We start from the raw sequence: 115,343 nt of genomic DNA, 5'->3' as shown, positions 1-115,343 counted from the left end.
CATGTAAAGAGCTTGCGGTACGTTCATCTGGCCGAACGACTGCAGTGTGTTTGGATGAAACTGGCGGTCGCGCTTCGACCCGCTTGGTCAGTATTGTGTATGTGCGCTGATGGATGGGATGAACACGAATGCGGGCTGGGGCATAATGATATCAGAACAATGGGCAAGGGTTTCGGCAGAGCTGCGGTCAGAGATTGGCGAGAACAACCACAAAAGCTGGATAGAGCCTTTGGAATGCATCAGCCTGCAAGCAGGTGTTGTGGAATTTCGGGCGCCGTCACGATTCGTGGGTGACTGGGTCAAGCGCAACTATCAGGACCAGATTTTCCAGCGCCTGCGGTCCGACAATCCGGCAGTATCGCGCATTGAATTCAACGTCGGCACACAGCCCCGCAGCAAACCCGCCGCCCCCGCCATTTCCCGCAGTGCCGAGGGCAGCACCGCGCCGCAGCGCGACACCAACCTTCAGGGCGCGCCACTGGACGGCAAGTTCAATTTTGACAATTTTGTCGTCGGCAAACCGAACGAGCTTGCCCATGCCGCCGCACGGCGCGTGGCAGATGGCGGCGATGTGACATTCAACCCGCTGTTTCTGTATGGTGGCGTGGGCTTGGGCAAAACCCACCTGATGCATGCGATCGCGTGGGAACTTCAGGAAAAACGCCCCGACCTGCAAGTGCTGTATTTGTCTGCCGAACAGTTCATGTACCGGTTTGTTCAGGCCCTGCGGGACCGCCAGATCATGGATTTCAAGAATCTGTTCCGGTCCGTTGATGTGCTGATGGTGGATGACGTGCAGTTCATTGCAGGCAAGGACAGCACGCAGGAAGAATTTTTCCATACGTTCAACGCGTTGGTGGACCAGAACAAACAGATCGTCATTTCCGCAGACCGCGCCCCCGGCGAGATCAAGGAACTTGAAGATCGCATTTCATCGCGCATGCAATGGGGGCTGGTCGTGGACCTGCATCCCACAGATTATGAATTGCGCCTTGGCATCCTGCAGCAGAAGGCCGCGCTGTTTGCGCAGACCTATGGGCCGGTGCGTATTGGTGACGGGGTTATCGAATTTCTGGCCCATCGCATCACCACCAATGTGCGCGTCCTTGAAGGCGCGCTTCAGCGGCTATTTGCATTTTCCAGCCTGATCGGGCAGGAAATCACCATGGATATGGTGCAAGATTGCCTGTCCGACGTGTTGCGCACATCCGACCGTCGTGTAACGGTTGAAGAAATCCAGCGCAAAGTGGCCGAGCATTTCAACATCCGCCTGTCAGACATGCTTGGCCCCAAACGCACCCGCACGATTGCCCGCCCCCGCCAGATTGCCATGTATCTGGCCAAGGAATTGACATCGCGCAGCCTGCCGGAAATCGGGCGCAGATTCGGCGGGCGGGATCACACCACAATTTTGCACGGTGTGCGCAAGGTCGAGGAAATGCGCAGTTCCGACAACCAGATGGCCGAAGATATAGACCTTCTGCGCCGCCTGCTGCAAAGCTGACTTGCAAAGACCATAAAAACCCTTGTCCCGCCTTGTTTTTTGGCTAGGCTACGCCTCCCCAAGGCGATAAGTCAGGGGCCAGTGATACGCGAAGGGACAGGGGTATGAAGATCAGCATCGAACGGGCCATTTTGCTCAAGGCCGTCTCTCAGGCGCAATCAGTCGTGGAGCGGCGCAACACCATTCCGATTCTGGCCAATGTCCTGATCGAGGCCGAGGACGCGCAGGTCAGCTTCCGCGCCACTGATCTTGATGTGGAAGTGATGGACCGCGCACCCGCCATGGTCGAACGCGCCGGTGCCACCACTGTTTCAGCCGTCATGTTGCACGAAATCATCCGCAAGCTGCCTGACGGCGCACTGGTCGAACTGGTGGACGACCCGCGCACGGGGCGGCTGCAAATTTCCGCGGGCCGGTCGAATTTCTCATTGGCGACATTGCCGAAAGAGGATTTTCCCGTCATGGCCTCCAGCGAATATTCGGCCAATTTCTCGGCGCTGGCGAAGGATTTGCGCCGCCTGTTTGACAAGTCGAAATTCGCCATCTCAACCGAGGAGACGCGCTATTACCTGAATGGCGTGTATATGCATGTCGCCGAAAGCGATGGCGGGCGCGTGCTGCGCTGTGTGGCCACGGACGGCCACCGCCTTGCGCGCATTGACGCGCCGCTGCCCGAAGGCGCGGACGCCATGCCCGGTGTCATTGTCCCGCGCAAAACTGTGGGCGAGTTGAAGAAACTTCTGGAAGATGACGACATGCAGATTGCCGTGTCGGTGTCGGAAACCAAGGTGCGCTTTGCAACGCCCGATATTTCACTGACCTCCAAGGTGATCGACGGCACCTTCCCCGATTACACACGCGTTATTCCCACCCAGAACACCAAACGGCTGGAAGTGGACGCCAATGAATTCGCGCGTGCCGTGGACCGCGTGGCGACCGTATCATCGGAACGGTCGCGCGCGGTGAAACTGTCCCTGGAGGAAGACAAGCTGACATTGTCAGTCAACGCCCCCGATTCGGGTGCCGCCGAGGAAGAGTTGATCGTCGCATACGGGGATGAGCGGCTGGAAATCGGGTTCAACGCGAAATACCTGCTGGAAATCGCCAGTCAGGTGGATCGTGAAAATGCCGTGTTCCTGTTCAACGCCTCCGGCGATCCGACCCTGATGCGCGAAGGCAATGACACCAGCGCGGTATATGTCGTGATGCCGATGCGGGTTTGACCCGCCACGCCCTTCCCCCGAAGCCCCGCCCTTGCGGGGCTTTTTCTTGCTGGCATTCTCCGGCATTTCTTTCTACCGCTGGGCCATGTCTGTTTACATCCAATCGCTGACACTGTCGCATTTCCGGTCGCACAGGCGCACGCAGATCGCCTTTGATGGCAGGCCGGTGGCGTTGTCCGGTCCCAATGGTGCAGGCAAGACAAATGTGCTGGAAGCTGTCTCGCTGCTGTCGCCCGGTCGCGGGTTGCGGCGGGCGGCATCGGACGAATTGTCGCGCAAGCCGGAATTGCTGGGCTGGAAGGTGATTGCAGACCTGTTCACACCCAACGGGGCACGCACTATCCAGACATGGGCCGAAACCGGCCAGTCGCGGCAGGTTCGCATTGATGACAAGACGGCCCCGCAACTGGCGCTGGCCGGTCTTGTGGGCATGGTCTGGCTGACACCGGCCATGGACAGGCTTTGGCTGGAAGGGGCCGAAGGGCGGCGGCGGTTTCTGGACCGGATGGTGCTTAGTTTTCGACCCGATCATGCCGCGCAGGTGCTGGCCTATGAAAAGTCCATGCGCGAACGCAACAAGCTGCTGCGCGACGGGGCGGGCGACGGGGCCTGGTATGGCGCGCTGGAGGCGCAGATGGCACAGGCCGGCGCGCTGATCAGCGCCAACCGGCGCGCGGTCATCGCTATCCTTGCCACCCATGCCGATCATGACAGCCCCTTCCCCGTGGCGGACCTGACGCTTGATTGCAGCGCCCCGCAGGATGAGGCGGAACTGGCCCGTGCCCTGTCTGACGGGCGCCGTCAGGACATGGCCGCAGGGCGTAGCCTGACTGGCCCACACCGCGCCGACCTGCGCGCTATCTGGGCCGCCAAGAGCATGGCGGCCGCACAATGTTCCACGGGAGAGCAGAAGGCCATGCTGATTTCCCTGATCCTGTCCAATGCCCGCGCGCTTGCGGCCACCGGCACAGCGCCGCTGTTATTGCTGGACGAAGTGGCCGCCCATCTTGACGCGGACCGCCGCGCCGCGCTTTATGATGCGATATGCAGCTTGCGGGTTCAGGCCTTCATGACCGGTACCGGACCAGAGTTGTTTTCCGATCTGGGCGCACGCGCACAGCATTTTTCCGTGGCGGACGCAGACGGGCGTTCGCATTTATCCGAAAGTACATCATGACCCTGCCTGTTCAGCGCGTTACCCTGATTACCCTTGGCGTAGACGACCTGCCGCGCGCCCGTGCGTTTTATCAGGCGCTGGGCTGGAAACCGGCCGAAGCACAGGACGGGGTTGCGTTTTACCAGATGAACGGGCTGGCATTGGGGTTGTTCGGGCGCAAGGGACTGGCCGCAGATCAGGGCCGCGCGGGTGCCACACTGGGCACAGGGGCCATGACACTGGCGCAGAATTTCAACAGCCCGTCAGATGTTGACGCGGCATTCGCCGAGGCACTGGCCGCAGGTGCGCGCGCGCTGAAACACCCCGAACCCGTGTTCTGGGGCGGCTATTCGGGCTATTATGCCGATCCTGACGGCCATGTCTGGGAAGTGGCGCATAACCCGTTCTGGCCCTTGTCCGAGGATGGCACATTGACCCTGCCAGACGCCCCATGACAATCACCCCGCTGGAATTGCTGTTCTACGCTGGCGCGATTGTCATCCTGTTCCTGACCCCCGGTCCTGTCTGGCTGGCCCTGACCGCGCGCGCCATGTCCGGCGGGGCCGCATCGGCCGCGCCGCTGGCGGTGGGGGTGGCGCTGGGGGATCTGCTGTGGCCGCTGGCTGCCATCTTCGGGCTGACATGGATTCTGACGCTTTACGGCGATCTGCTGGAATTGATGAAATGGGTGGCCGTGGCCATGTTTGTGGTGATGGGGGTCCAGCTTATCCGGCATGCGCATGGCCGTATTGCCGCCGACAGCCGCCTGACCCGTCCCGGCCATATGGCGGGGTTTCTGGCGGGCGTGACCGTCATTCTGGCCAACCCCAAGGCGATATTGTTCTATATGGGTGTGCTGCCGGGCTTTTTTGACCTGACGCGCATTACCGCGGCAGACGTCGCGGCCATTCTGGCCGTATCGGCGCTGATCCCGATGATGGGCAATCTGGGCATGGCGCTGGCCATTGGAAAACTGCGCAACCTGCTGAAATCAGGCAGAGCGCTGGCGCTGGCCAACACCATAGCGGGCGCATTGATGATTTGTGTGGCCATCGGGATTGCACTGACCTGACCGCCTACTGCCCGCGAATAAGTGCTTCCATGTTTATAGGGCGCGGCTCGCCCGCCAGAACGCTGCGATAGACCACCAGCGATTCCGCCACCCGCATGATATAGTTGCGCGTCTCTGCGAAAGGCACGCTTTCCACCCATGTCACAAAATCAACCGAAGGGGTGCGCGGGTCGCCCAAGCGCTCGATCCACTGGCGCGGGCGGCCCGGCCCTGCGTTATAGCCCGCCGCCACCAAGGCCAGCGACGGGCCGAATTCCGCGCGCAACTCGTCCAGATAGGCCGCACCAAGGCGGGCATTCAGTTCAGGGTCGCGCGTCAGGTCGGCGGGCTGGAACGGCACGCCCAGCTTGCGCGCCATCATCTGGCCGGTGCCGGGCAAAACCTGCATCAGACCGCGCGCATCGGCGGGGCTGACCACAGCGGCATCAAATTCGCTTTCGCGCCGCGCAATCGCCTTGATCAGGTCCATCGGCACATCAAACTGCGCCTGCGCAAGCTCGGTCACCGGAAAATAGGCACGCGGCAGAACAATTTCGGACTGAACTGCAACCTTGGCAATGTTCAGCGCAAAATTCGGCTCTCCCAGCGCCAGCATCAAATCTGCAAGCGCACCAAGCTGCGCCTCGCTGTCCAACTGTCGCGCCAGAAACAGCAAAAAACGTCGCGCTTCATGCCATTGGCCCGCATCCCGCAGCAAAAGCGCGGCTTCCAGCAAGTCGGACTGCGCCAGATCCGTCTGCTGCCAATGCGGGTAATCAGGGGTTGCGACAAGGGCAGGGTCCAGCGTCAGGCCCAGACGGTCCGCAGCAAGCTGCCCGTAATAGCTGCTTTGATGCTCTGCCGCGAATTCATAGGCTGCTTGTGCCGAAATCGGGTCATTCAGCGCCTCATGCGCGCGCCCTTCCCAATATCCGGCGCGCCCAAGGCTGATGGGGCTGTTCACTCGCACACGCAGGGCGCGAAAATGTCCCAGCGCTGTTTCCGGCCGGTCCAGATGCACCAGCGCAATAAACCCTGCCAGAAACTCCAGATCAACAAAATGCAGGCCGTCTTCCAACCCATGCGGCGTGGCCAGATCATAGGCGCGCTGGTAATCGCCATCGGACATGGTTGTGCGCACCAGAAACACCCGCCGCGCGCCCCATGCATCTGCCTGCCCCAGCCCCGCAGGGTGGCGCGATTGCGCCAGCAACAAATCCCCCGCCCCGTCCGTATTGCCCGCCCGCATACGGAATTCGAACCTGTCACGCATCAGGCCGGGATCATGCGACAGATCATCCGGCACTGCCGCGACCAGCGCGTCCACGCCCTGGGCACGCTCCTGAAGCGCGATACGCGCACGGGTCAGGCGCTGCTGTCCAGCATTCAGCCGGTCCATATGACGCTGCGCGCCCTGCCTGTCACCAGCCCAAAGCAGCATGTCCACGCGCGCGGCATCCAATGCCCGCAAGGCGTCCCCGAACGCGCTGTTCAACTGTGCCTCGGCCGTGGCGGAAAGCGGTGTTGTGGCCCAGATATCGCGCGCCATGTCGCGGGCCTCATCCGTGCGGTTCAGGTTGCGCAGCGCAAGGGTCAGGGCGATATGCCCGTCTTCGGTCAGGGGCGCGCGGTCCTGAAAGAACGACACAACCTCGGTCGGGCTGCGTTCGTGCAACAGCCCTTCGGCGTGACGCTGAACGACATTGATCAATGGCCAATGCCCGCGCTGGTCCAGAAAGGCCAGAAGCTGTGCGTAATCCCCCTGCCCGTCACGCAGCGCCTGCCACGTGATCAGGGCCTGCGCAACCTCGCCGCTGGTGGCTGCCATGGATTTCGCGGCCTCCCAGTTTCCGGATGCGGCCTGCGTTAAGGCAAGGGCAAGGATGCCCGCCTCTCTGGCGGGGGGGGGCGTGGTCTGCGCTGACGCGGTCGTGCAGGCCAACCCCATCAAACCGGCCAGAATCCAAGCCGAAACAACGGAATTCCGGCCATTTCCACCCGATTGCACCATATCACCAACCTCTTTTCACCTTGAAAATATCTGTCGTTAGTTCTAACCGCCTGTGACACAGTCACAACACACATTTGCGAAAGGCTCGGGTCTGTGGTTGACCCGACACCACCAAGAGAGGGAGGCGCGCATGCAGATCAGAGGCTCCATTCCGGCACTGGTCACACCGCTGAAGGACGGCGCGCTTGATCTTGACGCGCTGCATGCGCTGATTGACTGGCAAATTGCCGAAGGGTCGCACGGGCTGGTTCCCGTAGGGACCACCGGCGAAAGCCCCACCCTTAGCCATGACGAACACAAGCTTGTCATTGAAGAAGTGGTCAAGGCCACAGCCGGGCGCGTGCCCGTCATCGCGGGCGCAGGGTCCAACAACACGCTGGAGGCCATGGGCTTCATGCGGCACGCGCAATCTGTTGGCGCCGATGCCGCGCTGGTTGTGACCCCCTATTACAACAAGCCAACGCAAGAGGGGCTGATTGCGCATTTCAAGGCGTTGCATGATTGCTGCGACTTGCCGATCATCATCTACAACATTCCCGGCCGGTCGGTCGTGGACATGACCCCAGACACCATGGGCCGCCTTGCGGAATTGCCGCGCATCATCGGGGTCAAGGATGCAACCGGAAAACTGGAACGCGTCAGCCTGCAACGCATGACATGCGGGCGCGACTTCATCCAGCTTTCGGGCGAAGATGCCACTGCACCGGGCTTCAACGCGCAAGGTGGGGTTGGCTGCATTTCCGTGACAGCCAATGTTGCCCCGCGCCTGTGTGCGCAGTTTCAGGAAGCCAGCCTGTCGGGCGACCATGCACGCGCGCTGGAAATTCATGACCTGCTGATGCCGCTGCATGTCGCCATCTTTGCCGAACCGGGGCTGGTCGGGGCAAAATACGGGCTGTCGCGTCTGGGGCATTGCCGCGAGGATGTGCGCCTGCCGCTTCTGGGCCTGACGGATGCAACCAAGATCATGATGGACGCCGCCATGCGCCATGCGGGCCTTGTGAACTGACCGCAGCCTGACACGGCATTTCCTGTCATACGATGCCCTTGATGCTATGTCGTGCATCAAGGGCATTTTGCTTGGTGCCCTTCTGCTGGCTGGCAGATCAATGCTTGCGCCGAATACAGCGGGGCATGTATACATAGGGTCAGACAACAGCTGTATGGATATGTATACGCAATAGGGATACACGCAATGGACGCACCGACCGGCACAGCAACACATGCCCAGCGCGCCCTGATTACCCTGCGCCAGCGCATCCTTAGCGGGCAGCTTCCCGGTGGCACCCGCCTGTTCGAGGTGGCACTGGCCGAAGAACTGGCAATTTCCCGCACCCCTATTCGGGCGGCCCTGTCACAACTGGCCGAAGAAACCCTGCTGGAACGCGCCAAGGGCGGAGGGTTTGTTGTGCGCAGCTTCAAGCTTGCCGATGTGGTGGACACAATCGATTTGCGCGGAGTGCTGGAAGGGACTGCCGCACGCTATGCTGCGGAACGCGGGGCCTGCGCCACACTGCTGGAACGTGCGCACAAGGTCTTGCGCGGGATTGATGCCGTCGTATCCGATCAAAGCATTGATATGGATGCATATTCTGCACTAAACAGCGAATTTCACCTGCTTCTGGCCCGAATGAGCGGCAGTGACATTCTGCAACGCGAAATCGCGCGCGTGACGGCACTGCCCTTCGCGTCCCCTTCGGCGTTTCTGGATGATCACACGCGGATCGACACATTGCAAAAGACGCTTGGATCAGCCCAGGACCAGCACCGCGCCATCATCGACGCGATCGAGAACCGCGAAAGCGGGCGCGCCGAATCACTGGCGCGCGAACATGCCCGCGCGGCACGCCGGAACGTGGAATACCTGCTTTCGCATGAAGCCGCGCTGCGCGAAGGCGTGCCCAGCCTGGCGCTTTTGTCCAACTAGAACCACCTGCTGTATACATTACAACATAAAAACCACCGTAAACCGGCGGTTTCTACTTGCATATCCGGTCATTTCTTTTAGGTTTATGTATACATCATGTTCCTGGGAGGATTTCAGATGACACAAAGCCTTGCCACAAAAATGGCAGCCACCGGCAACCCGGTGCAAATGCTGCGCAACTCCAAAATCGGGATGTATGTCTACCCGGTTGTTGCGCCCGAATTTTCAAACTGGCGCGTAGAACAGGAAGCGTGGCGCAAGTCAGCCGTGCTGTTCGACCAAAGCCACCACATGGACGAACTGATCGTTGAGGGGCCACAGGCAACCGAATTCCTGTCCCATCACGGCATCAACAGCTTCGCCAATTTCGACCTGAACCGCGCGAAGCACTACGTCCCTGTTACGCCCAATGGCCATGTCATTGGCGATCACATCATCTTCCGCGAGCGTGAGGACAAGTACATCCTTGTCGGCCGCGCACCGACATCGAACTGGCTGATGTTCTGCGCCGCCTATGGCAATTGGAATGTGCGCCTGCGCTATGACCCGCGCAGCCCGTCCCGCCCCGAAGGCGAACGCGTTCTGCGCGAACATTACCGCTTCCAGATTCAGGGGCCGGATGCGCCGAAAATCTTTGAGAAGATGAATGGCGGGCCGGTTCAGGACATCAAGTTCTTTCATGTTGACTGGATCAATGTCGGATCGAAAAAGGTGCAGGCGCTGCGTCACGGCATGTCGGGCGCGCCGGGTCTGGAAATCTGGGGTCCATACAAGGACAAGGACTATATCCATTCCACCATCCTGCAAGCGGCCCGCGATGCAGGCGTCGATCTGGTGCAATGCGGCAGCCGCGCCTATTCCACGAACACGCTGGAATCAGGCTGGATTCCGTCGCCCCTGCCGGGCATCTACACAGGTGACGGCATGCTGGCCGATTACCGCGACTGGCTGGGCGCTGACAGCTATGAAGCCTCCGGCGCGATTGGCGGCAGCTTTGTTTCCGACAATATCGAAGACTACTATGTCAACCCGTTCGAGTTGGGCTATGACTTCTATATCGGTTGGAAGAAACCCGATTTCATCGGCAAATCCGCGCTCGAAGCGATGAAGGGGTCGGCATCGAACCGCAAGAAGGTTACCTTTGAATGGAACCGCGAGGACGTGCTGAAAGTCATTGCATCCGCGTTCGAGCAAGGCACGCCTTACAAGTGGATCGACTTCCCGCAGCCGAACTACGCCTCCTCCAGCGCTGATATGGTCATGCATGGCGACAAGATGGTCGGTATGTCCATGTTCAACGGCTACAGCTTCAATGAACGCTGTGTTCTTAGCCTTGGTGTTGTGGATCAATCCGTTCAGGTCGGCGATGTGCTGACCATGAAATGGGGCGAGCCGGAAACAACCGGCAAAACCTCGACCGAGGCACATAAGCAAACGGAAATCCGTGTGCGCGTCTCGCCCACGCCTTATGCAAGCGAAGCGCGCGAAAACTACGCCGACAGCTGGCGCTCTAAGGGCAGCTGATCTGCTAGACCGGCGCCCTAGGGCGCCGGTCACTTCCTACTCCGAATATGACAGGACACCCCATGACCCGCATTCTGCTGATACCGGGCCTTGTTTGTGATGCCCATGTATGGGACGCGGCGCTGACCGCGCTGGATGACCTGCCCGTGTCGGTGGCCGATGTGACCACGCAGACCAGCATTCCCGACATGGCGCGCGACCTGCTGGCCCGACATGACGGCCCCTTGGTGGTTGCCGGTCATTCGATGGGCGGGCGCGTGGCCATGGAAATGGCCCATATCGCCCCGGACCGCATTCGCGCCATGGCATTGCTGAACACCGGCATGCACCCCCGCAAGGACGGCGAGGACGCGAAGCGCCAGAGCATGATCAATCTGGCCTATGATCACGGCATGCACGGGCTGGCCGATGCATGGTTGCCGGGCATGATGGCCGAAGGGCTGACGCCCGACCCGTTGGTCATGGACGGGCTGACGCGCATGGTCTGCCGCATGACACCTGAAATTCACGAACGCCAGATGCGTGCCCTGCTGGGCCGCCCTGATGCCAGCGCGACCATCGCCGCCTATACAGGGCCGTTGCTGTTGATGGTCGGGCGACAGGACCAATGGTCCCCCATCGCGCAGCACGAAGCGATTGCGCAGCTTTGCCCGCAAGCGCGGCTGGAAATCATCGAGGATGCCGGCCATTTCGCCCCTGTCGAACAACCCGCCGCGGTGGCCGGATTGCTGGCCGGCTGGGTGCGCAGCCTGAACCTTGAACGTCAAAAGGCGACCCAATGACCGATACAGACCGTATTCCAGACACCCCGCTATTCGACCGCCCCCGCGCGAATGGGGGCTATGCGCTGAACAAGATGGCCATGGGCCTTAGCACACCTGACGGGCGTGCCGCGTTTGTTGCGGATGAAGATGCCTATCTCGACCGCTTCGCCCTGACGCCGGAACAACGCGCGGCCGTGAAAGCCCGCGACTGGGCGGAAATGGTGCGGCTGGGCGGCAACCTGTTCTATATCCTGAAAATATCCGCTGTGGACCCGACGCCAATACGCGCAATCGGGGCCGCACAGGCGGGTATGGATTTGCAGGAATTTCTGGATACACGACTGGGGAAAGTCACCAATGGCTAAACTGCTGGCAGGGCTGGGAACCAGCCATGTTCCGTCCATCGCGGCGGCACTGGACAAGGGATTGCGCGACAGCGACGAATGGAAGCCGTTTTTTGACGGCTATATTCCTGCACAGGAATGGGTTGCCGCGCATAAGCCCGACATCGCGGTGGTGATCTATAATGACCACGGCAATTCCTTCTTTCTGGACCGTGTGCCAACACTGGCGCTTGGCGTGGCCGACACATACCGCCCGGCGGATGAAGGCTGGGGCCCGCGCGCGGTGCCCGATTTTCAGGGTGCGGATGATTTTGCCTGGCATCTGGCCGATCAAATGGTCGAGGGGCATTTCGACCCCCTGATATGCCGTGAACTGGACGTGGATCACGGTCTGCAAGTCCCGATGGAGCTGACATTCGGCAGGCCGGATGCATGGCCGGTCAAGGTTGTGCCGATACTGGTCAACACCATCCAGTATCCGATTCCGACGCCGCAGCGCATGTGGGATCTGGGGCGTCTGCTGCGCCGCGCCATCGAAAACTACCCGACAGATGAAAAGGTGCTGGTTATGGGCACGGGCGGGCTGTCGCATCAGTTGCAGGGCGCGCGCGCGGGCTTCATCAACCCGACTGCGGACCGCGAATGGATCGCGCGCATCGGGTCCGATCCCGAACGCTACCGCACCATGTCCCGCGAGGATTATGTCGAGGAATTCGGGTCCGAAGGGGCAGAGCTTATCATGTGGCTGGTGATGCGCGGCTGCATGGATGACACCGTGACCACCCTGTTCGACCATTATTTCGCGCCCGCATCCATGACCGGCGCAGGCATGGTTTTGCTGGAGAATGCACGCTGATGTTTTTTCTGATGATCTGCACACATAACGACGGGGCGGAAGTCGGCGCATTGCGCGACGAATTGCGCCCGCAACATCGTGACTGGGTTGCCTCGGGCGGGAATGGTCTGGCGGTGGTTCTGACAGGCAGCGCCATGTGGAATGACGCGGGCCAGGGCATTGGAAATTTCGGCATACTACAGGCCGATACCGAAGAAGACGCCCGCGCCTTCGCCCACGGTGACCCGTTTGCCAAGGGCGGTGTGGTGCGGGACATCACCCTGACACGGCTGGCCGACACATTCCGCGCCGACCGCATCACTCCGCTGTCGGGCGGGTAACGCCCGCGCATTCAAACAGCCGGATGACGCCAGATTTCCAGCGGGCCGAAATGGGGGTGCGCATGTGTTCCGTCCGGCACGCACCCCAACCGCTGTGCCAGCGCGCGTGATCGCTGGTTATCAGGTGCAATCAGGCTGACGGCAGTTGTCCAGCCCAGATCATCATAGACATGCGCACGCGCGGCGCGCGCCCCTTCCTGTGCGAAGCCGTGCCCTTCGGCAGTGCCGTCCCATAATTGCCACGCAATTTCTGGTTCCGGCCAGCCTTCGGGGTAAAACGGCCCTGCCGCCCCGATCACTGCGCCACTGTCGCGCCGGACCATAACAAACACCCCGTAGCCGCGCATATGCCAATGCCCAAGCGTTACGCAAAAGCGGTTCCATGCCAGTATCCGGTCGGGCTGCCCGCCCGTGAAGCGTGCACGCTCGGACATGAAATAGGCCGCGAATGCGGGGAAATCCTGTGCGCAGGGTGCGCGCAGGATCAGGCGTTCGGTTTGCAGTGGCGCAACATCGCTCAGCATTGGCGCTAGCCTGCCATATGCACGGTTTTGACTTCCAGATAGTTTTCCAGCCCTTCAGGCCCGCCTTCGCGGCCCATGCCGGATTCGCGGTAACCGCCGAACGGATGCTTGGGGTCCACGATCAACCCGTTCACCGTCAGCCCGCCTGTGCGCATGCGCCGCGCAAACGCAAAGGCACGTTCCGGATCGGCCGAATAGACCGCCCCATTCAAACCATAGGGCGTGGCATTGGCCTTGCGCGCGGCGTCATCTTCATCGGTGTAGCCGATCACGGACACCACAGGCCCGAAAATCTCTTCCTGCGCGATTGCCATGTCGGGGGTCACATCGGTGAAAACAGTGGGTTCCACATAGAACCCCTTGTCAAACCCGCGCGGGCGCCCGCCCCCACAGGCCAGCCGTGCCCCGCCTGCGCGGCCTGCGGCAATATACCCCTCGACCCGTTCGCGTTGGCGGCCCATGGCCAGCGGCCCCATCTGGGTGGCGGGGTCGGCAGGATCGCCCAGTTTCAGCGCCTGAACCGCAGGCAGGAACATGTCCAAAAATTCGCGCTTGCGGGCTTCGGGCACCAAAAGGCGCGTCAACGAGAAGCACACCTGCCCCGTTATGGGCATGGAATAGACCATCAGGCTGGGCATAGCCTGCGCAAAATCGGCATCGGGCAATAGCACGGCGGCGGATTTGCCCCCAAGTTCCAGCGACACCCGCGCCAGACGGTCGGAACACACCCGCATGATGTGTTTGCCCACTGCCGTTGATCCGGTGAAGGCCACCTTTTCGACATCGCGGTGCCGGATCAGGTGGTCGCCCGCCTCTCGTCCCGCTGGCACAAGGTTGAACACCCCGCGCGGCAGGCCCGCCTGTTCGATACATTCAGCCAGAATATAGGGTTCCAGCGGGGTTTCAGGGGACGGTTTGGCCACCATGGTGCAGCCCGCCGCAAGCCCTGCCGCGATTTTATATGACAACAACACCATGGGCGCATTCCACGGCGAAATTGCCGCGCAAACGCCCACTGGTTCGCGCAAGACGCGCACCTCGCCCCCGTCATCGCGGCGGCGGATATCCGTGAAGGCATACCCCTCGATCAATTCGGCATAATGATTGAACAGCGTTGCGTTCTGCGGAACCAGTTTGCGCGTCAGGCTGATGGGGGCACCGACCTGCGTGGTCCATGCCCATGCAATTTCATCCAGCCGCGCCGTAATCAGGCTACCCACACGGCGCAAGTAACTTGCGCGTTCCTGTGCCGACATGCGCGGCCATGGCCCGTCATCGAAGGCACGGCGCGCGGCGGCAACCGCACGGTCCATATCGGCGGCGTTGGCTTCGGGGTAGCTGAACAGCAATTCCTCAGTGACAGGCGAGATGACATCCAGCCTGCGGTCACCTTGCGGGGCCGCCCATTCGCCATCAATGAAAAAGCTGTCGGGCGCTTTTACGATGCGCCCCTTGTCCAGTTTCACCATTGGCTCCCCCCTTTGGTGTGTGATGCTGTTTGCAGAATGCCTGACCGCCTAGCCAACGACGCGGCGCAACCGTCCGGCGTTTTGCTGCTGCGCCCATTCCGCGCAGGTCTTGATCCCGCCCAACGGGAAGAAATGCACCTGATCGGGCGCATTCGCAGGTTGCGTTGCCTGCGCATCGCGCAATTCCTGCAACATCTGGTCGGGTGTATAAGGCACCAACAGCTTGCTTAGGTCGCGGGCACGTTTCTTTAGCACATTCAGCGACGGGCCAACACCGCAGGCAATGGCGAATTTGATCAGCGTCTGCAACTTGGCAGGTCCGGCAAGCCCCACATGGACAGGCAGGGTGATGCCTTGTGCGCGCAGACGTGCAATCCAGTCAAAGACAGGCTGCCCTTCGAACACGAATTGCGTGATGATGGCCATATCGACGCCGGTATCGCGGGCATAGACTTCCTTCCAGCGCAGCGCGGCATCGGTTTGTTCATGCCCGCCATCCGCGTCAATGTCGCGGTTGCCTTCGGGGTGGCCCGCGACATGCAGGCGTGTATAGCCCGCTTCCTGAAATGCACCGGTTTGCAGCAAATCCATGGAGGATGCGAACGCACCCGCCGGTTTGGGAATGCCACCTGCCAGCACCAGCGCCTGATCAACCCCCGCTTCCGAACGGTACCGGTCGATCCAGTCCTTCAATGTGGCCAGATCGGGGATGGAACGCGCGGGAAAATGCGGCATGACCGTGAAGCCTTCGCTGTGCAGGCGGCGGGCTGTGTCAACCATTTCCTGAATCGGGGTGCCGTCGATATGCGCGATATAGACGCGCGTGCCAGCAGGCAAAAGCGCGCGGAAGTCGGGCACCTTGGCGGCGGTGCGCGGCATCACCTCGATCGACCAGCCGTCAAGCATGTCGCCAGATGCCCCTGTTGCATGATTGGTATTCACTATCATCCCCTCCGCTCTATACGCTCACCATGAATACATAGACGCGATCAAATAGCAATAAAAATCAAATTTTCGCCAGAAATATAAGTTTCATGTATACACATACATTCCTAGCTGATGACCAGCCCCAACGCGGCCAGTTGCGGCCCCTGCGCGGGTCGGGCTGCGAAAATCTGCTGCACATTGGCACGCGCCGCCCCTGTATGTTCGCGGGCAAGTGCCTCGGCGCGGGCACCCTGACGCGCTGCAATCGCCTCTATCATCGCGTGGTGCTGGACATGCGCGGGCGCAAGTGTAGACATCAGCGCTTCTATCTGTGTCTTGTAGGGCAGAAAGGCCGATGGCGCGGCAAAAGGCAGACGCACCACGCGCGCGATTTCTTCTTCCAGAACCTTGCTGCCCGCCAGTCTGGCAAGTGCCTGATGGAAGCTGTCGTTCAACTGCGAATAGCGTTCAAGGTCCGTCTGTTCGGGCACGTCCCCGAAACAGGAATCGAGTTGCGACAAAAGGCACCGGACATGTGCCATCTGTTCGGCACAAACGCCGCGCTCGGCCGCCAACCGCGCCGCAGTGCCTTCCAGCACGCCGCGCAATTCGATCATGTCCAGCACATCGGCCACGGCGAAGCTGCGCACGACAAACCCGCCGGACCGCGTGCGCACCAGCAACCCTTCTTCTGCCAGTCGCGACAGCGCTTCGCGGACGGGGGTGCGGGACACGGCAAGTTCTTCGGCCAGCGACACTTCATACAAACGCGTGCCGCCGGGATAGTCCCCGTTCAGGATGCGCTGGCGCAGGGCGATCTGCGCGCGCAAGGCATGGGTGCGCGCGCCCTCGCGGTTGGTGCCTGCTCCGTCCATTGCGTCCCCCCCCTGTTTTGCCTGCCGGTTCCTAGTCGTCCCTGTCGCGCCGCCTGCGTGTGTCATCATAGCGGATGTCATCATGCACACGTTCCAGCAGGCGGTTCAGGCCCGGTGCGTGGACAGTCTGTTCCAGAACCGACTCCAGCGCCTGCAACACGGCCCCGCGCGACCCTTCGACACTGCCCACTTGTGTGACATTGATATTGCCGATCTTCTCGGCGGGTTTGACCATTTCAGCCACGATTTTGGGCATCGCTTCCAGACGGGCCATTTCTGCCTCATGGGCCAGCAACTCTGGCGCGCGGGCATTCTCGGCCTTGATACGGGCTTCCAGTGCGGTGGTTTCGGCCTGACGCTGTTTCAGATGGGCCTGCGCATCCAGATCGGCAGTTTCCAACCTGTCAGCAGCGGTCTTGCGGCTGGTGGCGGCGGCAATTTCGCTGCGGCGCGCGGCGGCCTCTGCCTCGGCCTCGGCGGCGATAAGGGCCAGCGCGCGGCGGCGCTGCGCCTCGGCCTCGGCGCGGGCTGTCTCAACAGCTTCTTGCGCGCGCACGGCTTCGGCGCGGGCCAGATCCGCCTCGGCCATGGCGCGGCTTTCTTCCTGACTTTTGTTGGCCACCATCACCGCGCGATCCTGCTCGGCAATCTCCAGCGCGCGGGCGCGGGTGATTTCAGCCTCGCGGATGGCCTGTTCGCGGGCAATGTCAGCGGCGCGAATGCCCTGCTCCATGCCAATGCGTGCTTCGGCGGCGGCGCGTTCGGCATCGGCTTTCGCGCGGGCGACCTCGGCGATCTGCGCGGACATCAGCGCCTCGACCTGTTGGGCCTGCGCGATTTCAGCGCGGCGTTCTTCCAGATCAATATCCAGCTGGCGGCGCGCGGCTTCCATGGCGGCGCGGCGCACGCTGACCTGTGTTTCGCCCTCAATCTCGGCGCGGTCGCGTTTGGACTGGGCGATTACCTGCGTCAATTTGCGCAGCCCCTCGGCGTTGAAGGCGTTGTTTTCGTCCAGCGCCGCGAACGGCGTCTGGTCCAGCGCGGTCAACGCAACCGCGTCCAGTTGCAGACCATAGCGGGTCAGATGCGGCGCAATGGCATCACGAATGGCACTTGCGAATTCCGCACGCGCCTCGTGCAGGTCATCCATGCTGGAGCGCGCGGCAACAGCGCGCATAGCGTCAATGAACATACCTTCGACAAGGGCGCGCAGTTCTTCGGGCTGGAAACTGCGGCGGCCAAGGGCCTGCGCCGCGCGTGCCACAGCCGCATCTTCGGGCGGAACCGACAAGTAGAATTCCGCACCCACATCAATGCGCAACCTGTCGCGCGTGATCAGGGAATGTTCGCCTGCGCGCTGCACATCCAGCCGGATGGACTGCATATTGACGCGCGCCACTTCGTGAAACCATGGCAGCGACAGAACGCCCCCTTCGATTACGACGCGCCGTCCGCCAATGCCGGTGCGCACCAGACTGACCGCGTTGCTGGCGCGTTCATAGAAGGCAGCGGCCAGCGCAACCAGCGCGACCCCCACCACGATCAGTACGATGATCCAGAAAATAGTTGTCATCCTCTTGGTCCTCTCTCGCCAGCGTCGCTTCTGTCAAAGCCCGTCCAGGCTGGTGATTATTCGGGCACTAAGCCCCCCGTCTGCGGCCAGATTGGCCCCTGTCAGACCCTGTGACAGGTCCGACAGCAAAAACAGTGCCGCGCGTGCGGCCGTATCCGTGCCCGATGCGGCGTCCTTAGCGCTGGCCGCCACGATGTCGGGCGGCAAACGCCCGTCATGGCTGGCAGGGGTCAGTGCGTTCAGGCGAATGGCGCGGTCTGCCCAGCGGTTATGCTGCGCCATGACCCACGCTTGCATAGCCCAGCCTGCCGTGCGCGCCGCGCGGTCGGGTTCGGCCAGAAGGCCCCAACGCGCGACAAACCCGCCCAGATCATCCCGGCGTAGCGCCATTGCAGCGCGGGTTTCCCCAAGTCGCGCCTGCCATGTGGCATGCGGGGGGGCTGCGCGCACCAGAACTGCCGCACCATGGGCCAGTTTCGGCGCAAGGGCTTGCGCCAGATGGCGCGGGGCAAGAAGCGCGCGGGTCAGCGTCTGTTCCGGCCCGCCAGTTCCGGGGTCGGGCAGCAGTGCCAAACCGTCAATCCCGTCCGGCAGGGCATGCGCGGCGGCATCAAGCGCGGCAGGGTCGTTCAGGTCCGCATGATACAGCGCATCCAACCCGTCAAACGCCTTGTGGTCATCCACGCCCAGCACTTCGGCGCCAGCGGCCTGCGCATGCAGCGCCACGGCCCGCCCCAATCCGCTGCCGGAGCCGAGCACCACAACCCGCTTGCCCGCAAGCAGCAGGGGCGGCACCATGGCAAGGCTGGATGACAGGTCTGCCATATCAGAACACCGGCGGGAACGGGCGGCCGCCACGGTCCAGCGTGATCCAGCGCGTCTCGGTAAATGTTTCCACCGACCAGCGCCCGCCATGCCGCCCCAGCCCCGACGCCTTGGACCCGCCAAAGGGCACATGCGGTTCATCATTCACCGATGAACAATTCACATGGCACATGCCGGTTTCCAGACGCCGCGCAATGGACAGGGCGCGGGCCTCGTCGCGGGTCATGACACCGGCGGACAGGCCGTATTCGGTGTCGTTGTTGATGGCAATGGCTTCTTCGTCGGTGCGGAACGGGATGACCGGCACAACCGGCCCGAAGGTTTCATCCTGATAGATCAGCATATCAGGGGTAACACCCGTCAGGATGGTGGGTTCCACGAAGCGGCCCTTGACGCCGCCGCCGACGACAACCTGCGCGCCCTTGGCAATCGCGTCATCCAGCTGTTCCTTGACGCGGGCCACTTGCCTGTCATTGATCAACGGGCCGATGACATTGGACTTGTCTGCCGTATCGCCCACTTTCAGCTTTGCGGCACGGGCGGCGAATTTTTCCAGAAACTCGTCAAAAATGCTTTCATGCACCAGCACTTTTTCCACGCTCATGCAAATCTGGCCCTGATGCATGAAGCTGCCGAAATTCGCGGCCTGCGTGGCGCGCTCCATATCCGCATCTTCCAGAATGATCAGGCTGTCCTTGCCGCCCAGTTCCACACAGCATTTTTTCAGATGCGCGCCGGATTTCGCGGCAATCGCGCGACCCACTGGCGTGGAGCCGGTGAAGGACACGCCCTTGACCAGCGGGTTTTCAATCATCTCGTCCCCCATATCCGCGACCGTCTCGCGCGAACAGGTGATGACGTTGAACACACCTGCGGGGATGCCTGCTTCTTCCAGCACCTCGGCAAAGAAGATACCGCCCAGATAAGGCGTATCCTCGGACGGTTTCAGGACAATCGTATTTCCGGACGCAAGTGCGAAGGCAAAGCCGCGCGCGGTCAGAATGCCGGGGAAATTCCACGGGCTTATCACGGAAATCACCCCCATGGGGACGCGCTGCGCAGTGGACAGCTTGCCGTATTCGCTGGGCATAATCTCGCCCGAGGCGGCATACAGGATTGCCCCTGCCGAACGGAACACTTCGGGGATATAATGCGCCTCAAACGCGCCCTTGCCATACCACCCGCCCCCTTCGGCCTGAATGGCGGCGATGAAATCAGGCGCGCGGCGTTCAAACACATCGGCAATGTGGTGCATCATCTTGGCGCGTTCGGTGTATTTGGTGGCCGCCCAGTCAGGGAACGCCTTGTGCGCGGCCTCAATCGCGGCGCGGGCATCGGCGCGGGTGCCGTCGGGCGCTTCGGCCCACAGGCTGCCATCATTTGGGTTCAGGTCGGCAAAATTGCGCGCCGCCTTGACCCATTGGCCACCGATATACATTCCGCGCAGGGTTTTGGGGTGTTTTGCATCAAGCATGTTATCTCTCCGTGCGGTCGAATTGTGATGATCCGGGGCGACGTCGGTAGATTTCTACCTTGCCCCCCGATGCGGGGCTGATCTGTGCAGGCTGTGGTGATCGTGCAGGCGCGGGATCGCCCGTTATGCTGGCGCGGGCAGCCCCCGCCGCGAAGCGCGATGAGGGGCGCAGCGGCGGCAAGGCTGATGGCGCGTTAGTGTCTGCGCCGCGCACGGCACGGGCCGCTGCCTCAAGTTCGGTCAGGATGCCGCGCAGCCTGTCGGTATCGGCCTTGGCAGTGCTTGCCCGCGGTTTCCTGTCCGTGGCCGGAATGCTGGCAGGGATCACCGCGGCGCTGCGCGGGGGCTGCGATTGCTGTGCCGCGCGTGACACCAGTGCATTGATGTCCAGCCCCGACACTTGCGCGGCCGATCTGGTGCTTGGCACTTTGTGCCGGATTGCTATGGCGGGCGGCGTCACGGACTGTGTTGCAGGCGCAGGCGTCACGGCCTTCGCGGGTGCGACCTTGGATGCGCCACCACCCAGATAGGCGGCCTGCACTGCGGGGTCATTGCGCAGCACATCGGCGCGATCCTCGCGCAGGATTTCGCCGTTTTCCAGCAAATACCCGCGATCCGCAATCCCCAGACTAAGGCGGGCATTCTGTTCCACCAGCAAAATGCCAAGCCCCGCTTCGCGCACGGCCTTCAGGTTCTGGAACAATTCCTTGGACAACAGCGGCGACAACCCCAGCGACGGTTCATCCAGCATCAGGATTGTCGGGTTCGACATCATCGCGCGGCCAATGGCGACCATCTGCTGTTCGCCGCCGGACATGGTGCGCACAGTCTGCCCCGCGCGTTCCGCCAGCTTCGGGAACAACTCGATCAGGCGGTCGTAATTGGCCTGCGCATCTTCGCGGGCGCGGTCGGGGTTCGCACCCAACATCAGGTTTTCACGCACGCTCAGGTCACCGAACACGCCGCGCCCTTCGGGCACCAGCGCCACGCCGCGTTCCACCACCTTATGCGGTGGCAGGCCCAGCAGCGCCTCTCCGTTCATGGACATGGTGCCGGTGACACGCCCTTCGCAAATGCCCGCAATGGATTTCAGAACGGTGGATTTCCCCGCCCCGTTCGCGCCCAGAATAACGACAATTTCGCCGGGTTTGGTGGTCAGGCTAACCCCGTCCAACGCGCGGTGTTTGCCGTAATTCACACTTAGGCCATGCAACTCAAGCATCTTCATCAGCCCCCAGATAGGCGCGGATCACATCAGGATCCGACAAGACATCGGCGGGCGTGCCTTCGGCAATCTTGGTGCCCGATGACATGACCACACAACTGTCACACAGGCTGCGAATGGCATCCATCACATGTTCCACCAGAATGACGGTGCGCCCTTCCTCGCGCAGCGACCGGATCAATTCGATTCCGGTTTGCAATTCCGTGGGGTTCAGGCCCGCCAGCCATTCATCCAGCAAAAGGACTTCCGGTTCGCAGGCCAGCGCACGCGCCAGTTCCACCCGTTTGGTGTTGATATAGGTCAGCGAAGATACCGGCACATTCATGGCGCCCCCAAGTCCCACACGCTCCAGAAGGGTGCGGGCGTAGCGTTCGGCCTCACCCTTCCAGCGGCGGCGGTGGCCGAAGGCTGCCCCTGCCACGACATTTTCAATAACACTCAGTTCCGGCAACAGGCGCACCAGCTGGAATGTGCGCGCAACCCCCATCTGCGCGATCCGGTGCGCAGGTTTGCCCGCCACATCCTGACCGGTCAGGCGGATCACGCCCGCACTGGGCGGGAATGTCCCCGAAATCATGTTGATCATCGTGGACTTGCCCGACCCGTTGGGACCGATGATACCCAGAACCTGATGCTCGGTCACATCGAAGCTCATGTCATTCACGGCAACCAGCCCGCCGAAGCGTTTGGTCACATTGCGCACTTCCAGAACAACGCGTGCCATTCAATGCCCCCCTTGCCCGAAGCGGCGTTTCAACCGCGCCTGAAGCCCGACCATGCCGCCCGGCAGAACATAGACAATCAGCAGGAATGCCAGCCCCAACAATAACAGCGTCTGGTTGGGCGCATGGCGGGATATGAATTCCCACAACAGGGTGAAGGGAATAACCCCCGCCAGCGGGCCCCATAACCGCCCCGTCCCGCCCAGAAGCGCCATGATCACCACCTGAAAGGACAGGATCGACGCGAAGGCCGTAGAGGGTTCGATATAAATGTAGCGTGGCGCAAGCATGGCCCCGACCGCAGCCGCCGCCGCGCCCGACACCATGAACAACAGCACCTTGGCCAGTGCCGTGTTGATGCCCGAATGCTTGGCCACAGTTTCATCATTGCCAATGATACGCAGCGCAAACCCCAGCCGCGACCGCCCGATCAGCCACCCCGTCAGGAACACCAGCGCGGCCAGCCCCAGCAACTGCCAGTAGATATGGCTTTCAGTGATCGAGGTCAGGACATACATGCCGCGTTGGCCAGTGCGGTTTTGCACCCATGTCACCAACTGGCGGACCAGTTCCGCAAGACCCAGTGTGAAGATGACGAAATACACCCCTGACAGGCGCAGCGTCACCATGCCCACCAGCCCTGCCAGTCCCGCGCCCAGCACAGCGGCGATCAGCGGCAGCGACCAATATGGCATGGTCTGGAACCCGTAGCCGGTGACGAATGTGCCAAGCCCGAAAAACGCCGCCGTCGCAAGCGAGATGTAGTGCGTAGGTCCCGAAAACAGCGCCCAACTGGTTGCCAGCACTGTGAACATGGCCATGGTTGTGGCGATCGACAGAATATAGCCGGTGTCATAAAGCGGCAGCAAGGCCACGACCCCGAAGGCCAGCGCGGACAAGATCAGGTTTCGGATTTCGCGCGTGCTCATGTTGGTTTCTTTCCGAACAGCCCTTGGGGACGGAACAGCAGCACGCCCAGAAACAGCACATAGGCCGCCGCCAGCGTCAGGCCGGGGTCGATGACCCGCGCCACGAAGGTTTCCGCGATCCCCAGAATAAGTGCGGCCACGATTGTGCCGCGAATATCACCCACGCCGCCCATGATGACGATAATCAGCGCCTTCATGGTGAACAGCACCCCCACGGATGCATCCAGCGTGAAGAACATTGAAATCAGCGCCCCGCCCGTCGCGGTCACCGCCCCCCCCAACCCGAAGGCCAGTGCCGAAACTGCAGGCACGTCAATACCCACCAGCCGCGCCGATTCAGGACTGACAGCAACCGCACGCATACGCAGACCGGCGCGCGTGTAGCTTAGCCACAACCACAACCCCGCCGCGATCAGCGACGCAATGGCAAAAGCCACAACGCGGTTCTGCCCGTAGGATGACCCGAAAATATCAACCCGCTGCGCAAGATAGGAATAGTTGAAATACCCGCCCCCGAATAGCCAGCTCATGATGCCGACCATCGCAAAGGACAACCCGAACGTGGCCAGAATACTGTCCACTTCCAGCGCACCACGGGATTTCGCGCGCTTGACCAGCGGGCGCAGCATGATCCGGTAAATCAGCCAGTTCACCACAAACGCCACAGGTGCAACCACCAGCAGCGCCGCAATCGGACTGACCTGACCAGCCGTATAGACCCAGAAAGCCGCAAAGCCGCCAGCGACCAGCATTTCGCCATTCGCAAGGTTCATGATGCGGGAAACGCCATATTGCAGGTTCAGGCCCATCGCGATCAACGCATAGGTTCCGCCCAGCAGCAGGCCGGTTATCAGGATGAAAAACATGCTTCTTCCATTCGCGCCGTTTCAGGCAATTCGCGGCAGGGCAGTCGCGCCCTGCCGCAAGCGTTTTGTCAGTCCCAGCCATCCTTCAGGATGACATCGGCAACACCGTCGCGTCCGCGCGCGGCCACGCCGCGGAACACGCCGTCCTGCCACTGACCGACAGTCCAGTAGCGTTCATTGTCGTTCATGTCATTGAACTGCACCGGCCCAAGCACCGTTTCATAGGTGTTGGAATTGTCCTGCAGATATTCCATGACGACCGCGCGGTCGCGTGATCCTGTCGCCTCGATGGCCTGACCCAGGATTTCCAGCGTGGCATATGTCGATGCAGATGCCCAGAAATCCGGCCCCTGTCCGCTAAGTTCTTCATGCGCGGTGGCAAATGCCTGAAATGCGGGGTCGTCAGGATTTACCCCGCCCATGCCCAGCACACCTTCGGCCTGTTGCCCGAAGCGCCCATAATAGGACGGGAACGCGGTTGCCACGGCGGTAAAGAAGACGGACGGCGCAAAATCCTGCACGATGGCCTGATCGGTCAGCGCGAATGTATCGCCCGGATAGGACCATGCGATAAACGCATCAGGGTTCGCCGCCTTGGCCCCGTCGATGATGGGCGCAATGTCCTGCGTGCCCAGCGGATAGGAGGTCTGGTAGACAATCTCGAACCCGTTTTCTTCCAGAACGTCGCGTGAAATGCCTGCCATCTCAATCCCGAAGGCATCGGCGACATTGACCAAGGCAACACGGTTGCCAATATCACCGGCTTCGCGCAGGTCTACCAGAACCTGTGCGGTATCCTCGGCCATGATGCTGGTGCGGCCCAGCACGAAGAACATACCCGGAAACTGTGCCGACAGTTCGGGTTGCTGGTTGGTCACGTTCGACCCCGTGATCTGCGGATAGCCAAGCTGGCTGAAGATCGGGGCCGCCGCAAGGTTCAGGCCCGTCGAATAGGGCGCGACCATGAAATCCACACGGTCTTGTGTGGCCATGCGCTGTGCCGCCTGAATGGCCTGTTGCGGGTTGGTCTGGTCGTCATATTCGATCAGTTCAATCAGCGCAGGCCCGTCAGCAAGCTGCAAGCCGCCCGCGGCGTTCGTCTGCTCGACCCACAGGCGCACAGCGGGCCAGTGCGTCACATCCGCACCGCCCGCAAGCGGGCCGGTTTTGGGTGCTGCCGCGCCGAATTTCAGCACATCCTGCGCCGATGCGGCACCCAGACTGCCCATCACCACCGCCAAAGCGGCAACTGTCGTCATCAGTGATCTGCGTTTCATGTTTTCTCCTCCCTGAAACACGGAAATTTAGATTTTATGTCGTCATTGGCCTGTTTTGCCTCTGCCCGTTTCTTCCCCCTCGCAAGCCACATAAGTGGGTGGATCAGCCGCGTCCCATCATCGTATTGGGCAAATACAGCGCAATGTCAGGGAACAGGATCAGCAGGAACACACAGACCGCCATCGCAATCCAGAACGGTACGATCCCGCGATAGATCTTGCCCAAGGGGACATGCTGCGCCACGCCCTTGACGACAAACACATTCATCCCAACCGGCGGACTGATTAGCCCCATTTCCACAACCACCACCATGATGATGCCGAACCAGATCGGGTCATAGCCCAGCGTTGTAATAATCGGCAAAACGATAGGAACGGTCAGCACCAGCATGGCAAACCCTTCCATGAACGTGCCCAATACGATGTAGACCGCAATGATGATCAGCAAAATCGCCAGCGCGGGCACCGCCAGTTCCCCGATGGAAGTGGCAAGGTTCATGGGAATGCGGGTCAGCGCCAGAAAGGGGGCAAAGAAATGCGCCCCGATCAGGATGAAAAACACCATGGCCGTGGTGCGGATCGTGTCCAGCAACGCCGAAAAAAACCGCCGGATCGTCAGATTGCCCGACCATAGCGCATGCAGGAAGGTCAAAAACGCGCCAACAGATGCCGCTTCGGCCACAGTGAAGACGCCTGTGTAGATGCCGCCGATCACGATGACCACAATGAACAGCAACGCGCCGGAATTCACCAGCACAGTCAGGCGTTCGCGCATCGGGGTTCTGGGGCCGGTGGGTCCGGCATCGGGGTTCAGGCGTGTGACGACAAATACAGTCGCCACAAACAGCAATGTCAGCAGCAGGCCCGGCAGGAACCCTGCCAGAAACAGCCTGCCTACGGATTGTTCCGTCAGCAGCGCATAGACGATCAACACTGTGGAGGGCGGAATCAGGATGCCCAATGTGCCGCCTGCCGCAATCGACCCTGTGGCAAGACCCGAATCGTACTTGTAACGCTCCATTTCAGGCAGGGACACTTTGCCCATTGTCGCCGCAGCCGCGATGGACGACCCCGACAATGCGGCAAACCCCGCGCAGGACAGGATTGTCGCGGATGCCAGCCCGCCCCGCCTGTGTCCGACCCATGAATACGCGGTCTTGTACAACCCCGTGCCCATGCCCGACACAGTCGCGAACGCGCCCATCAGCACGAATAACGGCACCACACTCAGGCTGAATACCGCAGAATAGGAATAGGGAAACGCGCCAAGGACATTCATGGCCGCGCTGGGTGAATTCAGAACAGCAATGCCGCCCGCGCCCACAAGCATCATTGCAAGCCCGATGGGCATGCGCAGGGCAAGCAACGCGAACAGCGCTGCGAAGCCGATCAACCCGGCCATCAAGGGTGTCATTTGGTATCCTGTCTGTCTTTGTTCGGTCCGGCCAGTGCCTTTGCCGCTTCCAGCAACAGCACCATGGAAAACAGTCCGGCAGATATTGCGACTGCGAACTGGAACGGGTGTTTGGGGATGCGCATCATATTGGTGATATCACCCCAACGCAGGCTGCCCGCCGCATAAAGATAGGCCCGCCACGCCACAAACCCCAGCACCACAGCGCCCGTCAGGTGCACCAGCACCGTCAACCAGCGCATTGACGGGTGGTCCAGCCAGCGCGCGAAAATATCAACCGAAACATGCCCCCGCACAATCGCTGTGTAGGGCAGGCCAAAGGCCACGATCAGCGACATGGCAAGTTCGGTCAGTTCATAGCCGCCCCGAAAGGGGCGACCAAAGAAGTAGCGCATGGTAATCTCGTAGATTACCAGAAACATAAGCCCGACCAGCACCAGACCGCCCGCATAGGCGATAAGCCGCAATAGCCGTTCGAACCAGCGTTCGATCTGTGCCAGCATGACCTTGCCTTAGTCTACTTCGACGCCGGCAACCGCCAGCAATGCGCGCCCGTCAATGCCCTGCGCGTCCATTTCCGCAACCCATTCCGCATAGATCGGCGACAGGGTTTCAAGGATGCGCGCCTGTTCTTCCTCGGACAGTTCGATCACTTCCTTGTTCGGATCGTTGCGCACGAATTCCACGCTTTCGTCAGCGCGGTCCAGATAGGCTTGCGTTGCTTTCTGGCTAAGCTCGATCCCGGTCAGACGGTCCAGCAGGGCCTGATGTTCTTCGCTCAGGTTGTTATAGCTGCCTTCATTCATCACAACGGTAAACTGGGACCGGCCAAAAATCGGGCCGGGAATGGTGTAGTAATTCGCAACTTCATGCATGCGGAAATCAAGAATCGTGGTGAACGGCACCATCGCGCCATCAATCACGCCGCGTTCCAGCTGCGGATACAACTCGGTGATCGGCATGGCGACAGGGGTGCCGCCCATTTTCTCGATCTGGCCGGCCTGCGCCGCCGAAGGGGACCGCAGAATCATGCCCGAAATATCATCCAGCGAACGGATGGGTCTGTCGCGGGTATAGATGCCCGCGTCATCTGCCGCCCAAAGTGCCAGCACCTTCAAACCGTCAAATTCGGGGTCCAGATAGCCGTTCTCCAGCAGGTTCCACATCAGTTCTGTTGTTTCGATACCATCACTGGAAAGGCCGGGCAGTTCGATCATCTGGGTGCGCGGAAACTGCGGCGATGTGTAGCCGGGCAGGCTGAACACCATGTCGACTGTGCCTTCTTGCGCCTGCCGGATAAGTTCAGGCGCACCACCACCCAACTGCATGGACGGATACAGCGTCAGCGTCAGTTCCCCGTTCGATTCCGCCTCGATCTCGGCGGCAAGGGGTTCCAGAATATTGGTGTAGATAATGTGGCTTGGGCCGACAAATGTATGCAAACGCAATTCTGTTTGCGCCATGGCCGGAAGCGCGGCAAACAGGCCAACACCAAGGGCCAGACCCGCAGTCGTGGCGCGCAATGCGCCCTTAAGGCGATAAGTATTGTTCATGATTTCCTCCCTCTGTAGCGATTATGCCCGATAAGTTATCGGAACGATGGCGCTGTGTTGATGTATGCATAAGTTTCACAAGATTTCAAATATAGCGATGCATTCGGGTCATTGATTTCACTATAAAGTCATAACCACCCCGCATTTCCCTGTGCCATATGCGATGTCACCCTAGCAGAGGACTCTTCAAGAAAACCAAGGAAATTCCGCTGCAGGCGATTGGGCAGTGCCGACCGCAGGGACGTTATTCCGATAACCCTGTGCGCGTCCTCCAACGGGAAGTCCAGCGGCACCAGCAAACCTTGTGTGTATTCATATTCTATCTGGCTAAGGGAAATCAGCGTCAATGCGTCGGACGCCATAAGCAAGCCGCGCACCACCACAAGCGAGCCGGTTTCGACATGACCGCGCGCGGGGTCTTCCAATCCGTGCTGCGCCGAAAGCCGTTCAAACACATGACGCGCAGGCGCATCACGGCGCGGCAATATCCACGGGAAACGGGCAAGGTCGCTGCCCCTGACCTTGCCGTTGCCCGCAGCCAGCGGATGCCCCGCGCGGGCCACGATACACAGCGAATCCTTGAACAGCGCGCGTTCCTCCAGCCCCTTTGCCAGATCCGCCCCGCGCAATGCCCCGATGATGAAATCGCACGCCCCCAGCCGCATTTGCTGAACCAGCGCATCATAGGCACCGTCAATAATTTCGATTCGCGCCGCAGGATGGCGGGCCAGAAGCTTGACCACCGCACGCGGCACAAGCTGTGTGCGCGCCAATGGCAGTGCCCCGATCACCAGATGGCTGTCAAATACGCCCGCGCGTTCACGCAATTCCGCTTGCGCCAGCGTAATCTCGTTCAGCGCCAGACTGGCCTGTTCCGCCAGACGCTGCCCTGCCACGGTCAGGGTGCGCTTGCGCTGCCCCCCTTCAAACAAGGGTTGGCCAACGATACGTTCAATATCGCGGCATGCACGCTGCACGGAGGATTCTGCCTGCCCCAGCTTGCGCGCCGCCGCGGCAAAGCTGCCCGATGTCGCGAATGCGGATATGGCCCGCAACTGTGCCGTGCTGGCATAGCGCACCAGCATATCCCCTGCCAGCGCGCGGTCTGATGGTTTGCGCCCCTTTTGCCCCGGCCCTGTCGCGCGCAAATGCTCCAATGCGCGGCGGGCACGCTTGACGACGATGTCACCTTCCTGTGTCGGGGTTACGTTATTGCCCGACCGTTCAATCAGGCGGGCGCCAAAAACCTCTGACAGCTTGGCAACGGCCTGTGATGCGGCGGGCTGCGAAATATGAACCTTGTTCGCCGCCGCCGTCAAAGAACTTTCGCTGATCGCCACATCCAACAGCCGTAAATGCCGCAGGTTTGGCAACATGATCGCTGGCGCATCCTCCGGCGCAGTCTCACCCGGCTTCATCCAGACCTCCCCGTTATTCATGCTGCCTGACCGCCCACCCCAGAATTCAAACCTGCACCACACTATAAGGAAAATGCAATGATAACTTGTTATGTATTTTCCAAAAAATCACTAAGTCAATGTATATATTGTAGATAATATTAACACGATCATAGACTGAAGGCGGGTTTTGATATTGATATGCAGGGTTGCATTCGTCGGGCTGGCATATGATCTTGGGTTTGTTTCACGGCATCCGGGGGGATTTGTGTTAGGCATTGTGCTGGCGATCATGGCTGTTGCCTTGGGGGGCGTCATGAAAGGCGCCATTGGTGCAGGCGTTCCCGTAATCGCGGCACCCGCGCTGACAATGGTGTTCGACGTGCAAACAGCCGTGGCCATTCTGGTTGTCCCCAACCTGCTAAGCAATGTCTGGCAGGCATGGACATACCGCGACAAGGCCCTGTCACGGCGGTTTTTGCTGCTGTTTGCGGGGGGCGGTGTGCTGGGGGTCGTCCTTGGAACATATCTGCTGGCATCGCTTCCACAGGAAACCCTGTCATTGCTGGTTGCCTTTGCGGTGCTGGGCTATATTGGGCTGCGACTGGCCAAACCGGGCTGGATGCTTCAGCACAAGCAGGCAGAACGGTATAGCGGTGTTGCGGGCACTGTGGGCGGGGTCTTGCAAGGGGCCACGGGTATTTCCGCGCCTGCCTCCATCACCTACCTGAATGCCATGCGCCTGCCGAGAGAGGCGTTCATCGGCACCGTTTCCATCTTCTTCGTAACAATGTCGGCGGCACAATTCCCCGTCTTATGGGGGCTGGGGATCATGAACGGCGAACGGCTGGTCATGGGCTTCATCGCGTTGGGGATTGTGTTTCTGTTCATGCCCGTCGGCACATGGCTGGGGCGAAAAGCATCACCCAAGGTGTTCGACTTTGCCATGCTGGCCGTTCTGGGTGTGATTGCCGCCAAAATACTTGTGGAAACCCTGCTTTGACCCGTGCATCCGGAAATCCGCCATGACCTTGATCGAGATTTTCGTGCCAGTATTCGCTGTCATCGGGCTGGGGTTCGTGGCGATCCGCAGCCGCTATCTTGACCCTGCCACCGTGCAACCGCTTGGCACTGTGGTCATACGCATCGCCTTGCCCGCGCTGATCCTTCTGGCCCTTGCCGGAACCCCGTCACAAGGCGCATTGAACAAGGGCTTTTTGCTGGCCTATGCGGCAGGGTCACTGGCAACAATGCTGATCTGTATGGCCATCGCGCGGTATGGTCTGGGGCTGTCGCGGTCCATGTCGGCTGTGGTGGGGCTGGCCGTGTCCATGGCCAATAGCGGTTTCATGGGCTTGCCCATCGGGCAGGCGCTGGTGGGGCCGGAACTGGCAACGCTTATTCTGGCGCATTGCATGATTGTGGAAAACGTCCTGATCCTGCCTTTGGCGCTGTTGCTGATCGCCCTTGCGGGGCAAGGGGATGTTGCGCAAACCCGTCGCAAGATTGTGACCGATATGTTGCGCAATCCGCTGCTGATCGCGTTACTTGCCGGTCTTGCCATTTCCTTTTCCGGCATCACGCTGCCAGAGGTGGCGCGCAGCACACTGGCCTTTGTTGCGCGCATTTCCGGCCCGCTGGCGCTGCTGGTCATCGGGGGCATGCTGGCCAGCCTGCCCGCACAGGGGCGCATATCCGTTGTCGGGCTGATGGTGGCGGGCAAACTGGTGTTGCACCCGCTGGCCGTCTGGGGGTCGGCGGGTGTGGTGCCGGGCTTTGGCGGGGTTATGGCGGTGGGGGCCGTGTTATTCGCGGCCATGCCCATGATCACGATTTTCCCGCTGCTGGGGGCAAGGGCGGGCCACGGGCAACTTAGCGCTTATGGCCTGCTGGTGGCGACAGTGTGCAGTTTTGCGACCTTGCCGGCGGTTGTTTACCTTCTGGGCCTTGCCTGAGGGGGCGACACTTGAATTCCGCGGGGCAACCGGCGCGCAATGCGTCCCGCCCCGCACAACAAAGGGAGAGAGAGGGTATGGACAAGCCACAAGTCTCGGCGGGGGCGGCGCTGCTGGCGCGACTGAAATCCGTGGGCGTTGATTACATTTTTGCCAATTCCGGCACCGACTTTCCGCCCATTATCGAAGGGCTGGCAGAGGCTACGGCAAAGGATATGCCACTGCCGCATGCGCTGACCATTCCGCATGAACACGCAGCCATGGGCATGGCGCATGGCTATTATCTGGCCACAGGGCAGGTGCAGGCGGTTATCGCGCATACGGATGTGGGCCTTGCAAATTGCGCCATCGGGGCGTTGAACGCCCATGTGGAAAATGTGCCGATCCTGCTGTTTTCAGGCCGCACCCCCACTGTGGAAAAGGACCGTTTCGGGGCGCGCACGGTGCCCATCGGCTGGGGGCAGGAAATGCGCGACCAGACATCGCTGGTGCGCGAAGCCAGCAAATGGGATTATGAATTGCGCTTCCCCGAACAGGTGCCCGACCTTGTGGACAGGGCGCATGCGATTGCGTCCTCCACCCCGCGCGGACCGGTCTATGTGTCACTGCCGCGCGAGGTTCTGTGTGAACCCTGCCCTTCCGACGGGCTGGACCTACCGCCCAGAATGCGCGCACACGGTGCCCATGCCGCACCGGATGAGATTGCCGAACTGGCACGACTGATTGCGCAGGCCGAATTTCCGGTGATTTTCGCGCAGCATGGCGCGGGCAATGCAGACGGATTTGCCGCGCTGGACCGGATTGCGCGGGACTGGGCAATTCCCGTGTGCCAGTATTGGGCCAACCGGCTGGCACTGACAACCACGCATCCAATGGCCGCGCCCGCAGATGGTGGCCCGCTGCTGGCGCGCGCGGATCTTGTGATCTGTCTGGATGTGCTGGCGCCGTGGATGCCCGCCGCCCATGAACCGCGCGCAGATGCGACCGTCGTGCAGATCGGCCCGAACCCCTTGTCACAACGCACACCAATCCGCAATTTCCGCGGCGATATGGTTCTGGCCAGTGACACGGCCCCGGCCCTTCTGGCATTGGAACGCGCGCTTGGAAACCATACACCGCATGCAGGCGTCGCAGCGCGTTTCGAACAGGTTTCCGCCAGCAACGCAGCCGCGCGGCAGGCCACCCTTGCCGCTGCCGCGCCCGATGATGCGCAGGGCATGACCAAGGCGCAGATCGCGCGTATTGTGTCGGACGCCCTGCAAGGCCAGGATGCGACCATCTTTTCGGAACTGGGCTGCCCGATGGCCCCTATGCAACTGGATCATGCGCAAGCATGGTATCAGGAACCCCATGCGGGCGGGCTGGGATGGTCGCTGCCTGCGGCAATGGGGTTTCAACTGGCCGCGCCCGACAAACTGGTTCTGGCGACGATGGGCGACGGAACCTATATGTTTGCCAACCCCGTCGCATGCCACCAGATCGCAGAGGCGTTGAACCTGCCCATCCTTATTCTGGTGTTGAACAATAATGAATGGGGCGCTGTGCGCCAGTCCGTGGTCGGGCTTTATCCTGACGGATATGCGGCCAAGGCCAATCAGGTTCCGTTGACGGGCCTTGCCCCCTGCCCCGATTTCACGATGGTCGCGCAAGCCTCGCGGGCGCTGGCCATGAAGGCCGAAGATCACACGCAGTTTGCCCAATGCCTGCAAGAGGCGCTGGCGCATATTCGCGCACGCAAGGGCGCGGCCCTGATTGACGTGCGCACACGGCCCTGAGTTTCGAACCTGACGACACGCACCTGGGCGGGGCGGCTGGCCCATTCCTTCGGGGATGGGCCACATTCCCTTTGACCCGCCCGTCCGGTTATGACGCAGCCACCAATGCGCAGCGCCTCATCCGGTCACGCGCCGGATGCATAAGGGGCCTTGGCGCTGCGATCTTCCGACAGCGTTTCGCGCGACCGCGTGGCCAGATTTTCAATCGCATCCGCCAGATGGATTTCGGCGATATTGTAATCCCCGCGCGCCACCCTGATTTTATGGGCTTCCAGCAACACCTGCGCATGGGTGAACCCATGGGGCGGTTCAAACCTGTAACTGGCCAGTTCGATCAATAGCCCCAGCGGGTCCTTGAAATAGATCGAATCCATAAACCCGCGATCCTTGACCCCGCTATGGGAAATGCCGCGTTCATCCAGCCGCGCGACCGCCTGACTGAATGTTGCCTTGGACACCGCGAAGGCCAGATGGTGCACACACCCGATATCCGTCGGGGTACGCGACGGGTCGGGTTTGCGGGACTCGTTGGTGAATATCGTGATCAAGCGCCCGTCACCGGGATCAAAATACAAATGCCCCTCATCGGGTGCATCAAGGTTGGGCTGGTCAAACACGAACGGCATGCCCAGCACACCTTCCCAGAAATCAATCGATGTCTGCCGGTCGGCACCAATGATGGTGATATGATGAACACCTTGGGATTGCAGTTTACGCATGGGGTTTCCTGTCATCTACTTGCTTGCCATAAGGCAAATCTAGCAGGAAACGCCCCTGTGTCACGTTTTTGCATATGCCGCGTTTTCGCAGATGTCCTGCGCACTCATACACCCAAAACGGCATTGACGGCCCGCGTCCAGCGATCATAGCGCGCCCTGCGCGGCCCCTCGTCCATGCGCGGGGCGAACTGGCGCTCGACGGCCCAGCCCTTGGCGAATTCATCCATGTCGGGCCAGACGCCCGCGCGCATGCCTGCCAACCAGGCCGCGCCCAATGCCGTGGTTTCCAGCACTTCGGGCCGGTCCACGGGGGCGCCGATAATGTCGGACAGGAACTGCATGGCATAATCGTTTGCGGCCATGCCCCCATCCACACGCAAAACCGGCTGCGCGCCTTCGCGCGCCCAGTCGGCCTGCATCGCATCCAGCAAATCACGCGTCTGGTAACCCACCGATTCCAGCGCCGCGCGGGCAAATTCCGCAGGGCCGGAATTGCGCGTCAGCCCGAAAATGGCCCCGCGCACTTCGGGCTTCCAATAAGGTGCCCCAAGCCCCACAAACGCGGGCACAAGAATCAGATCCTGACTTGGGTCTGCCTGCTCGGCCAGTCCCTGGGTTTCAGGGGCCGCGCGTATAATCTTGATGCCGTCACGCAGCCATTGCACCACAGCGCCCGCAATGAAAATGGACCCTTCCAACGCATAGGTGGGTTTGCCGTCCAGTTGGTAGGCGATGGTTGTCAGCAATTTGTTGCTGGACGCGACTGGCACCTCGCCGGTGTTCAACACGGCAAAGCAGCCCGTCCCGTAGGTTGATTTCAGCATACCGGGGCTGAAACACGCCTGCCCGATGGTTGCGGCCTGCTGGTCGCCCGCCACGCCCAGAATGGGAATCTCGCGCCCGAACAGATCGGCGCGCGTCACCCCGAAATCCGCCGCGCAATCGCGCACATCGGGCAGCAATTCCATGGGAATATCCAGCAAATCGCAGATGGTCCGGCTCCAGCGGCCCTTATGGATATCATACAGCATGGTGCGCGCGGCATTGGTGGCATCGGTCGCGTGCACGCGGCCCCCTGTCAGGTTCCAGATCAGCCAGCTGTCCACAGTGCCGAAGGCCAATTCGCCCCCGCGCGCCCGTTCGCGCGCCCCGTCAACCTGATCAAGGATATACTTGACCTTGGTGGCCGAAAAATAGGGGTCTGCCAGCAGCCCCGTGCGCGCCGTGATCATCTGCTCATGCCCGTCTGCGCGCAGCTTCGCGCAGAAATCGGCGGTGCGGCGGTCCTGCCAGACAATGGCGTTATGAATGGGTTTGCCGGTCTTGCGATCCCAGATCAGGGTTGTTTCGCGCTGGTTGGTAATGCCGATGGCGGCAATATCGCTGGCATTCAGTCCCGCCTTTTCAATCGCCGCGCGCGCCGTTGCCGCTGTTGTGGCCCACAGGTCCGACGGGTCATGTTCTACCCAGCCGGAGTCCGGATAATGCTGCGGGAATTCTTCCTGCGCGATGGCGGAAATACGCATTTGCGCGTCGAACACAATGCCGCGGCTGGATGTCGTCCCCTGATCAAGCGCAAGAATATAGCCCATGCCGGTTGTCCTTTCAGCTGTTGCATACATGTTCAAACTGCAACTTTCCAACGCCTGATCATGGGCATGAAAAGTCGTATGTTTTTGCATTTATTGCAATTTTCGACCGGCCAAGTCCATCATCTTTTTCATATTGCGCGGCCAGCCGCCTGACCTGACCCACCGCCTTGCATACCGCGTAACGACAATCCGGGGCCGCACCGCCCCAAGGCACCGAAATCCCGTTCCGCCCGTTTCACACCCACAGGCATAAACGGATATGACCATTTGAAACGGCCGGTCCCATGCCATATATTCACCCTATGTTCTGCAATCTGCCCGCGTCATTCCTGCTGCGCAGCGGCCGCGTCCATGAAGTGTATGGCGCGGGGGCCACCGCTTTTGCCGCCGTTCAGGCCGCAAGGTTGGAGGGGGCCGTGCTGTGGGTGTGCGAAGGCAGGCAAGGCAGCGCGCCACATCCGCCCGGTCTGGCCGCGATGATGGACCCCGCGCGCCTGCTTCTGGCCAGCACCGACAACCAGACAGACACCCTTGCCGTGGCCGAAGAATCGCTTAAGGACGGGGCCGCGCCCTTGGTTGTGATCGCGACCACCCGCGCGCTGGACCTGCGCGAAGGGCGCAGGCTGCAACTGGCCGCCCGCGCAGGAAACACCACAGGCTTGTGCATTATCCCCGAAGGAATGGGGTCCAATGCCGCAGAAACACGCTGGCACGCGGCCCCTGTGCTGGATGTGAACAGAAGCGACTCGACTCTGATGCGTTGGGAAATTATCAAGAACAAATCAGGAACAATCGGGGCCTGGCATGTTCGATGGGATTCAGAAACGCGTCATTTGCATATGGTTCCCCCGACTGGCGACAGATCGGGTTTTGCGGACACATCCGGTTGACGGACCTTTCGCGCTGACCTTGCGGCAGGACAACAGTGAACGGCTGTATTGTGTGAACGCGCTTGCCGAACAGGCGGGGCTGCATCGCGGCATGTCACTGGCTGATGCGCGCGCCTTTTGCCCCGATCTGGTGTGCCACCCCGCGCGCCCTGATCTGGATGCGCATTTTCTGGCCACGCTGCGACGCTGGGCCATGCGCTGGTGCCCTTGGGTGGGGCATGACGGCACGGACGGGCTGGTGCTGGATATCAGCGGATCAGCCCATCTGTGGGGGGGCGAGGGGGCGCTGCTGGCGCGCATGCGCGCGCGGCTGGACACGGCCGGGCTGGAGGGGCGGCTGGGGCTGGGCTGCACGCGCGGGGCGGCATGGGCGCGGGCGCATTACGGCACGCAGGCCGAACAGCCGCTGGACACATTGCCAGTGGCCGCGCTGCGGCTGGACAATGCCACCAGCACCGCGCTGCAACGGCTGGGGCTGCGCACCATCAGTGACCTGTCACGCACCGCGCGCGCACCGCTGGCTCGCCGCTTTGGCCCTGACCTGATGATGCGGCTGGATCAGGCGCTTGGCCATATGCCCGAACCCGTCACCCCCGAAGCTGCGCCGCCGCATTACGGCGTGCGCCTGACCCTGCCTGACCCCATTGGTCTGGTTGCCGATGTGATGGCCGCAACTGGCCGCCTGCTGGACGCGCTATGCGCCAAACTGCACGCCCAAGGCACCGGCGCGCGCGCATTGGTGCTGACCTTGCGGCGGGTGGATCAGGGCAGCCAGCAGGTGGAATTACGGCTGGCCACCGCCATGCGCGACGCGGCCCGCATTCTGCCCCTGTTTGAACGCGGCATCACTACGGTCGAGGCCGGTTTCGGCATTGACCAGCTGCGGCTGGAGGCCACACATGTCGAACCGCTTGCCGTGCAGCAGGCCGGACTGGCCGCCAGACCCCAAGGCCCCGACCGGCTGGCCGATCTTGTCACCCGCATCGGCACCCGTATCGGGCTGGAAAATGTGCGGCGGTTTCTGCCCGCCGACAGCCACATCCCCGAACGCAGTTTCCTGATTGCCCCCGCCGCCTACAGCGCGCCCGCAACGGGCTGGCGCAGCGCCACGCCCCGCCCGCTGCACCTGTTCGCGCCCGAAGCCATTGCCGCCACAGGCCCCACACCGCCTGCGCGGTTTCGCTGGCGGCGCATGCATCTGCACACGGCCCGCGCCATCGGGCCGGAACGTATTGCGCCCGAATGGTGGTTCGATGACCCGGACTGGCGGACAGGTCTGCGCGATTACTGGTGTGTTCATACCCGTCAGGGCCGCAGGCTATGGCTGTTTCACACCCCCCAAACCCCCGGCTGGTATGTGCAGGGTGAATTCGCATGAGTTATGCCGAATTATGCGTGACATCGAATTTCACCTTTCTGACGGGCGCGTCGCATCCCGAAGAACTGGTTTTGCGCGCCGCCGAACTGGGGCTGGCGGCCATTGCCATCACCGACCGCAATTCGCTGGCGGGTGTGGTGCGCGCATGGTCGGCCCTGAAAACCCTGCGCAAGGATGCGGCCAAGGACCTGCCGGTGCGGTCCGCCACGCGCATGGACGCATCATCACGTCAACAGGTTTCAGCACATGAACTGCCCCATGCCGACCTGCCGACGCTGCCAAAGCTGATTGTGGGTGCACGGCTGGTGCTGCACGATTGCGCAGTGGACTGGGTTGCCCTGCCCACCGACCGCGCGGCCTATCACCGGCTGGCGCGGTTGCTGACACAGGGCAAGCGCCGCGCGCCCAAGGCGGGCTGTCACCTGACATTGCGCGACCTTGAAACCGGCTGTCAGGGCATGATCCTGATCGCCCTGCCCCCCATGGAACTGGCACAGGCCACGGCCCCGCTGAAGGCCCTGCAATCGCGCTATCCCGGTCAGGTGTTTCTGGGCGCGACCCCGCGCTATGATGGCAGCGATCAGGCGTGGTTTGATGCCTGCGCGCGTCTGGCCTTGCGCGCCAGCACGCCCATGGTGGCGCTGGGCGATGTGCTGATGCACCGCGCCGCGCGCCGCCCGCTGGCCGATGTGCTGACCTGCCTGCGCGAAGGCATCACCATTGACCGGATCGGCACCCGCGCCCTGCCCAATGCGGAACGCCGCCTGAAGGGCCATGCAGATATGGCGCGCCTGTATCGCAACCACCCTGCCGCGATCCGGCGCACACTGGACATTGCGGCGCGCTGCGCCTTCGATCTGGGGCAGCTAAGTTATGACTACCCTGACGAGGTGGCGCAGGGCGAAGCCCCGCAAGCGCGGCTGGAACGGCTGGCGCGCGACGGCATGGCGCGGCGCTACCCGCAAGGTGCCCCCCAGCGGGTGCAGGGGCTGATGGCCAAGGAACTGGCGCTGGTGGCAGACCTGAACTATGCCGCCTATTTCCTGACAGTGCATGACATTGTGGCCTATGCCCGCGCGCGCGGCATTCTGTGTCAGGGGCGCGGGTCTGCGGCAAATTCCATCCTGTGCTACCTGCTGGGCATCACTGATGTCAGCCCCGACATGATTGGCATGGTGGTCGAACGCTTCATTTCACGCCACCGCGCCGAACCGCCCGATATTGACGTGGATTTCGAACATGAACGCCGAGAGGAGGTGATTCAGTGGATATATGACCGCTACACCCGCGACCGCGCCGGCCTGTGCGCCACGGTCATCCATTTCCGCACCCGCGCCGCCATCCGCGAGGTGGGCAAGGTCATGGGGCTAAGCGCCGATGTCACCACCGCGCTGTCAGGCCAGATCTGGGGCCATTCCAACAGCGGCGCGGACCCTGCGCGCCTGCGCGAACTGGGGCTGGACCCGCGCGACAGCCGCCTGTCACTGACCCTGCGCCTGATCGGGGAAATTATCGGCTTTCCCCGCCATCTTAGCCAGCATGTCGGCGGGTTTGTCATTACCAAAGGCCGGCTTGACGAATTATGCCCCATTGAGAACGCCGCGATGGAGGGGCGCACTGTCATCGAATGGGACAAGGATGATATTGACGCGCTGGGCATCCTGAAGGTTGATATCCTGTCACTGGGCATGCTGACCTGCATTCGCAAGGCGTTCGAGTTGCTGAAAACCCATGAACACAACCGCCTGACGCTGGACAGCGTGCCACAAGAAGACCCCGCCACCTATGACATGCTGTGCCGCGCCGATGCGGTGGGCGTGTTTCAGGTGGAAAGCCGCGCGCAGATGAATTTCCTGCCCCGCATGCGGCCACGCACATTCTATGATCTGGTGATCGAGGTGGCCATTGTGCGCCCCGGCCCCATTCAGGGCGGCATGGTCAAACCCTATATCCGCCGCCGTCAGGGGCTGGAATCCCCCGAACCCTTTGGCCCCGCGCTGGAACAGGTCACGCGGAAAACGCTGGGCGTGCCGCTGTTTCAGGAACAGGCCATGCAGATTGCCGTTGTGGGCGCGGGCTACACCGCAGAAGAGGCCGACCATCTGCGCCGGTCGCTGGCATCCTTCCGGCGCATGGGCACGATTGGCAAGCATAAGGACCGTTTCATCAACGGCATGCTGGCAAACGGCTATGCCCGCGACGTGGCCGAGGCCTGCTTTGCCCAGATCGAAGGCTTTGCCGATTACGGTTTTCCCGAAAGTCATGCCGCCGCCTTTGCCATGCTGACCTATGTGTCATCATGGCTGAAATGCCACCATCCGGCGGTTTTTGCCTGCGCGCTGCTGAACAGCCAGCCGATGGGGTTTTATGCCCCTGCGCAAATTGTGCGCGATGCGCGCGAACATGGTGTGGATGTGCGCCCGATCTGCGTGAACCATTCCGGATGGGATAATATTCTGGAACGGCGCGGCGATGGCGCGCTGGCGCTGCGGCTGGGGTTTCGCCAGATCAAGGGCTTCCGCAAGGAAGACGCGGACTGGATCGTGGCCGCCCGCGGCAATGGCTATCCCGACCCCGAAAGCCTGTGGTTGCGCGCCGGTGTGGCGCCTGCCGTGCTGGAACGTCTGGCAGAATCCGATGTTTTCATGGGTCAGGGCCTGACACGGCGCGCGGCCCTTTGGGCGGTGCGTGCCATCCGCGCGCCCGCGCCCCTGCCGCTTTTCGCCGACCCCATTGATGGCGAAGGGCTGCGCGAACCTGCTGTTTCCCTGCCCGCCATGCACTTGGGCGAGGAGATGGTGGAGGATTACATCGCCCTGCGCCTAAGCCTGCGCGCCCATCCTATGGAATTGCTGCGCCCCGCCATGGGCACCCTGACCCCGCATGACCGGCTTGTTACAGTGCCCCTTGGGCGCATGTCGGTCTGCGGTCTGGTCATCACCCGCCAGCGCCCCGGCACAGCGTCCGGTGTCATTTTCCTGACGTTGGAGGATGAAACCGGCGTGTGCAATGTTGTCGTCTGGCCAAAAACCTATGCGCGGTTCCGGCGGGTTGTCATGGGGGGGCGGTTGCTGCGTGTCACAGGGCGGCTGGAACGCGAAGGGGCAGTTGCACATCTGATTGCCGATCAGATCGACGATATGTCGCATCAATTATCCGACCTTGGCCACCCGATGGATCACGACATTGGGCTGACCGCCCCGCAGGCCGATGATGCACCGCGCCCGCCCCGCTATCCGCCCCGCGCCCACCACCCGCGCGAACAGGCCAAGCGCCTGTTCCCAAGCCGCGATTTCCATTGATCGTGTCGGCACGGATGACGCCCCGCGCGATCGGCGGGTCGGGGTCTGCCGATCCGGCGTTACAGAAGTTCACTTTATGCAGGCGGCATATTCCCGCCCCTCAAGGAGTGAAGCACCATCAGGGCAATCGGCATCACACCAGCCCACCCGAATATCAGGCAAACTGCATGCCCTTGCTGAAAGGCATTTCACGCAATCGCGTTCCGGTCGCGGCAAATATCGCATTGCCAAGGGCGGGGGCGGCCGCGCAGGTCGCAGGCTCGCCCAAGCCCCGAACATGATCCCCCTGCCCCAGCAGCCGAACCTCCAGCCGCGGGGTCTGATACAGTTGCAGGCCGCGAAAGCGGTCGAAATTCACCTGCACCGGCGCGTGATCCTGATAGGTCAGCTCGGCCTCCATCGCATGCCCCAACCCCCATAAAAAGCTGCCTGTGACCTGCGCTTCGGCATTGACGGGATCGTAAACTGTGCCGCATTCCCCCGCAATCCATGCCTGCTCGATCCTGATGCCTGCATCCGTCATGGCAACATCAACCACAGCGGCAATGGGCACACCATGCGCATAGGCATAGGCCACCCCGCGCCCGCGCCCGTTACCCAACTGCGGCCCCGACCAGCCCGACATTTCGCCCGCCGCTTCCAGCACGCGCCGCGAGTCGGGATGCGTGATCAGGCGCAAGCGTTCTTCCAGCGGATCGGCGCCCGCCTCGTGGATCAACTCGTCCAGAAAACAGTCATGGAAAAACGTATTGGCGCAGGCACCGGGCGCACGCCATGACCCGACAGGCACCAAAGGCGGTGCCTTGAAGCCGGTCACGCGGTAATGCGGAATGGCGAAGGGCTGGTCATACGCCCCCAGCACAATCAGCGCATCAGGACCGGGGGGCGCGAACATGATACGCCCGAACCAGCTGTCCACCACAGACGGGCTGATCGCATCCATATCGAAGGCATGGACACGTCCGCCCTGCACTGCCCCGCGCATCCGCGCCAGATGCATCGGGCGGGGGAAATCATGGGTCATGTCCTCTTCGCGGGTCAGGGTCGTCTGAACGGGTGTGCCGGGCTGCGTCATCGCAAGTTCAATGGCGGGCAGGACATAATCGATATCCAGCCGCCGCCCGAAACTGCCACCGGCATGCAACAGATGCAGCGTCACCGCATCGCGCGGCAGCCCCGCCAGTTCTGCCGCCTTGTCGCGCAGCACGGCGGGCACCTGCGTTGCCGTCCAGATTTCCAGCCGTTGGGGGGTATACAGCACAGTTGCGCTTAGCGGCTCAAGGCCCGCATGTGCCAGAAAGGGGGCGCGGTATTCGACACCCAACGCCTGCGATTGTGCCAGCGCATCCTCGACCTTGCCATCATTGCGAAGGCGGCTGTTGCGGTTGGCGCGGGTTCCCGCCCCTTCCAGCACACGCCACATATCCGCCGATGTGGCGGGATAGTCGGGCGCCCCCCAGCTGATTTCAACCGCCTGTGCGGCGTTGAACGCGCGCCATGTATTGTCGGCAATCACACCAATCCCGCCCGATACCGGCACCACAGCGCGCACCCCTTGCATGGCCCGCGCTGCGGTGTCATCCACCGACAGTACGGCCCCGCCAATGCCGGGGTTGCGCCGGATCGTGGCAAACAGCATATCGGGCAGACGCACATCAATACCGTATGTCATGGCCCCAGTGGATTTCGCGACAATATCGGTGCGCCGCACCGGCGTTCCCAGCAAGCGCCACTGCGCAGGCATGCGCAATGGCACATCCTCTATCAAATCCAGCTTGGCGGCATCAGCGGCAAGCTCGGTATAGGGAATGCGCGTCTCATCAGGCAGGATGACCGCGCCATTATTCGTGCGCAGATCGCCGCGCGCCAGTCCCATACGGTTGGCCGCGGCCTGTTTCAGGGTTTCACGCGCATTCGCCCCCGCCTGACGCAAGGCCAGATGCAGATCAGCGGTTGATGTCGACCCGCCCGTGAACTGCAACCCCATGACCCGCGCACCAGCCGCCGCGCCTGCCCGCGCGACACGCGCGATGGCCCCATCATGGTAATGCGGGAACGGCACGCCATCAGCGGCCAGCGCGGCATTATGATAGGCCGCATGCGGCTGGCCGGGGTCCAGCCGCGCGGTATGCGGGTCTATGTCCAGTTCTTCCGCGATCAGATGTGCCTGCAACGATTCAATGCCCTGCCCGATATCGGCACGCGGCACGATCAGGGTAATGCCACCTTCAGTAATCATGACAAACGGCGTCAACGCGGCTTCGCCTTCGCCGATCTGGTCCAGCAACGGGTTCGGAACGGGGCGCGCCACAGTATAGGCCCCGAAAGCGACACCGCCCGCAATGGCCACAGACCCGATCAGGAATGTGCGGCGGGCAATCGTTTTTGTGCGGCCCATGCGCTACCCCTCCCGCAGTATGGTGGCGGCGTCATGGATGGCGGCGCGAATGCGCGGATAGGTGGCGCACCGGCACAGATTGCCCGACATGGCATCGTCAATATCCGCATCCGACGGGGCGGGGTTGCGCGCCAGCAGGTCGATGGCCTGCATGATCTGGCCGGACTGGCAATAGCCGCATTGCGCGACCTGATGGGAAATCCACGCGGTCTGCACCGGATGCAGCGCCCCGTTGCCATCTGCCAGCCCCTCGATCGTGGTGACCGGCCCCCACACATCGGCCACTGGCAGTTGACACGACCGCACCGCTTCGCCGTCCACATGCACTGTGCAGGCCCCGCATTGCGCGATACCGCAGCCGTATTTCGGGCCGGTAATGTTCAGAACATCGCGCAGCACCCACAACAGCGGCATGTCCCCTTCGATATCCAGATCATGGGTTGTGCCATTCACCTGTAGCTGCATCGTCACCACTCCGAATCCAATTGAACGGACGCTACGGTGCCGCCCGCTTCAGTGCGATATGGGTTCAAAAGCGGGCAGTTCCACCGCAAAAGACAATCACGCTGCGTCACCGACCCAACTGGCTTGAACGGGATCAAGCGCCCTAGCGACGCTTGCCGGCAGGTTTCGTTGACCTATTGCCCCGCGGGCCAGTTTGCACAGGGGTGTTCATGCGGTTTTCATCCTGAAGCTTGCGCCACCGCGCCACGCGCGCGGCGTCCAGCACACCCGCCGCGACAGCCGCCTGAACCGCACATCCGGGTTCGTGGTCATGGGTGCAATCGCGAAACCGGCACTGGGGGGCCAGTTCGGTGATTTCGGCAAATAACTGCTCCAGTCCGGCCAGACTGTCGCCCATGTGAAGGGTGCGCATACCGGGTGTGTCGATCACCCAACCGCCGCCAACAACCGGATGCAGCGACCGCGACGTGGTTGTGTGGCGGCCCTTCGCATCGGCTTCGCGGATACTGCCGGTCAGTTGCGCATCATCGCCGGACTTGCCCGCAAGGGTGTTCAGCAGGGACGACTTGCCCACACCCGATGACCCGACAAGCGCCACAGTCTGCCCTTCGCCGCACCATGGCGCAAGTGCCGTGGCCGCGTCCGGTGTGGTTGCATTCACGGCCACAACCGCCAGCCCGCGTTGCAGCCCCGCGACCTGCGCCCTGAAGGGGGCAATGTCAGCAACCTGATCGGCCTTGGTCAGCACAATCACGGGATTGGTGCCCGCTTCATTCGCAAGGGCCAGATAGCGTTCCAGCCGTGCGGGGTTCAGGTCGTCATTGCATGATGTGGTAATGAACAAGGTGTCGACATTGGCCGCGATCAATTGCGGCATACGCCCCCCCTCAACGCGGCGGCGCAGCAGCGCGATACGGTCCAGCCTGCGCACCACCATTCTTGTGTCCGCGTCAACCAGCACCCAGTCACCCACGGCAAAATCAGCCGTATTGGCGCGCGGGGGCAACGCCAGCCGGACAGGCCCTTGCTGCGCAATGGCCGACATTCTGGACCGATGCACTGTGGCAATCCGCATGCGCGCCAAAGGCATTTCATCCGGTTGCACCTGATCATCAAAAAATGCCGACCACCCAAGGGCCGTCAGGGATATTGATGCTGGTTCCGAATGCTGTGTCACACCCATCTGAATGCGCGCTGGACAAAATGAATGCAAGCCCCAGAATAAACCGCAGGGCATATCGTCGCCGGACGTGAAACGGGGGCAGCACATGGCCGCCCCCGTTTGCGTAACTTTACCCGCAAGTCAGTCGTAGCGGATGCGCGGATCCAGAAGCGCATACAGCAAATCTGTCAGCAGGTTCACCAGAATGATCATCCCCGCCGTCAGCAGCAATATGCCCTGAATCATAGGGTAGTCCCGCCGCATGACGGAATCGACCACCAGACGGCCAATCCCCGGCAGGTTGAACACCACCTCGACCACAGCAGACCCTGCGACAAGTGACCCGATGGCCAGCCCGATCACGGTGACAATCGGGTTCAGCGCATTCCCGAAGGCATGTTTGCCCAGCACGACACCGCCCCGCAGCCCTTTGGCGCGGGCGGTCTGGACATAGTCCTGACGCATCACCTCCAACATGCTGGAACGTGTCATGCGCGCAATCAATGCCGCTTGCGAATAGCCCAGCGTGATGGCAGGCAACAACAGGCTACGAAACCCGCCCCATGCACTGGTTGTGTTGAACCCCTGCGCAGGTAACAGGCCAAGCGTCACCGAAAACAGCAATACCAGCAGCATGCCCAGCCAGAAATTGGGCATCGACACGCCGATGAACACGAAAATAGTGCTGAACCGGTCAACCGCGCCATTGGGGCGCAGCGCCGACAACAGCCCGACCGGAATGCCGACCACCAGCGCGATAATCATCGACAAGCCCGCCAGCCACAAGGTTACCGGCAGCGCATCCATGAAGGCGTCCAGCACGGGCCGGTTCTGGTGAAACGACACGCCCAGATTGCCGCGAAACACCTCTCCCAGCCAGAAGGTGAAGCGCGTCATCACGGGCTGGTCCAGCCCCAGCCGTTCGCGGACCCGGTCCACCTCATCTGGCGGCGCATCCGGAGAGACGTAGAACATTGCCGGATCACCGGGCGAAAGCTGGACCAGAAAGAAGGTGATCACACCGACAATCAGGATGATGGGAATTGTTCCCAGCAATCGGCGCAGAATATATGCGGTCATTGGTGCGCGCTCCTAAGGGGGTGGCCTGCCGATAATTTACCGGCAGGCCAATCGCGTGACTGGTGCTTATTCCTCGCGCCAGATATTCCAGAAAGACGCCGTGCTGTCATTCTCGGATATGTTGCGCAGGTTGCTGTTCGCGCCCATGATAACAAAGATATCGCCAGTCCATATCTCGTTGTTGAATTCGGCCTGAAGCTCGTAGAATTCCTGTGCGGCCAGTGCGCGGGCGTCCTGATCCTCGCCATTGATGGCGCGGTCCAGCACGTCATACCAGCCATCAGGCAGGTTCGGCCATGGGTCGCCGTTGCGGTCAACGCCACTGGAATCCAGATACCGCAGGCCCACAAGCGACCCGCCACCTGCGCCTTTCAACTCCCACGCGTCCAGATCACGGCGCACCGTGCCAAACGTGGCCGAGTCCAGATTTTCCATGCGCACATTCAGGCCCAGATCGCGCAGATACTGGTCCATGGCAGGGGCTTTTTCCCAACCGGTCGCACCGCCCGGAACCACCAGAAAGCGGATTTCCTCGCCCTGATATCCTGACTCCTCGACCAGTTGCTGGGCCAGTTCCATATCGTTGGGGAAATGGTGGGACTGGTCAATCCATGGCCATTGCGGTTCCTGAAAGCGCGGGGTGTTGTTCACGCGCCAGTAATCAGACGGGCCGAACCCCCACATAAGTTCTTCGGTGTCCAGACCGGCGCGCACCGCATCGCGCAACAGCGGATAATCCGCGAAAACACCGCCTGCGACATTGAACTTGAAATACACGCGCGCGCCTGGGCTAGTGGGGATCACTTGCGTGTTTTCTGCGGCAATCAGCCGGTCGGCTTCATCACCGGGGACCTGAATTGCCAGATCAACCTCGCCGGTCAGCAGGGCAGATACGCGCGTGGACGGGTCCGCAATATGGACAAAGTTCACTTCGTCAAAATAGGCGCAGCGCGGGCCGGCATTGTAGCTGGCCTCGCCCTCATGGCGGGTGTAGCCGTCGAAGCGTTCCAGCGTTGTGCGGATTTCGGGCACGATTTCCTTGACCATATACGGCCCTGTGCCGATCACCTGTTCTGCGCGGTCTGCACGGTCCGTGCCCAGTTCGCGCGCGATGTCGGCAGGCATGATGGCCCAAGCACCGGACATGGCCGAAATGGATTCCAGCAACGCCCCGTAAGGTTGCGACAGATGCACCGCAACGGTCAGTGCGTCCACCGCTTCGACACGGTCCACATCAGCCAGCTCGAACCGGCGCGACCCGACTTCGCTGTAGCGTTCCCATGATGCGACAACATCCTCGGCGTCCAGTGTCTTGCCGTTATGGAACTGCACCCCTTCGCGCAATGTGAATGTCCATGTCAGGCCGTCATCGCTGACCTGCCATTCGGTCGCCAGCGCGGGCTGTGGTGCCAGATTGGCGTCCAGCGCAACAAGCTGTTCATAGACGGCATTTCTGGGGGCGGTCGGTTCTTGTGTGATCATCATGTGATCCAGCGTCACCAGTGGCAGCGGCCCTGCGATATTCAGCACCCCGCCATAAGTCCCGTCACATGCGGCATGGGCCGCACCTGCAAATGCAATACCGCCTGCCAGAACGATCGCGCTGGTCGAATTCAAAAGATTCCTCATGTCATTCTCTCCCGTTGATGTTCATTTTGTATCTTAGCTTCACACTTTCGCAGATTTTTGGGGTCAATCAACATATTTTTGTATTTTAATTACAAATATGCCCGTCATTCCCCGATTGCCGTCTGCGGCCCCGACAATCTGTTCCTAACCCTGTGTTACCGTCTGTTGCAGGACTTGCGCAGAATGCCAGCACCGGACCTGACGGCCGCTCCCCGCCCCCTCCAGCGGCGGATCGGATGCATGGCATTTCTGGGTTGCGAAACTGCATCGCTCCGCGAATTTGCACCCTTCAATGCGGCCCATATCCGCCAGCGTAGGCACCAGACCCGGAATTGCCGCCAACTGGCCGCGCTGGGTCGCCAAATTTGGCGTCGAGCGCATCAGGCCAAGGGTGTAGGGATGCGCGGGGTTGGCAAACAAGTCCCTGACGGGGGCCTGTTCAACCACCCGCCCCGCATACATCACAACCACCCTGTCGGCCATTTCTGCCACAACACCCAGATCATGCGTAATCAGCAGCATCGCTGTGCCCAACTGGTCGCGCAAATCCCGCATCAGGTCCAGAATCTGCGCCTGAATGGTGACATCCAGCGCGGTGGTCGGTTCATCCGCAATCAGCAGGCGCGGGGTGGACAACAGCGCCATTGCGATCATCACGCGCTGCCGCATTCCACCGCTTAACTGATGCGGATAGGCATTCAACCGCCCCTTCGGGTCCGAAATGCCCACCTTGCGCAGCATGTCCAGCACATCTGCGCGCGCCTGCGATCTTCGCTGCGGATGATGGCGGTGAATAACTTCGGCCAGTTGGTGGCCGACGCGCAGAATAGGGTTCAGGGCGGTCAACGGCTCCTGAAAGATCATCGCCGCGCGATTGCCCCGAATATCCTCGATCTGGGCTTGGCTTTTTGTCAGCAAATCCTCGCCATCCAGCCGGACAGCGCCGCCCACAATCCGGCCCGGCGGTTCTGATATCAGGCGCAGCAATGACAGCGCAGTCACACTTTTGCCGCAACCGGATTCGCCCACCAAGGCCACCGTTTCCCCTGCCGCGATCGAAAAACTGACGCCATCGACAGCTTTCAGCACTGTGCCCTTGGCGCGGAAATGGGTTTGCAGGTTGTCAACGTCCAGCACATTGATGGCGGGATCTTGCCCTTGCGTTGCCTTGGCTGTGGTCATTTTCCGGCCTCCATACGGGGGTCAAGCATATCGCGCAGGCCATCGCCCATAATGTTCAGCCCCAGCACCGACACCATGATGAACAGCCCCGGAAAGGTCGTCATCCACCATGCATTGTGCAGATAGGACCGCCCGTCAGCCAGAATATTGCCCCAACTGGGCTGCGGCGGGGGCGTGCCCGCACCAACATAACTCAGGCCCGCTTCTGCAATAATGGCCAGCGCAAGAATGAACGTGGCCTGCACCATCAGCGGCGCCATGACATTGGGCAGGATATAGCGCCGGATAATCAGCCAGTCGCCCAAACCCACCGCCCGCGCGGATTCCACATAGGTTTCTTCGCGCACACTCAACACCTTGCCGCGCACCACCCGCGCCGTATGCGGAATGAAACTGATGGTCAGCGCGATAACAACATTCTGGGTGCTGGCCCCCAATGCGGCCACAATCGCAATCGCCAGCAGGATGGACGGGAATGTCATCAGCGCATCCATGAAACGCATGAACACCCCGTCAAGACGACGGAAATAGCCCGATACCAGCCCGATAAACGCCCCGATCAGCGTGGACAAAACCACCACGGCACCGCCCACCAGCACCGAAACGCGCGCGCCATATAATATGCGGCTGTAAATATCGCGGCCGTTATTGTCGGTTCCAAGCCAGTGTTCGGCCCCCGGCGGCATTAACCGCCCCGACATGCGCACGCGCAGCGGATCATGGGTTGCCAGCAACGGCGCGGCCACCGCGATGATGATGATCAACAGAACCAGGGCACCGCCAAACAATATGCGCCCGTTCAGACGCATCAGCCACGCGGGCGCGCCACGGTTTCCGGTTTCAGGCGGTTTTGACGTCATCGGGTCACCTTGTCGCACGGAATTGGGGTCCAGCGAAGTCATGTCGTCCCCCCTGTTGCGGTTTGCGGTGCTGGGGTTGGAATACCGGCAAGTTCCAGATCATCGGCCAGATGGCATGCAACAGTGCCCGACCTGCCGGAGGTGCGTGCCACAGGGCGCAATGATGGCACCTTGGTTCGGCAGATATCCTGCGCATAGGTGCAGCGCGGATGAAACGGGCAACCCTGCGGCGGGTTTGACGGGCTTGGCACGTCACCTGACAGGATCACCCTTGCGTCACGCTTCAAGGTGGGGTCAGGCACGGGAATGGCCGACAGCAACGCAGCCGTATAGGGGTGGCGGGGTTCTTCAAACAGGGCCGCCGTGTCGGCCAGTTCCACAATCCTGCCCAGATACATGACCGCCACACGGTCGCTGACATAGCGCACAACACTAAGATCATGCGATATAAACAGATATGTCAGGCCGAAATCCCGTTGCAGCTGCGACAACAGATTCAACACCTGCGCCTGAATGGACACATCCAGCGCCGAAATCGGTTCATCACAGACAATGAATTTCGGCTGCACCGCCAGGGCCCGCGCGATCCCGATGCGCTGGCGCTGGCCACCGCTGAATTCATGCGGGAACTTGTCCCGATGCGCGGGCGACAGGCCGACAATCTGCATCAATTCATCAACGCGGGCATCAACCTGCGCACGCCCGCGCACCAGTTTGTGAAACACAATCGGTTCTGCAATCAGGTCACGCACCCGCATGCGCGGGTTCAGTGACGAAAACGGGTCTTGAAAGATGATCTGCATGTCCCGCCGCAAGGCGCGCAGGGCGCGACTGTCAAGGCTACGGACATCACGCCCCTGAAAGGTAACACTGCCAGACGTTGCCTCGATCAGGCGCAGGATCAACCGCCCCGCCGTGCTTTTGCCACAGCCGGATTCACCGACAAGTGCCAGCGTTTCGCCCGGCTGGATGGACAGGGTCACATCCTCGACCGCGCGCACATGGCCGGTTGTGCGCTGCAACACACCCGATGTGATCGGGAAGTGCTTTTTCAAACCGGATATGCGCAGCAACGCACCCTCATCCACCGGCCTGTCCAAACCTTCTGTCATAGAATGTGCCCCCACCCTGTACATGCCTTCCGCGATATACGCGCCTTTATTTCGCCAGCGGCTTGTAAACGATCACATCAACCTCGACCTTGGCATCGACCATCAGCGTTGCCTGAACGGTTGACCGCGCAGGACCGCCGTTCGGGAAATATTCGGCATAGACGCGGTTGAAAGTCCAGAAATCGCGCGGATCATCCAGCCAGCAATTCGCCTTGACCACATCATCAAATGTGCATCCGGCCAGTTCCAGCACTGCCTTGAGGTTTTCCATGGTGCGCCGCGTCTGCGCCTCGATGCCGCCGGGTTCAATCTCGCCATTCTCTTTCATGGCGACCTGACCGGAAACATATATCACATCCCCCGCCCGCACGGCTGGCGAAAACGGCAAGGACTGGCCACCTGCGCCTGTGCGCGATACCCCGATGCGTTCCAGTGTCATCTTGTCACTCCTGTTATTTGGTTTGTCAGAATTATTGTTGCTTTGGTCAGGCGGGCCAGTCACCAGACCTGCCCGCGCGCGGTCACCTGCGTTTCCCCCTGCGGCACGCCTGCGCGCAGCAGCTGCACGCGGTCCAGCAGGTTTGCCACCACGCAGGCGTGGTTCGGAACAATACGCAGCCGGTCGCCAACCTTCAGCGCAACAGGATCGGCACGCAGAATGCCATGCTCCTCGGACAGGGCATTGATGCAAATATCAGGCCGTCCCAGAACATGCCCATGCCCCGTCAGGCCCAGCAGATCGGATGACAGCACCTTGCTGCCTGCATCGATCACGGCGCGGTCGGCGGCTGGCACGGACACAACTGTTGCCAGCACTGTCAGCGCACAGGAATCCCAGTCACACACCCCGCGCGCCACCAGCGAACGGTCATTATAAACATATGTCCCTGCCCGATATTCCGTAGGCCATGGCAAGGCTTGCACGGCCCACATATCTGGCGACCCGCCAGTTGAAATTACGGGAACCGACAGGCCCGCCGACTCGCAGGTTTGCGCTGCACGCGTCAACCAGCCGGCCACATCGCGCATCGCATTCGCAGGCGGATAAGTCATCAATCCGCCAAATCGCAAGCCCGGTGCCTGCGCGATGGTTTGCGCCAGCGCGCAGGCCGCATCGGGTGTCAGAACCCCGCAACGCCCCGCGCCCGTGTCACATTCGACCAGCACATCCAACGGCTGTGGCGCATCACTGAAGGCCCGCGACAGGCCCGCAACCACATCGCGGCTGTCAGCCGTGACGCGCAACTGCACGTTTTCAGCCAATGCGCGCAGGTCTGACAGCTTGCCCTTGCCGACAATGTTATAGGTAATCAGAATATCCGCAATCCCGCCTTGCGCGATCATCGCGCGGGCTTCGGACAACTTCTGGCATGTTATACCGACCGCGCCCGCCCTGATCTGGGCTTGGGCCAGCATTGGCAGTTTATGCGTCTTGATATGGGGGCGCACGGCCACACCGACGCGCGTTGCATGGGCCTGAAACCGGTCAATATTCGCTTGCGCAATATCCAGATCGACCAGCACGGCAGGGGTTGCGATCTGCCCGAACATCAGGCGTTCCCGTCCGTGCCATGCGGGTCATCCACCCTGGGCCAGATTGCGCGTGTCAGATGCTTGTAATCCGTGCGGCGCGGATCATTCGGATAAGGTCCGTCAACGGCGCAATACAAAATCTCTGATGCGACCGGCGCAAACGCCCCGTGAAAATGGTTCGTCGATTTCACAACCAATGCGCGCTTAGCCGCAATATCAATCCCCAGATTGGTGAACAAATCCGGCGAAAACGCCTGCGAGCGGGTGGAGTTCAGAACCACCTGAACACCTTGAAATTCAATCACCGCACTATCGCCCAACGGCACGACGGAGGCACCGAAACTTTGGACCGCATCGCGCTGCACGCGCACAACACGCACCACCGCATCAACCGGATCGCCAGCCACATCAGATGTCTTGCCCCCGAAACGCAGTTTCAACTGCGCCCCCTCGCCTGCCGCATGACATATACGCGCGGCCATAGGGTCCCAGATGGTGCCAAAGGCAATATCGCGCAACCCCATATCCAGCACCTGCCGCAAAATGATGGTGGAATCCCCCGGCACCCCGCCGCCCGGATTGTCCCAGACATCAGCAAGGACTACTGGCCAGCTACCGGATTTCGCCACCCTGTCCAGCGCGGCGGCAGGGTCCATAAAATCGGGGCGCGCGCGTCCGCGAAAGGTGAATAGCTCCTGCCCCAGTTTGCGCGCCAATGCATCCCCTGCCGCCTGCGCATCATCGGTAATGACCACCATCTTGACCCCCAGATCAGGGGAATCGCCAGCCATGAACCCGTGTATCACAGAAAGGGATAGCGCCGCGCCTTCATCCTCCAGTGCGCGCATACGGTCCACAAAACCGCGCATCGGTGCGCGGCTGGTCGGCAGCACATCAATCATGCGAACATCGAATACCGAAATCACCGGCCGGATTTCCCCGCGCGCGGCGCGCAGCGTCAGGTCCACACATGCAACGCCTGCTTCCACAAAATCGGTATGCGGGAATTCCTTGAACACTGTAATGATATCGGCGTTATCCACCCGCGCAGCGCTAAGGTGGCTATGCGGGTCGAAACTGGCCCCGATCTTGACATCTGGCCCCACAATCTTGCGGATTTCGGCCAGCAACTCGCCTTCGCAATCCACGCAATCTTGTGCAATCATTGCACCATGCAGCCCCAGAACCACGGCTTGCACCGGCATGGCTGCGCGCAACTGCCCCAGCACTTCGTCGCGCAAATGCGCCCATGTCTGCGCACTGACCAGACCGGCAGGTTCGGCCCATGTGGCGGTGCCTTCTACCAGCTCAATCTCACCGCGCCGCGCCCGCATGCGCAACTCAGGGAACACAGCGGAACATAATGTTGGCGTTTGCGGGTGCTGGCCGGGGGGGGCATAGAAACTTTCGTGAAAATCCGACAAATCCGTGCGCAGCGGCGAGAATGTGTTCGTCTCGGTTGCTATGGACGCACAGAACACTTTCATCAGCCAGTTCCCTTCCGGACTTATACGCGCCGAGCGCAAGCGTGACGCGCCGCATAATTTGTAATTGCGTTACATATATCAGCAATATTTGCGCAAACAAGCGTAATTTGTAACTAAAGTTCCTTTTGGGACAAATTTATTGCAGATTCCTGCAAAACTACCATAGAAATGAAGCTAAGTTTCATATTGGAGCCCCCCATGAAAGCCCAAAACCCGACAGCCGACACCAATGTGAAACTGCAAAACCGCGGTCAGATCGGTGTTGTGGATGTGATCAGCGCATTGGACAGGCTGGATGGCAAGCTGGCAGCGCGCGAACAGAAAGTGGCCGATTACGTCAAGGCCAATCTGATGCGCATCAGCAGCATGACAATTGCCGAACTGGCGGCGGGCGCTGGTGTCAGCACGCCCACAGTGGTCAGGTTTTGCCGGTCGCTGGGCAGTGACGGCTTTCGGGAATTCAAATTGCGGCTGGCGCAGAACCTTGCTGTCAGCATGCAGTATTTCGACACAGACCCCGGCGACCACCCGACAGGCACCGAAACCGCCGTGGATGATGTGTTATCGGCGTTTCATTCTGCTGCCGCCATGTTGCGCCACCAGTTGGACCACACCCAGATGGAGGCCGCGAAACACGCCCTTAGCACTGCGCGACGCACGCTTGCAGCAGGAATCGGGGGCGGGTCGTCCATGATGGCTATGGAAACAGCAAACCGCCTGTTTCGCATTGGCGTTCCCGCATCCTTTGTCAATGACAGCTATCAGGCACAAATGCAGGCCGCGACATTGGGGGCTGATGATGTGCTGATGGTGTTTTCCGCCAGCGGAGAGGTGGATGCCATGATCGCGGCCACGAAAATCGCCAAAAGCTATGGCGCGACCACCATCGCCATAACCAGCCCCAATAGCCGGCTTGCACAACTGGCGGAAATTCCCATCACCTTCGCGATTCCCGAACACCCCGATATTTTCAAACCGACCGCCATTCGGTTCTCGTTGTTGATCGTGCTGGACGCATTGGCCTTGTCCGTGGCCCGCGAACGTCCCGAACTCAGTTCCGAATATCTGCGCAGGGTGCGCGCCTCTTTGACGGCCTATCACGGGCGGACAATTCCGCTGCCGCTAGGGGACTAAGGGCGCCACAGGACACGTCTGCGCCGCGCGCCATACAGCCCAGGATTGCAGGCCCCTGTGGTGCAACTTCATTCGCGCGGGGAATGACATCAGCAGGTATCAGCAAGCCGCTTCCCTTGACAAAATGTCGCACCCGGCCGAATCTGGGGGCGGACATAATTCAGTTTGGAGGCTATTTTGGCTGATAAAACAACACTCAACCCGTCAAGAAGGGAATTCCTGACAATGGTGGGCGCAGCCGGTGGCGCTGCGGCAATGTATCAGGCCATGGGTATGATGGGGGTCGCACATGCGTCACCCTATGACGGGCATATACAACTGGAGCGTGCACCCGAGGGCACGAAAGTGCTTATCCTTGGGGCCGGGATCGCCGGTATGATCGCCGCGATGGAGTTGCGCGACGCGGGCTATGAGGTCGAGGTGCTGGAGTTCCGCGATGTGGCAGGCGGACGCTGCTGGACCATGCGCGCGGGCGACACCTATGAGGAACTGGGCGGCTTTACCCAGACTGTGGATTTTGCCGAAGGCAATTACTTCAACCCCGGTCCATGGCGTGTGCCCTATAACCATTACGGCATTCTGGACTATTGCCGCAGGCTGGGGGTCGAACTGGAACCGCTGATCCAGATCAACAACCATGCCTATGTGCATTCGGTCGATGCATTTGACGGCAAGCCCGTGCGCTACCGTGAAATCAATGCTGATTTCCGCGGCCATATTTCCGACCTGCTGTCCAAAGTCACCGATCAGGGTGCACTGGACGAAGTGCTGTCCGAGGAGGACAAGGAAAACCTGCTGGCCGGTCTGCGCACCTTCGGCGCGCTGAACAGTGACAATGCCTATGTGTCCGGCAACACCGCCAGTGCGCGCCGCGGCTATGAGCGCCCGCCCGGTGGCGGGGTCGATGGTGCACCGATTGCGAATGAAATTCTGGACCTGTCCACCTTGCTGGATTCGGGCCTGTGGTCGCGCCTTGCCACCAGCGAGGCCCTGAACGGATCCATGCCCATTTTCCAGCCCAAGGGCGGGATGGACATGATCGCGCGCGCCATGGCGGACAATCTGGGCGATCTGGTCCGCTATCGTAAACGCGTCACACAGATCCGGCAGGATGAGGGTGGCGTGACCGTCACCTATGAAGATCTGGAAAACGATGGCGCAGAAGGCACGGCCAGCGCGGATTACTGCGTCTGCACCATCCCCTTCTCGATCCTCAGCCAGATCGACCATGACTTCTCTGGCCCGCTGGCAAATGTGATCCAGACCATGCATTACGCGGCATCCATCAAGGTCGGGCTGGAATTCAAGCGCCGCTTCTGGGAAGAGGACGAGCATATCTACGGCGGGACCACCTATACCGACCTGCCCATCTCGCAAATCTCGTACCCGTCGAATGACTATCTGTCGGACAAGCCCGGCGTTGTTCTGGGGGCGTATTCATGGGGGGCGCTGGCGTATCAGTATTCGTCAATCGAACCCGAAGACCGCGTGCGGCGCACCATTGAATGGGGCAGCCAGATTCACCCCCAAATGCCCGAAGAATTCAAGGCAGGGGTTTCTGTGGCATGGCACCGCGTGCCGTGGACGCTGGGCTGCTACGGGTTGTGGCAGGACAAGGACGCCCAGTATGATGATGCGGTCGCAATGGACCGGCGCATTGTCTGCGCGGGCGAACATCTGTCCTATCTTCCCGCATGGATGGAAGGCGCGGTTCTGTCATCGCTGGATGCGATCCGCCGCCTGAATGAAACCGCAATCGCCGCAGCAGGAGAATAACCGATGCGCATGCACCAACTATTCACCCCCGCCCTGTTCGCAGCCACCCTTGCCGCCGTCCCTGCCATCGCGGATGACAGCGACGCGTGGTTCGAAAGCCGCAGCGTTTTGACCCAGCAAACCGGAGAGGGGATCTACAAGGCTGTCTGCGCAAGCTGCCACATGCCGGATGGTCAGGGGGCAACCGGCGCAGCACGCTATCCCGCGCTGGCTGACAACCCGACGCTGGAATTCCCCGAATATGCCGTGATGCTGACACTGCACGGTCAGGCGGCCATGCCCCCCCTGCGCGGCGTGCTGGACGACGAACAGATTGCCGAAGTGGTCAACTACATCCGGACCAGTTTCGGCAATGACTACCCCGATGATCCGGCAACACCTGAAATGGTGTCCCAGACGCGCTAAAGACCGCGCGCCTTCGCGCGTCCCAGACCAAACTGGCGGCCGGTCACATGTGGCTGGCCGCCAGAACTGATTTCACCCCCAGACCCGATTTTACCCCAAGGAACGACCCATGTTGAGCAAAACCCTACTTTCTGCAGCCGCCGCATCCCTTTTGCTGGGCGGTATCGCGCAAGCCGAAGTCGTGCGCCACAGGACGCCCGGATCAGATTTTCCGATCCTGCGCGCCGTTGAAATTCCCGCAGACGCCACGCTGGTCTATCTCAGCGGTGCGGTCCCCGGCGTCACGAACACGGACGCGGAACCCAATACCGCAGGCGCATTTGGCGATACCGAAGCGCAAACCGTATCCGTTCTGGGCCGGATCAACAGCACACTTGAAGATCTGGACCTGACCATGTCCGATGTCGTGAAAATGCAGGTCTATCTGGTGGCCGATGACAGCGGCCGGATGGATTTCGGCGGCTTCATGGATGGCTATGTCCAGTTCTTCGGCACAGAGGACCAGCCCAACCTGCCCACCCGTTCCGTATTCGAGGTGGCCGGTCTGGCAAACCCGCATTGGCTTGTCGAAATCGAAGTCGTGGCCGTCCGCCCCTGATAAGGCACCCGACCGGCAATGATGTCGGCACATGAAACTTCAAGGCCCGCATCTGAAACAGGATGCGAGCCTTCTTGCCTGGGGATCAGTCTTGCGGTCGTGGCACCGCCGTATCAGGTGGCTTTCGACCGTTGCGCCACAGAATTGTCAGCACGACCGCCGCACTTAACATGATGGTCGTCAGATCATGGGCCACCAGTGCCAACCCCGCAAGGCTAAGCACCCATTTTTCCCAACGCGCCACGCTTGTCTTAAAAAACCCGATATAGGCCACGGACAGCGCCACGATGGACAGCACCCCTGACGACAACGCCAGCATGAAATCCCACCATGTGAAATCAATGAACAGCAGCGCAGGCGCGTAGATGAACATCATCGGAACCAATGCCTTGCCCATGGACAGGCGGAACGCCGTCATGCCGGTTTTCATGGGGTCGGATTTCGCAATCCCCGCACCTGCATAGGCCGCAAGGGCCACCGGCGGCGTAATATCGGCCAGAACCCCGTAATAGAACACGAAGAAATGTGTGGCCAGCAGCGGCACACCCAGTTGCTGCAATGCGGGCGCTGCGATGGCGGCAAGGATGATATAGGTGGGCGTCGTGGGAATCCCCGCGCCCATGATGATACAGGCAACCGCCACGAAGATCAGCGCGAAAAACAGCGTTGTGCCGTTTTGCGACAGGAATCCCAGCGGGTCCAGTGCCGAGATGGTCGCCCCCATCCATGCAGCCCCGTCGATCACCGCACCAGAGAATTTGAACCCCATCCCCGTCAGCGTGGTGACCCCCAGAATGAAGCCGACACAGGCGCAGGCCGCCGTAATCGCGATGGATTGCTGCGCGCCGCTTTCCAGCGCCTCTTTCAAACGCACGGGCGTCAGCGCACTGCCCGCATCCATGCGACGGCCAAGGCCCACTGTTTGCAATATGGCGGGAATATAGGAACACCCTATTGTCAGGATAATCCCCCAGAAGGCCGCAAGGAACGGGGTGAATTTCATCAACAGCAGGGTGACCATCACAACCAGCGGAATGAACAGGTGCCATGACCGCGCCAGCACATCCATGAATTGCGGCAACTTGTCGGGCGCGATCCCTTCCAGATTCAGGCGTTTCGCTTCCAGATGGACCATGAACAGGGTGGACAGGTAGTGAAACGCCGCCGGAATAATGGCGATCAGGATCAATTCATTATACGGCACGCCCAGCATTTCGGTCATGACAAACGCGGCCGCGCCCATGATGGGCGGCGTCACCTGCCCGCCACAACTGGCCGAGGCTTCGGTCGCGGCAGCAAACCGGCCCGAAAACCCCTTGGACTTCATCATCGGAATGGTGAAGGCCCCCGTCGTCACAGTATTCGCCACCGGAGAGCCGGAGATCATGCCAAAGAACCCCGATGACACAACCGACACCTTGGCAGGCCCGCCCGCATAGCGCCCCGCGACGATACTGGCCAGATCGATGAATAACTGCCCAAGGCCCGATTTCTGCGCCAGCACCCCGAACAGCACGAAATGGAACACGAATGTCGCAACCACCCCGATGGCAATGCCGTAAATCCCTTCGGTCCCCAGATACAGGTGATTGACCAGCCGGATGATATTGTAGCCCCGATGCGCCAGATCCCCCGGCAGATAGGGGCCGAAAATCGCGTAAAGCAGGGCCAATGTGCCAATGACGGGCAGCACTTCGCCCATGGTGCGGCGCGCGGCTTCCAGCACCATGATAATGGCCAGCAGGCCCATCACATAATCCAGCGGTTGCGGGAAACCCACATTCTGAATGAAGATCGAATCGAAGAATACGATCAGATACAGCGACGATGCGCCCCCCGCGATGGCAAGCGGCCAGTCCATGACCGAAAGCCGGTCACCCTGCCCGCCCAGCGCGTTGACGGGCAACGCCGTCAGCGCCAGCGCGAAGCTGACACCGATCAGCCCCCAGCGCGCCATATCCGGTATCCGCCCGCTTAGCGCATCGGCCAGTTGCACCCCCAAAAAGACATAGAACACCGCGAACGCCAGCCCGAACCCCCATGCGCGCACCGGCTTTTCGGCCCGCGTGCGCGGGAACAGCAAAAACACCAGCGGCATGATGAAACTCATATGCACAGAACGGTGCATGACTTCATTCAGCAGCCCGAAACCGGATGTGTAGATGTGAAACACACTCAGCACGATGCAGGCCAGTGTCACCACAAGCCCTGTCACCCCTGTCAGGCGGCGAAAGTTGGTTTCGCTGTCATATTTGCGAACCAGCGCTTCCATTTCGGCGGCGGTCAGGTCGCTTTTGGGGGCGGGTGTATTCATTGCGGGGGTTCCTTGCAATCGGACGGGCGTATTTCAAGCGGGGTTGCAGGCCACCGCGTCAGGTCGATCACTGTGTCGCCTGCGATCAGGCGGTTTTCATATTCGGGCGCACTGCGCAGGACCAGCTGCCCCACATTCCGGTGCAGGTCGATGACCATCTGCCCCCCCTCGACCCGCCAGCCTGTGCCGTCATGGGCCATACCGGGGCCGTGGGCCGCAAACCGTTCGGCGATCTGGATGATCTGCCCCTGCGGGTCAAGGATATAATCCGCCTGAACCATGGTCCGCGTAACCGAATTGCGCCAACGCAACGAAAACGGTTGCGCAGGCAGCGCAACCAGCGTCGTGCCGTCACGCAGATGGATCACGTCAAGCATGCGCTTCATGCAATCATGGGCGACAGCGGGGCCGCCCATGACCAGAATCACAGCGGCAAGCGCGAACACGCGACACTTGCCGTGGCAGATCAATCGATCAGGCCCATTTCACGGTAAAACCGTTCCGCACCGGGATGCAGCGGCACCGAGACGGACTCGAGCGCGGTTTCCAACGAAATCTGGCCGCCCATGACATGGACCTGCGCCAGCGTGTCGGTGTTTTCATACAGCGCCTTGACCATGGCATAGGCCAGATCATCATCCAGATCGGCATGCGTGGCCCAGATCGCGCGCACAGCCAGCGTTTCGACATCCGCGTCAATGCCGCGATAGGTGCCTGCGGGCAGGGTTACCGACGCATAATAGGGCTGCACTTCCTGAAGCGCCGCAATCTCATCGCCCGACAGCGGCACGACAGTAATATCATGGCCATTGGCAAGTTCCGTGATCGAGGCTGTAGGAATACCTGCGGTAATCAGCGATGCATCCAGATTGCCATCGCGCAGCTTGTCTGCCGATTGCGCGAAGGACGAATAGTCTTCCGACACGTCCTCGCGGGTCATGCCGTGGGCTTCCAGCAGGTCACCCAGCAACTGCCACTGCCCCGAACCCGGCGAACCGGACGATACGGATTTTCCGGCCATATCCGCGAAGCTGGTCACATTGGCGCCCGCGCGCGCCACAAGCTGCACGGTTTCGGGGTAAAGCGAGCCAAGCGCGCGGATGTTTTCGGCAGCGTTGCCTTCGAACTGGTTGGCACCACGATAGGCGGCATCCAGAATATCAGCGGCGATGAACGCAGTCTCGATCTCGCCTTGTGCCAGCAGGCCTGCATTTGCCACCGATGCATTGCCGGTTTCGGCAGTCGCGGAAATGCGCTTGCCTTCCAACTCGGCGGTGTTGGAAATCAGCTGCGCCAGCATACCGCCAAGCGGGTAATATGTGCCGCCCGTGCCGCCGGTTGCAATGCCCACGAACACGCGTTCCTGTGCCACCGCAGGCGCACCCAGCGCCACAGCCGACAGCGTCAGCGCACAAAGTGTCTTGGTAAGGGTTTTCATTCTATCGCTCCTTGTTGGGGTTTCTTCAGTCGTATTCAAGACAGGTCCAATGCTGCGATGTCGCGCAACATTGGACCCAGCACCGCACGCAACCGCGCGGCGCGCCCGTCATCCCAGGCCCAGGGCGGGGATTGCTGCATATAGGTGGATTGGGCCAGTTCCATCTGGATGGCATGAATGCCCTGTTCCGGCTGGCCATAATGCCGCGTTGTCCAACCGCCCAAAAAGCGGCCGTTCACCACATGGCTGAACCCCGCCGCCGCAGCGCAATGGCGCCGGACCGTGTCTTGCAGGGCGGGCGCACAGGTCACACCATGATTGGTGCCGATGTTGAAATCCGGCAAGGTGCCTTCAAACAGGAACGGAATTTCGGACCGGATCGAATGGCAGTCATACAGGATCGCAAAGCCATGCAACGCCTTGACGCGCGCCAGTTCCGCCGCCAGTGCCGCATGATAGGGCGCGTGAAACTGCGCGCGCAGGCCCTCGATGGTGGCCGCATCCGGTTCATGCGTCCAGATCGGGTTTCCATCAAAATCCGTCAGCGGCACCAACCCGGTTGTATTCTGCCCCGGATACAGGCTTGCACCGGACGGGTCGCGGTTGGCGTCAATAACATAGCGGTGAAACCGCGCTGACACCACCGTCACATCATCCAGCAACCCGTCATAGACGCGGTCCATATGCCAGTCTGTGTCCGACAGCGCGCGCCCTGTCCCGTTCAGCGCCGCGTGCACGTCATCAGGAATATTCGTGCCCGCATGCGGTATGGCCAGCACCAACGGGCTGCCACCCTGACGGGTGCAGAAGGGCTGGTCGGTCGGGCTGGCTGTTGCAATGCCTTGCACTGGGCTATTCCCTTTGCGTCATGTTCGTGTCATTAATATGCGTAAGCATAATAACAGTGTCAATATGAAGATGAACACCGAACAGATGATTTGGGCACGGCAGGCCTTGCTGCCGAATGGTTGGGCGAAGGACGTTCTGCTGCGCATTGACGCGCAGGGGCGGATCGCCAGTGTCACTGCGGGCGCAGCAGAACAAGGGCATGTCGTGGACACGCTGCTGCCTGCGCCGGTCAACCTGCACAGCCACGCCTTCCAGCGCGCGATGGCGGGCATGACCGAAGCACGCGGTCCCGACCCGCGCGACACATTCTGGACATGGCGGCGGCTTATGTTCCGCTTCCTTGACCATTTGACGCCCGATGACTGCCGCGCGATTGCGGCCATGGTGCAAATGGAAATGCTGGAAGCGGGGTTTGGCGCACTGGCCGAATTTCACTACCTGCATCACCAACCCGATGGCCGCCCCTATGACAAACTGTCGGAAATGGCCGACGGCATTTGCGCCGCCGCCGAACAGACCGGCATGGGGCTGACCCTGCTGCCGGTCCTGTACCGGTTTGGCGGCTGCGACCGCCGTCCCCTTGCGCCAGGCCAGCGGCGTTTTGGCAATGACCGCGACCGCTTCGCGCGGCTTGTGGCCGATTCGGGGAAAACCCTTGCAGCACTGCCCGCCGACAGCGCAATTGGCATCGCGCCCCATTCGCTGCGGGCGGTTCAACCGGATGATCTGGCATTCTGCATTGACCTTGCCGGATCAGGCGTCGTGCATATGCATCTGGCCGAACAGACCGAAGAAGTCACCGAAGTGCAGGCATCCTTGGGCGCGCGCCCTGTGGAATGGCTGCTGGACAATGCACCGCTCTCGGACCGCTGGTGCCTGATCCACTGCACCCAGATGACGCCTGCCGAGACTGTTGCACTTGCGCGCACAGGGGCCGTGGCCGGATTGTGCCCGATGACCGAAGCCAGCCTTGGCGATGGCATTTTTGACGGTGCGCGGTTCGTGGACCATGGCGGGCGGTTTGGCATTGGCAGCGATTCGAACATTCGCATTTCCCTGACCGAGGAACTGCGCGGGTTGGAATATTCACAACGCCTGCGCGACCACAGTCGCGCCGTTCTGGCAACGCCGGACCGTTCCACTGGCCATGTCCTGTGGCAGGGCGCGGCCAGCGGCGGTGCGCTTGCCGCAGGGCGTGCGGCAGGGGAAATTTCCAACGGGCTCTGGGCGGATCTTGTCGCACTGGACGCGCATCACCCCGACCTTGAAGGCCGCGACGGCGATCTGATTCTTGATACAGCGATTTTTTCGGGCGATAACCGGTGTATTGCCGATGTGTGGTCGGCAGGGCGGCACATGGTGCGTGCCGGTGAACATATCAACAAGGCCGGCATCGTCGCAGACTACCGCCGCGTTCTGGCACGATTGAGAGATGCGATGTGACAACGCCCACTGGCAAGGCCGACTGGAAGGCCATTCGTGGCGACCTTCTTGGCCGTATCCAGTCGGGCATATGGAAACCCGGCGACCAGATCCCGAGAGAGGTCGAACTGGCCGAGCATTATGGATGCACACGCTCGACAGTCGGCCGTGCCCTGCGCGATCTGGCAACAGCGGGGTTTCTGGACCGCAAGCGCAAGGGCGGGACCACTGTGTCTGCCAACCCCGTGCGCAAAGCACCACTGGACGTGCCCATCATAGCCGAGGCAATCCGCAAGGCGGGGCATGTCCCCGGCTATCGACTGCTGAACGCAGACCGGTTGCGCCCGAATCCCGACCTTAGCGTAGCGCTTGGGTTGGCGGCGGACACTGTATTCTGGTTTATCGCGGCCCTGCATCTGGCAGATGACACGCCCCATCAGGTTGAATATCGCTGGTTGCTGCCCGCAACCGTCAAGGGGCTGTCACGCGACATATTGGAAAAAACACCTGCTGATGAATGGCTGTTGCGAAATGTGCCGCTGACCCGCGCGCAAATCGCGATCGAGGCAACGACGCCCCCGGCACAGGTCGCCGATGCCCTGCAAGTCGATGCCGCAACCCCAACCTTGCTGATCACGCGCACAAGTTGGCGGCAGGCGCGACCAATCGGGGTTTTGCACCTTTATCATGCGCCCGGCCACCGACTGATGACAGGCATATAGCTGGCGGCTGCATGGGGGTTATGGCGCGGATGCAGCCCTATTGGCCCGATACCACGCAACCGGCATTGCAACCTCAAAATACCGCAGGGCAGTCCGACTGAACGCCGACCGAAATCGTTTACCCCCACCCGCACCCTTAGCGAATGATCAGGTCCGCATGCAGGGCACCTGCCGCATGGATGGTGCTCAACAAATCTATAAGCTCCCTTGCGCCGACCCCCAATGCGCTCAACCCCTCGACAACATCGGTCAGTGTTGTTGCCGCCTGCAACTCGAACAAGCCCAGCCCGTCGTCATCCTCCATTCCCACACGCGTACGGGGAACGACAACCGTTTCCCCTTCTGAAAACGGGTTCGGCTGGACAACCAACGGCGCTTCTTCGACACGCAACGTCAATGCCCCTTGCGAAACTGCAACATGGCTTATCTGGACGTCGCTGCCAATCACGACCGTGCCCGAACGCTGGTCCATCACAACCCGCGCCCGTGTCTGGGGCACCACCTGAATATTCTCGATCTGGCTGATCAGATGGGCGGTCGAGGCAACATTTGCCCGCGATACATCAATCTCGACCGTGCCGGAATCAAGCATGGTTGCGATACGGCGTTGAAACTGTGTGTTTATGGCCCGTTCAATAATCTCGGCTGTTGAGAAATCAGCATTCCGCAAGGACAGGCGCAGCATGCGCAGCGACGATAATGTAAAATCGACTTCGCGTTCAACACGCGCCCCAAACGGAATAACACCCGATGTCGGAACCCCGCGAATCTCGGCAGCGGCCTCACCGGCTATGCTGACGCCACCAGACAGAATACCGCCCTGCGCCACAGCATAAATATTTCCGTCCGCACCATTCAGCGGGGTCATGACCAACGTGCCGCCATGCAGGCTGGACGCGTCACCAATGGCGGAAACCGAGACATCGATACGCGAACCGGCCCGCGCGAAGGGCGGCAAGGATGCCGTCACGATAACCGCTGCCACATTGCGCGGCCTGAATTGCTCGCCTGTGACATTCACCCCCAGCCGTTCAAGTATCGTCACCATGATTTCTTCGGTAAAGGGCGAATTGCGCACCCCGTCGCCGGTGCCGTTCAACCCGACAACCAGCCCGTATCCGACAAGATCATTCCCGCGCACACCGTCAAATTCGACCAGATCCTTTAATCTGGTTTGCGCGAATACCGGCACCGCAACAACAGAGACGAGGCACCAAAGCAGAACAGCCTGAAATACCCTCATAGATACTCACTCAGTGATAGGCGCGACAAGCGGGCCGTCATAAGATAAATCTTGTCAAGCTGGGCCATTGCGTCATTCAGACGCGAAGCAACGTCATATTCATCCACCCCAAGCAATGAGTTCAACGCCATTTGAGACGATATGTGTGCCGCCTCCGCATCGGTGCGCGCCTCCTCTGCATAGGCTTGCTTCAACCCAAGATTTTCCTGCGTGAACTGAAATGCCGATACTGCATTGAACAGGTTTGCACCGATATTCGTAAGAAGCTGTCGCTGCTGGCCCGGCTCGTTGGCAAGCAACCCTTGTTTCAGGATCGCACCTTTCGTTAATTCGGCCAGAATGCCACGGATGGCAGGGTCGCTTGCCGTCAGATCAAGGCGCAGGCTATAGCCATCACCAAGAGCGACCGGCGCCCCCTTTTCGGGCCCGCCAAGATACTGCTCGACCTCAAACTGGCCGCCAGGTCCGAACCAGTCTGCAACAATCTGGTCAATAGTTTGATAATCCGCGCCCGCCGGTATGGTGCTGACAATACTGCTGATAATACTGTCAACATCACGCAGCGCAGCGCCGTCACTATTGCTGCCCGCAAAGATACTCTTGCCGGCAATCTTCGTGTTCAGAAGGGTGGTAATGTCGCGCAGCGCATTGTCGACGCGGTCAATAGCCCCCGTCAAACGATCATCCGTCGCAAAAAGTTCCGGCCTGACCAGATATGCAGCCTTTTCTTGTGCAATATCCGACACTCTGCCCAGCGCCTCTTGCTGGGCATTCAGGAACGTCGAAATGACAGTGGCGTTAACCTGATTGGTTTGCGCGATCGTCATGGACCGCTGCAAACCCGACAGTACTGCAGTTTCGCCACCAGTGCGGCGAAGTTTGTCATTGACGTGCCCCGAAATCAGTTCCTGTTGCAGTGACGTCATCTGGCGCTTCAAGGTGATGCTGTTGTGTCGCAACGCTTGACTGCGCGCCATATCTCCGAGTGCGAGAGGTTTCATGTCTACATCTCCAGCAATGTTCGCAGCATGCTATCTGCGGCCACCATCACGCGCGCATTCGCCGCATAGGATTTTTCCAGAACGAGCAGTTTTTGCAATTCGGCATCTGTGTCCACGCCATTCGCGCCAAACAATTCCTGAAGGGCAGAAACCCGCGCGGATGTATATGCAGTCTGCGTTTCTGTGGCCAATCGTTGTGTCGCCACATTGGACAAAAGCACATCAGCATGACCTTGGAGCTGTGCATTGGGCCGCGTGCCAGAAAGGTCGGGGGTAAAGGCAAGAAGCGCGTCGCCCATTCGGGCAATAATGGCATTCTCGGACACCGGGCCCGGGCTTGACGCATGCAACCCGTCCCTGATGCGCCAGAATGTGCCGCCATCGTCAGGGGCGATGATCGGGTTTAATGTGACCCGACCGGATATCCCTGCCAGATCTGCGGGCATCGTTGTTTCAGCACGGATCGCAAAAATACCGAAAGCGCCGGCCGGCAGGGTCGGGTCCAGATCGGTATCCGAGAACCGGTTCACAAGGTCAGCCGCGAAATGGTCAAGGTCTTGTTGAACCTGCGGAATATGAACATCCCGAATGTGAAAGGCACTTGCCAGACTGCCGGACTGCAAAAGCGGGCTTGTCGCAGAGACGTCACGACCGTTGATGACAAGGCGTCCCAGATCGCCAGCGCCGACCGTTTCCCCCGCAGCTGGCGACGGGGTCCGTCGAAATTCCAGCGTCGTGACATCACGGTCCACAAAGACCGTGCCATCTGCACCGAGGATCATGGACCTGCCATCGGGACGGGCAATTTCTTTCAATGGGATGATAGAGGATGCCTGATCAATCAGGTTCTGGCGCGCATCTTCAAGTGAATGCGGGAACCCGCCGGAGAGTTTTTGTCGGGCAATGTCGGAATTCAGGGCGTTGATCTGTTCGAACAAAGTGTTCAAACGGTCAACGTCCTGACTTATGCTTGCGTCTGCCCTGTCACGGGCAGACCGCAAGCCGGTATCGATATCGTTTATTTTTCCAGCCAGATTTTGTGCTGCGAAGACAACTTTTTGCAGGGAAGATTGGGATTCCGGCTGGATCGACGCCTGTTTCAGCGCCTCCTCGAGCGAGAAGATATGTGTGCCAAGCGCGCCTGGCTCCCCAGGGGTGCCGATACTTTTTTCAATGTTCGACCAGAAATGTAGCAGGCTGTCTGTCCCCGACTGTGCCGCATTGGCGCCGCGAATTTCGCCCATCAATGCCGGGTCCGACTGGCGTGTTATACCAGTCATGACCACCCCGCTTCCTGCACTGCCGGTCACGCGTGCGGCCTGCGTTATCGACCTTGCACCAAATCCTTCGGTGCTGGCATTCGCGATATTGTCGGCCACAATCTGTGCGCCACGGGACGCAAGCTGCAACCCGCTGGCGGCCGAATTGAGTGCTGTTGACAAGGACATGGCAATTTACCTTCTGACACTTCTGGACACTATCAGCGTTTAATATTTGTCGTTTCCTGAAACATTTCATCAACGGTCTGAATAACCTTCGCATTTGACGAATAGGCCCGCTGGGTCTGGATTAGTGCTGTGAGTTCGGCAGCGACATCAGTTGCGGATTCCTGCAACGCATAACCAACAACCGAGCCAACCGGGCCGGTTCCAGCGTCCCACAGGAAAAAGGGGCCGCTGTCGCGCGAAACCTGAAATGTCTGGTTGTTCAGCGCAGTCAGGCCGTTTGGATTTGGCACGTCAACAATGGGGATACGGAACAGTGTTCTGCGAAAACCCTGATCATAGACGGCGTCAAGATTTCCTGCCGCATCGACAGTCAAGCCGATCAAATTTCCGGAACCAAAGCCGTTTTGTTCGACCCCGACAGGGGAGAAGTTGACGCCGCGCTGCACCATGCTGCCGTATTCGCCGTAATTCCCGACAAAGAAGCTGATCGGCTGTCCATCCACATCCACGTCGAAAGTACCAGTTGCGGGGTCATAATCCCCCCCCTCTGCGCTGGTTCGTGTAATCGACTGCAGCGTTCCACCAATACCGGATGCATCATTGAACTGCACAGTATATGTCCCCAGTGCCACCCCCGTCCCCTGTTCCATCAGGGACATTGTCCAGGTGTTGGTTGGCCCTGCGGGATCGATCTGGGGCGTGAACTCGACCGACAGCTTTCCTGACAATCCGACGGCATTGTAGTAGTCGATCGACATCAGATGCGGATCACCGGAGGCGTCGGGAAGCGTCGCCGAGGCGGGAAGGTTCACACCAAGGTTCACGAGACTGGTGGCAACGGAGACCTGCTGGTTCACCTCAATCCGGACAGGGCGCAACCCGGAGATATTGTCGCGCGGGTAGACGGGCATCGACCCGTCGGGGTTGACCGGCCAGCCAAGCAGCGCATTGCCTGCAGAATCGCGCATAACGCCGTTGCTGTCTTGCCGGAAGGATCCGGTTGGCGAGAGCAGAAGCGGGGACGTCCCGTCATTCAGCCGCGCGCCCAATTCGGTTGTTACGGGAAAGAAGCCGCGCCCCGACAATGCCAGATCGGTAGAGTTTTGCGTCCCCATCAAGGAACCGCCCTGATCGACCTGCCGGAAGGTCGATGAACGGACCCCGCCGGCCGAATAGGCCCCCTGCCCTGCGGCACCGGTTCCCACAACCATGGAATGGAACGCCGTTTCGGAACGCCTGTAGCCATGTGTCGCAGAGTTTGCGATATTGTCAGAAATGGTCCCCAATCGGGCAGAGTTGGCACGCAAGCCTGCAATGCCCGCGTTCATCGACGACGAAATGCTCATATTCGCTCCATCCACAGCATGATTCTTATCTGCAGTCTACGCCGACTGCGTTAATGACACGCTAATCCAGCGGATCAGCGTGTCATCGTGCGCAGCAAGATAACCTCCAGACGGTTATTGCGGGTGTCCATCGCGTTCATGGGCACGGCCAGATTGCGATCCGCGTACCCCGTGACGCGCTTCATGCGCGGATCGGCGAAACCGGACGCGCCCAGCAGTTCCCGCATGGCCTGCGCGCGCCCGACCGTCAGCGTCCAGACGGGGTTTTCCAGTACAACCGACGGGAACGCCGCAGAATGCGCATTTATGGCCACGGGGTTGGTCACCATAGCAAACACGTCGGCCAGAACGTCGACCAGCACAAGCAGGATCGGGTTGGGCTGCGTGCTGCGCGGGTCGAACAGATGCGAGTCTGGCAAGTCATGCATCTCGACCACCAACCCCTCATCTGTCAGCTTGATATTCACATGCTGCAAGGCTTGTTCATAAAGCGCGCTTTGCCCCGACATGGCCTCGAATGTTTCGGCCAGTTCTTCCAGCAATGCCTGTTCGGCTTCCAACTGGCCGCGGCTTGCCCCTTCATCAGTGATGGAGGTATCTTCACTAATCGCGCGCCCGCCCATAACACCATCAGCGCCCGAAGACCGGCTTTGAAAACTGAGGGTTGGGGAGAAATAATCCGCTATTCCCTTGCGCTGTTCGTCATCTGCCGAGCCCAGCAACCACAGCATCAGGAAGAATGCCATCATCGCCGTCACAAAATCTGCATAGGCCACTTTCCACGCGCCGCCATGATGGCCGCCCCCGCCAGACACCTTTTTACGCTTGATAATAATTGGCCTGACATTGTCAGTTTTTTGCATAACACCCACCTTTATTCACCCATTGATCAGAATACCGGCAGTTCTTGAAAATATCGTTAAGGGCCCCAGTTCAGCCGGAAACAGCGTTCACGAACGCGCCAGATATAAGAAAATGCCTGTTTCCAAGGGGTCATAATGCCAAGGCAGGCTTTCATTTGGTGCAAAATCCGATATGCTAAAATAAAAAAACCGAGGCAGTCATGAGCAGAACATATGCACTTCTTTTCGTAGTGGCCATTCTGGCCGCTTGTGGCGGCAGGCAGGAATTTTCTGCGCCGCGCAATCTGGACAACGCCTGCGCGCTGGCGACAGAACGGCCGCAATATTTCGCAGCCATGCGCGCATCGGAACGCCGTTGGGGCGTGGGTGTGCCTGTGCAAATGGCGATTATCCATGCCGAAAGTCGCTTTATCGGGGATGCGCGCACCCCTGTCCGCTACACGCTGGGGGTCATTCCAATGGGGCGGCAGTCATCGGCACTTGGGTATTCGCAGGCGCTGGATGGCACATGGGAAGAATACCAACGCGAAACCGGAAATCGCCGTGCGACGCGCACGAATATACGCGATGCCACAGATTTCGTGGGCTGGTATTCCAACAAATCCCGCGAACGCAACGGCATCGCCCTGAACGACGCGCGCAATCTGTATCTGGCCTATCACGAAGGGCACACTGGCTATGCGCGCGGGTCGTATAATGCCAAGCCGTGGTTGCTGGGTGTGGCCGACCGTGTTGCCACACGCGCGCAAATGTATGACCAACAGTTGCGCGCCTGCCGCAGACGTTAAGCATGGCGCCGATCAGGGGCTGGTCCGGCCCGCCCCTGATCGGGAAAACACCGGCGCGCACACGGCGGCCCTGCCGTAGAGACACCTAATATGCGTCACATTGCTGCCACACGCGTTAACCATCATCCCGTGCAGACAGGTAAACCAAAGGTGACGTTGTGGCCATTTTTCAAAACGGTTCTGATACTTCACGCCTCGGGGCAATGCTAAGCGCTATGCGCACGACACGAAAAGCCGAGCCGGACCAAGCGTATGACAGGATTGATGCACGCCTTGAGCGGATGTCAAACGATCTGGAGGCGCGGCTGCCCTGTCGTGGCTATTTCAGACATTGACGCGCAGATCTGGCAAATCCAGTGTCACCAGCAGGTCGCGAACCTCCTGACGGGCGGCGATATGTGACATTGTCATGCTTTCGCTGCCAATATCGGGCAGGTCCAGCAATGTCAGGCCGCGCGGGAACAATTCACGGAACACAACGCGTTCACTGAACCCGGCTGCAACGCGAAACCCTATGCGTTTGCTAAGTTCTTCCAGCGCGTCCCCCACCTTGCGCTTGTTGTGCATGGCCACTGTGCCCAGACGGTTGCGCAACACAATCCAGTCCAGCGGGCGCAGACCGGCCTGCGCGCGGGTCTGGCGGGCCTTCCAGACCATTTCCGAATAGATGGAGGGGGACAGAACCTTGCCCGTGTCGGGGTCCGTTCTGGCCAGCAGGTCAAAATCAATGAAGCTGTCATTGATGGGCGTAATCAGCGTGTCGGCCACGGAATGCGCAAACTGGCTGGGCCGCGTATGGGCACCGGGGCAGTCGATGACAATATAGTCGCAGGTCTGTTCCAGCGCCTCTAGTGCGGCGGACATGCGCGCATCCGACAGGTTCGCCCCCTCGGGCAGGGTGGTGGCATCAATTTCAGGCAAGGGCTGGAAGGTCTGGATGGGCAGGTCCAGTCCGGTCTTGGCCATGAAATTACGGCGGTTCTCGATATACCGCCCGAAACTGAGCTGGCGCAGGTCAAGATCCATAGCGCCGACCCGTTTGCCCATCCGTGCCAAAGCCACAGAAACATGCATGGAAACGGTGGACTTGCCCGACCCGCCCTTTTCGTTGCCGACCACGATGATATGCGCCATGCGATTGCCCTGATGCGTTGTGCCTGTTGCCCTTCTATGCGGGGTAACGCATTTGTGCAAGCATCCGCAACATCACATCAACGCATTGATAAAAAAGAAAAAAGGCGCGAAAATCGCGCCTTTTCCAAAACAATCCTGCAACGGGTTATCAGAAACCCAGACCTGCATATTTGTTCTTGAACTTCGACACACGGCCGCCCGCATCCATCAGGCGCGACGAACCGCCCGTCCATGCAGGGTGCACAGAGGGGTCGATATCCAGTGACAGGGTGTCGCCTTCGGCGCCCCATGTCGATTTCATCTGAACGACGGTGCCGTCGGTCATTTTCACATTGATCATGTGATAATCGGGGTGGGTATCGGCTTTCATTCGCCCGCTCCTTAAGCTTTTTCGTCCATTGGACGGTAGTTGGACTTTTCTGCGATACGGGCCGATTTGCCGCGACGGTCACGCAGGTAATACAGTTTGGCGCGACGCACGCGACCACGGCGCACAACAGTGATGCTGTCGATATTCGTGGAATACAGGGGGAATACGCGTTCCACGCCCTCGCCAAACGAAATCTTGCGCACGGTGAAGGATGCAGCGATCCCTGCGCCGCCCTTGCGGCCAATGCACACACCTTCGAAGTTCTGCACGCGCGAACGGGTGCCTTCGGTCACTTTGTAGCCGACGCGGATGGTGTCACCCGCCTTGAAATCCGGAATTTCCTTGCCAAGCTCTGCAATTTGCTCGGCTTCTATCTGGGCGATAAGGTTCATCGCTAGCCCTTTCAAAATCGCGCGGTTGTCCCGCTGATGTAACGCTGTCCGAGAGCTCTGGTCTTCGTCCGGGTCCACCAATGTGCCCGCCAGAGGTCAGTCATGCTTTTCATTCGCCGTTTTCCGCTGGCCCAGACCTGCCCGAAGTTGGCAGGCGCGCCCATACAGAAAAAGGTCCGCTGGCCGATTCCGACCGCAGACATTGCGGCGTATAGGGCGCGGCTGTGTTTGCGTCAAGTGCCCAAGCGGCGCGCGGCGGTCAGAAACGGTCCAGAAGCCGGCGCAGGTAGTCCAGTTCGGCCTCTGGCCGGTCCAGTTCCGCAGACCGGCGGCGCAATTCTTCCAGCAGGTCCTGCGCGCGACGATAGGTATCGCCGCCTTGCAGCATGTCCTGATCGGTGCCGACATCGCCGCCCTGATTGCGGTCACGGCCCAACGGATCACGCCCGCCATCGCCGCCTGTTTCCGTGCCCTGATCGCCTTGTTGCTGGTCGCGCTGGTTCTGGTTGCCCGCCTCGTTCATGGCGCGCAGACCGTCGCGCATGGCCTCCATGGCGTCGGCCTGCCGGTTCAGCGCCTCGCTGTTCTCGCCCTGCTCCAACGCCTCGGCGGCATCTTCCATGGCGCGTTGCGCACGTTCCAGCGCCTCCAGTGCGGCATCCCCTTCGGGCGTCCCCTCGCCGGGCAGGGGCGAGAGTTGCTGATCGCGCAACTGGTCGGCCAGTCCGCGCTGGCGTTCCGCCAGATCCGAGGAGGACTGCCCGCCATCCTGCGCGTCCCCATCGTCCCCGTCATCCCCGTTCCGGAACTGGTCCTGCAAATCGTTGAATGTGTCGTCAGCCAGATTCTGCTGTTCACGCAGCGCATCCCCCAACCCTTCCATGGCTTCATTGCCGGGCATGCCTTCGCCCCCCTGCCCTTCGGCCATTTGCAGGTTTTCCAACAATGCCTGCAACTGCGCCAGAAGTTGCGCAGCTTCGTCCATGCGGCCTTCTTCCATCAACTCCTGTATGCGGTCCAGAAGTTCCTGTATCTGGTCTTGCGTAATCTCCATGCTTTCGCCATCTGGCGGGGCCTCGCCGCGTTCGCGCGGCTGTTCGGCCAGCTGGCGCATGTAATCGCGCATGGCCTCGCGCAATTCGTCCATCAGTTCGGCCACTTCGGACGGGTCGGCACCGCTGCGAACGGCCTCGTCCAGACGCTCTTGGGCGCGGCGCAATCTTTCGCGGGCGTCGGCCAGCTCGCCCTCTTCCAGCAGCACGGCCAGATCCCACATGCGCTGCGCCAGATCATCACGGATGGCCCCGTCAAGGCCCCCGTCCTCCAGACGGGCCAGCAACAGGTCGCGGGTTTCGGTGAACCTGATCCGTGCCTCGACCCCGCGAAACGCATCTTGGGGGTGGTGGCCGATCGCGCGCATCAACTGGCCCGCACGCGGGGCATTTTCGCCCGACCAAAGCAGGTCGCGCCGCAATTCGATGATTGCCGCCGCCATCGGGTCGAAAAACCGCCGCCCCGGAAGTGTCATTTCAACCGTCTGGCTGTCGCCCTGCTGGCCACGCGCATCTTCAACCTGAAGGGCCACAGTGACGGGCATGTTGGCCCATGGGTGCTGCGAGAAATCCTCGATGAAGGCATCGGAAAACTCCGCGCGCGACCCCGACACCGGCAGGGGCAGCGCCACCGAGATCACATCGCGGGGCTCCGGCGCCACGGCAAGGCCGAAATCACGCGCCACATTGTCAAGGTCCAGATCGATATGGACACGCCCCTCGACCACGCCATAATCGTCGGCGGCGCTGAAATCCTGCCGCATCAGCCCGCCGCGTTCACGCTGCGCCATGCCATCCAGCCGCACACTCGGGGGGCGGTCGGCCAGTGCGGCGACTTCCCAGTCGCGCCCGCCGGGACCACGAATGCTTAACCGGCCAGAGCTTTCAATCTCGAAATCCTGCGCCATGTCGGTGGTGTCGGGGTCGGTTCTGTCCGACAGGCTTTCATGCACCGACATGACCCCCTGCTGGCCATAGAACCGCACAGTCACGCGACTGCCTTGCGGCAATTCCAGACGGGCGCGATCCACCTCGTTCAAATACAGGCTGGGCCGTCCGGTATAGGGGGGCGGCTGCACCCATGCTTCCCATGACGGGCCAAGGGCCACCGCCTCGGCGCGGCCGGACATCTGCGCAAGATCCGTGATTTCGCCCACGCGCGTGGGCGCGCCGAACAACACCGACACGGCAAACGCCGTCAATGCGATGTAGCGCAAGCCATAGCGGTCGAACCGCGCCAGCCGCAAGTCCCCGCGCACGGGGGCCACATGCGCAAGCCGCGCCTGCATCCGCGCCAGATGCACGGCCCAGACACGCGCCGATGCCGCATCATCCGCGCCAATGGCCTGCTGGTCGGCAAGCGTGGACAGGGGCCGCCCCGGCAATGCCTGATCCAGACGGCGTGCGGCATCCGCTGAAAACGGCACCTGCAAACGCCATGCCCCCAAAAGCAATGTCGCCAACACACCCAAAAGAAGCGCGAACAGGGCAACATTCCCCCATAGCGGGGCAAGGTGGTCCTGCACCCCGAACCCAAGGGCTGCGGCAGCAAGCAAAACAAGGCTGCTGAAGGGCCAGAAGGCGCGCACCAGCCGTTCAGCCCACAACCCCGCCAGCGTCCCGCGCAACGCGCGGCCAAGGGCAGCGGGTGTGTTTGCTGATTTCTTACGGTGGAACATCAACCCTCTCAGCGTGCCATGGGCATCACGGCTTTTGCGTAAACCATTCCGGTAATGTATCGCGCTTGATGATTTCGTCAAAGCTCGGGCGGGGGCGGATGACAGCATATTGATCATCTTTCACCAGAACTTCGGGGATCAGGGGGCGGGTGTTGTATTCCGACGACATGACAGCGCCATATGCGCCGGCAGACCGGAACGCGACCAGATCATCAGGGGCCAGCGGCGGCATATTGCGGGTCTTGGCGAAGGTATCACCTGATTCGCAGACAGGGCCGACAATATCGACAGGGTGCTGTTCCACACCGGCATGCGGTTCCACAACCGGAACAATATCATGATGCGCGCCATACATGGCAGGGCGGATCAGGTCGTTCATCGCGGCGTCAAGGATCAGGAAATCGCGCCCTTCGCCCTGTTTCAGATAGATGACCGAGGCCACAAGAATACCGGCATTGCCCGCAATCAGGCGGCCCGGCTCGATCTCGATCTCGACATCCAGATCGCCCAGAACGCGCTTGATCATGGCGCCATACTCCAACGGCAGGGGCGGGGTCTCATTCGACCGCGTATAGGGAATGCCAAGCCCCCCGCCCAGATCCAGCCGCCGGATGGTATGGCCATCGGCGCGCAATTCGCGTGTCAGATCGGCGATTTTTGTAAATGCGGCCTCAAAAGGCGCAAGGTCGGTCAACTGGCTGCCGATATGCACATCAACGCCGACGATTTCGATGCCCGGCATGGTGGCCGCTTCGGCATAGATGGCGCGGGCCTGTGCGATGGGAACGCCGAATTTGTCTTCCTTGCGGCCTGTGGCGATTTTCTCATGGGTTTTGGCGTCGACATCGGGGTTCACGCGCAGGGTGATCGGGGCAACCACGCCCATGGCGCTGGCCACGGCGGACAGGACGCGCAATTCTTCGGCCGATTCCACGTTGAATTGCCGGATACCATGGGCCAGCGCATATTCCATTTCCGCGCGCGTCTTGCCCACGCCGGAAAACACGATCCGGTCCCCCGGCACGCCTGCGGCCAGGGCGCGGCGGTATTCGCCGCCAGACACCACATCCATGCCCGCGCCAAGTTCGGCCAATGTCTGCAATATGGCCTGATTGGACAGCGATTTGATGGCAAAGCACACAAGATGGTCCATGCCCGACAGCGCGTCCTGAAACAGGCGGAAATGGCGGGTCAATGTTGCAGTAGAATAGCAATAAAACGGCGTGCCCACGCTGGCCGCAATGCGGGTCAGGGGCACATCTTCGGCATGCAGGACACCGTTGCGATATAGGAAATGGTCCATCAGGGGCGCTTTCGGTCAGGCGGCGGGCAAGAGGGTTGGGGCGTGTGCCTTCGGCGAGAGTATTTGTGGCAAGATGAAGATATGGTCAATCAGGGCGCGAGCGCAGGAACAGATAAAGCGGCACACCGCAAGACACCCCGATGCAGAATGTCGCCGGAATGGCCAGAAGCCCGATGAAACGGCGGCGCTGCCAGCTTTCGACAATAACAAACAGCGTCAGCGCCACAGCCGCAATCGTCAGATCCCAGACCAACCCGCTGGTGGCGGCATTGGCGTGCCATGCATCCACCATGGCCATCAGCGACCATTCGTTTTGCACAAACCATGTGATGAACCAATACATCGGATGGATCGTGCCCCAGATGGCCAGCGCCAGATAGATCATGCGCAGCGGCGTCATAGTTCGGTACTGACGCCGATGCGGGCTTCGCCTGTGACGCTGACTCCGGTTTGCGATGGTGCCGGATAGCTTGGCGGGGCTTCGGCGCCGCATGCACCTAGCAACAACACACAGGCCAGCAGGGCATATTTCATTTCAACATTCCTTTCCAGCGCGCGATCTGGTCGCGGACATTCGCAGGGGCCGTGCCGCCATAGCTGGTGCGGCTGCTGACGGAATTCTGCACGCCCAGCACAGAATAGACCGCTTGCGTGATTTGACCATGCACATTCTGCATGTCTTCCAGCGTCAGGTCGGGCAGGTCACAGCCCTTATCCTCGGCCAGTTTGACCAAGCTGCCGGTGACGTGGTGCGCCTCCCGGAAGGGCAGGTTCAGTTCACGCACCAGCCAGTCGGCCAGATCGGTGGCGGTAGAAAACCCCCCGCTGGCCGCCGCTTCAAGGGCGGCGCGATTGGCGGTCAGATCGCTGACCATACCCGCCATTGCGGCAAGCCCCAGCATAAGGTTGTCGGCGGCGTCAAACACCTGTTCCTTGTCTTCCTGCATGTCCTTGGAATAGGTCAGCGGCAACCCCTTCATTACCGTGAACAGCGCCACGGTCGCCCCCAGTATGCGCCCCATCTTGGCGCGCAGCAATTCGGCGGCATCGGGATTGCGTTTTTGCGGCATGATGCTGGAGCCGGTGGAAAACTGGTCCGACATCCGCACAAAGCGGAATTGTGCGGAGGACCAGATCACCAGTTCTTCGGCAAAGCGCGACAGGTGCATCGCGCAAATGCTGGCAGCGCCCAGAAATTCCAGCGCGAAGTCGCGGTCCGACACAGTATCAAGCGAATTCGCCGTGGGCCGGTCGAAGCCCAGCGCCGCGGCGGTCATCTGGCGGTCGATGGGGAAGGACGTGCCCGCCAGTGCCGCAGCCCCAAGGGGACATTCGTTCATGCGCGCGCGGGCATCCTGAAAACGGCCCTTGTCGCGGGCGAACATTTCCACATAGGCCATCATATGATGGCCCCATGTGACAGGCTGTGCGGTTTGCAGATGGGTGAAGCCGGGCATAACCCAGTCCGCGCCTGCCTCGGCCTGGGTCACAAACGCACGCATCAGCGCATCCAGCCCGGCAATGGCCGCATCGCACTGGTCGCGCACCCAGATCCGAAAATCCAGCGCGACCTGATCATTGCGCGACCGCGCCGTGTGCAACCGCCCTGCCGGCGTGCCGATAATTTCGGACAGGCGGGCCTCGACATTCATGTGAATATCTTCAAGTGCGGTTGAAAACGCGAAGGTTCCGCCCTCGATCTCGGCCAGAACCTGTTGCAGGCCCTGATCGATGGCCTGTGCATCCTGCGTCGAGATGATTCCAGTGGCCGCCAGCATGGCCGCATGTGCGCGTGATCCGCTTATGTCCTGCTGCGCCATACGCCGGTCGAAACCGATAGAGGCGTTTATCGCCTCCATGATCGCATGTGGTCCCGCCGCAAAACGCCCGCCCCACATAGTGTTTGCCGAAGATTCGCCCATGATTGCTGCCCCTTGACGCTACCGGATATTGAAAACCGCTATACGCGCGCCCGCAAGCGAAGGCAATCAGTGCGGCCATCGCAGACACGATAGGCAAATACGCAAGGCATTTTAACAAAACGCCCGAATTTAACTGCCGATTAAGCGCGATGCGGCACATTCCGGAAAAGACTTGGAGTAACCTGATGCCAAACCAATTTTCCGGCAGGCCCTATGACGACGATGTGGCGCATTCTTCCCCTTTTGCCATGGCCGCAGAACAGACACGGCAGGACGCCATCCGTCTGGTTGAAGGCGCATTGCGGGACCGGCGGGCCATGCTAGCGTTCCAGCCCGTGGTGCAGGCCCGCATGCCGCGCCGCGCCGCGTTTTACGAAGGGCTGATCCGGATCATGGACCCGACGGGCAGAATCATTCCTGCGGGTGATTTCATGGGCGCTGTCGAAACCATGGAACTGGGCCGCAAGATTGACTGTCTGGCGCTGGAAATGGGGCTGAACACGCTGGCCGCTGAACCGAATATCCGCCTGTCCATCAATATGTCCGCACGCTCCATCGGGTACCCGGACTGGCTGGCAACGCTGGAACGCGGATTGCGTCAGGACCCCACCATCGGTGAACGACTGATCCTTGAAATCACGGAATCATCGGCGATTGTCATGCCAGATCTGGTGACTGTTTTCATGCAGGACATGCAGGAACGCGGCATCTGTTTCGCGCTGGATGATTTCGGTGCGGGCTATACTGCGTTCCGCTATCTGAAGGATTTCTATTTCGACATCATCAAGATTGACGGTGACTTCATACGCGGCATCAGCGAAAGCCCCGATAACCAGATACTGACACAGGCGCTGGTCTCGATTGCACGACATTTCGATATGTTTACTGTCGCCGAATGCGTCGAAACGGCGGAAGATGCGCGCATTCTGATCGATATGGGCGTCGATTGCCTGCAAGGGTACCTGTTCGGTGCCCCCGACACCAAGGCACCTTGGAAAGTGTCGCATTTGCAGGGCGAGAAGATGACGGGATAGGTGGCCCCGCGCCTGCCCTTCTGTCCGGCACCTGCGCCCGTCTGGGACATGCCGATGCCGATAGGCAAGGCGGAACGGCGGGTCGGCGGGTCGGCGGGTCGGCGGGTCGGCGGAACGATATATGGCGCGCAGGTCGGCGCAAGGTTTGCCGGCCCTAGAAGGTAGGGGATGATGCGTTTCCTGCCGCAGACGACACCCCGCAAGTATGGACTGCAAAAAGGGGCCACCACCGAACAAAGTAGCCCGCAGGGGGCATGGTGTTGCAGCCAGCCATTATGTTGACGCGCGGGGCAATCTCCCCGCCACACGCCGCCCCCCCTTACCCCGGAACAGACACAAAGCGATGCGGCCTTGCGCCTGTCGTGTCAGGGCTGGCGGCGCGGGCGGGCGCGCAGGGTGGGGTCTGCGGTCAGCGGGTCTTCCGGCCAGGGGTGTTTGGGGTATTGCCCCCGCATATCCTTGCGCACATCGCTATAACTGTTTGCCCAGAAACCCGGCAAATCCATAGTTACCTGCACGGGCCTGCGCGCCGGTGACAGCAGAACCACACGCAAGGGCGCGCGGTCCGGGCCAATGGACGGATGCTGCGATACGCCAAACATTTCTTGCAGGCGCACGGCTATTTCCGGTGCATCACCGCTGTAATCAATCGCAACCTTATTGCCCAGCGGCGTGACAAAATGCGCGGGCGCCAACCTGTCCAGGTCCTGCAACTGCCCCCAATCCAGCATGGCACGCAGGGCGGGCAGGATATCAACCGCCCGCAAATCGGCTGCGGTGCGGCACTGTATCAGGGACGGCCCCAGCCACCCTTCCAGCCCCGCCAGCAACGCATCCGTGGACATGTCGGGCAGCCCCACCCCTTGGGCCCGCAGCAATTCCACGCGGGCAATGAGACGGCGCGCGGCATCGGACAGGGGCAGGCCAATGTCGCGCATGCCCGCACAAGCGGCAGTGACCAGCGCGTCAGGGGCGGCATCCTGCCACCGCCGGTCGGCCAGCACCAGCGCACCGAATTGTTCCTGTTCGCGGGCAATGATCCTTTGGTCGCGTCTGGACCAGTCGCAAACCTGCCGCCAGACAATCCGGTCGGCATAAAGCTGGCGCAAACTGCCCTCGGATAGGGCAATCGCCTGCCGGATGCGGGCTTCGCGCGGATTGCCATCGGTATCGGTGACAACAAGCAGACGCGTTTGCGCCAGCCCGTCACCCGCATCCAGAAAGGCCCCCTTGCCCCCTGCAAGCACATAGCGCGGATCATCGCCCTTGCGGCGCAGCCCGATACGGTCGGGATAGGCAAGCGCGACCATTTCCGCGCTGGAATACCCGCGCTTCGGGATATCAGGGACCGAACGCGCCAGACGGCGCGCGTCCTCTCGCAGGCGCGCAAGGGGTGCCTGATTTATGGTATAGGGACGGGTATCGCTGAAGCGGCGCGGATCCTTGTAAGCCTCGATCCGCAAGGCCAGATCGGCGGGGGCCGATTGCAGAATGTCCCGTTCGGACAGCAACGCAGCCAGCGGCGCGGCCTCGCGCCCCGCGCGCAACACCATATGCGCAAGTCGCGGATGCAGCGGCAAACCCGCCATGGCGCGGCCATGCGACGTAATGCGCCCCCCATCGTCAAGCGCGCCCAGATCGCCCAGAAGCGCCCGCGCCCCGGCCAGTGCTGCGGGCGGGGGCGGGGTCAGAAACCGCAGGCCCGTGTCACTGCCCCAGACCGCCAGATCAAGCGCCAGCCCTGCCAGATCTGCGCGCTCGATCTCTGGCGGGGTGAAGGCATGCAGCGCGCCCTCCTCTGGGCGGGCCCACATGCGGTAACACACGCCCGCCGCCATGCGGCCTGCCCGCCCGCGCCGCTGCTCGGCCTCGGCGCGGGTCACGCGTTCGGTCACCAGCCGCGACATGCCGCTGCCGGGATCAAATCTTGCGCGCCGTGCCAGCCCGCAATCCACCACCACGCGCACCCCTTCGATCGTCAAAGAGGTTTCGGCAATCGCGGTCGCAAGGACAAGTTTGCGCCCTGCTCGTGCCGGCATCAATGCCGCGCGCTGCTGCGCGAATGGCAAGGCACCATAAAGCGGGTGCAGCACAGTGTCCGCAGGCAGCCTCGCGCCCAATGCGGCCGCGACCCGCCGGATTTCCCCTTCGCCGGGCAGGAACGCCAGCACTGACCCTGTTTCGTCACGAAGCGCTTGCGCAATCAGGTCGGCTGCGGCGCGTTCAAAACGCACCCCGCGCGCAAGGGGGCGGTCAAGCCAGCGGGTTTCAACCGGAAAACTGCGCCCTTGGGCCGTCAGAACCAGCGCATTGTCCAGCATTTCTGCAACAGGTGCCGCATCCAGCGTGGCAGACATGACGACAAGCTGCAAATCAGGGCGCAGCGCCTCTCGTATCTCCCAACTCAGGGCAAGGCCCAGATCCGCATTCACGGAGCGTTCGTGAAATTCGTCAAAAATCACGGCCCCGATACCCGAGAGTTCCGGATCATGTTGCAACATACGGGTCAGAATGCCCTCGGTCACCACCTCTATTCTGGTGTTCGGGCCTGTTACGGAATCGCCGCGAATGCGGTAGCCAATGCGCTGGCCCACCTGTTCACCCAGTATATGGGCCATATGTTCGGCGGCGGCGCGTGCCGCCAGCCTGCGCGGTTCCAGCATGAGTATGCGGCCCGCGACCTGTTCCAGCAACGCAAGCGGCACGCGCGTTGTTTTGCCCGCCCCCGGCGGCGCTTGCAGCACCACGCGCCCCATATCTGCAAGGGTCGATTTCAGCGCGGGCAGGATATCATCAATGGGCAATCGCATATTGGGGCTTATGCCGCCATTCGGGGCAATCATGCAATGCGCCCTGTCGCGCGACAGGGGCAGGGCTGGACAAACACGGCATTTGCGGGCCATTTGGGACAACGCAAAACACGGGGGGTCCTATGGATATCGCAAGCCTGGCAGATGCGGTGCAACGCGGTGAACGCCGCGCCGTCGCGCGTGCAATCACGCTTGTCGAAAGCACACGCCCCGAACACCGCGCACAGGCAACAGCCTTGCTGGAAACACTGGCCCGCACTGGTCGAGAGGCAATTCGCATCGGCCTTTCGGGCACACCCGGCGTTGGTAAATCCACATTCATCGAGAGTTTTGGCCTGATGCTGGTGGAACAGGGGCTGCGCGTGGCCGTGCTGGCGGTTGACCCGTCCAGCAAGCGCACCGGCGGGTCCATACTGGGTGACAAAACACGGATGGAGCAGTTGTCGCGCAGCCCCAACGCGTTTATCCGCCCCAGCCCCAGCCAGTCCCATCTGGGCGGGGTCGCACGCCGCACGCGGGAAGGCGTGGCCCTGTGCGAAGCCGCAGGATATGACGTCGTGCTGATCGAAACAGTGGGTGTCGGCCAGTCGGAAACCGTCGTTGCGGAACTGTCGGATATTTTCCTGCTGTTGCTGGCGCCTGCCGGCGGGGATGAATTGCAAGGCGTGAAACGCGGCATCATGGAAGCGGCGGATATCATTCTGGTCAACAAGGCAGATGGCGCGTTGAAACCCGCGGCCATGCGCACCTGTGCCGATTATGCGGGGGCCTTGCGCCTGCTGCGCCGCCGACCACAAGATCCCGACGGTTTTCCAAAGGCCATGACAGTGTCCGCACTGGATATTTCCGGCCTTGATGTGGCCTGGTCCGAGATCCGCAAACTGGTGGACTGGCGCCGCACACATGGCCATTGGGACACCCGCCGTGCCGACCAGGCACGCCACTGGTTTCAGGAAGAGGTGCGCCAGACATTGCTTGCGCGACTGGACAGCCCGCAAGCGCGCGGCGTCATGCAGGCCCTGTCCGGACAGGTTGCCGAAGGGCAGATCACGGCAAGCCGGGCTGCGGAAGACCTGTTTGCGCGCATATGGCCCGAAATGCAGCAGACAAATCCGCCGGAATCGCTTGACGCGACGCACGATACCCCCTAATAGCGCGGGAACGAAATTCACGGCGCTGCGCAGCAGTGCCCTTTGGTATGTGGCGGTCTGGCTGTTTTGTCACCCGCCCTTATGAAAAAGTCGAGGAAAAGCCATGTCGCGCCGCTGCGAATTGACCGGAAAAGGCCCGATGTCGGGCAACAATGTAAGCCACGCCAACAACAAGACACGCCGTCGCTTCCTGCCGAACCTGCAAGATGTGTCGCTTCAGTCCGAAGCGCTGGGTCGCAGCTTCAAACTGCGCGTATCATCCGCTGCACTGCGCTCGGTAGATCACCGCGGTGGTCTGGATGCGTATCTTGCACGCGCCAAGGACGAAGAGCTTTCGTCAAACGCCCAGAAAATCAAGCGCGATGTCGCAAAGGCGCAGACCGCAGCCTGAATGATGGCATTGGATTCAGGGCCTCCGGTTTCGCCGGGGGCCTTTTTGCATGAAGCGTAGTGACACCTGATTGCAATTCCACCAGCGATGCGTCAAAACCATCCACACGGTCCCGTAGCTCAACTGGATAGAGCACCTGACTTCTAATCAGGATGTTGGGGGTTCGAGTCCTCCCGGGATCGCCAAGGTTTTTCATGTGTATGACGGGCATATGAGTGCGCAAAACGGCGTTTTTTGCTGCGCACCGTGTCAAGCGTTATTTTTGACCTTCATCAGGTTTTTTACGTAACCATCTGTTATAAATAATAATTTGAGGATTTGAGTCGTCTGGCGCCCGAACTGCGACTTTTCCGGTGGAAGCCGTTGTTTTGATGCGGAGGCCGGAAGTGTTGACCTCCTACCTCTCAGAGCACGCCATTCTCTTCTGATGGTTTCCTGTTCTGAGGCCATTCTTATGGCCTACATATGCCAAGTTTGTCTTGCGCGGCCAAGTCGCCGGGGTTTACGATTTTCCTGTGACGGTAGAGGGTATTAGCCGCATGACAGACGCATTGGTTTGGGAATTCGACGGGCGTTCTGACCGCCTCTACATTCATTTCGACGTCAGCTATCATTTTCTGAAGCTGGATACGTTCATCAAGACGGCGGAAAGCGCCCGGAAGGTGATTCACGCTCTTAACGAGACCTTTTTCAACGACAACCTTGAATACGAATTAATCGTCCTGCCACCGGCAGAAGGTACATTCCTTTCGAAGTTACCCGCGGGCACGTCATCGGCCTTTGCCCCGTCGAGCAGAGTTCTCGGGGTAGCCATACGGTCCACCTCGGCTAATCGAACGACAATCCCGTGGAACCCCACCACTCCAACCCGCCGGCCGACCTTCAAACGCGCATTCCGGACCGCCTCAACCAGTTCCACAAGACTGACCCCGGTTTGCTTTCGCGCGAGTAGAAGCGTGGTCCAGTTCCGGTCATCACCTGATACCGGGACTGAACGAGCGGACAATTCATTGACAAGGGCCATCCCGTCTAAGATGCGCCAAGGTTTCTTCACTTTCTCAACCTGGGTCCGGGGAAACAAGAGTCCCTCTTCGGTCAAGGCTATCAGCTCCATCTTGGTGGCCCCCATCGCCTTCCTCATCGCAATCGGCCCAACGAGGGTTGGGATCTCCGCCAGAAGTCCGGCATGGGCCTGGGCGTCGAATAATCTTCGGCCGAGGGGGCGGGGGTCATTCGGGCGGATCGCCCCGGCTTCGGTCAGGAAATGCTCCAATACTGTCGTCCCGATTCCGGTCTCCTTCTTCGCGGTCAGAAGGGAATGGAGCAGTCGTTCTCGCACCGCCTCCCCCAAGACAACATCCCCCGGGCCGAGGGGCCAGTTGTCCAGGATGCAATCCCGCAGGATATTTCGGAAAGGGTCAAACCCGGATTCGTGCAGATAATCTCGGTTTAACTTCGTATAGAGCGGCCCGAAGGCCTTTTGGGGTTCATCCCACGCCCCGGTTGAAATGGTCGCGATCCGGTCGAGGGCCGCCATGATTTCCGCCGCCCCGTCCACGACGATTTCAAACCCCGCCGCGTGGATCCGCCCGGAAGCGTATTCCTCCCCCGGGCTGTCCTCTCTCAACACGGCCTGCCCGAGTAAGCGGCACAGGGTTGTCACCACAAAAACCGGGTGATCCCTCAGCCATGTGTCATCCCTCCCATCCTCCAACCGCCGGTCAAGCCAGAGGTCATAGGCCGATGGTGCCCGGGCCGGCCGGTCCAACGCCCCAGACATGATGTCCGCTTCGATCTCCCGGAGCCGCGCACCGATATCGAAGCGATCCCGCGGGGCCGCGGCCTGCCACAGGGGGACCAGCGGATGACCGTGGCGGGTGCAGACCGTCACCTCCCGCAGCTGCCAGTCCCCCCGCATGGCCATCGCCCCATACGGCGGCCCCGACGCCCCGGCAGCGTCTTCGCGCAGGCAGACGGGGCAGCCGCGCATGGCTGGGTTCCGGAGCGCCCTGGAGACGTAAAGCTCGCCCCGGAACTGCATCCGGACATTCCCGGCCCGGGTCCCTGTCCAGGACAGGAGCTCAAGGCAGGCGTTCAGATTGAAGATCTTGTGACCGAGGATTTCCTGAAGCGTTTGTCATTCGCTGCCTGTCATCGGTGGGGGGCTGGTGATCGAATTGTTGATTGAAGCCTTCAGTATGTCCGCGCTCACCCCCGACAAGGTTTGCCTGATCGATCACTTCTCTGCGGCATTTTCGCATAAGTCAGGATTTTCTCAGGGGCATTCACCCTTCACCATGCCGAACTACGAGAACAATTTCGATCAGGAAAAGATGCGTCAGATGTATGAAAAAACGCGCAGCAGGAAGTCCCCGGGCCCAACAAGTCTCCAGGCTGATAATCCGGTCATCAACGCAAAAGCCAAGGGCTCGCATCATGCGGGCCCTTTTTTGTTTCTCGGTTTGCCACGAGTGTGCATGGTTATAGTCCTGTTGCGCACGGAATTGACCCTTGTTGATCTTTCTTGTCAAAATACTCTTTTGTAAACAGTTTCTTACAGGAATATTCTAGCTTATGGTTTATGAAGGTGCGCATTCATATGCCCCATCTACATTCATATTACCGTGTTGTCGAAAAAGTCTGCATGGACAGCAGCCAGCAATTGCGCTTATCCTGCGGGATCGTGTCTTATGGCTTGCGCTGACATGCGTTATTTCGCGTATATTCTGATTGTTATTCTAACCCTAAGCGGGCTGTCGCAGGCCCGCATTTCTGCGTTTTCGGAATTTCAGTCAGGTAATTCGCAGCCGCAAACACTTGCTGTGCTGTGCAGCGAGTTCACCGGGCGCGACAGCGAAGAGCACCAGCCCAGCCCGTCAAGCGGCGAAGAGCCTGCGACTTGCCTGACCGACCATATCCATGGCGCGGCCCAGCGGGCGCAACTGCTGTGCGGGCGCGCGTCGGCTGCGCCACATTATCGGCGCATAGCCCAATGTCCGCCTGCACGCGCGCCGCCTGCGCAGATCACATGATCTGACAGGTTCTGCCCGCGCTGCGGGTTCAATATCACATAAATATGGAGTTCGCAGATGGATACTCTGCGTTTGTGGCTGGTGCTCGGTTTTTTCGTGGGCACGGCAGTCTATACCGTTGCGGTGATGATCCTTAATCCGGTCTGATCTGCAATCGGGCAAGTCGGGCAGCGTTGTGGTGGCGAAATCAAGGTTTGCACAACCCTGCCCGCTTGCGCCCCGCGCATGCAGCAAAACTGCATCACAGTGTGCAGATCCGGTTTACCAGTTTGCGATCGTGCCATCGGGCAGTATGGCATCCACGGCCGGAACAACCTCTGGTTTGAAGGGATAGCGCGCGGCAGCCTCCTCGTTGATTTCGACGCCGAAACCCACACCTGTCGGAACCCGCCAATTCCCGTTATCCAACTGCATGGGGTGGGTAAAAATCTCGTCAAACCAAGGGACAAGCCCCACGGCCTCTTCCTGAATGACAAAATTGGGCGTTGCCACGTCAAAATGCAATGCAACCGCACCTGCCACCGGCCCCATCGGGTTATGCGGCGCAACGCCCATCTGGCCGGCCTCGGCGATGGCGGCAATCTTGCGCCCCCCCGTCACCCCGCCGCAATGGCTTAGGTCAGGCTGGATATGTGCAACGGCGCGATGCTCGGCCAGTTCTGCAAATTCGCGCGGTGTGAACAACCGTTCCCCCGTGGCCAGCGGGCAATTCACGCGCTGCGCCAGTCCCGCCATCGCGACAGCGTTGCCCGGCTGGATGGGTTCTTCCACAAAAAGCGGGCTGATCGGCGCAATCACATCAATATAGGCCTTCGCCACTTCGGGGGATGCGGGTCTGCCGTGAAAATCCGTCATAATCGCAATATCGGGGCCGACCCTGTCGCGCACGGCTTGCGCCAGTTTTTCGACATGCAACAAATCCGGCAAGGGCGCTTCATATCCCGAATAGGGCACAAACCCCAGTTTGACAGCATTATACCCCATTTCAACGGTTTCCTGAACCGCATCACAGAATGCGCCAATATCAGCAGTGCCAACCTGCGCACCGATCCGCGCGCGGCGCATATGGGTATAGACCCTGACACTGTCGCGCACCTGCCCGCCCAGCAACTGCCAGACCGGCACGCCCAGATCCTTGGCCTTGATGTCCCAAAGCGCCTGATCAATTGCCGATACTGCCGTCATACCGATTGACCCAAGCGGCCAGAAGCTGAACTTGGTCATCTTGCTGAAGATATGTTCAATCCGGCGCGGGTCTTCGCCAATGACAAACTGTTCCAGATCCTCCAGTGCGCCAAGCACGGCGCGGGTTTTCCATTCCAGCGTTGCCTCGCCCCAGCCATGCAGGCCGGGCTGGTCGGTCTGTACTTTCACAAAAACCCAGTTGCGGTGAATGGCGTTGACAACCACAGTGCTGATGCCCGTAATCTTCATAAAATCCTCTTGCCTTGCGATAGGCCCGTCTTGCAGGGCGCGTTAGTTTAACAAGTCCGGCAGATAGCTTGAAATGCCCGGAATCAGGCAGACAAGGGCGATGGCCAGCAATTGTGCCAGCAGGAACGGCACAAGCGCCCGGATCAACGGATACATTCGTACGCGCCCCACACGCATCATCACGAACAGCACGACACCGACAGGGGGCGTGACCAGACCCATGGCAAGAGTCAGCATGATGACCATGGCCGCCTGCATCGGATCGATGCCAAGCTGGTAGACCACAGGCATAAGCAGCGGTGCAAAGATCAGGATCGCCGCGCCAATGTCCAGAAAGGTGCCCAGAACCAGCATAAGGACCGCGACCGCGAACAAAAACAATAGCGGGCTTTGTTCAAAGATACTCGCGGTTGAGGCCACCCATGACGCGATGCCCAGCAAATTCAGCGCGTAGGACAGGATCGTGGCCGCAGCCACAAGCAGATAGATTGTGGCGGATGTGCGTGCCGCGCGCAAAAACGCCTTCCATAGTCCTTTCAAATCCATCACGCGAAACACGACCATGGACAGGAAAACCGCATAGGCAACGGCGATTCCGCCGCCCTCTGTGGCGGTGTAGATCCCTGCCAGCATGCCCCCGATTATAAGGACCGGCAGGGTCAGGACCGCCACTGCCTCGATGATCATGCGTATGGCCCCGTCGCGGTGGAACACCAGACGTCGGGGTTTCGGAACGCGCTTGCGGAACGCATCAATCGCGACAACCGCAGCGCAGGCCCCGCCCAGCAACAGCCCCGGCAGAATGCCCGCCAGAAACAGGTCAATGACCGACAGGCCCGTGACAGCGGCCATAATGATGGCCAGCCCTGACGGTGGAATGATTGGTCCCACAATCGAAGATGCGGCCGTGACGGCGGCGGCATATTCCTTGGTGTAGCCTTCTTTCGGCATCTCTTCCGTAAACACCCGTCCGAGTGCCGCAGCATCGGCCACTGCCGAACCGGATATGCCCGCAAACAGCACCGACGTGCCGATATTGGCATAGGCCGTCCCCCCGCGCAGCCAGCTTGTGGCTGCGGATGCGATGGAAATCAGCCGCGCGGTAATGCCACCCTGACTCATGATCTCAGCCGCCAGAATGTAGAACGGGACCGCCAGGAAAATGAAGCTGTCCACGCCGGTGAACAACCGCGTTGCTGTCACAGAAAGGGGGATGCCCGACAGCCAGACCCCAAGAATGCCGGCAAGTCCGATGGCGAATGCCACAGGAACCCCGATGAACAACAGGCCAAGGCCCAGAATTGCAACCCAGATCATTGGCCAGCTCCTGTCCGGCCCGTGTCCTGCGTGTCTGCATTGACAGCGCCCGCGTCATCCGGCTCGAACCCTGAAAGCCAGCTAAGCGCAATCTGCACCAGCATAAGGGCCGCCCCGACGGGCAAGGCGGCATAAGGTATGATCATGGGAATGCCCGATGCAGGGGCAGTTTGTGCCGCGTTGCGCAAGGCAAGTGGCCAGCCATAATACAGGATAACCACACAGAAAATTGCGGCGACAGAATACAGCGCCGATTTCACAAACCGCACAAGGTTCGGACGGACCAGTCCTTCCAGAACCTCAATGCCCATATGCTCAACCCGGAAGATGCATGCGACACTGCCCAGCATCATCAGCCAGATCATGGAATATCGCATCACTTCTTCGGTCCAGCTGAAGCCGGTATTGAAGAAGTAGCGCCCGCCGACCTGCGTCAGGTTCAGAAGTGTCACTGCAATCAGCAGAAGGCCCGCAATGATTTCCGTGCTCATCGCAAGCACGCGGGCGGCAAGGGTGGCTATCCGTGTCATCTATGACCCATGAATTCTGTGGCCGCGCGGGCCGCGTTTTCGTTGGTATGGAAAGCGTGGTGCCCGTGGCCCTGCGGCTGGTGCATGGCAAGGCCACGGGCTGGAAGTGATCAATTCCGGTAAAGGGTGGCTTTTGCATCTTCCACAGTTGCGATCAGTTCGTCGACCAGATCATCGCCGACATTGCCGCGGATGAAGTCCAGCACAGCGGGCTGGGTGATTTCCTTGAATGCCGCCTTCTCTTCCGGGGTCGAAACGTGGATTTCCATGCCCAGTTCCTCGGCCAGCTGGCGGCTGAAACGCCAGTCGCCTTCGGTTTTCTGAAGGTTTTCGGTCCACGCCATCAAAAGGGCCGCGTCCTGAATGACTTGCTGATGGCCCGGTTCCAGCGAATTGAACCAGTCGTCATTGGCAATAATGACATGCAGGCCAAAGGTATGTTCGTTCAGGGTGTAATATTTCTGAACCTCGCCATGGCCGCCACCATAGACCACGGCTGGCGGGTTTTCCTGCCCGTCAACCACACCCTGACGCAACGCCATCACCACTTCGGCCCCGCTGATTGGCACGGCTGTCGCGCCAAGCGAATTCACCAGTTCCATGTAAACCGGGCTTTCCATGGTACGGATTTTCAGCCCGCTCATGTCTTCGGGGTTGATCAGGGGCCGGATATTGTTGGTGAAGGACCGGAAACCGTTTTGCGAAAAGGCAAGCGCACGGATGCCGGTTTGTTCCAGAATGTCGTCTTTCATTCTTTCAGCGAATTCGCTTTCCAGAACGCGCCATGCCACAGGGGCAGATTCGAACAGATAGGGAATCGACCAGACCTGCATGGGCGCGTAAAAGCCGCTCATCGCGCCATCAGCCGGAAAGCTGAGTTCGAGACTGCCCTGCTGGACCATCTCGATCATCTCGCGTTCGCCACCAAGCTGGTTATTGGGGAACAGCCGCACGGTCAGTTCGCCGTTGGTTTTGAACTCGACATATTCCTTGAAACGGACAAGGGCATTATATTCGGGGAAGTCCCCCTCTGGAATGCCGATGCCGAATTTAATTTCGGTCGCGTCAGCATGGGACGCACCGAAAGCAAAAGTGGCTGCAGCAAGCGCTGCAGCGCAGATTGCACTTTTCATATTCATTGTTTCCTCCTCCTCCAATCGATCTGGGGCCGCAGGCGGATGTCTTTTTTGATGCCTATGCGTTGCCAGTGCAGGCCGGGTGGCGCTACATAAGATGTAGGATGACTCACTCTAGATCATATGTAAAGAAAAATTGGAGATGTAAAAGATATGCGCCAGATCATCGAAAGCCCTTCGCGCCGACATCTCGACTTGAAGATACCGACTGAATTAATCTCGTCGCTGCCCACTGGCGTGGCCAAGCGATCTGTCGAGATTCTGGGCCAGCGGATCACCAACGATGTGTATTCCCCAGATGAAGTGATGCCGAATGAAGACGAGCTGGCAAATTCCCTTGGCGTAAGTCGCGCCACAGTGCGTGATGCCGTGAAAGTCCTGTCGGGCAAGGGATTGGTGCGCACGGCTAGGCGCTATGGCACGCGTGTCCGTCCGGTTGAGGAATGGAACTTTCTGGATGGCGATGTTGTGTCATGGCATGACCCGTCACACCCGCGCATCAAACAGATCTTCGCGGAAACAACCGAATTGCGCAGTGTCATAGAACCCGCCGCCGCCGCCCTTGCGGCGAAGCGGGGCACCGCAGAACAGGTGCAGACGCTGCTGAAGGCGGCGCATGCCATTCATCCGGCGCATGTCGATGTTGAAACGCTGTTCGCGGCTGACTGCCAGTTTCACGTCACGCTTCTGGACATGACCAGAAACAACGTCATGCGACAAATGCGCCAGATCATCCTGACAATGCTGCGCGTGTCGTATGAGTTCGGTGTGGTAAACCCCGACAACGAGAAGGTCAGCCGAGAGGGGCATATCGCGGTGGCCGAGGCCATCGCCGCACGCGATCACAAGGCCGCACAAAAAGCAATGTCCGAGATGCTGGAATTGAACCGCGCCATCGCCGAAGATTACTGGCTTCGCACATAAGGCGCGGCGCATGGCCCGCAGCGGCTGTCAGCTTACCGGTGTCAACGGCCCGCGCCCCGCGAACCAGCTTTCAAGGTTGGCCAGAACCAGATCGCCCATTGCGTCGCGTGTGGCCCCTGTCGCCGAACCGATATGCGGCAGCAAAACAACATTGGGCAGCGCCATCAAGGCCGCAGGCACATTCGGTTCATCCACAAAAACATCCAGACCACTGGCGCCCAGACGCCCGTTCTCAAGCGCCTTGATAAGAGCTGCTTCGTCCACGACCGACCCGCGCGCGATATTGATCAATACCCCGTCAGGCCCCAGCGCCTCTATCACGTCCTTGCTGACCAGCCCGTCGGTCGCAGCCCCCCCCGGCACAACGACGATCATCACGTCACAGGCCTGCGCCAAGGCAAGCGGGCTGTCATAATAGGCGTAACTCAGTCCGGTTTGCGGTGTTCTTGTGCAATAGGCAACCTCCAGCCGCATGGCGACCAGCCGGTCCGCAATGGCCCGCCCTATCCGGCCCAGCCCCAGTATACCGACACGGCGGCCGCGCAGGGAACCCGACAACGGAAACCCGCCGGATGGCCATTTCCCCTCTCGTACGAACCGGTCAGCCTGCGGGATCCGGCGCACGGTTGAAATCAGCAGACCGATCGCCAGATCGGCAACCTCATCTGTCAGGACATCGGGCGTATTGGTGACAACCACATTCGCTGCGCGCGCTGCATCAACATCAACAGTGTCATAGCCCACACCAAATTTCGCGACGATTTCCAGCTTGGGCATGCGCGCGAACAGGTCTGCACCAATGGGCATTGATCCAGCCGCAGCGATCCCGCGCACCTGTTTCAGGATCGGCGCATCGGCGGCCAGTGCTTCCGGGCCGACAACGTCATAGGTCTGAAGCTGTGTGCCAGTTGCGGGAAAGCGGGCGGGAACGAACAGGGCAATCTTTTCCATTTGGCACACTCCTGAATACGCGCGGGGCGGCCTGTTGGGGGTGTCGTCAGGCCGCATGGCGCGGGGCAATCATAGATACCGCAATGTACGGCCTGTTACCGCAATAGGGGCAAGCGGCAGCTTTGGTCAAGGTTGGCAGGGCAGGTCAGGGCGAATCAACCGGAATACCGAAATCACGCAAAAACCGGTCAACGGCGCGCGCAATAATCGCGTTGTCATGCTCTACCATGGGCATCTGATAGACATATTTCCGGATTCCAATATAGACGATTCCGCCATGCAGGTTCCAGACATCCTCGAAATCCGGTTCGCGCCGGGTGGTCGCCTGCGACCGGATTTGCGCAAGGATCGGTTCCAGAACCAGCAGTCGCAAATGGTCCAGATACCGCCTGTTCAATTCCGCGCCCGCAAGCCCCGAAAACATGAAAATGCGCATCCACTCGTAGCTGAAAATCGCATCGGCGTATTCAGTATAGAACTGCACCAGCCGGTCCCGTAGCGGGCGCGAGGAATCTTCAACCAAATCAGGCCAGTGCGCTGCAATCCGGTCCAGATAGACACGGTTGTAGACGGCTTCGATAAGGTCGGCCTTGGTCGCAAAATACTTGAAGATAAGGGACTGGGTTATCCCCATGTCCTTGGACAGGCTGCGCGTGTTTCCATCCAGCCCATGCTCGGCGAAATAGATGACGGCTGCATCTATGATCTGTTCACGGCGTTCTTCCGGTGAAAGCCTTCGACGAAGTGTCTTTGCTACTTCCATGCGTATGTCCCGTCCGCTGCATCTTCAAAAACCAGTGCGTCGAATAAATTTTTTCTTTGCACGAATTTCCCCTCTTGCCAAATCAGAATCCTTTATAGATCATTTGCTCAATAAGGATCAACGCCCAAGCGCACCCCTCTGGGAGGAGAGAGGCGCAGGGGCCGGACAGACGAAGGAGGGGTCATGAAAGCGTCAGTCGCCGGATATGCGCGTGCGCAATCCTTGGACCATATGTTTGAATTGCTGGGCAGCGCGCAAGGCGAAGCGCGAGTCATAGCGGGCGGTCAGTCGCTGGTGGCATCGTTGAACCTGCGACTGTCGGACGGGGCGCTGCTAGTAGATATTGGCCATCTGTCCACCTTGCGCGGGATAGCGGTTTCCGGCGGCTTCCTGCGTCTGGGCGCCCTGACCCGCCACGCGGAGCTGGCACAAGACCCGCTGGTTGCGACGCATGCCCCCCTGCTTGCGCAAGCCGCACCCCTGATCGCGCATGCTGCCATCCGTTCTCGCGGGACATTGGGGGGATCACTTGCCAATGCCGACCCCGCCGCCGAACTTCCTGCCTGCATGATGGCCCTGGGCGCGCATATCCTGCTGCGCAGCCCAAATGGCGAACGACGCATTCCGGCAGACGATTTCTTTGAAGGGTTGTTCATGACCGCCCTGGAGGAGGATGAAATCATCGTCGCTGTCGATGTGCCGTTAATGGCCAGATCCGAGAAGCATGTGATACAGGAACTGACACGCCGTTCGGGTGATTATGCGATTGTCGGGCTGGCCGCTGTATCACGGCCGCAGAATATTCGGCTGGCCTATTTCGGGGTATCCGACACGCCCGTTCTGGCAACAGGTGCCATGCAGGCGCTGAATTCGGGCGCACCGCTGGAAGATGCGATCAACGCGCTTCAGGATGATCTTGATCCTGAAAGTGACCCACATGCAAGCGCAGCCTACAGGCGGCATCTGGCGGGGGTGCTGTTGCGCAGGGTTATGGCGGATCTGAACACCACTGACACCGGGATGGAGCAGGCACAATGAACCAGGCAGCATTTGAACAACAGGTAGATGTGTCCCTGACCGTGAACGGGGAACGTGTTGACGCACGCGTGCCTGCGGGCCGCCATGTTGTCGATTTCCTACGCCTTGATCTGGGCCTGACCGGCGCGCATGCCGGTTGCGAACATGGCGTTTGCGGGGCCTGCACCTTGCAGATTGACGGCCAGATCGTGCGGGGATGCCTGATTCTGGCGGCACAGCTGAACGGGGCGGATGTCTGGACCATAGAAGGGGTCACGGACAGCAAGGAGATTGCCGATCTTCAGGACAATTTCGTCGCGCGCAACGCCTTGCAATGCGGCTTTTGCACACCCGGTATGATGTTTGCCGCGCGCGATATCCTGACCAGTCACACAGGTGTTCCCAGCCGCGAGGATATCCGCGAGCATATCTCGGGGAATTATTGCCGGTGCACGGGGTATGAAGCCATCGTTGACGCTATTGAGACCACTGCCCGCACCCGGTCATCCACCCGAAAGGAGATCGCGGAATGAGCATCCGGTTTGATAATCCCGACCGCCCCAACAGCTATATCGGCCGCACAGTCCCACGCCCGAATGCACGGCGTCTGGTCGAAGGGCGCGGGCGCTATGTTGATGATATCGTGCTGCCGCGCATGCTGCATGCTGTTTTTGTGCGCAGCCCGCACGCCCATGCACGCATATTGGAAATAGACACCGAACAGGCGCGCAATGCGCCGGGTGTGCGCGGTGTATTCACGGGCGCGGATCTGGCGCAGCATTGCACGCCATGGGTGGCTGTTCTTGCCCATCTGAAAGGGCTTAAATCCGCCCCGCAGCACCCGATTGCGGTTGATCGTGCAACATGGACAGGCGAAGCCGTGGCCGCTGTTGTGGCCGACACCCGCCTGCAGGCCGAAGAAGCCGCCGCATTGATCGAGGTGTCCTACGAGCCGTTGCCCGCCCTGACGGATATGCGCACAGCGCTGGACCCTGACACGCCGGTCTTGCATCCGGAACTGGGCGACAACCTGACCTTCCAGCGCGAGCATGTCACCGGCGACCCCGCCGGGGTCTTGCGCACAGCCCCCATCGTTGTCGAAGCGCGTTTCAAAACGGGCCGTCATACAGGCGTTTGCGTGGAGCCGCGTTCGATTCTGGCAGATTTCAACCGCGCCGAACAGCAGCTGACTGTCTACCATTCCACGCAGGCACCGCATATGATGCAGGTCGTCTTTGCCGAACATCTGTCATTGCCCGAAGGGGCAGTGCGCGTCATATGTGGCGATGTCGGCGGGTCCTTCGGGATCAAGGTTCATGTCTATCCTGACGAGGTGGCGACAGCGACCATTGCCAAAATCCTTGGCCGGCCCGTCAAGTTCATTGCCGACAGACTGGAATCCTTTGCGACGGACATTCATGCGCGCGACCACGAAATCGACGCCCGCATGGCGCTGGACAAGGATGGCCGCATTCTTGCGCTGGATATCGAGGATTTGACGGGCATCGGCCCCTATTCGGTCTATCCGCGCACATCTGCAATCGAGGGCAATCAGGTGGTCAACCTGTGTGGTGGCCCCTATGATTTTGCCCATTACCGCGCGCGGACAACAGTTGTGCTGCAAAATAAATCCCCGACCTGCCAATATCGTGCAGTGGGCCACCCAATCGCTGCGGCTGTGACCGAAGGCATGGTCGATCTGGCGGCAGAAACGCTTGGGCTTGATCCTGTTGAGCTGCGCCGCAGGAACCTGATTGCCGACACGGCCTATCCCTACACATCGCCAGCGAATATGCGGTTTGAGGGGCTGTCGCACCAGAAAAGCCTGAACAAACTGATCGAGATGATGGACTATGACGGGCTGCGCGCAGAACAGGCCAGCTTGCGCGAAAAAGGGGTATATCGCGGCATTGGCATCGCCAGCTTCATCGAACTGACAAACCCCAGCCCGTTCATGTACGGGATTGGCGGGGCGCGCATATCGGCGCAGGACGGCTGCACCGTTCGTATGGACCCTGACGGGTCTGTCGTGGCCATGTCGGGCGTGACGGAACAAGGTCAGGGAACCGAAGCGATGCTGGCACAGATCACCGCAGAAGCGGTTGGCGTGCCCGTAAATCAAGTGCGTGTCATCACGGGGGACACCCAGACAACACCCTATGGGGGCGGCACATGGGCGTCACGCGGCGCAGGCATCGGCGGCGAGGCGGCGCTTCAGGCAGGACGCGCGTTGCGTGACAATATCCTGTCCGTGGCGGGCGCAATGCTGCAATGCCCGCCCGACAGTCTGGACATTGTCGACGGGCAGATTGTCGATCTTGGAACCACAACATCGCGCCTGCCCTTGTCGGAACTGGGGCGGATTGTCTATTTCCGCGGCGATACCTTGCCCAAAGACCTGCCGCGGGAACTGGTTGTCACGCGCCACTACATCACCAACGAATACCCCTTTGCCTTCACCAACGGTGTGCAGGCCAGCTATGTCGAGGTTGACCCCGAAACCGGCTTTGTCAAACTTCTGAAACATTGGTGCGTTGAGGATTGCGGGCGCGTCATCAACCCGCAGCTTGTCGACGAACAAATTCGCGGCGGCATCATCCAGGGCATCGGCGGGGCACTTTACGAAGAAAGCCTGTATGATAGCGAGGGCCAGTTGCTGAACGCGAATATGGCCGATTATCTGGTCCCCATGGCCGCTGAAATGCCTGACATGATTATCGGGCATGTCGAAACACCCACGCTTGAATCCGAATTGGGGGCCAAAGGCGCAGGCGAGGCCGGAACCGCCGGTGCGCCTGCCGCTGTCATGAATGCGATCAATGACGCTATCCGGCCTTTGGGTGGGCGTGTCACCAGCATGCCCATGACCCCCGAGCGTATTCTGCGCTCTATTCACCGATTGCCGGACTAAGGCACATAATCCGGCAAGCCAGACCAACTTCACCGCTGTCTTATAGGGAGGAACAGCATGACTATCAGATTTAGCCTTTCATCATCGGCACTGGCACTTGCGTTTGCCATGGCAGGCCCCGTGGCCGCGCAGCAAACGATTACCATCAACATCGGTTCCAGCCACCCTGAAAGCAATATCTGGGCGTTTGCCATGAAAAACGCATTCCAGCCCACAGTTGACCGCCTTCTGGAAGAAGCAGGTGGCGAATTCGCCATCAACTGGGTCGAATCCTATGGTGGCACGCTGTACCGGTTTACCGAAACCCGCACAGCCGTGCGGGATGGCATTGTCGATATCGGCATGGTTGGCACAGTCTGGGAGGGGTCTGCCATGCCATTGCAAAACGTGACCTATTTCACGCCCTTTGCAACTGGTGACCATGAATTGCTGATCGAAATCTTCGATGAACTGACAGAAAACCTGCCCGAACTGCGTGACAGCTGGGCAGAACAGAACATGCTGCACCTGTCATCTCTGATTACCGACAGCTACGATATCTACTCAAACTTCCCGATCAACAGTCTGGCGGACATCAATAACCGTCGTATCAACGCGCCCGGCACATCGGCGAACTGGCTGCAAGGCACAGGCACCACACCGCTGGATGGTGCCTTGACCACATATTACACCGATATCCAGACCGGCGTTTCCGAAGGGGCGCTGAGCTTTGCCACCGGCATCCAGCCGACACGCGTCTATGAGGTTGCCCCCTATCTGACGCAGGTCGGGGTCGGGGCGATGTATTTCGGCGGGATCGCCGCCAATCTTGACAGCTTCAACAGCTGGCCAGAAGCGGTGCAGACCGCCGTGCGCGAAGCGGGCCGCGAAACATCCCGGGCGCATGGCGCATATGTGACAGAACGCGCGGAAGTCGCCATGGCCGAAATGGAAGAAGCCGGCCTGCAAGTGTCCGAACTGCCCGAAGCTGACAAGCAGGCGTGGGTTGACGGATTGCCCAATATTATCGAGCCTTGGCTGCAAGACGGGGGGGATGGCGCTGTAACGGTTCTGAAAGCCTATTTCGATGCGCTGCGCGAACGTGGTGTGCAGCCCTTGCGTGATTGGGATGAAGGGCTTTAGGCGGCCATTGACCTGACCGGGGATGCGCGGCCTGTGCCTGACACTGGCCGCGCAGTCCCGATTTCATAGACCTCCGCAAGGAAGGATGCATTGGTGAAAGCGACAACGCAGCCCGAACAGCAACGTAGCGCACTGGCCAAAACCCTGCACTGGACCGCGGCAACGCTCTCCATGATTGGCACGATCTGGATTGCCCTGTTGATGTTTGTCATCGTGGCAGACGTGCTGGGGCGCAATTTCTTCAATTCGCCGATTACCGGCGTCGCAGAGGTTGCGGCCCGATCAGTGGTTGCAATCGCGTTCCTGCAAATCTCGGCGGCGGTGCTGAACGGCAGGATGACACGTTCCGACATGCTGGTTCGGGTTCTGGCGCATTTCTCGCCGCGGGCGACCGCCGTGCTGGAAGTCCTGTTTGCGCTGGTCGGTGCGGCGGTGTTTCTAGCAATCGCCTATGCCGTCTGGCCCGACACGGTGCGCGCCTATAACACCAACGAATATTTCGGGGTTCGGGGCGTATTCACAGTGCCCACATTACCGTTTCGCGCCATCATCATAGTCGGCGCTGTCTTTGCAGCCCTCGCGTATCTGGCCGTCGCCATTCAACACCTGCGCCAAATAGGAACACCCCAGCCATGACCAGTCTTACAATAGGGTTGCTTCTGATTGCGGGGCTGGTGGTGATGGTGCTTATCGGGATGCATATTGCCGTAGCCCTTCTGGCCACCGGCTTTGTGGGTATCTGGATATTGCGCGACAATATCGACCTGGCGTTCAGGCTGCTGGGTATGGCCAGCTATAACGGCATTGCCGATTATCTGTTCGCGACCATTCCGTTATTCGTGCTGATGGGGATACTTGTCAGCATTTCAAATGTCGGGCGCGATACGTTCGAAGTGGCCGAAGCGTTGCTGCGCAAACTTCTGGGCGGTCTGGGTGTGGCCACGGTCGCGGCAAACGCGGTTTTTGCCGCTGTCACAGGGGTTTCCATCGCGTCCGCTGCCGTGTTCACGCGGGTTGCGGTGCCGGAAATGGGCAGGCACGGATATCGCTTGCCCTTCGCTGCCGGTGTGGTGGCGGGCAGTTCCGTGTTGGGCATGCTGATCCCGCCATCGCTTCTGCTGATCATTTATGGCGTGCTGGCCGAAGTGTCGATCGGGGCGATGTTCCTTGCGGGTATCATTCCGGGGCTACTTCTCAGCTTCGGGTTCGTTGCGCTTATCATGCTGCTTGCACGCTTTCGTCCCGGCTTTGTCTATGCCGATCCGCAAGCGGCATTGTCCCGCCAGAAGCAAGACGGCAAAACACTGACATGGATGGAAATCTGCAAGAAGCTTGTGCCGATCCTTGCCCTTGTTACATTGGTGCTGGGCGGGCTTTATTCGGGCTTCTTCACACCCACCGAAGCGGGCGGTGTGGGCGCATTCGGGGCCTTGCTGATTGCACTGATGCGCAGACAACTGGACCGGCCGCGCATGTGGCAGGTGCTGTATCAAACCGGTCTGGTGTCGGTTGCGATTCTGGTGCTGTTGATCGCCGCAGGGTATTACAGCCGCATGTTGTCCATCGCCGGTATCCCGAATGCGATTGCCATGCTGGTGCAGGATTCCGGACTTGGGCCTTACGGCTTTTTGCTGATCTATGTCGTGATTGTCCTGTTGATGGGTATGATCCTTGATTCCACCTCGATCCTGCTGATCATGGTTCCCATTTCCGCGCCGATTGCGCAAAGCCTTGGGTTCGACCTGATCCACTTTGGTATAATCACGGTTATCGCAGTCGAAATCGGCCTGCTGACACCGCCATTCGGGATATCCGTCTTTACCGTTCACACCGCGCTTGCAGACCCGAAAACCAAGGTCGAGCAGGTCTTTATGGGCACCCTGCCCTTCGTTCTGGTCATGGCGCTGTCGCTGTTGCTGATCGCGGCCTTCCCGATCCTGTCGACAGCCCTGCTTTGACCCGCGCAGCCCCACTTCAGGAGAGATCATGGAACTGACCGACGAGATTACGATACCTGCACCACAGGCACAGGTCTATGCCGCGTTGAATGACACAGATATCCTGCGCAAATGTATCCCCGGCTGCGAGGAGATCACGCGCCATTCCGAGACCGAGTTGGAGGCAAAGGTTGTTCTGAAAATCGGGCCGGTCAAGGCACGTTTCACAGGCGCGGTTACACTTGAACCGCTGGACCCGCCCCGCGAGTTCCAACTGACGGGGTCCGGCACTGGCGGCGCTGCCGGATTTGCCAAGGGCGGCGCGCATATCGTTCTGGAGGAGGACGGCACACAAACCCTGCTACGCTACACCGCCCGCGCGGATGTCGGGGGAAAACTGGCCCAGCTTGGCAGTCGCCTGATCATGGGCACATCACGCAAGCTGGCCGCACAGTTCTTCAGCAATCTGGCGGCAGAATTGTCGACGCCCGAAAGCGCATAGACATATGTGTTGTGGCAGCGCATTCCGGCGTTGCCCGCGCAAGGCCCTATTCGGCAACCGGCAATCCCGATCCGTTCGTGCTTGCGATGTCATCTGGCCCGTCAATCAGCCGGTCGGGCAGCGCAAGTGCTGTCAGCTTCTCACGGTCAGTGATGATGACGCGCGCGCCATCCATCTTGACCCCGTCCGCTTCCAGTGTGCGCAGCGTGCGCGACATGTTTTCCGGCGTCATACCCAGATAGGATGCCAGTAACCGTTTCTCGACAGGCAGGATATAGGATTGCGCCCCCCCGACCAGCAAGGACTGGCGCAGCAGATAGGATGCAACCCTTTCGCGCGAGTTGCGCAATTTCAGCGTTTTGGCATTGCGGACCACGGAACGGTAACAGGACGCAAGTTCGTTAATGACGGAAACCGCGAATTCGCTGTCGCGCCGGAACATCGCGCGCAGATCCGACGCCGGAACAAGGATGATGCGCGTGCGTTCCAATGTGCGCGCCGACATCAGATACGGGGCGTCGCGGATGCAGGCCGCAAGGATGAAGGTTGATACAGGACGCACGACAGCCATTGTGCATTCGCGCCCTGACCACTGCGCAAACAGTTCGACCGCACCTTCCAGAACGATATGCAGAAAATCGGCGGGATCACCCTGGCGGACCATCTCCAGGCCCTGCGGGAAGTTCTGCGCGTAGGAGCTGGCCATCAGCGTTTCGAAATTTGCCTGTGACATGTCGCGAAACAGGTGAAGGTGGCGAATCTCTGGAAGTTCTTCGGGTCGCACAGTGCTGCCTTTGGTTTCGATTGATATTAGTCAACTTACTGACACATAAATGTCAAGTGCCGGAAACGCAAAAGTTTTTTGCTCAAGAACAACTATTAAACAAGGGTATTTTGCAGATTTCAATTCCGGGCGGATTTCCAAATTGGCGTTCCGGATGTTGATCTCGATCAAGTTTTCTTGGGTCCGGCTGTGGCTGTGTGCTTGCGAACGGATGCCTGACCGCATCCGGAGCGCAAGGAGACACCCATGCATGTGATGCTGGCTTATGACAATTCCCGCAATGCAAGGATTGCACTGGATGCAGTCCGCGATCTGCTGTCGGCACTGCATCCGAAGATAACCCTGATTTCCGTGGTCGAGGATGTGGGCAGTGCGACCGCGGGGGTAGACGAGCTTTTTAGCGCGCAATATGCCGAACAGAAGGCTGGCACGGAAGCCGCCGCGGCAGAGCTGGCCGCCGCAGGATTCAGCGCGTCGGTCCTGATTGCCGAAGGGGATGCGCGCAAGATGATCCTGCGCGCAGTCGAGGAACGCGCGCCCGATCTGCTGGTCATGGCGCGCCACAGCCACAAGCCTGATGTCGGGCCGTTCAATTTCATCACCAAGCGGCTGGATGCGCTGGTCGAGGAATTCGACCACATGACATTCGGCTCGACCAGCGCGTTTCTGGCCCGACGCGCGCCCTGTCCGCTTCTGATCATTCCAACCCATTCCGAATGATCCCGATTCACATCTGATATTCGAGGACTGACATGCAAGTCAGCGACTTATTCCGCTTCAAAAATGCTGAAATCAAGGCACTCCACCTGACGTGGATTGCGTTTTTCATGAGTTTTTATGTCTGGTTCAACATGGCCCCGTTGGCAAGTTCGATGCTGGCCTCGGTGGATTGGTTGACCCGTGACGATATCCGCCTGTTCGCGATTGCGAATGTGGCCCTGACCATTCCGGCCCGCATCATCGTGGGCATGGCGCTGGACCGGTACGGCCCGCGCCGTGTGTTTTCTGTGCTGATGGTGCTGATGGCGATCCCGACTTTTGTGTTCGCCTTCGGCGACTCGCGCGAAGTGCTGTTCATGTCGCGCCTTGTGCTGTCATCAATCGGGGCCAGCTTTGTCGTGACCATTCACATGGTGGCGCTGTGGTTCCCGCCGCGCTCCATCGGGTTTGCCGAAGGGTTTGCGGCCGGATGGGGCAATTTCGGTTCGGCCGCTGCCGCCATCACGATCCCCACGATTGCGCTGCATGTCTATGGCGGCCCAGAAGGCTGGCGTCTGGCAATGGCAACGTCGGGCGTGGTGATCGCGGCTTATGGTGTGTTCTACTGGTTCGCCATCACTGATGGGCCCAGCAAGGACACGCAGAAAAAGCCGCGCAAGGTTGCCGCGCTGGAAGTGTCAAGCTGGCGTGATCTGGTGCTATTGTGCATCTTCACGGTGCCAATGGTCGGTATCCTGTCGATCCTTGTCTATCGCGTGCAGTTGATGGGCTATATCGATGGCATCACCGCCGCCTTTTGCTACTTCGCCATAGCGGTGATCGTGGCATGGCAGGTCTGGCAGGCGATCCGCGTCAATGTCCCGATCCTGAAAAAGGGTGTGCCGGAAGATGACAAATACCCGTTTTCTTCCGTCGCGGCGCTGAATGTGACCTATTTCGCCAATTTCGGTGCGGAACTGGCCGTGGTGTCAATGCTGCCGATGTTCTTTCAGGAAACATGGGGCCTGACTGCCGTGGCCGCCGGTCTGATCGCGGCAAGCTTCGCCTTCGTGAACCTGTTTGCACGTCCCATGGGCGGGCTGGTGTCCGACCGTTTCGGCAACCGCCGTTTCGTGATGATGGCCTATATGTTCGGCATTGCCATCGGTTTCGTGATGATGGGCTTGCTGAATTCCAGCTGGCCGCTGATCATCGCGATTGCGATCACCATCATGTGCTCTTTCTTCGTGCAGGGTGCAGAAGGCGCGACGTTCGGGATCGTTCCGTCGATCAAGCGGCGTGTGACAGGCCAGATTTCTGGCATGGCAGGGGCTTACGGCAATGTGGGCGCGGTGTTTTACCTGTTCGTCTTCATGTTCGTCGACGCCTCGACCTTCTTCTTCATCATCGCCGCCGGTGCCTTCATCAGCTGGATCGTTTGCTACATCTGGCTGAAGGAACCCGAAGGCGGGTTCGGGGATGAATATGTCATCTCTTCCGTGGACCGCGAGATTGCCCGCGAGGCCGCCGAGAAGAAGGCCCTTGATGCCGAAGTGGCAGAAATCTTCGCAAGCTCGGAAAGGGTCGAACTGATCCAGCGCGGTGGCGGGCTGCAACTGAAGGCACAATTCGCGTCGGTCGATGACCTGCGCGCCGCACTGGACCGGCTGGACGGGCTGGACCGGGGCAGACCCCAACCGGCGGAATAACCGAATCTTGACGCAGGCGCGCGATGGCGCGGGCCTGCCTTCCATCGAAAGCCACGAAAGGCGAGACATCAATGACCGCACATAACGCAAATCTGGCCGCGCCTTCGGGAACGTGGCTTAACCAATGGGAGCCTGAAAATCAGGCGTTCTGGGAGGCGGGCGGCAAGCGGCAGGCATGGACCACGCTGGTCCTGACCACGGCCGCGCTGACCATGGCCTTCATCACATGGTTTCTGGTATCAGCGCTGGTCGTGCGCCTGCCGCAGATCGGGTTCCAGTTCACGGCAAGCCAGTTGTTCTGGCTGGCGGCCATGCCCGGCCTTGCTGGTGGCACATTGCGCCTCATCCATATGTTCCTTGTCCCGATCTATGGCACGCGGCATGTGATCAGCCTGTCCACCCTGTCGCTGCTGATCCCGCTGGTGGGCTGGTTCTATGCGGTGCAAAACCCAGAAACCCCCTATTGGGTGCTAATGCTGCTGGCGTTTCTGGCGGGGCTTGGGGGCGGCAACTTTTCCAGCTTCATGCCGTCGACCAGCATGTTCTTCCCCAAGCGCCTGCAAGGGACGGCACTGGCCATTCAGGCAGGGGTCGGCAATTTCGGGGTGTCCGTTGTGCAATTCGTGACCCCCTGGGTCATCGGCTTTGCGCTTTTGGGCGGTATGGCTTGGGTGGGCGAGCCACAGACCATGACGCGCGCCGGCGTTGAATCCCAGATTTATCTGCAAAACGCACCGCTGGTCATGATCCCTTTTGTGGCTGTATTCGGCATCACGGCATGGATATTCCTGAAATCGATCCCGATCAAATCGAATTTCCGCGAACAGTTCGACATTTTCAAATCGGGCCACACATGGTCGCAAACCTCGCTGTATATCATGACCTTCGGTGCCTTCTCGGGCCTTGCGGCAACCTTTCCGCTGCTGATCCGCCTGATCTATGGCGATTATGAGGGCGCACCTGATCCGCTGGCATGGGCTTTCTATGGTCCGCTGATCGGGTCTGCCAGCCGTGTGATTGCGGGTCCGATTTCAGACAAGCTGGGCGGCGCGCGTGTGACGCATTGGGCAGGGCTTGGCATGCTGGTGTGCGCGGGTCTGGTTGCCTGGATCGTGACAGGGGCGGACAGTCTGGCCAGTTTCCCGATGTTCGTCACAGGCATGCTGGCGCTGTTCTTCTTCGCGGGCGTGGGCAATGCCTCGACCTTCAAGCAGATGCCGATGCTGTTTGAACCACGTCAGGCAGGCGGCGTGATTGGTTTCACGGCAGCGATTGCGGCTTACGGCCCGTTCATCTTCGGGATGCTGTTTGCATGGTCCTTCGGGGCGTTCAATTCGGCTGCGCCTGTATTCTGGGGTCTTGCCGCGTTCTTTGCCGTCAATGTGGCGCTGAACTGGGTGCTCTATGCCCGCAAAGGCGCGCCTTACCCTTGCTGAATTTCGCCGGGCGCGCGGCAATCTTTGCGCGCCTGACACCTCAAACTCAAGAACGGAGACAGCCATGAGCCATCTTCTTGACCGGCTGAACTTTCTGAAAAGCGTGCGCAAAGACACATTTTCGGACGGGCACGGCCAGACCACGACCGAAAACCGCGACTGGGAAGACACCTATCGCAAACGCTGGCAACACGACAAGGTTGTGCGTTCAACCCATGGGGTGAACTGCACCGGATCCTGTTCGTGGAAAATCTATGTCAAATCGGGCATTGTGACTTGGGAAACCCAGCAGACGGATTACCCGCGCACGCGCCCTGATCTGCCCAACCATGAACCGCGCGGCTGTGCGCGGGGGGCAAGCTATAGCTGGTATCTGTATTCCGCCAACCGCGTGAAAACGCCGCTTGTGCGCGGCGCGCTGATGCGGCTGTGGCGCGAGAAGCGCAAGACCATGACACCCGTTCAGGCATGGACCGCGATCCAGCAAGACCCGATCGCCCGCGCCAGCTACACCCGCACACGCGGCACAGGCGGTTTTGTGCGCGCGACATGGGATGAAGTGACCGAACTGACGGCGGCGGCCAACGCCTATACCGCCAAGACCTATGGCCCTGACCGCGTTTTCGGCTTCTCACCCATTCCTGCCATGTCGATGGTCAGCTATGCTGCCGGTTCACGCTACCTGTCGCTTCTGGGCGGCACCTGCATGAGCTTCTATGACTGGTATTGCGACCTGCCGCCCGCCAGCCCCATGACATGGGGCGAACAGACCGACGTGCCGGAATCGGCTGACTGGTATAATGCGGGCTATCTGCTGCTGTGGGGGTCGAACGTGCCGCAGACGCGGACGCCGGATGCGCATTTCTACACCGAGGCGCGCTATCGCGGCACCAAATCGGCGGTGATCTGCCCCGACTATTCCGAAGCCGCTAAATTCGGCGATGTCTGGCTGAACGCCAAGCAGGGCACCGATGCAGCGCTTGGCATGGCCTTCGGGCATGTGATCCTGCGCGAGTTCCATCTGGATCGTCAGGTGCCGTATTTTGAGGAATACGCCCGCAAATACAGCGATATGCCAATGCTTGTCCGTCTGGATCAGAAGGGTGAAAGCTATGTGCCGGGCCGCCAGTTGCGGGCAAGTGATCTGGCCGACAATCTGGGCGAGGCGAACAACGCCGAATGGAAAACCATCTGTGTTGACGAAACCTCTGGCCAACTGGTCGCGCCCAATGGCTCTATCGGGTTCCGCTGGGGTGAACAGGGCATGTGGAACCTTGAGGAGAAGGCGAAAGGGGCCGCGATCAAGCCGCAACTGTCATTCATCCTTGATGAGGACCGCGACGACGTGGTCGGCGTTGATTTCCCCTATTTCGGCGGCATGGCCACGGGCCAGTGGGAGAATGACGCGCGCGGTGATGTGCTGACACGCAATGTGCCAGTCAAGAAGATCACGCTGGCCGACGGCTCGGATGTGCTGGTCACGACGGTGTTCGACCTGTTCTGTGCCAACTACTCGCTGGATCGCGGGCTGGGTGGTGATCATGTCACCGATGACTACAACGCCGATGTGCCCTTCACGCCCGCATGGGCCGAGAAGATCACAGGCGTCAGCCGCGACAAGATCATCCACGTGGCGCGTGAATTCGCCGACAACGCCGAAAAGACCAATGGCAAGTCCATGGTCATAATCGGGGCGGCGATGAACCACTGGTACCATATGGACATGAATTACCGCGCGGTCATCAACATGCTGGTGATGTGCGGTTGTGTGGGCCAGTCTGGCGGTGGCTGGGCGCATTATGTGGGGCAGGAAAAGCTGCGTCCGCAAACAGGCTGGACGGCGCTGGCCTTCGCGCTCGACTGGGCGCGCCCGCCACGGCACATGAACTCGACATCGGCGTGGTATGCCCATACGGACCAGTGGCGCTATGAGACGGTGACGGCAAAAGACATCCTGTCGCCCACAGCACCCGCAGGCGATTGGGAAAGCCTGAGCCTGATTGACTACAATATCCGGTCAGAACGCATGGGCTGGTTGCCATCAGCCCCACAACTGAAAACCAACCCGCTGAAAGTAGGGGCCGCGGCGAAAGCGGCAGGCAAGGACATTCCTGCCTATGTGGCCGAGCAGTTGAAGGCGGGCACGCTGGAGATGTCCTGCGAGGATCCCGATGCGCCGGAAAACTGGCCCCGCAACCTGTTCGTGTGGCGGTCCAATCTGCTGGGGTCGTCGGGCAAGGGGCATGAATACTTCCTGAAACACCTTCTGGGCACCAGCCACGGTGTGCAGGGCAAGGATCTGGGGCAGGAAGGTCGCCAGAAGCCTGTGGAGGCAAAATGGCATGATGAAGCGCCCGAAGGGAAACTTGACCTGCTGGTGACAATAGACTTCCGCATGTCCACCACGGCTGTGTATGCCGACATCGTCATGCCAACAGCAAGCTGGTATGAAAAGGACGATCTGAACACGTCCGACATGCACCCGTTCATTCACCCGCTGCAAGCGGCGGTGGACCCGGCGTATGAATCCAAGACCGACTGGGAAATCTTCAAGGCGATTGCCAAGAAATTCTCGGACGTCGCGCCCGAAATTCTGGGTGTGGAAACCGATGTGGTGCAACTGCCCTTGCAGCATGACAGCCCCGGCGAACTGGCGCAGCCTTTCGTGCAGGACTGGAAGCGCGGCGAATGCGATCTGATCCCCGGCAAGACGGCACCGGCCTATATTGCCGTGGAACGTGACTACCCGAACCTGCACGCCCGCTTCACGGCGCTGGGGCCGCTGATGGAAAAGGTCGGCAATGGTGGCAAGGGTATTGCGTGGGACACCAAGACCGAAGTCCACCACCTGAAGGCACTGAACGGCACCCACACGGACGGGCCGACCAAGGGCATGGCGAAGATCGAAAGCGCGATTGACGCCTGCGAGGTGGTGCTGATGCTGGCGCCGGAAACAAATGGTGAAGTGGCAGTCAAGGCGTGGAAGGCGCTTGAAAAGGCAACGGGGCAAAACCACGCCCATCTGGCCGAGGTCAAGGAAGACGAGAAGATCCGTTTCCGCGACATCGCCGCCCAGCCGCGCAAGATCATTTCGTCCCCCACATGGTCGGGCATCGAGTCTGAAGAGGTCTGCTATAACGCGGGCTGGACCAATGTGCATGAGTTGATCCCGTGGCGCACCGTGTCGGGCCGTCAGCAGCTGTACCAGGACCATGAATGGATGCGGGCCTTTGGCGAATTCTTCGTCACATGGCGCCCGCCTGTCGATCTGAAGACGATCACGGGTGACGCGACCAAATCGCTGAAATCGGCGGAAAAGCATGTGGTGCTGAACTTCATCACGCCGCACCAGAAATGGGGCATCCACAGCACCTATTCTGACAACCTGCTGATGCTGACGCTCAACCGCGGCGGGCCGGTTGTGTGGCTGTCCGAAGTGGACGCGGCCAAGGCTGGCATCGTCGATAATGACTGGGTCGAGGTGTTCAATTCCAACGGTGTGATTGCAGCGCGCGCCGTGGTCAGCCAGCGCATGAAGGACGGCACGCTGTTCATGTATCACGCGCAGGAAAAGATCGTGAATACACCGGGCAGCCAGATCACTGGCCAGCGTGGCGGCATTCACAACTCGGTCACGCGCACGGTGCCCAAGCCCACGCATATGATCGGGGGCTATGCGCAGCTTTCCTACGGCTTCAACTACTACGGAACCGTGGGGGCGAACCGCGATGAAATGGTGATCGTTCGGAAAATGGAAAACGTGGACTGGCTTGACCGTCCCGCCAAAGTGGAGGCAGCGGAATGAAAGTACGTGCCCAAATCGGTATGGTTCTGAACCTCGATAAATGCATCGGGTGTCATACCTGCTCTGTGACCTGCAAGAATGTCTGGACCTCTCGCGAGGGGGTTGAATATGCATGGTTCAACAATGTCGAAACCAAACCCGGCATCGGCTACCCGAAGGATTGGGAAAACCAGAAGCGCTGGAATGGCGGCTGGACGCGGACGGCTTCAGGCAGCTTGCAGCCCAAACAGGGTGGCAAATGGCGGATACTGGCGAATATCTTCGCCAATCCTGACCTGCCCGAAATCGATGATTTCTATGAACCCTTCGATTTCGATTATGACCACCTGAAATCCGCGCCCGAAATGCAGGCGTTTCCGACCGCGCGCCCGCGTTCCAAGATCACGGGCGAACGGATGGAAAAGATCGAATGGGGCCCAAACTGGGAGGAAATCCTGGGCGGGGAGTTCGCCAAGCGGTCACAGGATTCCAATTTTGAAGGGATTCAGAAGGACATCTATGGGGAATATGAAAACACCTTCATGATGTACCTGCCGCGCCTGTGCGAGCATTGCCTGAACCCCGCTTGTGTGGCCTCTTGCCCATCGGGCGCGATCTACAAGCGCGAAGATGACGGCGTTGTCCTGATCGATCAGGAAAAATGCCGTGGCTGGCGGATGTGTGTTTCAGGCTGCCCGTACAAGAAAATCTATTACAACTGGTCTTCGGGCAAATCCGAGAAATGCACGCTGTGCTATCCGCGTCTGGAATCCGGCCAGCCCACGGTGTGTTCGGAAACCTGCGTGGGGCGTATCCGTTACTTGGGCGTCATGCTCTATGATGCGGACAAGATCGGTCAGGCGGCAGGGGTCGCGGATGAAAAGCAGCTTTATGATGCGCAGCTTGATGTCTTCCTTGACCCCAATGACCCGGCAGTGATCGAAGCCGCGCGGGCCGAGGGCATCCCTGAAGACTGGATCAAGGGCGCGCAGAATTCGCCCATCTGGAAGATGGCGATGGAATGGAAGATCGCCTTCCCCCTGCACCCCGAATACCGCACGCTGCCAATGGTGTGGTATATCCCGCCCCTCTCGCCGATCCAGAACGCGGCAGAAGCGGGCAAGATCAGCGCACAGGACGATATGCCGGATGTGAAATCCCTGCGCATTCCAGTGCGCTATCTGGCCAATATGCTGACGGCAGGCGATGAAGCCCCCGTTGTCAGCGCGTTGGAACGGATGCTGGCGATGCGCTCCTACATGCGGTCGAAAACCGTGGATGGGGTGGTCAATCTGGGTGTGGCGCAACGTGTTGGCATGACGCCAAACCAGATCGACGAAATGTATCAGTTGATGGCAATCGCCAACTATGAGGATCGTTTCGTCATCCCGACCACGCACCGCGAATTGGTGGAAGACGCCTATGACCTGAAAGGGGGCTGCGGCTTCACGGATGGCAATGGCTGTTCGACCGGCAGCAGCGGCAATTCGCTGTTTTCGGGCGGCAAGAAATTCCGCAGCCCACAGGAGTTCATCCAGTCATGAAAACATATCGTGCCTTATCAGCGCTGCTGACCTATCCCAGCATGGAGCTGCAAGCGGCAGTTCCTGAAATCTGGCAGACCCTCTCGGATGAGGGTTCGCTGAAATCTGGCGAACTGGCCAAGCTGGAACCGCTTCTGCGGGATCTGGAAAATGGCGACATCTTTGACTTGCAGGAACGCTATGTCCTGCAATTCGACCGCGCGCGCACGCTCTCGCTGAACCTGTTTGAACATATCCACGGCGAAAGCCGGGACCGCGGCGGCGCTATGGTGGACCTGCTGGAAACCTATCGCGCAGGGGGCTTTGATCTGGTCGGGCCGGAATTGCCCGATCACCTGCCGGTGTTGCTGGAGTTCCTGTCCACGCAAACGCCCGAACAGGCGCGCGAAATCCTTGCCGATGCGGGTCATATCCTTGTGGCGCTGGCCGAACGGCTTGCGCGGCGCGAAAGCGTCTATGCGCCGGTTTTGGCCGCATTGGTGACACTGGCGCAGGTGGATACCTCGCCCGAGGCCGAGGCGCTTTTGTCGGAAAAGGACGATGATCCGGAAGACCTCGAAGCGCTCGATGCGGTCTGGGAAGAAGCGATGGTCACTTTTGGCCTCGACCCCAATGCCGGATGCCCGATAAGTCGGGATATTCTGGCGAAAATGGACATGCCTGCTGCCCCGCGCACCTCTGCGCCGGGCCAGATGTAGGAGCACGAGACAATGTTTGGAAATTTCAGCCTAGACTACCTGATCTTCGGCATCCTGCCCTACGCGGTGCTGGCCGTTGCCCTGATCGGCACCATCGCGCGCTATGAGCGCGACCCGTTCACATGGAAATCCTCCTCCAGCCAGCTCTTGCGGCGCAAGCAGTTGATGTGGGGCTCGGTGCTGTTCCATGTGGGTATCATCGTTCTGTTTTTCGGCCACCTGATCGGGCTGTTCACGCCAATCTGGCTTCTGGATGCGCTTGGCATCAGCTACGGGCTGAAGCAATGGATGGCCGTGATCATTGGCGGCATTGCGGGGGCTGCGGCCTTTGTGGGCTGCACCATGCTGCTGCACCGGCGCCTTTCTGACCCGCGCATCCGCAACAATTCCAGCTTCGCCGATATCGGCATTCTGGCGATCCTGTGGCTGCAGATCGTCGTCGGCATGGGCACGATCGTTCTGACCCTGGGGCATATGGACGGGTCCAAGATGATCCAGTTCATGACATGGTCGCAATCGGTCATGGGGTTGCAGATCAACGCCTGGCAAGAGGTGGTGAATGTGCATTGGCTGTACAAGTTCCACATCTTCCTTGGCATGGTGATTGTGGCGCTGTTCCCCTTCACCCGTCTGGTGCACATGCTGTCGGTCCCAATCCGTTTTCTGTGGCGGCCGGGTTATCAGATCGTGCGCTCGCGCGATGGGGCGAAGCCAGTGCGCACCGGCCTGAAACCAATGAAATCACTAAAGTAGGCCATTCAGGGCGCGTGCGTCTGCGTGCGCCCTCCATCCTGCCCCCCAACGGAGTTTTCCCATGAAACCGCTTCTGCCGCCTGTTTTTGTCAACGGCATTGAAATTTCGGCCGAACGCATTGCGAATGAGGCCCAGAACCACCCGGCCCCGAAGGAAAAACCGGGGCTGGCATGGAAAGCCGCCGCGCGCGCCCTCGCCATTCGCGAGTTGATGCTGCAAGAGGCCCGCGCGCGCGGCCTGTCCCCTGATCCGGCAGAAGTCGCGCCGGGTCAGTTCGAGACGGAAGACGAGGCGCTGATCCGCCAGCTTAGCGAGGCGGCGATCACGCCTGCCCCTGCTGACAAGACTGACTTGCGCCGCATCTATGACGCGCATCCTGACCGCTTCCGCGCGCCGTCGCTGTATGAGGCCGCGCATATCCTGTTCCCGCGTCAGGACGATATGGCGGCCTTGCGCGCGCATGCAGATGCTGTTGTGGCAGAATTGCGCGCCAATCCGCGCCGCTTTGGCGAAATGGCGCGCACCCATTCAGCCTGTTCGTCCAAGGATAATGGCGGGCTGCTGGGCCAGTTGGGACAGGGCGATACAGTGCCGGAGTTCGAGGCCGCGCTGGATGCACTGGACGAGGGGCAGATCAGCGATCCGGTGGAAACCCGCTTTGGCCTGCATCTGATCCGGCTGGATGCGCGCGCGCGCGGCGACGTCCTGCCGTTTGACACTGTCCTGCCGCGCCTGCGCGATGCCCATGCGAAAGCTGCTTGGGCGCGGGCAGCAGCCAAATTCACAGCCGACCTTGTGGCGCAAGCGCAGATCGAAGGTGTTTCGCTTAAGGCCGCCTGAACCTGTGCGCGGAACGTCATTCGGGCCGTGCATGACCGTGCCGCACGCGGCGATCATACGGATCAAGGCGGGACGGCGTGGCGATTGCACAGCGTGGGATTCGCCTGTCATGCTGCCGGTCCTGTACTGGTCACGGGCGTGTCAGATCAGCAAATACCCGTAGAAAAGGCGCGAAGTCAGGACAATGAACCCGTGGGCGCAAGGTTTTGCAAAACCTTGCGCACACTTATGCGCAACGCGCTTTAGAGTGACGCCTGATTTCGGATGTCCGGACGCAAGGCCCAACGTCCGGACCCGGCCACAGCCAGTGCAAGGCACCCACCGGAGATGGCCCAGTTCTTAACAAAGATCGACATTTGCCACGGGTCGGCAGGGATCAGATGGAAGAAGCTGGTTCCACCGCAATAGGCTGCCAGTAACAGCGACGTTGACCGGACCCGAACGCCAGTAACAAGCAGCAGGCCTGCCACCAAATTGAATAGAAACGCAGGCCATATCAGCGCCACCGGCAGCCCCCGCAGTGCCAGCAACGCCTGTACATCAGCGGGTGAAACCAGTTTTTGCACAGCCCCGCCCAAAAACAGGCCAGCAATCAGAACACGCGCGGCCAGAAGGGCAGGATCAGACCAGCAATTGTTGCGCATGATACATTCCCGAATGTTATGACATCCCCGTTAAACCTGAT

At 60.4% G+C, this 115,343-nt stretch carries 103 protein-coding genes and 1 tRNA gene; 47 read left to right on the top strand and 57 right to left on the bottom strand.

Annotated features, from left to right (window positions below):
• Positions 1-145 precede the first annotated feature (145 nt).
• The 5 genes from dnaA (at position 146) to ACTIE1_RS05995 (ending at position 4,955) form a co-directional block, all read left to right on the top strand.
• Entirely contained in the window at positions 146-1,504 is a 1,359-nt protein-coding gene (gene dnaA / locus ACTIE1_RS06015) for a chromosomal replication initiator protein DnaA (RefSeq protein WP_439561344.1), read from the top strand.
• Positions 1,505-1,608: 104 nt separating this feature from the next.
• Positions 1,609-2,727: a DNA polymerase III subunit beta gene (gene dnaN / locus ACTIE1_RS06010; RefSeq protein WP_439561345.1), complete on the top strand. Its 1,119-nt coding sequence runs from the start codon at positions 1,609-1,611 to the stop codon at positions 2,725-2,727.
• A gap of 85 nt (positions 2,728-2,812) precedes the next feature.
• On the top strand, positions 2,813-3,904 hold the full coding sequence (recF, locus tag ACTIE1_RS06005; protein ID WP_439561554.1) for a DNA replication/repair protein RecF: 1,092 nt from the start codon (positions 2,813-2,815) through the stop codon (positions 3,902-3,904).
• A gap of 2 nt (positions 3,905-3,906) precedes the next feature.
• Complete coding sequence (locus tag ACTIE1_RS06000; protein ID WP_439561555.1) at positions 3,907-4,338, top strand: VOC family protein; 432 nt, start codon at positions 3,907-3,909, stop codon at positions 4,336-4,338.
• Positions 4,335-4,955, top strand: coding sequence for a LysE family translocator (locus ACTIE1_RS05995; protein WP_439561346.1), 621 nt, complete (start codon positions 4,335-4,337; stop codon positions 4,953-4,955). Before ACTIE1_RS06000 ends, ACTIE1_RS05995 begins: the two co-directional genes overlap by 4 nt.
• Before the next feature lie 4 nt (positions 4,956-4,959).
• Here the strand turns inward: ACTIE1_RS05995 and ACTIE1_RS05990 are convergent, their stop codons facing one another.
• Positions 4,960-6,945 (bottom strand): transglycosylase SLT domain-containing protein, encoded by a 1,986-nt coding sequence (locus ACTIE1_RS05990; protein ID WP_439561347.1) that lies wholly within the window; start codon positions 6,943-6,945, stop codon positions 4,960-4,962.
• A 130-nt stretch (positions 6,946-7,075) separates the two neighbouring features.
• Here ACTIE1_RS05990 and dapA point away from each other — a divergent pair, with 130 nt between their 5' ends.
• From dapA to ACTIE1_RS05955, 7 genes are all read left to right on the top strand, one after another.
• Positions 7,076-7,954: a 4-hydroxy-tetrahydrodipicolinate synthase gene (gene dapA, locus ACTIE1_RS05985; RefSeq protein ID WP_439561348.1), complete on the top strand. Its 879-nt coding sequence runs from the start codon at positions 7,076-7,078 to the stop codon at positions 7,952-7,954.
• A 186-nt stretch (positions 7,955-8,140) separates the two neighbouring features.
• Positions 8,141-8,872, top strand: coding sequence for a GntR family transcriptional regulator (locus ACTIE1_RS05980; protein WP_439561349.1), 732 nt, complete (start codon positions 8,141-8,143; stop codon positions 8,870-8,872).
• A gap of 117 nt (positions 8,873-8,989) precedes the next feature.
• Positions 8,990-10,396 (top strand): vanillate/3-O-methylgallate O-demethylase, encoded by a 1,407-nt coding sequence (gene ligM, locus ACTIE1_RS05975; protein ID WP_439561350.1) that lies wholly within the window; start codon positions 8,990-8,992, stop codon positions 10,394-10,396.
• Between the two features lie 62 nt (positions 10,397-10,458).
• Entirely contained in the window at positions 10,459-11,178 is a 720-nt protein-coding gene (locus tag ACTIE1_RS05970; RefSeq protein ID WP_439561351.1) for an alpha/beta fold hydrolase, read from the top strand.
• Positions 11,175-11,525 (top strand): extradiol ring-cleavage dioxygenase, encoded by a 351-nt coding sequence (locus ACTIE1_RS05965; protein ID WP_439561352.1) that lies wholly within the window; start codon positions 11,175-11,177, stop codon positions 11,523-11,525. The genes ACTIE1_RS05970 and ACTIE1_RS05965 overlap by 4 nt, the downstream gene beginning before the upstream one ends.
• Positions 11,518-12,360 (top strand): class III extradiol dioxygenase family protein, encoded by an 843-nt coding sequence (locus ACTIE1_RS05960; protein WP_439561353.1) that lies wholly within the window; start codon positions 11,518-11,520, stop codon positions 12,358-12,360. Before ACTIE1_RS05965 ends, ACTIE1_RS05960 begins: the two co-directional genes overlap by 8 nt.
• Complete coding sequence (locus ACTIE1_RS05955) at positions 12,360-12,680, top strand: YciI family protein (RefSeq protein ID WP_439561354.1); 321 nt, start codon at positions 12,360-12,362, stop codon at positions 12,678-12,680. The genes ACTIE1_RS05960 and ACTIE1_RS05955 overlap by 1 nt, the downstream gene beginning before the upstream one ends.
• A gap of 11 nt (positions 12,681-12,691) precedes the next feature.
• On the opposite strand, the gene ACTIE1_RS05950 is transcribed toward ACTIE1_RS05955, so the two are convergent.
• The 16 genes from ACTIE1_RS05950 to ACTIE1_RS05875 form a co-directional block, all read right to left on the bottom strand.
• Positions 12,692-13,204 carry a GNAT family N-acetyltransferase gene (locus ACTIE1_RS05950; protein WP_439563300.1) on the bottom strand — a complete coding sequence of 171 codons (513 nt, stop codon included), beginning with the start codon at positions 13,202-13,204 and terminating at the stop codon, positions 12,692-12,694.
• Positions 13,205-13,209: 5 nt separating this feature from the next.
• Positions 13,210-14,673, bottom strand: a complete 1,464-nt coding sequence (locus ACTIE1_RS05945; protein WP_439561356.1) for an aldehyde dehydrogenase — start codon at positions 14,671-14,673, stop codon at positions 13,210-13,212.
• Between the two features lie 48 nt (positions 14,674-14,721).
• Positions 14,722-15,579 carry a methylenetetrahydrofolate reductase gene (locus tag ACTIE1_RS05940; protein ID WP_439561556.1) on the bottom strand — a complete coding sequence of 286 codons (858 nt, stop codon included), beginning with the start codon at positions 15,577-15,579 and terminating at the stop codon, positions 14,722-14,724.
• A gap of 146 nt (positions 15,580-15,725) precedes the next feature.
• Positions 15,726-16,475: a GntR family transcriptional regulator gene (locus tag ACTIE1_RS05935; RefSeq protein WP_439561357.1), complete on the bottom strand. Its 750-nt coding sequence runs from the start codon at positions 16,473-16,475 to the stop codon at positions 15,726-15,728.
• 31 nt (positions 16,476-16,506) lie between these two features.
• A complete protein-coding gene (locus ACTIE1_RS05930; RefSeq protein WP_439561358.1) occupies positions 16,507-18,048 on the bottom strand; it encodes a flotillin domain-containing protein in 1,542 nt (513 codons plus the stop codon).
• 33 nt (positions 18,049-18,081) lie between these two features.
• Positions 18,082-18,873: a hypothetical protein gene (locus tag ACTIE1_RS05925; protein ID WP_439561359.1), complete on the bottom strand. Its 792-nt coding sequence runs from the start codon at positions 18,871-18,873 to the stop codon at positions 18,082-18,084.
• 1 nt (position 18,874) lies between these two features.
• The gene (locus ACTIE1_RS05920; protein ID WP_439561360.1) at positions 18,875-20,347 is read right to left on the bottom strand and encodes an aldehyde dehydrogenase family protein; all 1,473 of its coding nucleotides are present in this window, start codon (positions 20,345-20,347) and stop codon (positions 18,875-18,877) included.
• Position 20,348: 1 nt separating this feature from the next.
• Complete coding sequence (locus ACTIE1_RS05915) at positions 20,349-21,569, bottom strand: ATP-binding cassette domain-containing protein (protein WP_439563299.1); 1,221 nt, start codon at positions 21,567-21,569, stop codon at positions 20,349-20,351.
• The gene (locus ACTIE1_RS05910; protein WP_439561362.1) at positions 21,562-22,296 is read right to left on the bottom strand and encodes an ABC transporter ATP-binding protein; all 735 of its coding nucleotides are present in this window, start codon (positions 22,294-22,296) and stop codon (positions 21,562-21,564) included. The genes ACTIE1_RS05915 and ACTIE1_RS05910 overlap by 8 nt, the downstream gene beginning before the upstream one ends.
• Positions 22,297-23,223, bottom strand: coding sequence for a branched-chain amino acid ABC transporter permease (locus tag ACTIE1_RS05905; protein ID WP_439561363.1), 927 nt, complete (start codon positions 23,221-23,223; stop codon positions 22,297-22,299).
• A complete protein-coding gene (locus ACTIE1_RS05900; protein WP_439561364.1) occupies positions 23,220-24,089 on the bottom strand; it encodes a branched-chain amino acid ABC transporter permease in 870 nt (289 codons plus the stop codon). Before ACTIE1_RS05900 ends, ACTIE1_RS05905 begins: the two co-directional genes overlap by 4 nt.
• Before the next feature lie 68 nt (positions 24,090-24,157).
• Positions 24,158-25,366, bottom strand: a complete 1,209-nt coding sequence (locus ACTIE1_RS05895; RefSeq protein WP_439561365.1) for an amino acid ABC transporter substrate-binding protein — start codon at positions 25,364-25,366, stop codon at positions 24,158-24,160.
• A 103-nt stretch (positions 25,367-25,469) separates the two neighbouring features.
• Positions 25,470-26,780 (bottom strand): TRAP transporter large permease, encoded by a 1,311-nt coding sequence (locus tag ACTIE1_RS05890; protein WP_439561366.1) that lies wholly within the window; start codon positions 26,778-26,780, stop codon positions 25,470-25,472.
• Positions 26,777-27,283: a TRAP transporter small permease gene (locus tag ACTIE1_RS05885; RefSeq protein ID WP_439561367.1), complete on the bottom strand. Its 507-nt coding sequence runs from the start codon at positions 27,281-27,283 to the stop codon at positions 26,777-26,779. The genes ACTIE1_RS05890 and ACTIE1_RS05885 overlap by 4 nt, the downstream gene beginning before the upstream one ends.
• Positions 27,284-27,292: 9 nt before the next feature.
• Positions 27,293-28,333 carry a TRAP transporter substrate-binding protein gene (locus ACTIE1_RS05880; RefSeq protein WP_439561368.1) on the bottom strand — a complete coding sequence of 347 codons (1,041 nt, stop codon included), beginning with the start codon at positions 28,331-28,333 and terminating at the stop codon, positions 27,293-27,295.
• Positions 28,334-28,461: 128 nt separating this feature from the next.
• On the bottom strand, positions 28,462-29,772 hold the full coding sequence (locus ACTIE1_RS05875) for a LysR family transcriptional regulator (protein WP_439563298.1): 1,311 nt from the start codon (positions 29,770-29,772) through the stop codon (positions 28,462-28,464).
• Between the two features lie 226 nt (positions 29,773-29,998).
• Here ACTIE1_RS05875 and ACTIE1_RS05870 point away from each other — a divergent pair, with 226 nt between their 5' ends.
• From ACTIE1_RS05870 to ACTIE1_RS05860, 3 genes are all read left to right on the top strand, one after another.
• Positions 29,999-30,733: a sulfite exporter TauE/SafE family protein gene (locus tag ACTIE1_RS05870; RefSeq protein WP_439561370.1), complete on the top strand. Its 735-nt coding sequence runs from the start codon at positions 29,999-30,001 to the stop codon at positions 30,731-30,733.
• A 22-nt stretch (positions 30,734-30,755) separates the two neighbouring features.
• Positions 30,756-31,685 carry an AEC family transporter gene (locus ACTIE1_RS05865; protein ID WP_439561371.1) on the top strand — a complete coding sequence of 310 codons (930 nt, stop codon included), beginning with the start codon at positions 30,756-30,758 and terminating at the stop codon, positions 31,683-31,685.
• Positions 31,686-31,762: 77 nt separating this feature from the next.
• Complete coding sequence (locus ACTIE1_RS05860; protein WP_439563297.1) at positions 31,763-33,460, top strand: thiamine pyrophosphate-requiring protein; 1,698 nt, start codon at positions 31,763-31,765, stop codon at positions 33,458-33,460.
• A 125-nt stretch (positions 33,461-33,585) separates the two neighbouring features.
• Here ACTIE1_RS05860 and ACTIE1_RS05855 read toward each other — a convergent pair whose 3' ends face one another.
• Together ACTIE1_RS05855 and glpK are read right to left on the bottom strand one after the other, a co-directional pair.
• Positions 33,586-34,179 (bottom strand): VOC family protein, encoded by a 594-nt coding sequence (locus ACTIE1_RS05855; RefSeq protein ID WP_439561373.1) that lies wholly within the window; start codon positions 34,177-34,179, stop codon positions 33,586-33,588.
• A gap of 104 nt (positions 34,180-34,283) precedes the next feature.
• Positions 34,284-35,771 carry a glycerol kinase GlpK gene (gene glpK / locus ACTIE1_RS05850; RefSeq protein ID WP_439561374.1) on the bottom strand — a complete coding sequence of 496 codons (1,488 nt, stop codon included), beginning with the start codon at positions 35,769-35,771 and terminating at the stop codon, positions 34,284-34,286.
• 284 nt (positions 35,772-36,055) lie between these two features.
• Between glpK and ACTIE1_RS05845 the strand changes: the two genes are divergently transcribed.
• From ACTIE1_RS05845 to ACTIE1_RS05835, 3 genes are read left to right on the top strand one after another with little or no spacing between them, the layout of a single operon-like run.
• Positions 36,056-36,661 (top strand): ImuA family protein, encoded by a 606-nt coding sequence (locus tag ACTIE1_RS05845; protein WP_439561375.1) that lies wholly within the window; start codon positions 36,056-36,058, stop codon positions 36,659-36,661.
• Positions 36,576-38,039, top strand: coding sequence for a Y-family DNA polymerase (locus ACTIE1_RS05840; protein WP_439561376.1), 1,464 nt, complete (start codon positions 36,576-36,578; stop codon positions 38,037-38,039). Before ACTIE1_RS05845 ends, ACTIE1_RS05840 begins: the two co-directional genes overlap by 86 nt.
• Entirely contained in the window at positions 38,036-41,341 is a 3,306-nt protein-coding gene (locus tag ACTIE1_RS05835) for an error-prone DNA polymerase (RefSeq protein WP_439561377.1), read from the top strand. The genes ACTIE1_RS05840 and ACTIE1_RS05835 overlap by 4 nt, the downstream gene beginning before the upstream one ends.
• A 154-nt stretch (positions 41,342-41,495) precedes the next feature.
• On the opposite strand, the gene ACTIE1_RS05830 is transcribed toward ACTIE1_RS05835, so the two are convergent.
• The 11 genes from ACTIE1_RS05830 to ACTIE1_RS05780 form a co-directional block, all read right to left on the bottom strand.
• The gene (locus tag ACTIE1_RS05830; RefSeq protein WP_439561378.1) at positions 41,496-43,739 is read right to left on the bottom strand and encodes a xanthine dehydrogenase family protein molybdopterin-binding subunit; all 2,244 of its coding nucleotides are present in this window, start codon (positions 43,737-43,739) and stop codon (positions 41,496-41,498) included.
• 3 nt (positions 43,740-43,742) lie between these two features.
• A complete protein-coding gene (locus ACTIE1_RS05825) occupies positions 43,743-44,204 on the bottom strand; it encodes a (2Fe-2S)-binding protein (RefSeq protein ID WP_439561557.1) in 462 nt (153 codons plus the stop codon).
• A gap of 142 nt (positions 44,205-44,346) precedes the next feature.
• The gene (gene rsgA, locus ACTIE1_RS05820; protein WP_439563296.1) at positions 44,347-45,294 is read right to left on the bottom strand and encodes a ribosome small subunit-dependent GTPase A; all 948 of its coding nucleotides are present in this window, start codon (positions 45,292-45,294) and stop codon (positions 44,347-44,349) included.
• Between the two features lie 213 nt (positions 45,295-45,507).
• Positions 45,508-46,446, bottom strand: a complete 939-nt coding sequence (locus ACTIE1_RS05815) for an ABC transporter permease (protein WP_439561380.1) — start codon at positions 46,444-46,446, stop codon at positions 45,508-45,510.
• 66 nt (positions 46,447-46,512) lie between these two features.
• On the bottom strand, positions 46,513-48,075 hold the full coding sequence (locus ACTIE1_RS05810; RefSeq protein ID WP_439561381.1) for an ABC transporter substrate-binding protein: 1,563 nt from the start codon (positions 48,073-48,075) through the stop codon (positions 46,513-46,515).
• A 144-nt stretch (positions 48,076-48,219) separates the two neighbouring features.
• Positions 48,220-49,257, bottom strand: coding sequence for an ABC transporter ATP-binding protein (locus tag ACTIE1_RS05805; protein WP_439561382.1), 1,038 nt, complete (start codon positions 49,255-49,257; stop codon positions 48,220-48,222).
• Positions 49,254-50,159, bottom strand: coding sequence for an ABC transporter permease (locus ACTIE1_RS05800; RefSeq protein WP_439561383.1), 906 nt, complete (start codon positions 50,157-50,159; stop codon positions 49,254-49,256). The genes ACTIE1_RS05805 and ACTIE1_RS05800 overlap by 4 nt, the downstream gene beginning before the upstream one ends.
• Positions 50,156-51,229 (bottom strand): ABC transporter ATP-binding protein, encoded by a 1,074-nt coding sequence (locus tag ACTIE1_RS05795; protein WP_439561384.1) that lies wholly within the window; start codon positions 51,227-51,229, stop codon positions 50,156-50,158. Before ACTIE1_RS05795 ends, ACTIE1_RS05800 begins: the two co-directional genes overlap by 4 nt.
• Before the next feature lie 46 nt (positions 51,230-51,275).
• Positions 51,276-51,668: a RidA family protein gene (locus ACTIE1_RS05790; RefSeq protein WP_439561385.1), complete on the bottom strand. Its 393-nt coding sequence runs from the start codon at positions 51,666-51,668 to the stop codon at positions 51,276-51,278.
• A 59-nt stretch (positions 51,669-51,727) separates the two neighbouring features.
• Positions 51,728-52,780 carry an alanine racemase gene (locus tag ACTIE1_RS05785; protein WP_439561386.1) on the bottom strand — a complete coding sequence of 351 codons (1,053 nt, stop codon included), beginning with the start codon at positions 52,778-52,780 and terminating at the stop codon, positions 51,728-51,730.
• The gene (locus ACTIE1_RS05780; protein ID WP_439561387.1) at positions 52,780-54,249 is read right to left on the bottom strand and encodes a M81 family metallopeptidase; all 1,470 of its coding nucleotides are present in this window, start codon (positions 54,247-54,249) and stop codon (positions 52,780-52,782) included. The genes ACTIE1_RS05785 and ACTIE1_RS05780 overlap by 1 nt, the downstream gene beginning before the upstream one ends.
• Before the next feature lie 198 nt (positions 54,250-54,447).
• Here ACTIE1_RS05780 and ACTIE1_RS05775 point away from each other — a divergent pair, with 198 nt between their 5' ends.
• The 4 genes from ACTIE1_RS05775 to ACTIE1_RS05760 all read left to right on the top strand — a co-directional run bounded on the left by ACTIE1_RS05775 (position 54,448) and on the right by ACTIE1_RS05760 (position 58,162).
• The gene (locus ACTIE1_RS05775; protein ID WP_439563295.1) at positions 54,448-55,383 is read left to right on the top strand and encodes a MurR/RpiR family transcriptional regulator; all 936 of its coding nucleotides are present in this window, start codon (positions 54,448-54,450) and stop codon (positions 55,381-55,383) included.
• Positions 55,384-55,560: 177 nt separating this feature from the next.
• The gene (locus ACTIE1_RS05770) at positions 55,561-57,159 is read left to right on the top strand and encodes a flavin monoamine oxidase family protein (protein ID WP_439561389.1); all 1,599 of its coding nucleotides are present in this window, start codon (positions 55,561-55,563) and stop codon (positions 57,157-57,159) included.
• Between the two features lie 3 nt (positions 57,160-57,162).
• Positions 57,163-57,564, top strand: coding sequence for a c-type cytochrome (locus tag ACTIE1_RS05765; RefSeq protein WP_439561390.1), 402 nt, complete (start codon positions 57,163-57,165; stop codon positions 57,562-57,564).
• 109 nt (positions 57,565-57,673) lie between these two features.
• Positions 57,674-58,162, top strand: coding sequence for a RidA family protein (locus ACTIE1_RS05760; protein ID WP_439561391.1), 489 nt, complete (start codon positions 57,674-57,676; stop codon positions 58,160-58,162).
• Between the two features lie 85 nt (positions 58,163-58,247).
• On the opposite strand, the gene ACTIE1_RS05755 is transcribed toward ACTIE1_RS05760, so the two are convergent.
• Genes ACTIE1_RS05755 through hutG form a run of 4 tightly spaced genes read right to left on the bottom strand, consistent with a single transcriptional unit; the run spans position 58,248 to position 62,762 of the window.
• A complete protein-coding gene (locus tag ACTIE1_RS05755; protein ID WP_439561392.1) occupies positions 58,248-60,476 on the bottom strand; it encodes a TRAP transporter permease in 2,229 nt (742 codons plus the stop codon).
• Positions 60,473-60,922, bottom strand: coding sequence for a DUF1850 domain-containing protein (locus ACTIE1_RS05750; protein WP_439561393.1), 450 nt, complete (start codon positions 60,920-60,922; stop codon positions 60,473-60,475). Before ACTIE1_RS05750 ends, ACTIE1_RS05755 begins: the two co-directional genes overlap by 4 nt.
• Positions 60,923-60,942: 20 nt before the next feature.
• Positions 60,943-61,914, bottom strand: coding sequence for a TAXI family TRAP transporter solute-binding subunit (locus ACTIE1_RS05745; RefSeq protein ID WP_439561394.1), 972 nt, complete (start codon positions 61,912-61,914; stop codon positions 60,943-60,945).
• Between the two features lie 35 nt (positions 61,915-61,949).
• A complete protein-coding gene (gene hutG / locus ACTIE1_RS05740) occupies positions 61,950-62,762 on the bottom strand; it encodes an N-formylglutamate deformylase (protein ID WP_439561395.1) in 813 nt (270 codons plus the stop codon).
• 64 nt (positions 62,763-62,826) lie between these two features.
• On the opposite strand from hutG, the gene ACTIE1_RS05735 reads away from it, so the two are divergent.
• Together ACTIE1_RS05735 and ACTIE1_RS05730 are read left to right on the top strand one after the other, a co-directional pair.
• On the top strand, positions 62,827-64,206 hold the full coding sequence (locus ACTIE1_RS05735; RefSeq protein ID WP_439561396.1) for a formimidoylglutamate deiminase: 1,380 nt from the start codon (positions 62,827-62,829) through the stop codon (positions 64,204-64,206).
• Positions 64,203-64,907 (top strand): GntR family transcriptional regulator, encoded by a 705-nt coding sequence (locus tag ACTIE1_RS05730; RefSeq protein WP_439561397.1) that lies wholly within the window; start codon positions 64,203-64,205, stop codon positions 64,905-64,907. Before ACTIE1_RS05735 ends, ACTIE1_RS05730 begins: the two co-directional genes overlap by 4 nt.
• A gap of 136 nt (positions 64,908-65,043) precedes the next feature.
• On the opposite strand, the gene ACTIE1_RS05725 is transcribed toward ACTIE1_RS05730, so the two are convergent.
• The 5 genes from ACTIE1_RS05725 to ACTIE1_RS05705 all read right to left on the bottom strand — a co-directional run bounded on the left by ACTIE1_RS05725 (position 65,044) and on the right by ACTIE1_RS05705 (position 70,808).
• Positions 65,044-66,150, bottom strand: a complete 1,107-nt coding sequence (locus ACTIE1_RS05725) for a flagellar basal body P-ring protein FlgI (RefSeq protein WP_439561398.1) — start codon at positions 66,148-66,150, stop codon at positions 65,044-65,046.
• Entirely contained in the window at positions 66,147-67,151 is a 1,005-nt protein-coding gene (locus tag ACTIE1_RS05720; protein WP_439561399.1) for a hypothetical protein, read from the bottom strand. Before ACTIE1_RS05720 ends, ACTIE1_RS05725 begins: the two co-directional genes overlap by 4 nt.
• 2 nt (positions 67,152-67,153) lie before the next feature.
• Positions 67,154-68,599, bottom strand: a complete 1,446-nt coding sequence (flgK, locus tag ACTIE1_RS05715) for a flagellar hook-associated protein FlgK (RefSeq protein ID WP_439561400.1) — start codon at positions 68,597-68,599, stop codon at positions 67,154-67,156.
• Positions 68,600-68,631: 32 nt separating this feature from the next.
• Positions 68,632-69,945 carry a flagellar hook protein FlgE gene (locus ACTIE1_RS05710; RefSeq protein ID WP_439561401.1) on the bottom strand — a complete coding sequence of 438 codons (1,314 nt, stop codon included), beginning with the start codon at positions 69,943-69,945 and terminating at the stop codon, positions 68,632-68,634.
• A 74-nt stretch (positions 69,946-70,019) separates the two neighbouring features.
• Positions 70,020-70,808: a flagellar motor protein MotB gene (locus ACTIE1_RS05705; protein ID WP_439561402.1), complete on the bottom strand. Its 789-nt coding sequence runs from the start codon at positions 70,806-70,808 to the stop codon at positions 70,020-70,022.
• A gap of 200 nt (positions 70,809-71,008) precedes the next feature.
• Here ACTIE1_RS05705 and ACTIE1_RS05700 point away from each other — a divergent pair, with 200 nt between their 5' ends.
• Positions 71,009-71,596: a lytic transglycosylase gene (locus ACTIE1_RS05700; protein WP_439561403.1), complete on the top strand. Its 588-nt coding sequence runs from the start codon at positions 71,009-71,011 to the stop codon at positions 71,594-71,596.
• 324 nt (positions 71,597-71,920) lie between these two features.
• On the opposite strand, the gene ACTIE1_RS05695 is transcribed toward ACTIE1_RS05700, so the two are convergent.
• The 8 genes from ACTIE1_RS05695 to argH all read right to left on the bottom strand — a co-directional run bounded on the left by ACTIE1_RS05695 (position 71,921) and on the right by argH (position 79,448).
• Positions 71,921-72,730, bottom strand: coding sequence for a division plane positioning ATPase MipZ (locus ACTIE1_RS05695; protein WP_439561404.1), 810 nt, complete (start codon positions 72,728-72,730; stop codon positions 71,921-71,923).
• A gap of 148 nt (positions 72,731-72,878) precedes the next feature.
• Positions 72,879-73,100: a 50S ribosomal protein L31 gene (gene rpmE, locus ACTIE1_RS05690; protein WP_439561405.1), complete on the bottom strand. Its 222-nt coding sequence runs from the start codon at positions 73,098-73,100 to the stop codon at positions 72,879-72,881.
• 11 nt (positions 73,101-73,111) lie between these two features.
• Complete coding sequence (gene rplS, locus ACTIE1_RS05685) at positions 73,112-73,492, bottom strand: 50S ribosomal protein L19 (RefSeq protein ID WP_439561406.1); 381 nt, start codon at positions 73,490-73,492, stop codon at positions 73,112-73,114.
• A 259-nt stretch (positions 73,493-73,751) separates the two neighbouring features.
• Positions 73,752-76,223 (bottom strand): DUF4175 domain-containing protein, encoded by a 2,472-nt coding sequence (locus ACTIE1_RS05680; protein WP_439561407.1) that lies wholly within the window; start codon positions 76,221-76,223, stop codon positions 73,752-73,754.
• A 25-nt stretch (positions 76,224-76,248) separates the two neighbouring features.
• Complete coding sequence (lysA, locus tag ACTIE1_RS05675; RefSeq protein WP_439561408.1) at positions 76,249-77,526, bottom strand: diaminopimelate decarboxylase; 1,278 nt, start codon at positions 77,524-77,526, stop codon at positions 76,249-76,251.
• A gap of 85 nt (positions 77,527-77,611) precedes the next feature.
• Positions 77,612-77,926, bottom strand: a complete 315-nt coding sequence (locus ACTIE1_RS05670) for a DUF2834 domain-containing protein (protein ID WP_439561409.1) — start codon at positions 77,924-77,926, stop codon at positions 77,612-77,614.
• Positions 77,923-78,060, bottom strand: coding sequence for a hypothetical protein (locus tag ACTIE1_RS05665; RefSeq protein WP_439561410.1), 138 nt, complete (start codon positions 78,058-78,060; stop codon positions 77,923-77,925). The genes ACTIE1_RS05670 and ACTIE1_RS05665 overlap by 4 nt, the downstream gene beginning before the upstream one ends.
• Positions 78,057-79,448 (bottom strand): argininosuccinate lyase, encoded by a 1,392-nt coding sequence (argH, locus tag ACTIE1_RS05660; RefSeq protein ID WP_439561411.1) that lies wholly within the window; start codon positions 79,446-79,448, stop codon positions 78,057-78,059. Before argH ends, ACTIE1_RS05665 begins: the two co-directional genes overlap by 4 nt.
• A 185-nt stretch (positions 79,449-79,633) precedes the next feature.
• On the opposite strand from argH, the gene ACTIE1_RS05655 reads away from it, so the two are divergent.
• Positions 79,634-80,482, top strand: coding sequence for an EAL domain-containing protein (locus ACTIE1_RS05655; protein ID WP_439561412.1), 849 nt, complete (start codon positions 79,634-79,636; stop codon positions 80,480-80,482).
• A 365-nt stretch (positions 80,483-80,847) separates the two neighbouring features.
• Here the strand turns inward: ACTIE1_RS05655 and hrpB are convergent, their stop codons facing one another.
• Positions 80,848-83,325 carry an ATP-dependent helicase HrpB gene (hrpB, locus tag ACTIE1_RS05650; RefSeq protein WP_439561413.1) on the bottom strand — a complete coding sequence of 826 codons (2,478 nt, stop codon included), beginning with the start codon at positions 83,323-83,325 and terminating at the stop codon, positions 80,848-80,850.
• 89 nt (positions 83,326-83,414) lie between these two features.
• On the opposite strand from hrpB, the gene meaB reads away from it, so the two are divergent.
• The 3 genes from meaB (at position 83,415) to ACTIE1_RS05635 (ending at position 85,019) form a co-directional block, all read left to right on the top strand.
• Positions 83,415-84,443, top strand: coding sequence for a methylmalonyl Co-A mutase-associated GTPase MeaB (gene meaB / locus ACTIE1_RS05645; protein ID WP_439561414.1), 1,029 nt, complete (start codon positions 83,415-83,417; stop codon positions 84,441-84,443).
• Between the two features lie 103 nt (positions 84,444-84,546).
• The gene (gene rpmB, locus ACTIE1_RS05640) at positions 84,547-84,834 is read left to right on the top strand and encodes a 50S ribosomal protein L28 (RefSeq protein WP_439561415.1); all 288 of its coding nucleotides are present in this window, start codon (positions 84,547-84,549) and stop codon (positions 84,832-84,834) included.
• A 108-nt stretch (positions 84,835-84,942) separates the two neighbouring features.
• Positions 84,943-85,019 (top strand) — tRNA-Arg (locus ACTIE1_RS05635).
• A 482-nt stretch (positions 85,020-85,501) separates the two neighbouring features.
• Here ACTIE1_RS05635 and ACTIE1_RS05630 read toward each other — a convergent pair.
• On the bottom strand, positions 85,502-86,911 hold the full coding sequence (locus ACTIE1_RS05630) for a TniQ family protein (RefSeq protein ID WP_439563306.1): 1,410 nt from the start codon (positions 86,909-86,911) through the stop codon (positions 85,502-85,504).
• Between the two features lie 91 nt (positions 86,912-87,002).
• Between ACTIE1_RS05630 and ACTIE1_RS05625 the strand changes: the two genes are divergently transcribed.
• Together ACTIE1_RS05625 and ACTIE1_RS05620 are read left to right on the top strand one after the other, a co-directional pair.
• A complete protein-coding gene (locus ACTIE1_RS05625; protein ID WP_439561416.1) occupies positions 87,003-87,380 on the top strand; it encodes a hypothetical protein in 378 nt (125 codons plus the stop codon).
• Between the two features lie 159 nt (positions 87,381-87,539).
• On the top strand, positions 87,540-87,866 hold the full coding sequence (locus tag ACTIE1_RS05620; protein ID WP_439561417.1) for a hypothetical protein: 327 nt from the start codon (positions 87,540-87,542) through the stop codon (positions 87,864-87,866).
• A 261-nt stretch (positions 87,867-88,127) separates the two neighbouring features.
• On the opposite strand, the gene ACTIE1_RS05615 is transcribed toward ACTIE1_RS05620, so the two are convergent.
• The 4 genes from ACTIE1_RS05615 to ACTIE1_RS05600 form a co-directional block, all read right to left on the bottom strand.
• Positions 88,128-89,300 carry an enolase C-terminal domain-like protein gene (locus ACTIE1_RS05615; protein WP_439561418.1) on the bottom strand — a complete coding sequence of 391 codons (1,173 nt, stop codon included), beginning with the start codon at positions 89,298-89,300 and terminating at the stop codon, positions 88,128-88,130.
• A 42-nt stretch (positions 89,301-89,342) separates the two neighbouring features.
• Positions 89,343-90,617, bottom strand: a complete 1,275-nt coding sequence (locus ACTIE1_RS05610; RefSeq protein ID WP_439561419.1) for a TRAP transporter large permease — start codon at positions 90,615-90,617, stop codon at positions 89,343-89,345.
• Entirely contained in the window at positions 90,614-91,147 is a 534-nt protein-coding gene (locus ACTIE1_RS05605; RefSeq protein WP_439561420.1) for a TRAP transporter small permease, read from the bottom strand. The genes ACTIE1_RS05610 and ACTIE1_RS05605 overlap by 4 nt, the downstream gene beginning before the upstream one ends.
• Before the next feature lie 110 nt (positions 91,148-91,257).
• Positions 91,258-92,286 (bottom strand): TRAP transporter substrate-binding protein, encoded by a 1,029-nt coding sequence (locus tag ACTIE1_RS05600; protein WP_439561421.1) that lies wholly within the window; start codon positions 92,284-92,286, stop codon positions 91,258-91,260.
• A 234-nt stretch (positions 92,287-92,520) separates the two neighbouring features.
• Here ACTIE1_RS05600 and ACTIE1_RS05595 point away from each other — a divergent pair, with 234 nt between their 5' ends.
• Positions 92,521-93,207, top strand: coding sequence for a FadR/GntR family transcriptional regulator (locus tag ACTIE1_RS05595; protein ID WP_439563294.1), 687 nt, complete (start codon positions 92,521-92,523; stop codon positions 93,205-93,207).
• 27 nt (positions 93,208-93,234) lie between these two features.
• On the opposite strand, the gene ACTIE1_RS05590 is transcribed toward ACTIE1_RS05595, so the two are convergent.
• Both ACTIE1_RS05590 and ACTIE1_RS05585 read right to left on the bottom strand, forming a co-directional pair.
• Complete coding sequence (locus ACTIE1_RS05590) at positions 93,235-94,158, bottom strand: 2-hydroxyacid dehydrogenase (RefSeq protein ID WP_439561423.1); 924 nt, start codon at positions 94,156-94,158, stop codon at positions 93,235-93,237.
• Positions 94,159-94,303: 145 nt separating this feature from the next.
• The gene (locus ACTIE1_RS05585; RefSeq protein ID WP_439561424.1) at positions 94,304-94,921 is read right to left on the bottom strand and encodes a TetR/AcrR family transcriptional regulator; all 618 of its coding nucleotides are present in this window, start codon (positions 94,919-94,921) and stop codon (positions 94,304-94,306) included.
• 183 nt (positions 94,922-95,104) lie between these two features.
• On the opposite strand from ACTIE1_RS05585, the gene ACTIE1_RS05580 reads away from it, so the two are divergent.
• The 7 genes from ACTIE1_RS05580 (at position 95,105) to ACTIE1_RS05550 (ending at position 102,410) form a co-directional block, all read left to right on the top strand.
• Complete coding sequence (locus ACTIE1_RS05580) at positions 95,105-95,959, top strand: FAD binding domain-containing protein (protein ID WP_439561425.1); 855 nt, start codon at positions 95,105-95,107, stop codon at positions 95,957-95,959.
• The gene (locus ACTIE1_RS05575) at positions 95,956-96,471 is read left to right on the top strand and encodes a (2Fe-2S)-binding protein (RefSeq protein WP_439561426.1); all 516 of its coding nucleotides are present in this window, start codon (positions 95,956-95,958) and stop codon (positions 96,469-96,471) included. The genes ACTIE1_RS05580 and ACTIE1_RS05575 overlap by 4 nt, the downstream gene beginning before the upstream one ends.
• Positions 96,468-98,849 carry a xanthine dehydrogenase family protein molybdopterin-binding subunit gene (locus ACTIE1_RS05570; RefSeq protein WP_439561427.1) on the top strand — a complete coding sequence of 794 codons (2,382 nt, stop codon included), beginning with the start codon at positions 96,468-96,470 and terminating at the stop codon, positions 98,847-98,849. Before ACTIE1_RS05575 ends, ACTIE1_RS05570 begins: the two co-directional genes overlap by 4 nt.
• Positions 98,850-98,906: 57 nt before the next feature.
• Positions 98,907-99,971, top strand: coding sequence for a C4-dicarboxylate TRAP transporter substrate-binding protein (locus tag ACTIE1_RS05565; RefSeq protein ID WP_439561428.1), 1,065 nt, complete (start codon positions 98,907-98,909; stop codon positions 99,969-99,971).
• A 93-nt stretch (positions 99,972-100,064) separates the two neighbouring features.
• The gene (locus tag ACTIE1_RS05560; protein ID WP_439561429.1) at positions 100,065-100,607 is read left to right on the top strand and encodes a TRAP transporter small permease subunit; all 543 of its coding nucleotides are present in this window, start codon (positions 100,065-100,067) and stop codon (positions 100,605-100,607) included.
• Positions 100,604-101,929 (top strand): TRAP transporter large permease, encoded by a 1,326-nt coding sequence (locus ACTIE1_RS05555; RefSeq protein ID WP_439561430.1) that lies wholly within the window; start codon positions 100,604-100,606, stop codon positions 101,927-101,929. Before ACTIE1_RS05560 ends, ACTIE1_RS05555 begins: the two co-directional genes overlap by 4 nt.
• Positions 101,930-101,957: 28 nt before the next feature.
• A complete protein-coding gene (locus tag ACTIE1_RS05550; RefSeq protein WP_439561431.1) occupies positions 101,958-102,410 on the top strand; it encodes a CoxG family protein in 453 nt (150 codons plus the stop codon).
• A gap of 46 nt (positions 102,411-102,456) precedes the next feature.
• Here ACTIE1_RS05550 and ACTIE1_RS05545 read toward each other — a convergent pair whose 3' ends face one another.
• Positions 102,457-103,194: a cyclic nucleotide-binding domain-containing protein gene (locus ACTIE1_RS05545; RefSeq protein ID WP_439561432.1), complete on the bottom strand. Its 738-nt coding sequence runs from the start codon at positions 103,192-103,194 to the stop codon at positions 102,457-102,459.
• 246 nt (positions 103,195-103,440) lie between these two features.
• Here ACTIE1_RS05545 and ACTIE1_RS05540 point away from each other — a divergent pair, with 246 nt between their 5' ends.
• The 8 genes from ACTIE1_RS05540 (at position 103,441) to ACTIE1_RS05505 (ending at position 114,658) form a co-directional block, all read left to right on the top strand.
• Positions 103,441-103,914: a universal stress protein gene (locus ACTIE1_RS05540; protein ID WP_439561433.1), complete on the top strand. Its 474-nt coding sequence runs from the start codon at positions 103,441-103,443 to the stop codon at positions 103,912-103,914.
• Positions 103,915-103,946: 32 nt separating this feature from the next.
• Positions 103,947-105,602, top strand: coding sequence for an MFS transporter (locus tag ACTIE1_RS05535; protein WP_439561434.1), 1,656 nt, complete (start codon positions 103,947-103,949; stop codon positions 105,600-105,602).
• 71 nt (positions 105,603-105,673) lie between these two features.
• The gene (locus tag ACTIE1_RS05530) at positions 105,674-107,038 is read left to right on the top strand and encodes an MFS transporter (RefSeq protein WP_439561435.1); all 1,365 of its coding nucleotides are present in this window, start codon (positions 105,674-105,676) and stop codon (positions 107,036-107,038) included.
• A 64-nt stretch (positions 107,039-107,102) separates the two neighbouring features.
• On the top strand, positions 107,103-110,843 hold the full coding sequence (locus ACTIE1_RS05525) for a nitrate reductase subunit alpha (RefSeq protein ID WP_439561436.1): 3,741 nt from the start codon (positions 107,103-107,105) through the stop codon (positions 110,841-110,843).
• Positions 110,840-112,366, top strand: coding sequence for a nitrate reductase subunit beta (gene narH, locus ACTIE1_RS05520; RefSeq protein WP_439561437.1), 1,527 nt, complete (start codon positions 110,840-110,842; stop codon positions 112,364-112,366). The genes ACTIE1_RS05525 and narH overlap by 4 nt, the downstream gene beginning before the upstream one ends.
• Positions 112,363-113,064, top strand: coding sequence for a nitrate reductase molybdenum cofactor assembly chaperone (gene narJ / locus ACTIE1_RS05515; RefSeq protein WP_439563293.1), 702 nt, complete (start codon positions 112,363-112,365; stop codon positions 113,062-113,064). The genes narH and narJ overlap by 4 nt, the downstream gene beginning before the upstream one ends.
• 12 nt (positions 113,065-113,076) lie before the next feature.
• Positions 113,077-113,817: a respiratory nitrate reductase subunit gamma gene (narI, locus tag ACTIE1_RS05510; protein ID WP_439561439.1), complete on the top strand. Its 741-nt coding sequence runs from the start codon at positions 113,077-113,079 to the stop codon at positions 113,815-113,817.
• 61 nt (positions 113,818-113,878) lie between these two features.
• Entirely contained in the window at positions 113,879-114,658 is a 780-nt protein-coding gene (locus tag ACTIE1_RS05505) for a peptidylprolyl isomerase (protein ID WP_439561440.1), read from the top strand.
• A gap of 242 nt (positions 114,659-114,900) precedes the next feature.
• On the opposite strand, the gene ACTIE1_RS05500 is transcribed toward ACTIE1_RS05505, so the two are convergent.
• Positions 114,901-115,302: a DoxX family protein gene (locus ACTIE1_RS05500; protein WP_439561441.1), complete on the bottom strand. Its 402-nt coding sequence runs from the start codon at positions 115,300-115,302 to the stop codon at positions 114,901-114,903.
• Positions 115,303-115,343: the final 41 nt, after the last annotated feature.

The organism is Roseinatronobacter sp., assembly GCF_051859525.1.
Lineage (GTDB): Bacteria > Pseudomonadota > Alphaproteobacteria > Rhodobacterales > Rhodobacteraceae > Roseinatronobacter.
The sequence above is the reverse complement of the archived record's forward strand: the minus strand, read 5'-3'. Positions and strand labels throughout refer to the sequence as shown.

Excerpts from the sequence above, each read along its gene's own strand:
- dnaA (WP_439561344.1), top strand. The coding sequence starts at position 146 with ATGATATCAGAACAATGGGCAAGGGTTTCGGCAGAGCTGCGGTCAGAG.
- dnaN (WP_439561345.1), top strand. The coding sequence starts at position 1,609 with ATGAAGATCAGCATCGAACGGGCCATTTTGCTCAAGGCCGTCTCTCAG.
- recF (WP_439561554.1), top strand. The coding sequence starts at position 2,813 with ATGTCTGTTTACATCCAATCGCTGACACTGTCGCATTTCCGGTCGCAC.
- ACTIE1_RS05995 (WP_439561346.1), top strand. The coding sequence starts at position 4,335 with ATGACAATCACCCCGCTGGAATTGCTGTTCTACGCTGGCGCGATTGTC.
- ACTIE1_RS05990 (WP_439561347.1), bottom strand. The coding sequence starts at position 6,945 with ATGGTGCAATCGGGTGGAAATGGCCGGAATTCCGTTGTTTCGGCTTGG.
- dapA (WP_439561348.1), top strand. The coding sequence starts at position 7,076 with ATGCAGATCAGAGGCTCCATTCCGGCACTGGTCACACCGCTGAAGGAC.
- ACTIE1_RS05980 (WP_439561349.1), top strand. The coding sequence starts at position 8,141 with ATGGACGCACCGACCGGCACAGCAACACATGCCCAGCGCGCCCTGATT.
- ligM (WP_439561350.1), top strand. The coding sequence starts at position 8,990 with ATGACACAAAGCCTTGCCACAAAAATGGCAGCCACCGGCAACCCGGTG.
- ACTIE1_RS05970 (WP_439561351.1), top strand. The coding sequence starts at position 10,459 with ATGACCCGCATTCTGCTGATACCGGGCCTTGTTTGTGATGCCCATGTA.
- ACTIE1_RS05965 (WP_439561352.1), top strand. The coding sequence starts at position 11,175 with ATGACCGATACAGACCGTATTCCAGACACCCCGCTATTCGACCGCCCC.
- ACTIE1_RS05960 (WP_439561353.1), top strand. The coding sequence starts at position 11,518 with ATGGCTAAACTGCTGGCAGGGCTGGGAACCAGCCATGTTCCGTCCATC.
- ACTIE1_RS05955 (WP_439561354.1), top strand. The coding sequence starts at position 12,360 with ATGTTTTTTCTGATGATCTGCACACATAACGACGGGGCGGAAGTCGGC.
- ACTIE1_RS05950 (WP_439563300.1), bottom strand. The coding sequence starts at position 13,204 with ATGCTGAGCGATGTTGCGCCACTGCAAACCGAACGCCTGATCCTGCGC.
- ACTIE1_RS05945 (WP_439561356.1), bottom strand. The coding sequence starts at position 14,673 with ATGGTGAAACTGGACAAGGGGCGCATCGTAAAAGCGCCCGACAGCTTT.
- ACTIE1_RS05940 (WP_439561556.1), bottom strand. The coding sequence starts at position 15,579 with ATGCTTGACGGCTGGTCGATCGAGGTGATGCCGCGCACCGCCGCCAAG.
- ACTIE1_RS05935 (WP_439561357.1), bottom strand. The coding sequence starts at position 16,475 with ATGGACGGAGCAGGCACCAACCGCGAGGGCGCGCGCACCCATGCCTTG.
- ACTIE1_RS05930 (WP_439561358.1), bottom strand. The coding sequence starts at position 18,048 with ATGACAACTATTTTCTGGATCATCGTACTGATCGTGGTGGGGGTCGCG.
- ACTIE1_RS05925 (WP_439561359.1), bottom strand. The coding sequence starts at position 18,873 with ATGGCAGACCTGTCATCCAGCCTTGCCATGGTGCCGCCCCTGCTGCTT.
- ACTIE1_RS05920 (WP_439561360.1), bottom strand. The coding sequence starts at position 20,347 with ATGCTTGATGCAAAACACCCCAAAACCCTGCGCGGAATGTATATCGGT.
- ACTIE1_RS05915 (WP_439563299.1), bottom strand. The coding sequence starts at position 21,569 with ATGCTTGAGTTGCATGGCCTAAGTGTGAATTACGGCAAACACCGCGCG.
- ACTIE1_RS05910 (WP_439561362.1), bottom strand. The coding sequence starts at position 22,296 with ATGGCACGCGTTGTTCTGGAAGTGCGCAATGTGACCAAACGCTTCGGC.
- ACTIE1_RS05905 (WP_439561363.1), bottom strand. The coding sequence starts at position 23,223 with ATGAGCACGCGCGAAATCCGAAACCTGATCTTGTCCGCGCTGGCCTTC.
- ACTIE1_RS05900 (WP_439561364.1), bottom strand. The coding sequence starts at position 24,089 with ATGTTTTTCATCCTGATAACCGGCCTGCTGCTGGGCGGAACCTATGCG.
- ACTIE1_RS05895 (WP_439561365.1), bottom strand. The coding sequence starts at position 25,366 with ATGAAACGCAGATCACTGATGACGACAGTTGCCGCTTTGGCGGTGGTG.
- ACTIE1_RS05890 (WP_439561366.1), bottom strand. The coding sequence starts at position 26,780 with ATGACACCCTTGATGGCCGGGTTGATCGGCTTCGCAGCGCTGTTCGCG.
- ACTIE1_RS05885 (WP_439561367.1), bottom strand. The coding sequence starts at position 27,283 with ATGCTGGCACAGATCGAACGCTGGTTCGAACGGCTATTGCGGCTTATC.
- ACTIE1_RS05880 (WP_439561368.1), bottom strand. The coding sequence starts at position 28,333 with ATGAACAATACTTATCGCCTTAAGGGCGCATTGCGCGCCACGACTGCG.
- ACTIE1_RS05875 (WP_439563298.1), bottom strand. The coding sequence starts at position 29,772 with ATGAATAACGGGGAGGTCTGGATGAAGCCGGGTGAGACTGCGCCGGAG.
- ACTIE1_RS05865 (WP_439561371.1), top strand. The coding sequence starts at position 30,756 with ATGACCTTGATCGAGATTTTCGTGCCAGTATTCGCTGTCATCGGGCTG.
- ACTIE1_RS05860 (WP_439563297.1), top strand. The coding sequence starts at position 31,763 with ATGGACAAGCCACAAGTCTCGGCGGGGGCGGCGCTGCTGGCGCGACTG.
- ACTIE1_RS05855 (WP_439561373.1), bottom strand. The coding sequence starts at position 34,179 with ATGCGTAAACTGCAATCCCAAGGTGTTCATCATATCACCATCATTGGT.
- glpK (WP_439561374.1), bottom strand. The coding sequence starts at position 35,771 with ATGGGCTATATTCTTGCGCTTGATCAGGGGACGACATCCAGCCGCGGC.
- ACTIE1_RS05845 (WP_439561375.1), top strand. The coding sequence starts at position 36,056 with ATGCCATATATTCACCCTATGTTCTGCAATCTGCCCGCGTCATTCCTG.
- ACTIE1_RS05840 (WP_439561376.1), top strand. The coding sequence starts at position 36,576 with ATGTTCGATGGGATTCAGAAACGCGTCATTTGCATATGGTTCCCCCGA.
- ACTIE1_RS05835 (WP_439561377.1), top strand. The coding sequence starts at position 38,036 with ATGAGTTATGCCGAATTATGCGTGACATCGAATTTCACCTTTCTGACG.
- ACTIE1_RS05830 (WP_439561378.1), bottom strand. The coding sequence starts at position 43,739 with ATGGGCCGCACAAAAACGATTGCCCGCCGCACATTCCTGATCGGGTCT.
- ACTIE1_RS05825 (WP_439561557.1), bottom strand. The coding sequence starts at position 44,204 with ATGCAGCTACAGGTGAATGGCACAACCCATGATCTGGATATCGAAGGG.
- rsgA (WP_439563296.1), bottom strand. The coding sequence starts at position 45,294 with ATGCCTTTGGCGCGCATGCGGATTGCCACAGTGCATCGGTCCAGAATG.
- ACTIE1_RS05815 (WP_439561380.1), bottom strand. The coding sequence starts at position 46,446 with ATGACCGCATATATTCTGCGCCGATTGCTGGGAACAATTCCCATCATC.
- ACTIE1_RS05810 (WP_439561381.1), bottom strand. The coding sequence starts at position 48,075 with ATGAGGAATCTTTTGAATTCGACCAGCGCGATCGTTCTGGCAGGCGGT.
- ACTIE1_RS05805 (WP_439561382.1), bottom strand. The coding sequence starts at position 49,257 with ATGACCACAGCCAAGGCAACGCAAGGGCAAGATCCCGCCATCAATGTG.
- ACTIE1_RS05800 (WP_439561383.1), bottom strand. The coding sequence starts at position 50,159 with ATGACTTCGCTGGACCCCAATTCCGTGCGACAAGGTGACCCGATGACG.
- ACTIE1_RS05795 (WP_439561384.1), bottom strand. The coding sequence starts at position 51,229 with ATGACAGAAGGTTTGGACAGGCCGGTGGATGAGGGTGCGTTGCTGCGC.
- ACTIE1_RS05790 (WP_439561385.1), bottom strand. The coding sequence starts at position 51,668 with ATGACACTGGAACGCATCGGGGTATCGCGCACAGGCGCAGGTGGCCAG.
- ACTIE1_RS05785 (WP_439561386.1), bottom strand. The coding sequence starts at position 52,780 with ATGTTCGGGCAGATCGCAACCCCTGCCGTGCTGGTCGATCTGGATATT.
- ACTIE1_RS05780 (WP_439561387.1), bottom strand. The coding sequence starts at position 54,249 with ATGAAAGTGTTCTGTGCGTCCATAGCAACCGAGACGAACACATTCTCG.
- ACTIE1_RS05775 (WP_439563295.1), top strand. The coding sequence starts at position 54,448 with ATGAAAGCCCAAAACCCGACAGCCGACACCAATGTGAAACTGCAAAAC.
- ACTIE1_RS05765 (WP_439561390.1), top strand. The coding sequence starts at position 57,163 with ATGCGCATGCACCAACTATTCACCCCCGCCCTGTTCGCAGCCACCCTT.
- ACTIE1_RS05760 (WP_439561391.1), top strand. The coding sequence starts at position 57,674 with ATGTTGAGCAAAACCCTACTTTCTGCAGCCGCCGCATCCCTTTTGCTG.
- ACTIE1_RS05755 (WP_439561392.1), bottom strand. The coding sequence starts at position 60,476 with ATGAATACACCCGCCCCCAAAAGCGACCTGACCGCCGCCGAAATGGAA.
- ACTIE1_RS05745 (WP_439561394.1), bottom strand. The coding sequence starts at position 61,914 with ATGAAAACCCTTACCAAGACACTTTGTGCGCTGACGCTGTCGGCTGTG.
- ACTIE1_RS05735 (WP_439561396.1), top strand. The coding sequence starts at position 62,827 with ATGAAGATGAACACCGAACAGATGATTTGGGCACGGCAGGCCTTGCTG.
- ACTIE1_RS05725 (WP_439561398.1), bottom strand. The coding sequence starts at position 66,150 with ATGAGGGTATTTCAGGCTGTTCTGCTTTGGTGCCTCGTCTCTGTTGTT.
- ACTIE1_RS05720 (WP_439561399.1), bottom strand. The coding sequence starts at position 67,151 with ATGAAACCTCTCGCACTCGGAGATATGGCGCGCAGTCAAGCGTTGCGA.
- flgK (WP_439561400.1), bottom strand. The coding sequence starts at position 68,599 with ATGTCCTTGTCAACAGCACTCAATTCGGCCGCCAGCGGGTTGCAGCTT.
- ACTIE1_RS05710 (WP_439561401.1), bottom strand. The coding sequence starts at position 69,945 with ATGAGCATTTCGTCGTCGATGAACGCGGGCATTGCAGGCTTGCGTGCC.
- ACTIE1_RS05705 (WP_439561402.1), bottom strand. The coding sequence starts at position 70,808 with ATGCAAAAAACTGACAATGTCAGGCCAATTATTATCAAGCGTAAAAAG.
- ACTIE1_RS05700 (WP_439561403.1), top strand. The coding sequence starts at position 71,009 with ATGAGCAGAACATATGCACTTCTTTTCGTAGTGGCCATTCTGGCCGCT.
- ACTIE1_RS05695 (WP_439561404.1), bottom strand. The coding sequence starts at position 72,730 with ATGGCGCATATCATCGTGGTCGGCAACGAAAAGGGCGGGTCGGGCAAG.
- rpmE (WP_439561405.1), bottom strand. The coding sequence starts at position 73,100 with ATGAAAGCCGATACCCACCCCGATTATCACATGATCAATGTGAAAATG.
- rplS (WP_439561406.1), bottom strand. The coding sequence starts at position 73,492 with ATGAACCTTATCGCCCAGATAGAAGCCGAGCAAATTGCAGAGCTTGGC.
- ACTIE1_RS05680 (WP_439561407.1), bottom strand. The coding sequence starts at position 76,223 with ATGTTCCACCGTAAGAAATCAGCAAACACACCCGCTGCCCTTGGCCGC.
- lysA (WP_439561408.1), bottom strand. The coding sequence starts at position 77,526 with ATGGACCATTTCCTATATCGCAACGGTGTCCTGCATGCCGAAGATGTG.
- ACTIE1_RS05670 (WP_439561409.1), bottom strand. The coding sequence starts at position 77,926 with ATGACGCCGCTGCGCATGATCTATCTGGCGCTGGCCATCTGGGGCACG.
- ACTIE1_RS05665 (WP_439561410.1), bottom strand. The coding sequence starts at position 78,060 with ATGAAATATGCCCTGCTGGCCTGTGTGTTGTTGCTAGGTGCATGCGGC.
- argH (WP_439561411.1), bottom strand. The coding sequence starts at position 79,448 with ATGGGCGAATCTTCGGCAAACACTATGTGGGGCGGGCGTTTTGCGGCG.
- ACTIE1_RS05655 (WP_439561412.1), top strand. The coding sequence starts at position 79,634 with ATGCCAAACCAATTTTCCGGCAGGCCCTATGACGACGATGTGGCGCAT.
- hrpB (WP_439561413.1), bottom strand. The coding sequence starts at position 83,325 with ATGATTGCCCCGAATGGCGGCATAAGCCCCAATATGCGATTGCCCATT.
- meaB (WP_439561414.1), top strand. The coding sequence starts at position 83,415 with ATGGATATCGCAAGCCTGGCAGATGCGGTGCAACGCGGTGAACGCCGC.
- rpmB (WP_439561415.1), top strand. The coding sequence starts at position 84,547 with ATGTCGCGCCGCTGCGAATTGACCGGAAAAGGCCCGATGTCGGGCAAC.
- ACTIE1_RS05620 (WP_439561417.1), top strand. The coding sequence starts at position 87,540 with ATGCGTTATTTCGCGTATATTCTGATTGTTATTCTAACCCTAAGCGGG.
- ACTIE1_RS05615 (WP_439561418.1), bottom strand. The coding sequence starts at position 89,300 with ATGAAGATTACGGGCATCAGCACTGTGGTTGTCAACGCCATTCACCGC.
- ACTIE1_RS05610 (WP_439561419.1), bottom strand. The coding sequence starts at position 90,617 with ATGATCTGGGTTGCAATTCTGGGCCTTGGCCTGTTGTTCATCGGGGTT.
- ACTIE1_RS05605 (WP_439561420.1), bottom strand. The coding sequence starts at position 91,147 with ATGACACGGATAGCCACCCTTGCCGCCCGCGTGCTTGCGATGAGCACG.
- ACTIE1_RS05600 (WP_439561421.1), bottom strand. The coding sequence starts at position 92,286 with ATGAATATGAAAAGTGCAATCTGCGCTGCAGCGCTTGCTGCAGCCACT.
- ACTIE1_RS05590 (WP_439561423.1), bottom strand. The coding sequence starts at position 94,158 with ATGGAAAAGATTGCCCTGTTCGTTCCCGCCCGCTTTCCCGCAACTGGC.
- ACTIE1_RS05585 (WP_439561424.1), bottom strand. The coding sequence starts at position 94,921 with ATGGAAGTAGCAAAGACACTTCGTCGAAGGCTTTCACCGGAAGAACGC.
- ACTIE1_RS05580 (WP_439561425.1), top strand. The coding sequence starts at position 95,105 with ATGAAAGCGTCAGTCGCCGGATATGCGCGTGCGCAATCCTTGGACCAT.
- ACTIE1_RS05575 (WP_439561426.1), top strand. The coding sequence starts at position 95,956 with ATGAACCAGGCAGCATTTGAACAACAGGTAGATGTGTCCCTGACCGTG.
- ACTIE1_RS05570 (WP_439561427.1), top strand. The coding sequence starts at position 96,468 with ATGAGCATCCGGTTTGATAATCCCGACCGCCCCAACAGCTATATCGGC.
- ACTIE1_RS05565 (WP_439561428.1), top strand. The coding sequence starts at position 98,907 with ATGACTATCAGATTTAGCCTTTCATCATCGGCACTGGCACTTGCGTTT.
- ACTIE1_RS05555 (WP_439561430.1), top strand. The coding sequence starts at position 100,604 with ATGACCAGTCTTACAATAGGGTTGCTTCTGATTGCGGGGCTGGTGGTG.
- ACTIE1_RS05550 (WP_439561431.1), top strand. The coding sequence starts at position 101,958 with ATGGAACTGACCGACGAGATTACGATACCTGCACCACAGGCACAGGTC.
- ACTIE1_RS05540 (WP_439561433.1), top strand. The coding sequence starts at position 103,441 with ATGCATGTGATGCTGGCTTATGACAATTCCCGCAATGCAAGGATTGCA.
- ACTIE1_RS05535 (WP_439561434.1), top strand. The coding sequence starts at position 103,947 with ATGCAAGTCAGCGACTTATTCCGCTTCAAAAATGCTGAAATCAAGGCA.
- ACTIE1_RS05530 (WP_439561435.1), top strand. The coding sequence starts at position 105,674 with ATGACCGCACATAACGCAAATCTGGCCGCGCCTTCGGGAACGTGGCTT.
- ACTIE1_RS05525 (WP_439561436.1), top strand. The coding sequence starts at position 107,103 with ATGAGCCATCTTCTTGACCGGCTGAACTTTCTGAAAAGCGTGCGCAAA.
- narH (WP_439561437.1), top strand. The coding sequence starts at position 110,840 with ATGAAAGTACGTGCCCAAATCGGTATGGTTCTGAACCTCGATAAATGC.
- narJ (WP_439563293.1), top strand. The coding sequence starts at position 112,363 with ATGAAAACATATCGTGCCTTATCAGCGCTGCTGACCTATCCCAGCATG.
- narI (WP_439561439.1), top strand. The coding sequence starts at position 113,077 with ATGTTTGGAAATTTCAGCCTAGACTACCTGATCTTCGGCATCCTGCCC.
- ACTIE1_RS05505 (WP_439561440.1), top strand. The coding sequence starts at position 113,879 with ATGAAACCGCTTCTGCCGCCTGTTTTTGTCAACGGCATTGAAATTTCG.
- ACTIE1_RS05500 (WP_439561441.1), bottom strand. The coding sequence starts at position 115,302 with ATGCGCAACAATTGCTGGTCTGATCCTGCCCTTCTGGCCGCGCGTGTT.